The organism is Bacillus infantis, from assembly GCF_050107595.1.
GTDB lineage: Bacteria > Bacillota > Bacilli > Bacillales > Cytobacillaceae > Bacillus_AB > Bacillus_AB infantis_C.
Genome location: NZ_JBNILH010000003.1, coordinates 398558 through 513900, shown reverse-complemented (window position 1 = coordinate 513900; position 115343 = coordinate 398558). Strand labels below are relative to the sequence as shown.

The following is a 115343-nucleotide window of genomic DNA, read 5'->3' as shown; positions in this document are numbered from 1 at the left end:
CCCTTGGGATCGGCGTTATCTTTTCAGCAATACCAGTTGTCCTTTATGAAGGACTGATTGCCCTTTTTGCGACCCAGATAGACCGGTTTGTCCCCCAGGCACTGATGGACCAGTTCATTCTTGAAATGACAGCAGCGGGCGGGGTAATGATCTTTGCAATCGGGCTGAATCTGACAGGATTGACGAAGATCAGGGTGGCTAATCTTCTGCCCGGCATCCTTGTGACGGCTGTTATCGTTACATCAATCTATTTTTACCATCAGCTTGCTTGACAGAGGGTGGACGGCAGTTGTCTGTCCATCCTCTTCTCTATTGATTCAGTTTTGCCTGTTCCACTGTTCCCAGATCCCAGCTGATGCGCGGCCATGCCTGCTTAAATCTTGCGTTCAGGCTCGCTTCATGGATTCCGGCAGCAATGGTCTTCGCCATCCTTAGCACAAGATTCAGCCTGGTATTCTGCAGTACGAAGAATTCCATAAATCCGCTCACATTCACAATTCCGGTGATATGCATATCGCCTACCTCAGGGAGCTCTTTGTTCACGCCCGCTCCCGGCTTGACCGGACCGGATCCGACCTGGATGACGCCCACACTCTTCAGGCGGCCAAGGCATGCGTCAATTCCGATGATATAGGGGCGTACATGCGATTCCTTAATTTCCTTCAGTTTTTCTTCCAGATTCACGGCATGGATCGGATCATCCAGCGTTCCGTATACATGAAAGGGTGCCACTGCCTTTTCCTCCAGAAGTGTGCCGACGAGAGGGCCCAATGAATCTCCGGTAGAGCGGTCAGTGCCGATGCAGACAAAAACGACAGGGCGTACACCGATGCCTGGGGGCATGAAATCTAAAAGCTCTGCAGCCAGCTTGTTTGCAGCATCCTGTTCATCATGGACAACGCGGGCACTGCTGGCCTTTTTTTCAAATAAATTCGTTCTTATGTTCATTGGTTCCACTCCCTCATTATGGTAGTAACAGTATACGGAAAAATTTTGTAATCTATACATACCTGCATCAGTAAAAAGATAAACAGAGATTCATATCTTAGTGTGCTTTCTGAAAGTCTGGACGATCCTTTAATGGGTTAAAGGGCATTTGCGCATGCGGAGATGGTTTTATAGGAATTGAAAAAGAATTTCATGGAAGCCATCACATGTCAGACTGTAAAAAATTCCTGCAAATTGTTAAAATGGATTTAATTTTATAAGATAAGAAAGTATAATTTTGAACTTCGGCTGCTGGCGGCCAGCTGCGCCTATGAACTCGGGGTTCAGGCTTGAGGCGAAATCTTGCAGACGCTTGTTGAACGCCGCGCAATCTTATTGAGAGTCCATTGATAAGGCGCTGGCGATTTTCTTATATAATTCACTAAAAGTAAGCGGGTGAAACCATGACTTCTACAGAAAAAATGCTTCAGGGAATTAAGGATCAGCTGTCCGATGAAAAGATGTGGAGTGGCATTGGCCTGGGATTTCTGAAAATCATCGCGATTCTGATTGTGTCCAGCCTGATCATCAGGATCGGCCGGGCAGCTATCCGCAAGGTCTTTGCCGTGCGGAGCCATTCGCCGCTCCGGATCAGCCACCGCCGGGAAGCGACCCTCGTCAAGCTTCTTGAAAATGTCCTGACATATGTGGTGTCGTTCATCATGATCATGATGATTCTCTCAACCTTGACGATTGATGTGGGGGCCCTTCTTGCCGGTGCCGGGATTGTGGGGCTTGCTGTCGGCTTCGGCGCCCAGAACCTTGTGAAGGATATCATCACCGGCTTTTTCATCATATTTGAAGACCAGTTTTCGGTCGGCGATTATATCAGGGTCGACCAATTCGAGGGAACCGTGGAGGAAATCGGCCTCCGGACAACAAAAATTAAGAGCTGGACAGGCGAGCTTCACATCCTTCCTAACGGAAGTATCGTCCAGGTGACCAATTTCTCACTTCATAACAGTGTGGCTTTTGTGGATGTGAGTATTGCGTATGAAGGGGATATCCAGAAGGCTGAGCAGGTGCTTAAGGACCTCCTGGAAACCCTGCCCGAAAAATATGAAGATATGGTCAAGACGCCTGAAATATTAGGTATCCAGAACCTGGCCGCATCAGATGTGGTCATCCGGGTGACGGCGGAGACAATGCCGATGAAGCATTTCTTTATCGCCAGACAGCTAAGGAAGGAAATCAAGATGGCCCTTGATGCACATGGCATCGAAATTCCGTTCCCGCGCCTGGTCATGTACTCGCGCCAGGAAGAAAAGCCTGAAAAAAGCACGGGAAAAGCATAGGAGGAAAAACCATGGAACCAAAAGAATATGGCCTGAATGATGTAGTAGAGATGAAAAAAGCCCATCCGTGCGGGGCCAACCGGTGGAAAATCATCCGCCTCGGCATGGATATCCGCATCAAATGCGAGGGATGCTCGCACAGCGTCATGATCCCGCGAAAAGAATTCAGCCGGAAAATGAAGAAAATCCTTGTGAAGCATGAAGAATAGTCATGCTTCTTTTTTCTGGAAAGTGATGCACTTGTCTTTTCTCCGGCAAATCTCTATAATTGTGGGAGGCTTGTCCAATTTTATGAAATGAAAAACAGCCTTATGAAAATAGATTTCACAGTTTTTGAAATAGATGCTGAAATAAAAGTTGAGGAGTGACTGGCATGGCATTAACAGCTGGGATTGTAGGCTTGCCGAACGTTGGTAAATCTACATTATTTAATGCAATAACACAGGCAGGTGCGGAATCTGCCAACTATCCGTTTTGTACGATTGACCCGAATGTGGGAATTGTTGAGGTTCCTGACCACCGTCTGAACAAGCTGACAGAGCTTGTTCAGCCGAAGAAAACTGTACCGACAACATTCGAATTCACAGACATCGCCGGAATTGTAAAAGGCGCCAGCAAAGGGGAAGGCCTCGGGAATAAATTCCTTTCACATATCCGTGAAGTGGATGCAATCTGCCAGGTTGTCCGCTGCTTTGCTGATGATAATATCACGCACGTATCCGGGAAGGTCGATCCGATTTCCGATATCGAAACCATCAATCTCGAGCTGATCCTTGCTGACCTTGAATCTGTTGAGAAGCGCATTGCCCGCGTCGGCAAAATGGCAAAGCAGAAGGACAAAGAAGCTGTCGCTGAACTTGAAGTCCTTGAATTGCTGAAGGATGCGTTCGAAGCGGACAAGCCTGCCCGCACTGTGGAGTTCACAGAAGAGCAGCATAAAATCGCCAAGAACCTTCACCTCTTGACTATCAAGCCTGTCCTGTATGTAGCCAATGTCGGGGAAGACGATGTGGCAGATCCTTCGTCAAACGAATACGTCCAGAGCGTCAGGGACTTTGCAGAGAAGGACAATGCCGAAGTAATCGTGGTCTGTGCGAAAATCGAATCTGAAATCGCCGAGCTGGAAGGCGAAGAAAAGCAGATGTTCCTTGAAGAGCTTGGCATCGAGGAATCAGGCCTTGACCAGTTGATCCGCTCAGCTTACCACCTCCTTGACCTTGCCACTTATTTCACGGCAGGTGTGCAGGAAGTCCGCGCCTGGACATTCCGCAAGGGCATGAAGGCGCCTCAGTGTGCCGGCATCATCCATACAGACTTTGAAAGAGGCTTCATTAGGGCAGAAACTGTCCACTACGATGACCTGCTGGAAGCTAAAACAATGGCAGCTGCGAAAGAAGCAGGGAAAGTCCGTCTGGAAGGTAAAGAATATATTGTTAAAGACGGAGATATCATCCATTTCCGCTTTAATGTTTAATAAGTATGATGAGAGGCTCCCGCTTTTGGGGGCTTTTTTTGTTGGGCTGGGGGTGCAGGGGTGGTCGCTGGGGGCTGAGGTACTCTGTAGAAGGGGAAGGAGTGTCAGAATACCTTATGAAAGCATCTTGAGATACTCTGACACAATCAAATGTGAATAGAGTGCCTCATAGTTTGTCGCGGCTGAACACCACCTCCGCTTTGCAATGGTCCAGCTCCGGGCGCTAGACCCTCGAGTGTCGGGGCTGAGCAAGCGCCCTCCACCTTTCCTGGCTGATTAACAATAAATTTACACGGAATTCAAATGGCTGTTACACATTCTTTTTACAATGAAGTAGAAGAAAACGCTAAAGGAGGATGTGTGATGAGCCGTGCTAGAGCCTGGATCCGAAGGCAGGATGAGCTATGGTTTCATTATTGCAATAGCAGGTCAGAGGCAGCTTTCATCCGTTTTTTTCAAATGCTGACCCATTTGGGCGGTGCACGGTTTACGGTCTGTCTGCAGCTGATTCTTATGCTGGCAGGACCTCCTTCCCTTTTCCGGCCCGCAGCAGCTGCGTCGCTCTCCCTTGGAGCAAGCCATCTTGCCGCCGTCCTGATCAAGCGGGCCGTTAAGAGGATACGTCCCTTTCAGGTGCTTTCCGGTGTCCGTGTGCATGGATTTCGTTTCAAAGATCATTCTTTTCCGTCGGGGCATTCGACAGCCGCCTTTTCCCTGGCAGTTCCTTACAGCATTCTTTTCCCTCCATTCGCTCCTGCTTTACTGGCAGCTGCTGGTCTTGTCGCCCTTTCGAGAGTTGTGCTTGGCGTCCATTATCCTACCGATATTGCGGCAGGATCTATTCTTGGCACAGGTGCAGGCATCTTTTTAGCAGTCATGGTCCAGTCATTTTAATATTGAGGAGGAATGAGAGTGAAGGTGGCGATTTTTTCTGATACTTTTTATCCCCAGATTAATGGTGTGGCTAACACGCTGAAGCGGCTCACAGACCATCTTGAAAAGCGGAATATAGAGTACATGCTTTTTATACCAGGTACCGCTGAAGGCATCTCCTATCCGAACGCAGCCGAGTTTCTGAGCATTCCTTTCCTTTTTTACCCTGAATGCAGAACGGCCGTGGCCAATCCCCGCAAAATAACGGAGAAGCTGCAGAAGTTTTCTCCCGACATCGTCCATATAGCCACCCCGCTGACAATGGGTCTTTACGGAATCCATGCGGCCAATAAGCTGGGCATTCCTGTCACCGGCTCCTACCACACACATTTTGATCAATACTTAAAGCTTTATAAATGCCAATGGCTCTCTCCCCTGTTCTGGAAGTATATGAAATGGTTCCACCGTTCCTTCCGGCGCATTTTCGTCCCGTCGAAAGATACGAAAAGAATCCTTGAAGCCCAGGGGATGCATTCAGTATCCCTTTGGACGCGCGGTGTCGACAGCCGGCTGTTCCATCCTGATAGGGATAGGGAGGCAGCCAGGAGGAAATTTGGGATAAAGGAGCCCCATATCCTCCTTTATGCCGGCAGGCTTGCACCGGAAAAGGATCTTGGAACCCTGCTCAAAACAATGGGATGCATCCCGGAAGGAATCCGGGAGCGGGTGCACTGGCTGATCGTCGGCGACGGACCTGAGTTCCATCCTTTCGCAAAGGAAACTGCCGGCAGGGGTGATGTGACAATGACCGGCTATGTCACAGGCGAAGAGCTGGCCGGCCTATATGCAGCAGCCGATTTGCTTGTCTTCCCCTCCTCTACTGAAACCTTTGGAAACGTGGTCCTTGAAGCCCTCTCATCTGGCACTCCTGCTGTGGTGGCAGACAAAGGCGGCCCGGCGGAAATCATCTCGGACTGCAGGACCGGCCGGATATGCCCGGCAGGCAGCAGCGAATCATTTGCAGATGCCATACAGGAGCTGCTTGAAAATCCGGCCAAGCTCGCAAGCATGTCCCGGGAAGCGAGAAAGTTTGCTGAGCGCCAGTCGTGGGAAGCAATCATGGACCAGCTGCTGGCGGAATATAAAGAGATTGCATATGAGGATGAATACCGCTTCCGGAATTTGGGATAAAAGAATGGAAATTGTCCAATAGAATATGATATGATGAATATACCTCGGAATGAGGTTTTTTCTTTTTGGGGAGGAAGATTGCTTTCCTTCCGTATATATGCTATAATTTCAACTTGTGAGTAATGAATAGTTACTCCTTGCCCGAATGGGCCGCTTAGACCAAAAGGAGGTGTAATGAGATGAGAAAGTACGAAATCATGTACGTCATCCGTCCAAACATTGAAGATGAGGCTAAAAAGGCTCTTGTTGAGCGTTTTAACTCTATCCTGACTGATAATGGTGCGGAACTGACTGAATCAAAAGACTGGGGCAAACGCCGCCTGGCTTACGAAATCAACGATTTCCGTGATGGCTACTACCAGTTGATCACCCTGAATGCGGAAGCTGCTGCAGTGGACGAGTTCACTCGCCTTGCTAAAATCAGCGAAGATATCATCCGCCACATGGTTGTTAAAGACGAAAAGTAAGACTTGAAATAGACTAGTTTTAAATAAGGAAGGAGTTGATTCTGATGATGAACCGTGTTGTTCTTGTCGGACGTTTAACGAAAGATCCTGAGTTAAGGTACACGCCAAATGGAGTTCCCGTTGCTTCCTTCACACTTGCTGTTAACCGTACTTTTACGAATCAGCAGGGAGAAAGGGAAGCTGACTTCATCAACTGTGTGATCTGGCGCCGTCCAGCTGAAAACGTAGCAAACTTCCTCAAAAAAGGAAGCCTTGCCGGCGTTGACGGACGCCTCCAGACCCGCAGCTATGAGGGACAGGACGGCAAGCGCGTCTACGTTACCGAAGTAATGGCAGACAGCGTTCAGTTCCTGGAGCCGAGAAATGCTTCAGGCGGCGCCCCAAGCGGCGGCCGTAATGACGGAAACTATGGCGGTCCTTCAAGAGAACAGGATTTCCCATATGGAAATAATGATCAGAATCAGCGACAAAACAATAACCGCAATCAAGGATATACGCGCGTGGATGAAGATCCATTCGCAAATGATGGCCAAATCGACATCTCTGATGACGATCTGCCATTCTGATCTCCTTGATTGGACGGGTACACGATACTAAAACCAAAAGGAGGGAAATGACATGGCATTTGGAGGAGGACGCAGAGGCGGACGTGCAAAGCGCCGTAAAGTTTGCTACTTCACAGCAAACGGAATCACTCACATCGACTACAAAGATGTAGATCTTCTGAAAAAATTCATCTCTGAGCGCGGTAAAATTTTACCTCGCCGTGTAACTGGTACAAACGCTAAATACCAACGTAAATTGACTGTTGCTATCAAGCGTGCGCGTATCATGGCATTACTGCCTTACGTTTCAGGTGAATAATAGATGATAAAGAAGGGCGCCTTATGGGTGTCCTTCTTTTTTTGATACATAGATGGGTGTTATGGAAGTCTGCCGGGATTGAACAAGCAGCCTCCGCATTTCTTGTCCAGCTCCAAAGCCTAGCCCCTCGAGTCATAAGCCACTTGGGAATTAAAGGCAAAGAACGCCTTTTATTCTGGCACGTCTTATGCTTATCGGCTCTGGGCAAGCCGCTTCCGCATTTCGAAAGGTTGAACCAAGCCTTCATACCCGATAAAATAGTAATAGGAATATGTCTTTAACCTGCTGCTGACTGCAGCGTTGTATAAAGAAATTTGAGAGGTGAAGCAGTGAAGAACGTCCATAAGTTGACTTCGGGTGCCGTCATGCTGGCAGTGTTTGCTGTCCTGATGCTGCTTACCCTTTACGTCCCCGTCCTGGGGGTCGTCACGAATTTGTTTTTGGCAGCGCCGTTTATATTGTTTGCTGCAACGAATGACCGTAAAAGCTCTCTGGTCTTTTTGACAGGCGGCATCCTCATTTCACTGATTGTCGGGACGATCCTGGCGATTCCGCTCGCGCTGCTCTATGGTATAACAGGAACAGTAATTGGGGACTTTATCCGGGAGAAAAAGTCACGGTTCAGCACGTATATGGCAAGCTCTCTTGCCTTCCTGATCCTGCTTGTTGCCCAGTACGGGATAGCGGTCCAGTTTTTTGAGATGAATGTGATTAAAGAATCGTTTGATCTCTTAAAGCAGTCTGTCGACAAAGCCATTTCTTTGATGGAGAACTTCGGTCAGCCGCTCGATGAGAAGATGACAGAACAGCTGTACAGCGGTATTGAAATGACTGAGACGCTGATTCCAAGCTTATTGATCATGGCATCCTTTATCAATGTCCTGATTCTCCAGGCAGTATCCCTGCCGATTGTAAAGCGGTTTGGAGTGAATACGGAAAAATGGGGCCAGTTCAGAAATCTGTCTCTGCCTAAGAGCGTACTCTGGTATTACCTGATCACCATTATTGCGGCTCTCCTTCTGAGACCGGAGGAAGGGACGGTTCTTTTTGATGCATTCATAAACCTGAGCTTTATCCTGCAGCTGCTTATGATTGTGCAGGGGCTCTCGCTCATCTTTTATTTCTGCCACATGAAAGGCTATCCAAAGGCCGTGCCGGTCACAGCCGCGGTCCTGAGCTTCATCCTGCCTTTTCTCCTTTATATTATCAGGATATTAGGTATAATTGACTTAGGATTTAATTTGAAAAAATGGTTAAAAGAAAAAGTCTGACACTACTGTAGGAGCTGAAAACATGCCATCGTATTTAGAAAAGCGATCCATCCGCTATCCGCTATATTGGCTGATGGGTATAACAGTGGTGGTCCTTGGGATATTGGCATATTACAACTGGATCCTTGGCCTGGCAGGCGTGCTGCTGATTGTGCTGCCATTCTATTTCATTTTTATGATAGATTATCGCCAGCGCCGGGAAACTGAAGAGTATATATCAACACTCTCATACCGTGTCAAAAAAGTAGGCGAAGAAGCCCTGATGGAAATGCCGATCGGAATCATGCTCTTCAATGAAGAGCTGTATATCGAATGGACCAATCCGTTCCTTGCTTCCTGCTTTGATGAAGATACACTGGTCGGAAGATCGCTTTATGATGCAGCAGAAACACTCGTCCCTTTGATCAAGCAAGAGGTGGAGTCGGAGATCATCACCCTCCATGAAAGGAAATTCAGGGTCATACATAAGCCGGATGAACGGCTCCTGTATTTCTTTGACGTGACCGAGCAGACGGAAATTGAAAAGCAGTATGAAGATGAAAGGACCGTGCTGGCCATCATCTTCTTAGATAATTATGATGAGCTGACACAGGGGATGGACGACCAGACGAGGAGCAGCCTCAACAATCTTGTTACCTCCCTCCTGAATAAGTGGGCGACAGACAATGGCGTCTTCTTGAAAAGGATTTCGTCTGAGCGCTTCATCGCGGTGTTTAATGAAAACATTCTTCAGCTGCTTGAAAGAGGAAAGTTCACGATTCTCGACGATGTACGGGAAACAAGCTCGACCCAAAATGTCCCGCTCACCTTGAGCATTGGCGTCGGCTCCGGTGTCTCTTCCCTGCCTGAACTGGGGTCACTGGCACAGTCAAGCCTTGACCTTGCCCTCGGCAGGGGCGGCGACCAGGTGGCCATCAAGCAGCCGAATGGGAAAGTCAAATTCTTCGGCGGCAAGACCAATCCTGTTGAAAAAAGGACGAGGGTCCGTGCAAGGGTGATTTCCCATGCACTGAAGGAATTGATCACCGAAAGCGATAAAGTCATCATCATGGGCCATAAAAGTCCGGATATGGACGCTGTAGGCGCGTCGATCGGCATCCTGAAGGTAGCTGAGATGAACCAGTGCGAAGGCTATGTGGTCATGAACTTCCAGGATATCGATACAGGCGTCCAGCGGATGATGAAGGAAATCCGCAAAAACGATTCCCTCTTTTCTCGCTTTATCAGCCCTGAGGAGGCGCTTGAAATTGCAACAGATGACACCCTGCTGGTTGTGGTGGATACCCATAAGCCATCGCTTGTCATCGAAGAGCGACTGCTCAGCAAGATTGACCATGTCGTGGTCATCGACCACCACAGGCGCGGGGAGGAATTCATCAAGAATCCGCTGCTCGTTTATATGGAGCCGTATGCATCCTCGACAGCGGAGCTGGTCACCGAGCTGCTTGAATACCAGCCAAAGAAAGGCAGGATCGAAATGCTCGAAGCGACTGCCCTGCTTGCCGGGATCATCGTCGATACGAAAAGTTTTACGCTCAGGACCGGCGCCCGAACCTTTGATGCCGCCTCCTATCTGCGCGGCCAGGGAGCGGATACCGTCCTTGTCCAGAAGTTCCTCAAAGAGGATGTCGACACCTATGTGAAGCGGGCCAAGCTGATCGAGACAGTATCCCTCTACAGGGAAGGGCTGGCGATTGCAAAGGGTAATCCTGACCAGTCGTTCGATCAGGTGCTGATCGCCCAGACAGCCGATACACTCCTGACAATGGATGGGATCGATGCCTCTTTTGTCATCTCCAAACGGGCAGATAATCTGGTCGGGATCAGCGCCCGCTCGCTCGGTGATGTGAATGTCCAGATCATCATGGAAAGCCTTGAGGGCGGAGGGCATCTCACCAATGCAGCAACTCAGCTGACAGACATAACAGTCGATGAGGCGGAAGAGCGCCTTCATCAGGCTATAGATGATTACTTTGAAGGGAGACGGAAAGAATGAAAGTCATTTTCTTAAAAGATGTTAAAGGAAAAGGAAAAAAAGGGGAAGTCAAAAACGTAGCTGACGGCTATGCCCATAACTTCCTGCTGAAGCAGGGGCTTGCCATTGAAGCGAACCAGGCGAATATCAGCACATTGAGCGCACAGAAAAAGAAAGAAGAAAAAGTTGCGGCCAATGAACTGGAAGAAGCGAAAGAACTTAAAGAAAAGCTCGAAAAGATCACCGTCGAATTCTCAGCAAAATCAGGTGAAGGCGGAAGATTGTTCGGCTCAATCACAAGCAAGCAGATTGCAGAAGAGCTCAACAAAAAGAACGGCATCAAAATCGATAAGCGCAAAATCGAGCTCAGCGATGCGATCCGCACGCTCGGCTATACAAAGGTTCCTGTAAAGCTTCACACAGAAGTAACAGCCACTTTGAATGTCCATGTTAAAGAAGTAAACTAATTTTGGAAGTTCCATTTACAGATAAACATGTTAAAATATAAGAGTTGAGAGAAATGTGGTCGGTGCCAAGCTGATCACATTTTTCCTGCTTAATCGGCCTTTTTAACACATTCAATGGATTTTTGCATAGATTTTTAATAGATAAAAAGATAGATAGGCATTAAGAGGGAGTTGGAATAGATGAGTGATCTGTTTGCAGACAGGCTGCCCCCGCAGAACATAGAAGCGGAGCAGGCTGTGCTTGGTGCCATTTTCCTGGAGCCGGCATCTCTGACGCTGGCATCTGAGATGCTGATCCCGGAAGACTTCTACCGGGCAGCCCACCAGAAGATTTACAATGTGATGCTTAAGCTAAATGATGAAGGAAAGGCTGTTGACCTTGTTACTGTAACCGAGGAGCTGGCTGCTGCCAAGCTGCTGGAGGATACAGGAGGCGTCAGCTACCTGAGTGAATTGGCAGGCTCTGTGCCGACAGCGGCCAATATTGAATATTATGCGCGGATCGTCGAGGAGAAGTCGCTGCTCAGAAGATTGATCCGGACCGCGACAGGCATTGCCCAGGATGGCTATTCCCGTGAGGATGAGGTCGAAGTCCTGCTCGGCGAGGCGGAAAAGAACATTCTTGAGGTGGCTCAGCGCAAAAATGCCGGTGCCTTCCATAATATTAAAGATGTGCTTGTGCGCACCTACGATAATATTGAAGTCATGCACAACCGCAAAGGGGATATTACGGGGATTCCGACGGGATTTGCCGAGCTGGATAAAATGACGGCCGGCTTTCAGCGCAATGACCTGATCATTGTAGGTGCCCGTCCTTCGGTTGGTAAAACGGCCTTTGCCCTGAATATCGCACAGAATGTTGCCACCAAGACAAATGAAAACATTGCGATCTTCAGTCTTGAGATGGGTGCAGAGCAGCTTGTCATGCGTATGCTCTGCGCTGAAGGCAATATTGACGCACAAAGGCTCAGGACCGGCTCCCTGACAGATGATGACTGGGGCAAGCTGACGATGGCGATGGGAAGCCTTTCCAATGCAGGAATCTTCATCGATGACACGCCGGGTGTAAGGATCACCGAAATCCGTTCCAAGTGCCGCCGCCTGAAGCAGGAGCACGGCCTTGGCATGATCCTGATCGACTATCTGCAGCTGATCTTAGGAAGCGGCCGCTCCGGCGAGAACCGCCAGCAGGAAGTATCGGAAATTTCCCGTTCCCTGAAGGCACTCGCGCGTGAGCTACAGGTTCCCGTCATCGCCCTGTCCCAGCTTTCCCGTGGAGTGGAGCAGCGCCAGGATAAGCGCCCGATGATGTCCGACATCCGTGAATCAGGAAGCATCGAGCAGGATGCCGATATCGTGGCATTCCTGTATCGTGACGATTATTATGATAAAGAATCAGAAGACAAGAACATCATCGAAATCATTATTGCCAAGCAGCGTAACGGCCCGGTCGGTACTGTCCAGCTGGCGTTTGTGAAGGAATACAATAAATTCGTCAATCTCGAGAAGAGGTTCGAAGACTCAGGCATGCCGCCTGGTGCGTAAAGCCGCAGTCCTGTACTGCGGCTTTTTTCTGTGGAAAAAAGAATAGGACCTTCCTCATAAGCAAAAACTAAAGAGCAGCTAGTTTGAACTTTATACGAACGTATTTTTATGTTTTCTTTAAAAATGTTCGTGTTTTGTTGACTTTTGTCGCTTTCCCTTGGTAAAATTAGAGTTGTTTGAAGAACGGATACATATTTAACACTCTTTGGAGGTGCTTTATAAATGTCATCAGTCGTTGTAGTTGGAACTCAATGGGGAGATGAAGGAAAAGGAAAGATTACGGACTTCCTTTCAGAAAATGCTGAAGTGATTGCCCGCTACCAGGGAGGAAATAATGCCGGCCATACAATCAAGTTTGGCGGTGAGACTTATAAGCTTCATTTGATTCCATCCGGAATTTTTTATAAAGAAAAAATTTGTGTCATCGGAAACGGCATGGTTGTGGATCCGAAGGCCCTGCTCAAGGAGCTTGCGTATCTGCATGAAAGAAATGTCACAACTGATAATCTGCGCATCTCAAACCGCGCGCATGTAATCCTGCCTTACCACCTGAAGCTCGATGAAGTGGAAGAGGAAAGAAAAGGCGCTAATAAGATCGGTACCACAAAGAAGGGCATCGGGCCTGCGTACATGGATAAAGCTGCCCGCAACGGCATCCGCATCGCCGACCTTCTTGACCGCGAGGTGTTCGAAGAAAAGCTGCAGCGCAATCTTGAAGAAAAGAATCGCCTGCTGGAGCGCTTTTACGAAACAGAGGGATTTAAGCTTGAGGATATCCTTGAAGAGTATTATGATTATGGCCAGCAGATAAAGCAGTATGTGTGCGACACGTCTGTCGTGCTGAATGATGCCCTTGATGAAGGCCGCCGTGTCCTGTTTGAAGGTGCACAGGGCGTTATGCTCGATATCGACCAGGGGACATACCCGTTTGTTACTTCTTCCAATCCGGTTGCGGGCGGCGTAACGATCGGTTCAGGCGTCGGTCCTACAAAGATCAAGCATGTTGTCGGCGTATCCAAGGCCTATACAACACGTGTCGGCGACGGCCCGTTCCCGACTGAGCTTGATAATGAAATCGGCAATCAGATTCGTGAAGTCGGCCGCGAGTATGGTACAACTACAGGCCGTGCGCGCCGTGTAGGCTGGTTCGACAGTGTTGTTGTCCGCCACGCCCGCAGGGTCAGCGGCATCACTGACCTGTCACTGAACTCTATCGATGTTCTGACAGGCATTGAAACGCTGAAAATCTGTGTTGCTTACCGCTATAAAGGTGAAGTGATCGAAGAGTTCCCGGCGAGCCTGAAGGTGCTTGCTGAATGTGAGCCTGTGTATGAAGAACTCCCAGGCTGGACTGAGGACATCACTGGCTGCAAGTCGCTGGATGAGCTTCCGGCCAATGCCCGCCACTACCTCGAAAGAGTTGCACAGCTGACAGGCATTCCATTGTCCATCTTCTCTGTCGGCCCGGACCGCTCACAGACAAATGTTGTCATGAGCCCTTGGCGCCAGAATTAATAGGTTGAAGCCCTCAATATGGGGGCTTTTTTTCATGGAAAGGTTTAGGATGGGGACAGTCAGACCTTTTTTGTTAAGAGTAATTAAAGATTTCAGGAGCCTCTGTTTATTGGAGTGGAAGGCACGTAGACTCCTGCGGGATCGCAGCGGCAATGCTGAGACCCCGCAGACGCGGAGCGGTGAGGAGGCTCAGCGTCGCCCCGCGGAAAGCGAAGTGCCTGGAACGGAAATGAACAGACCACATATGGACGCTATCACTCTACCAACATTTTGACGAACCAAACCATTTTCCCCTATGATTAGCATACATAAGGAGATTTTTGTCAGGGGGGATAGTATGAACATTCTGGTTGTGGAGGATGACCGGACGATAGCGGCGGGGCTGGAGTATTCTTTGCAGAATGAGAAGTACGGTACATTTGTATGCCATGATGCCGCCGGGGCGCGGGAATTGATCCGGACGAAGCTGGATGAGATTGATCTTTGCCTGTTTGATCTGGGTCTGCCGGATGGAAGCGGGTATGATTTGTGCTCGCTTGTGAAGAAGCAGAGTGATCTGCCTGTCATTTTTCTGACGGCCATGGACGAAGAAGTGAATGTGGTAATGGGGCTGGACATGGGGGCTGATGATTATATCACGAAGCCTTTCCGGGTCCGTGAGCTGCTGTCGCGCATCAGGTCGGTGCTGCGCCGCTATGATAAGCAGGACAGGCAGATTGTCACTTTCCAGGCCATTACGGTCCATACCGGCGAAGGAAAGGTCTATAAGCATGGGGAAGAGATCCAGCTGACGGCCCTGGAATACCGCCTCCTCCTGATCTTTGCGAACCATAAGGGGCAGGTGCTGACGAGGAGCCAGCTGCTCGATAAGATCTGGGACGTTGCCGGGGATTTTGTGAACGATAATACACTGACAGTCTATATAAAAAGATTGCGGGAAAAGCTTGAGGACGATCCGCAGAAGCCTTCCATCATCAAGACCGTCCGCGGACTCGGCTATAAGGCAGGCGACTGATATGCTTCGGAATAAAGAATTCAGGAACTTTTTGTTCATAGCCGTTGGCCTAGCCGTTTTATGCGTGCTTCTCTCCTCCCTTTTATACTGGCAGGCAGCCCTGGCAGTGGGGATAACCTCTCTCCTCCTTTTAGCTGCCTTTTTAATTTTCACCTCCTGGCGCTATAGGGAGATTGAAAAGCTCTCGCGCTACCTAAGAAGGATCAGCAGCGGAGATTATATGCTCGATGTCCGGGATAACCATGAGGGCGAACTCAGCATCCTGAAATCGGAGATCTATAAGGTGACTATCAGGCTCTCTGAGCAGAGCGTCCTCCTTCAGGAAGATAAAACGAAGCTGACAGACGCCATTTCAGATATTTCCCACCAATTGAAGACGCCACTTACTTCCATGATGGTCATGTCAGACCTGCTGAGCGATATGTCGCTTGCGGATGGCAAACGAAAAGAGTTTACCCGCCGCATCCAGGTGCAGCTTGAAAGGATCGAATGGCTGGTTTCCTCTCTTTTAAAGCTCTCAAAAATAGACGCAGGAACAGCTCTCTTTAAAAACGAAAAAGTGGATGTCCCGAAGCTGATCAAGGAGGCTGTTGAGCCGCTCCTGATCCCCATTGAGCTCAAAGAGCAGGAGCTTCAGATCAGCGGGGAAGATGGTGTTTTTTTCACCGGGGACCATAATTGGACGAAGGAAGCATTGATCAATATCATTAAAAACAGCATCGAACATTCCAGTGAAAAAGGCCGTATCAGCATCAGCTGCAGCCAAAATCCGCTCCTCACCGAAATTATTATCGAGGATAATGGCAAGGGGATCCTAAAAGAAGATCTTCCCTATATTTTCAAGCGCTTTTACCGTGGGAAAAATGCCTCGGAGGACAGCGTCGGCATCGGCCTGGCCATGGCATACGGAATCATGAAAAGGCAGGGCGGAGATATTGAAGTGAGCAGTAAACAGGGATTCGGGACAAGGTTTACGCTGAAGTTCTATCATCAGGTCATTTAGCAGATGACTAAATTGTCACTTTGGAGTCACGCTAGAGTCATTTTTGCCAGATATACTGAACCTATCAAATCAATGGAGGCTCTAGCATGGAAATCTTGAAAATCGAGAATCTGTCTAAAGTGTACGGAAGCGGAGATACTGCTGTAAAGGCATTGGATGACGTATCTTTTACTGTCAATAAAGGCGAATTTGTCGCCATCATCGGCCCATCGGGATCAGGGAAATCGACCCTCCTGCATATGCTCGGCGGGGTTGACCGCCCTACAGGAGGCCGTGTGCTGGTCGATAACACTGATATTTACAAACTGAATGAAACACAGCTGGCCATCTTCAGGAGAAGGCAGATCGGTCTGATCTACCAATTTTACAATCTGATCCCGATCTTGAGCGTAGAGGAAAATATCACGCTCCCGATGCTGCTTGACGGCCAGAAGGTCGACAAGGGGCAGCTTGAGGAAGTTGTCGGGATCCTTGGACTGCAGAACCGCCTGTCCCACCTTCCGAACCAGCTGTCCGGCGGGCAGCAGCAGCGCGTGTCGATCGGCCGTGCCCTCATCAGCCGCCCTGCCATTATGCTTGCAGATGAGCCGACCGGTAACCTGGACAGCCGCAACAGCGGCGAAATCATGGAGCTTTTAAAAATGTTCAATAAAACTTATAAGCAGACACTGATTGTTATCACCCATGATGAGCGGATCGCGATGCAGGCTGACCGGGTCATTTCCATCGAGGACGGAAAGGTCGCGAAGAATGAGGTCATCCGGCCATGAATATCATGAACAGGCTGACATTGCGGCATTTGAAAAAAAACAGAAGAAGGACACTTGTCACGATTATCGGCGTTATCATCTCGGTCGCCATGGTATCAGCGGTTTCCACTCTGTTTGTCTCATTCCTCGGGATGATGAAACAGGAAGCCATCCAGAATTCCGGGGATTGGCATGTCTTCTACCGTGATGTATCAGAAAGCCAGATGGAAGCGATACGAAAGGACGAGCAGACGGAAAAGCTGTTTATCACTAAGGACAGGGGATATGCGCCGCTTGAAAAGCCCTCTAATAAAAACAGGCCATATCTGTTCATCAAGGAATTCGATTCACAGGGAATGGAGCATTACCCTGTTGAATTGAGCGAAGGGCGACTTCCGAAAAAAGAAAATGAAGTCCTTTTTCCAAAAGAAATAATGGAAAAGCAGAATTATCAAATAGGCGATGAAATCACCCTTGAAATTGGGGAGCGGCATATTCCCGATAATGACCGCTCTTTTGGCCAGGGGGATTATCTGCAGTACGATGAAACAGAAGTAATTGAAACATTAAGCAAAAAAGAGGAAGACATCTTTACAATTGTCGGTACGATGGAGCGTCCGGAATGGGAGCCATACTCCGCACCCGGCTACACGATTGTGAGCTATATGGAGCAGGATCCCTTTGAGGGCGGAGCAGCTGATATCGGTGTGACGTTGAAAAAGGTGAACCGGTCGCTCTACGAGCATGCCAAAGAGCTGGCCGAAAAAAATGGAATCACTAAAGTCAGCTACAATAACGAACTGCTTCGTTATTATGGGGTGACCGATAATGATAATCTGGCTACCACGCTTTATGCTCTTGCAGCCATCATCATATTAATCATTATCATCGGTTCGGTATCCCTGATCTATAATTCATTTGCCATCAGCGTCTCCGAGAGGGCCCGCCATCTCGGAATGTTATCCAGTGTCGGTGCGACCAAAACACAAAAACGGAATTCTGTCTTCTTTGAAGGAGCGGTAATCGGGGTGATATCCATCCCGCTTGGACTGCTGGCAGGAATCGGCGGCATCCTTGCAACCTTTCTGGTGATGAATCGTTCCTTTGGCGATACCTTGGGGATAGACGATGGGCTAACCTTAACTGTGACACCCATGTCCATCCTGCTTTCTTGCCTGATCTCGATTCTGACGATTTTCATCTCCACCTATATGCCGGCCAGGAAGGCTTCAAAAGTCTCTGCCATAGACGCCATCAGGCAAAGCCAGGATGTGAAGCTGACCGGCAAAGCGGTAAAAACGTCCAGATTGGTCAGGAAAATCTTCGGCCTTGAAGCAGAAATCGGTTTGAAGAATCTGAAACGGAATAAAAGAAGATATCAAGTGACAGTGTTCTCGCTGGTTATCACGATTGTTCTTTTCCTGGCGGTTTCCTATTTTACTGCAAACCTGAAGCAGTCGATTACGATGACACAGGTGAACTATAACTATGATGTACAAATATACAGTTCTGAAGATCAGGCAGCCCTTGAGCCTTATACGAACCTAAATTATGTGAGTGATGCTTCCTTAATGGAGGAGGCCTATTTTTCAACATGGATCGATGAGTCAAAGCTGCCGGATGAAGTGAAGGCAGAGGATTATTATGAGGATATGCTCCAGGATGGGAAATATCCTTATTCTCTCGTGCTGCATGGAATAGATGAGAAGAGCTTTAAAACATACGCTGAAAAGATCGGAGCCGACGTGAATGAGCTCCAGGATAAAGTAATCATCCTTAATAAATTTGTGTACGAAGACGTACAGACGGGGAAAAAGATTGAAACTGACGGAATCAACGGAAAGCCTGGAGATAAGCTGGATCTGTATCTCCCAGAGGAGAACAATCCATTTCAATCCCTTGAAATCGGCTTTGCTGCTGTAGAGGCGCCGATGGGCATCCTGCCGCTAGGCAATTATGAAGTTCATCTCCTGATGCCTCAGAAGCAGTTCGAACAGCTGAAGCAGAATAGTGCAGAGACAACTTATTCCTTGTTCCTGGACAGCTCAAAGCCTGAAGAAATGCAGGATCAGCTTGATCAGATCGAGTCAGAAAATCTTATGATCCAAAATGTCTATCAAAACCGGGAACGGGATGAACAGATGGTAACATTCATGTCAGTTTTCACCTATGGCTTCATCACGCTGATTTCCGCCATTTCAATCGCAAATATCTTTAACACTATTTCGACCAGCATTGCGCTCAGGGGCAGGGAGTTCGCCATGCTGAGATCAATCGGGATGACACCGAAGGGCTTTAATAAAATGATCAACTATGAAAGCATCTTTTATGGACTCAAGGCCCTGCTGTACGGGCTTCCGATCTCACTCGGTGTTATGCTGCTCATGTACTGGTCATTGCAGAATACATTCCAGTACTCATTCGCCGTACCATGGATAAGCGTTCTGATCGCCATCGCTGCGATTTTCATTATCGTGAGCGCCGCCATGCTTTATTCCATTCAAAAGGTGAAAAAGCAGAACATCATTGATGGCCTAAAGCAGGAAAATATCTAAAAAACATAGGCCTCTCCAGTGCAAAAAGGAGAAGCCTATGTTTGCTTTCAGCTGAGAATGGTATACAGATAGAGGCGGCATTCTAGCTTGCAAAATATTTTTTGAAAAATAAGTTGCAATAGTTTTAGATTCTGTGATATTATAAAAAGCGTCGTCACAAGAGACAACATATTGAGAGCCATTAGCTCAGTCGGTAGAGCATCTGACTTTTAATCAGAGGGTCGAAGGTTCGAGTCCTTCATGGCTCACCATTTTACTCCAGTGGCCCCTTGGTCAAGCGGTTAAGACACCGCCCTTTCACGGCGGTAACACGGGTTCGAATCCCGTAGGGGTCATCGGCATTTGGCTGGTCGGCAAGTAGCTGGCAAGGACGGCTTCCTTGCTGACTGCCATATACATAATTTTGTAGTTTCTTTATAAAAAAGTAATTTCTTTTTAAGAGTGAATCCCGTGGTGTAGCGACGAGCGAAGCTTCTGTGAAAAATCAGCGAGTTGTCTCGACGCATCAGCTTCCCTGATTAAGCTTTCAGAGGAAGAGACAGGACAACGCAAACAACGAGCATAGATAATTTCTTTTTAAGAGTGGTCCCGTGGTGTAGCGGTTAACATGCCTGCCTGTCACGCAGGAGATCGCGGGTTCGATTCCCGTCGGGACCGCCATTTATATAGATTCTTTTTAAAATGGTTTAGAAGAATAACTTAATATGGCTCAGTAGCTCAGTCGGTAGAGCAGATTGCTACCTTCCCTGAAAAGCTTCTGCGGCAATCTGCGAGGAAGTTCGCGAGAACCTTCCGAGCAAAGGAATTAAGCAATACATATTTTAGGAATTAAATATTATTATGGCTCAGTAGCTCAGTCGGTAGAGCAAAGGACTGAAAATCCTTGTGTCGGCGGTTCGATTCCGTCCTGAGCCATCCCGTGAAGAGAGAGTATACCTTGTATGCTCTCTCTTCTTTTTTGTTACGGTTTTGTAATATACCCCGCCCCCTTTTATGGCAGAGATAAGACAAATAGCGGGCTGAAGGCTTGAAAATATAGGGATTTCTGCCTATCTGCGAAATAAAGATGTTTTTGTAATAAAATGTAAGATTTTATACAGTTTTATTACAATGCTGAGACAAGTCCAGGCCCCAGCTTGTTTTATGGTACATTATAGTGGCGTCAAAATAGTACAAAACGAACAATGGTAGATACATAGAACTATGAATATAGATTTGTTTGTTTCCGAAGTCTAGGGGGATCCATTTTACAATGAAGAACTGGGGAAATAGGTTAACAGCATTATCAGGTGCTATGAAAGCCAAAGTGAATAAAGGCAGGAAGTCAGCGATTGCATTGACAGCAGCAGCTGTTTTGGCAGCAGGAGGCACACATACTGCCGCTGCAGACAATGAACAGCTGACAACGGTCTATTATGTATATATTGACGGGGACTACGCCGGCACGGTCCTGGATAAGGAGAGTATTCAATCCAAGGTCGCTCAGCAGGTGGAGAAAGCCCAGGAATCCTATGACTATGAATTGTCTGCAGGGGCTGATATTAGTTACATCCCTGAGCAGGTGTTCAATACAGATATCAAGACAGAAGAAAGCCAGGTGCTTGAGGAAGTGGCGGAAGTCGGCGTCAGCACAGAGGCAGCGGGCATTGTGATTAATGGAGAGACAGCCGTTTATCTGGAAACAATGGAAGAAGCAGAAAATGTACTTGAGACATTCAAACTACAATATGCCAGTGAGAAAGAGCTGGCTGGATTAGAGGCTTATAAACAAGCTGAAGATAGCAAAGAAACCCTTCCGCCGCTTGAAAAGAATGAAGAGCGGCTGACAAAGGCCGGCATGGCTGAAGAAGTGAAGGCAGAGGAAATGAAGGCTGATCCGAAGCTAATCCTCTCAGAGGAAGAGGCATTAAGGCTGTTAAATAAAGGAACATTGGAAGAAAAGAAATATACGGTCCAGGAGGGCGATGTGCTCGGCAAGATTGCCGCTAAGCATAAACTGGATCTTAATAAGCTCCTTGACCTGAATCCGGGGATGAAGGAAGACAGCATCGTAAAGGTCGGCCAGGAAGTCAATGTAACAGTTCTGGAGCCGATGATCCACGCGATTATTGAGAAAGAGCTATATAAGAAGGAAAAAATCGCTTTTGAAAAAGAGGTCATTGAAGACAGCAGCATGTTCAAGGGCGATACGAAGGTGAAGCAGGAAGGCAAGGACGGCGTTAAAGGGGTCACATACAAGATTACTGAACAAAATGGCGTGCCTGTTCAAAAGGCGGCTGTTTCTGAAAAGGTGCTTGAAGAGCCTGTTAAAGAAATCATCATCAAGGGTACGAAGGTGATTCCATCCCGCGGCGACGGCAGCTTTGCCTGGCCTGCAGACGGCGGTTATATTTCCAGCAAGCTTGGCTACCGCTGGGGCAAAATGCACAAAGGAATCGATATCGCACGGCCTGGCAGTCTGACAATCAGTGCTGCTGACAACGGCAAGGTCGTTTCAGCCGGAAATACTGGAGATGGTTATGGAAATAAAGTCATCATTGATCACCAGAATGGATATAGGACGCTATACGCTCACATGGCTTCGCTTAATGTAAGTGCAGGGCAGACTGTCCCTAAAGGAACAAAGATCGGCGTGATGGGGTCAACTGGCGATTCTACCGGCGTACATCTTCACTTTGAAGTGTATAAGAACGGAAGCATGCAGGATCCATTGAAGTATGTGAACCGATAGGAGGAAGTCTCTAGTGTGGATGCTAGAGACTTTTTCTATAGGATGGGAGACAACAGGGCTGAGGCCTTGAAAGTAGTAGCACCAGGCTGCATTCCCTCTAGGCCTTAAAAAGCTGGACAAGGCAACAGCCTCTGTTTTTACTTCTTCCAGAAATTTCATAACCTAGGAACAACCCACCCATCGCTATTAGATGAATTCCGGCGCATAACATGGTAAAGTAAAATAGAGAACTTATGTTTTGATGAACAGAGAAAAATAATTGATATATGATAGATAATCTGCTTTTTAAAGGAGAATGGGTATGGATAAGAAGATATTGGTTGTAGACGATGAAAAGCCGATTGCGGATATACTGCAGTTCAATTTAAAAAAGGAAGGCTATGAGGTGCATTGCGCTTATGACGGCAATGAGGCGCTCGAGAAGGTGGAAGAGGTCAAGCCTGATTTGATCCTGCTTGATATCATGCTGCCGCAGCGCGACGGCATGGAGGTATGCCGCGAGGTGCGGAAGAAGTATGAAATGCCGATCATCATGCTGACGGCCAAGGATTCAGAAATCGATAAGGTGCTCGGGCTTGAGCTTGGCGCTGACGATTATGTGACAAAGCCGTTCTCAAACCGGGAGCTTATCGCCCGTGTGAAGGCAAACTTAAGGAGGCACCAGCAGATTGCTGCAAAAGCCGATGAAGAGGAAGAGTCGAATGAGATTGCGATCGGTTCCCTTGTCATTCATCCGGATGCCTATGTGGTTTCCAAACGCGGTGAAACAATCGAGCTGACGCACCGTGAATTTGAACTGCTGCACTACCTGGCCAAACATATCGGACAGGTCATGACACGTGAGCATTTGCTTCAGACCGTATGGGGCTATGACTATTATGGGGATGTCCGTACAGTCGACGTTACGGTAAGGCGTCTGCGCGAAAAGATTGAAGACAACCCGAGCCATCCGACCTGGATTGTGACAAGAAGGGGAGTAGGCTATTATTTGAGGAATCCGGAACAGGAGTAAAGAGCCATCATGAAAAAAGTCGGTTTTTTCCGTTCGATCCATCTGAAGTTTGTTTTAATTTATGTGCTTCTGATCATCATTGCCATGCAGATCATCGGAGTGTATTTTGTCGGCCAGCTTGAGAAGACGCTGCGTAGCAATTTCCAGACAGCGATCGAGGAAAGAGTCGACCTGCTATCAGTCTATTTGGAAGAAATCATCACTAAGGATCGTCCTGCCGGCGAGGATCTGCCGACAAAGGAGGAAGAGGTCCAGCGTATTCTGCGTGACTACACTTCCAAGGATATCATCGAGCTCAGGGTCATTGACGGTGAAACGCAGAAAGTCCTTGGTTCCAATAAAGATGGTTATGTAAATCAGAAGGCTGTAGATGCACTCACGACTTCAGCCCTGGCTACACGGGCCCCAAAAAGCGATGAGTATACAGATCAGAGCCTTGGAAACCGAAGGGTCTGGGTCCTTGCTTCTCCGGTTAAATCGGCCAATGAAGAAGTCGTCGGTGTGGTATATGTAAAGGCAGACATCGAAAATGTCTTTGAACAAAAGAACCAGATCAACAGCATTTTTGCATCCGGAATCATCATAGCGCTTGCGATCACGGCTTTGCTCGGCATCCTGCTCGCACAGACGATCACGCGGCCGCTGTCTGACATGAGGCGGCAGGCGCTGGCAATGGCAAAGGGGAATTTCTCCCGAAAAGTAAAAGTGTATGGCTATGATGAGATCGGGCAGCTGGCCATCACGTTCAACAGCCTGACGAAGAAGCTGCAGGAAGCCCAGGCTACTACAGAAGGCGAGCGCCGCAAGCTGTCTTCAGTCCTTTCCTATATGACTGACGGCGTGATTGCGACCGACAGGCGGGGGAGGGTTATTTTGATCAACGAACCGGCAGCAAAAATGCTGAATGTTCCACGTGAAACAGTGCTGTCGAGCCCTATTGTGAATCTGCTCGGTCTTGAGGAAGATTATACGTTTGAAGAGCTGCTTGCTGAAAGGGATTCCGTCATCCTGGATTATAGTACAGAGACGACTCCATATGTGCTCCGCGCCAATTTTTCTGTTATTCAAAAAGAGACAGGCTTTGTTAATGGACTTATTACTGTACTGCATGATATTACCGAACAGGAAAAAATTGACTTGGAGCGGCGGGAGTTTGTGGCGAATGTATCCCATGAATTGCGGACACCGCTGACGACGATGAGGAGCTATCTTGAAGCACTGGCAGAAGGGGCTATGCATGATGAAGATATTGCACCCCAATTCCTTAATGTGACAAGGACAGAAACAGAGCGGATGATCCGGATGGTCAACGATCTTCTTCAGCTTTCAAAGCTGGACAGCAAGGATTACCGCATGAAGAAGGAATGGGTCAATTTTGTCGACTTCTTCAACCGGATCATTGACCGGTTCGATTTTTCGAAAGAGCAGAATGTGACCTTCCAGCGCAATCTGCAGGAGCATGCGGCATTTGTGGAAATTGATGAGGACAAGCTTACACAGGTTGTTGATAATATCATTTCAAATGCGCTGAAATATTCACCTGAAGGCGGACAGGTCTCTTTTGACATCGTTGAGCAGGAGGAGCAGCTGCTCATCAGGATTTCCGACCAGGGTGTCGGGATTCCAAAGGACAATCTTGATAAAGTGTTCGAACGTTTTTACAGAGTGGATAAAGCTAGAACGAGAAAGCTTGGCGGCACCGGCCTCGGGCTTGCCATCGCCAAAGAGGTGGTGGAAGCCCATGACGGCAAGATATGGGCAGAAAGTACAGAAGGAAAGGGCACGACCATTTCCTTTACGCTTCCTTTCGTTCGTTCTGATGAGGATGATTGGGAATGACCTATGAAGATATTAAATCAATAATATTGGCAGTTCTTGTGTCAGGTAGCATATTGCTGACATGGAGTCTCTGGACATATCAGCCTACTTCCGAGCAGCTTGGAGAGGAAAACACTGTCCAGGAAGTTGAACTGGAGGCAAAGAAGGATGTCGGGGATCTCATCGAGCCGAATATGGCCCTGTTCCATTATGCTGGCAACCAGCATCTTGGCACCTTTTCCACCGAGGAAACAGAAAGGATTCTTGCTGATATTAAAAAGTGGAGCTTTGACGATTTTTCGGATATAACAGACGAAGTCGGGAATATTGACCTCTTTGTGCAGGAAGCAGGCCATGCTGAAATCATGTACCCGGGAATCACGCCGATGAATCTTTATAAAGAAATCCTTCAGGTTAAAGACAGACGGCTGGAGAACATTTACTTCAATAAGATGGTCATAGACATGCAAACTGAACAAAAAAGCGGAATCGTCTACTTTATCGACACGGAAAGAAAAAGGGTGTACAAGACGAGTGTAGGGCTTTCAAATATCCAGAATTTCAACAGCAGGTTCTACAGGCTGGCGATTGCTTCAGCCAATCCTGCCTTTGCCCGCTATGCTTCTTTTGATACCGGGAAGAAATTGATTTTCATACCGGAAAACAAAGTGGAAATGCCGAGATACAGCTTTTTATCGGAAGAATATGATTCCGAAAGATTTAAAGAAGCCTTATTCGAGGATCTGGATTCTGTCCAGAAAAGCTATCTTGGGACCGGGGAGGAATTCACGAATGAATCCAGCCTGCTGAGGATCGACCAGAATAAGGTTGAATTCAAGAATCCTACCCCTGAGGATAATGAAAGCCTCAGCCCTGACAATCTTCTGAAGAAAAGCATCAATTATGTGAATGCCCATGGCGGCTGGACTGATAATTACCGATACGTCAGGATGGATGAGAATAAACACCAGGTGTTTTTCCGGATCTACCGCAATAATTATCCGGTTTTCAGCGAGGATCTGAATCTGTCAGAGATCCAGCTCCGGTGGGGCGGGAGTGAAATCCTTGCCTATTTCCGGAACAACTTCAAGCTGGCAAACCTGATTAGTTCTGCTGATGTTACGCTGAGATCCGGAACGGAAGTCCTCGACTATCTGCAGAAGAAAGAGGATTTTGAACCCGGGAAGCTGGAGGATATCACGCTCGGCTATCAGCTTGATAAGAAGTCAAAAACGGAGCTGATCCAGCTTGAGCCTTCCTGGTATTATAAATACGAAGGCAAGTGGCAGCAGATCAGTACATTGGAACCGGGAGGGAATGAGTATGGATTGGAGCAGAATTAAAACGATCTTTATCCTGACCTTCCTCATCCTGGATATTTACCTGGTCTATGAATACTCCCAGCTTCGCATGGATGGCAGCCAGGCGCTTCCGGAGCTGGAAAACAGCTTCAAGAGCGCCAACATTAAGTTCGAAACAGTCCTGCCTAAGGGAGAGCTGCGGGACGGCAACCTGACCGCGGTTTCGAAGAATTTTGCAGAAGAGGACCTGGAAGAGCTGAAAGAAACGACCCTGAAGGATCAGGAAATTTCCACCCTCGAGGAAAATGCCCTGAATGCCACATTGAACAAGCCCTTTAAGGTGGGCAAGGATTTCAATCAGGCCGAGCTTGATAAGTTTGTCAGGCAAAACATCTATGAAGGCGACAAATACGGTTTCTGGGAAAAAAGCGATGACAGCAATAAGATTACCTATTATCAGAAGTTTGAGGGGAAATTCCTCTACAAGAATGTGAATGGGGAGCTCACCTTTTACTTGAATGCTGATCAGGAAATCGTTACCTACAGACAGACGCTGTTTGAAGAAGTACAGTATCTGAAGGGTGATAAAAAGAAGCTGATTGAACCGACAGTGGCGATTGAGGCCCTCTATAGAAATGAAAGTTTAAAAGAAGGCAGCAAGATTACAGACGTGGAACAAGGATATTATTCCAATATCCAGGATGACTCTTCCACCTGGGTGCTGAGCCCTGCCTGGAGAGTCGTCGTGGATGGCAGGGAGAATTTGTTCGTCAATGCCTTTAAAGGCCAGGTCCTCAGTCTCGACAGTGAGAAGAAAGACCTGGGAGAAGATTCGGAAGAAAAAACTGAAATAGTGGAGTGATAATATGTCTTTGCATTTTAGTGTTCTCGCCAGTGGGAGTACGGGAAATGCGATTTATGTTGAAGCGGACGGGCAGTCCTTTATCGTGGATGCTGGCCTGAGCGGCAAGCAGATGGAGGCGCTGATCAAGCAGATCGACCGCAGCCTCGGCAATCTGTCCGGAATATTGGTCACCCATGAGCACAGCGACCATATCAAGGGCGTTGGCATCGTTGCCCGCAAATACGGCCTTCCCATCTATGCGAACGAAAAGACGTGGCAGGCGATGAACGGCCTGATCGGGGAAGTGCCGCTCGACCAGAAATTCACCTTTGATATGGAAACCGTTAAAAGCTTCGGCTCGCTTGATATCGAATCTTTTGGCGTGTCCCATGATGCGGCCGAGCCGATGTTCTATATTTTTCATCATGAAGGCAAGAAGCTTGCCCTCATCACCGACACAGGCTATGTGAGCGACCGGATGAAGGGAATCATCAAGAATGCTGATGCGTTTGTATTCGAAAGCAATCATGATGTGCAGATGCTTCGCATGGGTCGCTATCCATGGAATATCAAACGAAGGATTCTCGGCGACTTTGGACACGTCTCCAATGAAGATGCAGCGCTTGCGATGAGCGAGGTGGCCGGCGACAATACAAAGAGCATTTACCTGGCCCACTTAAGCCAAGATAACAATATAAAAGATCTGGCGCGGATGTCTGTAAGCCAGACGCTGGAATCTCGCGGAATCCTTGTCGGGGAACAGTTCAGCCTGTATGACACTGACCCGAAGGCTCCGACCCCGCTGACAGCGGTTTAAGGTTTACCAGCGGAATAAATAGGAAAAAAGAATGGTACAGCTATGCCATTCTTTTTTTATGCCTTTTTCTGGCTCCAATACGCCCCTAATCTCACTTTTTGATCAGTCTTGGACGAAAGTATGAACAAAATCGTAAGATTCACGCAGGCAGTTTGTTTTGCTTAGAAATTCCTGGCCACGAGAGTATAATATTGGATAGAAGGAAGAATAACTCTTAGCAGCTTTGAGAGAAAGGATTGGTCTAATTTGGGTTATTATGATCAGGATTATCAAAACAGCTATAAAAAGCAAAAGGGAAACAAGGGCGGCTATTTCTTGGCCAGCCTCATCGGCGTCATTCTCGGCGCCATACTGGTTATTGTCGCAGTCCCTAAGCTGATTGACTATGATGTGCTCCCTTATTCAGCAGACGAGGATGCCGGCCAGGCCAATACTGGCGGCACCAGTAATAATGTTGTCACACGAAATGTCTCGCTGGATGTCCAGTCAGATGTCACAAAGGCCGTCGATAAAGCCGGCGATGCGGTCGTCGGCATCGATAACATCCAGAATGCGAGCATGTGGTCAGGAGGCGGTGCAGAAGAAGGGGACGGACAGACAGCCGGAACTGGCTCAGGCGTTATTTATAAAAAAGAAGGCGGCAAAGCCTATGTCGTAACCAACCACCATGTAGTGGAAGGAGCTTCAAGGCTTGAAGTAACGCTTGCAGACGGAACGAAAATTCCGGCCAAGCTGCGCGGCAGCGATATTTGGACCGACCTTGCCGTCTTGGAGGTCGAAGGGGAAAAAATTGAAAAGGTTGCTGAATTCGGTGATTCGGACGCCCTGAAGATCGGCGAGCCGGTCATCGCCATCGGCAATCCGCTCGGGCCGACCTTCTCAGGATCCGTTACCCAGGGAATTGTCTCAGGCCTTGAGCGTGCCATACCGGTCGATATCAACCAGGACGGGACAGTAGACTGGCAGGCAGAAGTCCTGCAGACTGATGCAGCCATCAATCCGGGGAACAGCGGCGGTGCCCTCATCAATATCAATGGTCAAGTGATCGGCATCAACTCGATGAAGATTGCCCAGGATACGGTTGAAGGAATCGGCTTATCGATCCCGATCAACTCGGCCCAGCCGGTCATCAGCGACCTGGAACAATTCGGGGAAGTGAAAAGGCCGTATATGGGCGTTGAGCTGCGCTCTGTTAATGAAATCCCAGCCTATTATCAGCAGGAAGCCCTGAAGCTGCCTGAGGATGTGACAAACGGTGTTGCAGTCATCCGTGTGTCTCCTAACTCACCGGCCGACCAGGCAGGATTGCAGGAATTTGATGTTATTGTCGAAATGGACGGCGAACAGATCAATGATGTCATCGATCTCAGGAAGCATCTGTACAATAATAAGCAGGTCGGAGATCAGATGAAAGTGAAATTTTACCGCGGCGGCAAGGCGCAGGAAACGACCTTGAAGCTGTCAGGTGAAACAATCTAAACAGAAGAATCTAACAGGAAGGCCAAGAGGCTTTCCTGTTTTTTCTTTTGGTGTTACGATGGGATGTGGATAAGTATTTCGACATATGCAAGAATGAAATTTATCCACAATTCTTATAATAAAAGGAAAAACTGATAGGAGTGCCAAAATGATCTACAGCTGCGAAGAACACATTGATATAGCCATTGATACCGTGGTGGACGAGTATGAAACGTTCCCGGTTATGAATAAAATTGAAGACAGCGAGTTATCAACAATCTGTGAATATTGTCGAAATAGGGCGGTATATATGGTGGCGAACAAGTGATTCCATACAAGATGTGGATATAAAATGTGGATATGTGGATAACTTTTGTGGATATCTTGTTTGTAAGCTGTTTGTAATTAAATTGTAAAGGGTTGTGAATAGTGAATATCTCAATCATCACCGTCGGAAAGCTGAAGGAAAAGTACCTTAAACAGGGCATCGACGAATACCTCAAGCGCCTGTCAGCCTATGCCAAAATGGACATCATCGAAGTCCCGGACGAAAAAGCCCCCGAAGAACTGAGCGACACCGAAATGATTCAGGTCAAACAGAAAGAAGGCGAACGCATTCTCGCAAAAATCCATTCTGATGCCCATGTCATTGCCCTTGCGATAGAAGGGAAAATGAAATCATCTGAGGAACTAGCAGATACGATTGATAAATTGGCTACATACGGAAAAAGCAAAATTGCCTTTGTTATTGGAGGGTCGCTTGGATTGAGCCAGGAGGTTTTGCAGCGGGCGGATGAGAAGCTGTCGTTTTCGAAGATGACTTTTCCGCATCAGCTGATGAAATTGGTTTTGCTGGAGCAGGTTTACCGGGCTTTTCGGATAAATCGGGGGGAGCCTTATCATAAGTGAATGAGGTTTTAGAGTCCTTGCTGCAAAATTAGAGATTTTTTAACATGCGTGAGGTTCACGTGCAGTCGGGGAATCTGCCCAGTCCGTGAGCTTCAACGTTTTTTAAACTATAAAAGGATGCCAGTTACGAGGCATCCTTTTTGCATTAATTTAATAACTTATCTGCATAGTATAATGGCTTTAACACTCCCATTAGGCCGCAGACAGGCAAACACTTAAGTAATTGATGCACTGGATGGCTGTATTGGGATCATTGATTCCCGGAGATACCGCCCTCAAGGCCACCTCAGCCTGAATTAGTACTTATAGAACAGTTCTAATCATATTCTTATAAAAGAATAAATCAGGAGGAGGCCAAGGTGGTTGAAAAATATAAAAGTTAGATTACAGCCCATTGTAAGCAGAATCAATTTACCCTCTGTTTTGAAAACAGCTATACTTCCAGGTGACTCAATTGAAAGATTATTTATTGCAACCCAGGCAGGAGAGATCTTTTATATAGGAAATGGAGATATAAGGACTTTTTTAGATATTCGCTCGCAGGTCATAAAACTAGGCGGCTCTAATGGTGGATATGATGAACGGGGATTGCTCGGGCTGGCGTTTCATCCCGGCTTTTATTATAACGGTCTTTTTTATCTTCATTATTCAGCAGCTGGAACACAAGGTCCGGGTGCTCCTCATGAAGATTTCAAACCGGACCCGTGTGATCCCGGCACTTTAAGCTTAAGGTGGATAAATAGAGATACTATGTATGACCATATTGATACAGTTGAAGAATGGATTCTGCCATCGAATGGCCAGCCCCGAAAACTGCGGACACTCCTTAACTTAAGAAGGCCATTTTCAAATCATAATGGCATAAATAGTTTAAATTTTTCACCTGAAACAGGAAAACTTGTCTTAACAACCGGAGATGGCGGTGCAGGCTATGATCCATTTAATTTAAGCCAGGAGGATTTAGAGATCGCGGGTAAAATAATTGAAATGGATGTCAGCAAGAACACAGCTATCAGTAACCCTCCCATTGTCACACGTTTTAATGAGCTGCCGGCAGCGATCCAGGGTACGCTCACGGTAATGGCCAAAGGGGTCCGAAATATACCGGGCATCTCATTTCAAAGATTCAATCATCAGTATATTAAATATGCAGGAAATGTCGGACAGGACTTGGCTGAGTCGATCTTTTCATTCGTTCGTTATAAATCAATACCGGTTAAACAGCTTGTCCAAGCTTCTGTGATGAATTCTGAGCTTGACCAGGAAAAAGTTATTAACTTTGGCTGGCGGGGTTGGGAAGGTGCTTTTCCTACTTCAACCATTGGCAGTTGTATGAATAATCCGGATTATAATGAGAAAACCATTGCTTATTACAATGAAGCCGCAGCCCTTTCAGGGACTCGTCTTCAGCCTCTAACCAGCTATTTTCATAGTGATTCCAGAACTGATAAGTTCGACGGAACTGCACTTACAGGAGTTCAGCCATATATGGGGAACAGCATCCCCGGTTTAACAGGATGCGTTGTGTTTATCGACCTTGCCCGAAAAGGATCCCAGGATCAGGTTAGAGGTGTTTTAGCTTATACGGGCGTGAGGCCTAATGGAAAACAAAATGATTTTGGTGTGATTCAAACCGATTATGATTTCAGATCCCAATCAGCTTATTATGTCAGTTTGGGAACGAATCTGAACCAAACTAGATTATATTTAGGAGTTTATAGCTCAATGAAAGTGACTGATTTTAACCAGGGCACTGTTTTTGAGGTCGTTCAATGAATGTGAAAGAGGTGCCTGCTTTCCCAACTGGTAAAAAAGATGTTAATCCTCGCACCGGGAACACAGGGGATCTGCTCTTATCGGTTAGGCGATCAGGTTAAGAAGCCTGTATGTCTGTTTAATAGACGGAAGAATCCCGCTTATTGACTCGAAAAATGTGAGAATAGGATAATTTGCTTTGCGTAATCGGAAAACCTCCCCTTATTTACCTCAAAACGAGCTCCATTCTGTATTTAGCCGGAAAATCTCCGCTTATATTTCTTTTGCAGGGTTCATCTATGTAAAAGGAAGAGAGAAGAGGTCCTCATTGAGGAAGCATATTATAACCGCCTGACCCCAGCATCAAATTAACGTACTGCGGTTCAGCCTCTTTCTTTGTTTCACCTAAAGAATATTAGGGCAAAAACAATAAAAAGCACCAAAGAAAGGGGGAGGGGATTGGTTAAACAGTTCTTATTCAAAATAAAGGAAGGTACATGGTTCATTCCGGCTGTGTATACGATTGTGGCATTGATTCTTGCGATCGTTGTCGTATATGTTGATTTTTATTTGGAAGCATTTTACCCTGAGATATTTCTTGTGGGGCTGGATTTGGGCAAAACGATTCTTGGAACCATTGCGGGCTCGTTATTGACCATGACGACCATTACTTTTTCTACCACCATGGTTGTGTTAACTACATATTCTTCTCAATTTTCGCCAAGGACGCTGGAGAATTTTATCCAGGACCCGGTGACGATGAGGGTGCTTGGAGTCTTCATTGGCGGATTTGTTTATTGTATTTTTACGCTGCTGTTTATAAGGGAATCTATCGGAAATACGGTGGCATCGGCTACTATTGGCGTCATCATCGCTTTTATTTGCCTCGCTTTCTTCGCCTATTTCATCTACCATGTTGCCACATCCATTCAGGTCGGCAAGCTGATTGAAAGGCTTGCGGATGATGCATTGGATATGATTAAGAAGGAAAAAGAAACTTTTGAGGAGGATGACCGTGTATCCCTGCTGCAGGTCAGGCCATCGGTTGTCATTGAAGCAAAGGCTGTAAAGGCCAAACGGTTTGGCTATATTCAGTATATTAATGAAGACAAGCTGATGCAGCATGCTGCTGAAAAGGGGAGTATCATTGAGGTCCTCAAGCCAATCGGCCATTTTGTCACAGATAAGCATGATCTGCTTTGTGTCCACAATCAGGAAGAAATTCCGGAAGGCCTTGAGGATGCAGTTATTGTAGGGACAGAGCGGACCACCTATAAAGATGTGGAATTTGGTTTGCAAAAAATTGCTGAGGTGGCCTTGAGGGCGGTATCTCCGGGAATCAATGACCCCAATACAGCCATCCAGTGCATCAATTACTTAAGTGTTTGCCTGTCTTCTGCCAGCCATTTAAATGGGAGTGTTAAAGCCATTTCTGATGATGAAGGAAGAATGAAAGTTTTTATTCCGCATCGTCCATTTGAAGATCTTTTGAATACTTCCTTCAGGCAGATCAGCCACTATGGGAAAGATGATTTTTCAGTCATGCAGGCGATTTTCAAGGCGCTTGAAGAAATAGGCTCAGGCAGCGGCCCGGCCATACGCAAAAGCCTTGATAAATTTGCAGATTATCTGAAAGAACAAGTAGAAGCAGCTGCACTCACGAAAACCGAGAGGGATGAATTGTATAAAGTCAGCCTGATTGAAGAATGATGATGGACACTAAAGAACCTGGCTTATAGGCCAGGTTTGTCGATTAAAACATAGTTTATGGGGACACAATTCGCATATGGATTGGTGTCCCTGTTTTTGTTGCAATCTTTAAAGCGTTTATTAGAAGTAAATTGCACCGCAACAGGTGAAAACTTAAGTGCCGATACTAATCTCCTTGTTAGTACGAAACGAATTTTCTGAAATAAAAGAAATCATTTTAAGCTAAAAGTAGTTTTTTGCTAGAATAGATGAAGAGCTTATTCAGCAAATAAGCCAGTTTACAAAATAAGATAAAGATAAATGCTCTTCTTAAAATATGATGGAGGTATAATTATGTGGCTAATACTGGGAGTTGTCGCCATAGCAGCAACTTTTATAAATCTTTATATGTATAAAACCGGAAAAGATTATAAACTTGCGATGACAATGGGACTATCATTTACCGCTCTGACACTCTGTGCAGAATACAGTTCTGTATCTAATTGGGTAAGGAGTGAGGATTGGCCGGCTTTAATGGATGTGGTACCTGCCATGGAAAAGGCATTATGGTTCTTGACAATTGTTTCTATTTTGCTGAATATAGCACCTATGCTTTTAGAGCTGAAAAAGAAAAAATAATCATCTAATGTTAAGATTGCTCTTGCAGAAAACAATGCTTATGAGAAGGGTTGGTTTATATGAATTCATTGCTTCAAATGGGAGCAAATACAGTTTTGAGTTCTCCAAAAGGGACTGTGACTGTCAGCTACGAAACGTCCAATATAATAGATATCTCCTTGACCGCTTTCCTGCTGACTGATTCAGGCAAGGTACAGGGAGACAGCGGGATCATTTTTTACAATCAGCCGAAAAGTATGTCTGGAGCCGCTGCTCTTATCCCGTCTGTGAATGTGGGTCAGACAAAGGTACATAAACTTGAGTTTGATATGAGTAAACTGCCTGCGGGTATTGCTAAAATAGCCATCACGCTAACCGAAGATAATCATACCGGCTTTTCAAATGTGAAGAATTTAAAGGCGGAGATCAGTGCGGGCGGGGAATTAATTCAATTTATCCCATCTGTTTTTAAAAATGAAAATGGAATAGTAGTACTGGAATTGTATGTAAGAAATGGCCAGACAAAGGCAAAATCAGTGTGGCGGGGATTCGATTCAGGTCTTGAAGGTTTATGTAAGCTTTACGGTGTTGAGGTTGATCCAGAGGAGCAGGAACAGCCTTATGAACCTAAAGCAATTGATGAACAAGTTATAAAAGAACCTGCTAAAACACAATCAGTCACTGAACAGAAAAGCAGCTTAAATACTCTGCCGCCGATAAGCCTTGAAAAAGCAAAAGGGAAAATAAATCTCGATAAAGGCCAAAAGCCGGTACTAATTGAGAAAACACCTGAAATTACGGCAACAGTCTCCTGGAAGACAGGGACGGACTATGATATCTATGCTCTAGTTTATACAAAGAATGGCAGGCAGATAGATGTGGCCATGTTCGGGGCCCAGGGGACACCGCCACTCAAGAGATTTGGCAATGGAGCAGTAGAGCATATGGGGGATGTGGGAAGATTCAGCGGATCCACAAAGAAAGAGGTCATTAAATTGAGGCTGACCAATGATATTTTGGCAGTGGTGCCTGTCGTATATTCGGCTCAGTCAAATGGAACGGGGTCATTCTACAGATACAAGGTATCCATGAGTATTGATAACCACAGCGGAACTTCTGTTACCATTTCCTCCAAGAATGCGAATAATAATGATACGATCTATACCTGTGTGCCTGGAATACTCCATAATACCGACGATGGAGTGATTATAAGTCCATTGGAGCTATATAGTGCACCCAACTCTGAGTATAGGCCTAAACTAGTGATGGGAGCTTCGAATATGGTAGAGGTTTTGATGGATCAGGGGCCGATTAATGATTATAAGTAGGGGGAAAAAAAGAGCCAAGGGGTCTGTCCCCTTGGCTCTTATTTAATCGCCTTACTAACCTTCAATTTTTTCCCCTTAACCGTCGCATTCTCCATAGCCTGCAGAACCAATGACCCTTTCCCATTCAGAATATCAACATATGACATCTGATCATGTATGGTAATAATGCCGATATCATCTGCTGTAACTCCGGGGATTTTGGCGATGGTTCCGACAAAATCAACGGCGCGGATTTTTTTCTTTTTGCCGCCGGTAAAGTGGAGCTTCATGATATCCTGATTGATTCGGGCTGTTTTATTGTTTCTGACCACTCGCCTGCCGCTGATTTTTTCTTCAAATGCCGCTTTGCCTGCAGCTACCTCCTGCTGGCTTGGCGCTTCTATGACAGGGATCTCAAAGCCAATGTACCGTTCAATCGCTCTAAGGAATTTTTCTTCAAAAGGTGTGGCAAACGTGATGGCCTTCCCTTTGTTTCCGGCGCGGCCGGTTCTTCCGGTCCTGTGCACATAGCTTTCTTTTTCCATCGGGACATCATAGTTGATGACAAGGCTCACATTATCAATATCAATCCCTCTGGCAGCTACATCTGTGGCTATCAGATAGCGGAAGTTCCCCATTTTGAAGCCTTCCATAACAGAGAACCGATCTTCCTGCTCCAGTCCGCCATGGAGCCTCTCACACGAATAGCCAGCATCATCCAGTTCAGTGTACACCGTATCAACGTGTTCTTTGGTCCGGCAGAATATGAGGCAGCTGTCCGGATTTTCTGTAACTGTGATGTCCTTAAGCAGTGAAAGCTTATCATCCTGCTTCACTTCCATTAGGAAATGTTCGATCGTCTCCGCGGTTACCCCGGTCGATTCGATCTCTACATGAACAGGGTCTTTCATATATTTATGGCAAAGAGCTTCAACATCTTTAGGCAAGGTAGCAGAGAAGACCATGGTCACCCGGTCGGAAGGCAGCTCTTTAATGATGGCTTCCACTTCATCGATGAACCCTCTATTCAGCATCTCATCCGCTTCATCAATGATCAGATACTTGATCTGGTCCAAAACAAGCGTTTCCCGGTCGATATGGTCCATAACCCGTCCAGGTGTCCCAACGACCACATGCGTTTTTTGCTTTAATTCTTCCTTTTGCTTCGTAAAAGGTTCTTTTCCGTAGACGGCCGCTGCTTTGATGCGTTTGAACCGGCCGATGTTCGTAATATCTTCACGGACCTGAACCGCGAGCTCCCTTGTTGGGGTAAGAATTAAGGCCTGCGGGCTTTTTTCCTCCCATTCAACCATATCGCAGACAGGAATGCCGAAGGAGGCGGTCTTCCCGCTCCCTGTCTGAGCTTTTACGACAAGATCCTGCTTTTCCATTGCCAAGGGAATGACCTTGCTTTGTACCTCTGTTGGAGTTTCGTATTTTAACACACCCAGTGCCCTTTGTATTTCTTCGCTTAAATGATAATCCGCAAAACTTTTACTCATTATTTAACCCCGTTTTTTTGTTTTTTCGTCATATGGATAGAATTCTCTTTAAGAAATATTGTATGCATGATCAGATATGGTTCATTATACTTGAAAATTGCTGGACAAGATATAAGAGTCCAGTCCAGCCCCTGGCCTTTTCACCTGTATCCACTGTAAAAAAGTTCAAGAACTATTCGCAAATCGAAGAATCTATGATAAAATTAAAAAGTTATAGAGGATGAAACGTTCATTGATGTTAGTTAATTAACATTGACTGTACATCCTGTTCTTTCATTTCGTATGAAGCGGGAAGGTTTGCTGGTATTACATAATGCTAAGCTTTCAGCCCACTGTAAAAATGGTACATGCAAAAGCATGGGGCCTTTTTATAGTGGGCTTTTTTTGTGTTCTTGCTCCTATGCCTCTAATACGGCAGGCTGATTCTAGAGAGATGGTCCTGAGAGACAGCCTTATTGCCTGAATGATACATGGACCATAAAGAACATCATTGGGGGAAAGAATATGGCATTTCATAGTCCGCAGCAGATCGCTGAAAAGGCGGTTGAAGCTGGTGTGAAGAAGGCAAATATGCGGCCATCTCACACATTATTATTAGGATTTTTAGGCGGAGCTTTTATTTCGTTGGGCTTCTTATTATACGTAAGGGTGGTTGCCGGCTTGCCGCATGAGTGGGGCACTTTAAGTTCGCTTATTGGCGGAGCGGTGTTCCCGGTAGGGCTGATGCTGCTCGTTATTGCCGGAGGGGAATTGCTGACAGGCAATATGATGGCACTTCCGATGGCTATTCTGGCCAAGCGCGCGACGTTCAAACAGCTGGGCAGGAATTGGCTGCTGGTTTTAGTAAGTAATTTTATCGGGGCTATCTTTGTTGCTTATTTCTTTGGGCATGTGGTTGGAATGACAGAAACCGGTGTATTCCTGGAAAAAACGGTTGCTGTTGCGGGAGCGAAAATAGATCAGGCATTCTGGCCGACTCTTGTTTCTGCTGTTGGCTGTAACTGGCTTGTTTGCTTGGCTATTTGGCTTGCTTTTGGGGCAGATGATATCGGCGGTAAGATCCTTGCGATCTGGTTCCCGATCATGGCGTTTGTTGCCATCGGCTTCCAGCACGTTGTGGCCAATATGTTTATCATTCCTGCAGCTATCTTTGCAGGGCATTTTACATGGATGGATTATTTAGGGAACTTTGTTCCGGTTGCAATTGGAAATGCCATTGGCGGAGGAGTCTTCGTGGCCTTGTTCTATTGGCTCGTTCATAGGGATGCTCTTCAATCATCAATAAAATCATCAAAGATTAAGAAGGCTAGCTAAGTTTTTTACTAAGGGGGCTTTACCGTGGGGGAAAAAGTGAGTGTTCTGATTAACGGAACAGCACACCAGGTTGAAGAAGGAACTCGTATTTTAGATTATTTGATGCAGCAGGAAATCGAACATCCGCATATATGCTATTCCGAGGTTCTTGGACCGGTACAGAGCTGTGATACTTGTATGTGTGAAGTGAATGGCAATCTGATGCGTGCGTGTTCTACAGTTGTGGAAGACGGCATGGACATTGCCACATCTTCTGAAATTGCCAAAGGCGCCCAAGAAGAAGCAATGGACCGCATTCTGGAAAACCATCTTCTGTACTGTACTGTTTGTGACAACAACAATGGCAACTGCCGTGTACATAATACAGCAGAAATGATGGGGATTGAGCACCAGACGCGTCCGCATCGCTCTAAGGGCTATGAAGTCGATACGTCCCACCCGTTTTACCGCTATGACCCTGACCAATGTATTCTGTGCGGCCGCTGTGTGGAAACCTGCCAGGATCTTCAGGTAAATGAAACGCTGACCATTGATTGGGAAACAGGGCAGCCGCGCGTATTATGGGACGGAGGAAAAAGCATCAACGAATCCTCTTGTGTATCCTGCGGCCAATGTGTATCTGTTTGTCCTTGTAACGCATTGATGGAAAAATCAATGCTTGGAAACGCCGGCTTCATGACAAGCATGTCTGATGACCTGCTTACACCAATGATTGATCTTGTTAAAGCCGTTGAGCCGGATTATCAAACAATCATGGCCGTTTCAGAAGTAGAAGCAGCCATGCGCGAAACGAAAATCGAGAAAACAAAAACCGTTTGTACTTTCTGCGGTGTCGGCTGTTCATTTGAAGTTTGGACAAAAGACCGTGAAATCCTTAAAATTGAACCATCTGAGAATGCACCGGTCAATAGTGTTTCTACTTGTGTGAAAGGTAAATTCGGGTGGGACTTTGTCAATTCCCAGGAACGAATCACTACACCATTGATTCGTAAAGGCGATGTCTTTGTTGAAGCGAGCTGGGATGAAGCTCTTTCTGTTGTGGCCAAAAACCTCGGAGAAATCAAAGATACTTACGGAAGCGATGCATTAGGTTTCATTTCTTCCTCTAAGATCACGAATGAAGAAAACTATCTTATCCAGAAGATGGCCCGCCAGGTGTTCGGCACACATAATGTCGACAACTGCTCACGCTACTGCCAGTCTCCTGCATCATGGGGACTGCAGCAAACAGGAGGAATCGGCGGCGACTCTGGAACGATCCAGGATATCGCAGGTGCAGGGCTTGTCATCTTAGTAGGCTGTGCTCCGGCAGAAGGACATCCAGTCCTTGCGACACGCATCAAGCGTGCGCAGAAGCTTCACGGCCAGAAATTGATCACCGTCGATGTGCGCAGGCATGAAATGGGTGACCGTGCCGACTTGTTTGTACGTCCAAAGCAAGGTACTGACTATGTATGGCTTTCCGCAGTCACAAAGTATATGATTGACCAGGGCTGGCATGATGCGAAATTCATCACAGAACATGTGAACCACTATGATGAGTTCCTGAGCATGATCGAGTCTTATACGCTAGAAGAAGCTGAAAGCATTACAGGCATTTCTGTTGCAACATTAAAAGAAATGGCTGAAATGATCCGTGACGCAGATGGAACAGTCGTCTGCTGGGGGATGGGTGTTACACAGAATATCGCCGGCTCCCACACTTCAGTTGCCATTGCGAACCTGCTTCTTGCAACTGGAAACATGATGCGTCCGAACGCAGGCGCTTACCCGCTGCGCGGACATAATAATGTTCAGGGTGCTGCCGATATGGGTACGATGCCTAATATCTTCCCTGGCTATCAGTCTGTGACAAATAAAGAGATCCGTGAAAAATTTGAGAAAGCTTGGGGTGTAGAACTGCCTGAAAACCCAGGGCTTGATAATATTGAAATGCTCGGTGAAGTGGACAAAGGCAATCTGAAGGCAATGTTTGTTGCTGGTGAAGATATGGCATGGGTTGATGCTGACTCTAACCATACACAGGCAATGCTTGCCAAGCTGGACTTCCTTGTGGTGCAGGAAATCTTCCTGACTACAACAGCCCAATTCGCTGATGTGATTCTGCCGGGTGCTCCTTCTCTTGAAAAAGATGGAACATTTACTAATACTGAACGCCGTGTTCAGCGTCTATACAAGGCATTAGAGCCTATGGGCGGCAGTAAACCGGACTGGTGGATCCTTACTCAGCTCGCTAAAAAGATGGGCTATGACTGGAACTACTCTCACCCAAGAGAGATTTTTGACGAAATGGCAAGTCTGACTCCATTCTTCAGCCAGTGCAGCTATGATGTTCTTGAAGGCTGGAACAGCTTCCATTGGGGATCTCAGGATGGATCGAACACACCGCTTCTTTTCCAGGACGGCTTTAACTTCCCTGATAAAAAGGCACGCTTTGGATTGTTCGATTATGTACCGCCAATGGTTTTCCCGGATGAATTCGATCTATCACTGGATAATGGACGACTGCTCGAACATTTCCATGAAGGAAATATGACTCATAAATCAGAGGGACTGAACTATAAATTCCCTAAAGTGTTCGTTGAGGTATCGCCGGAACTTGCCAAAGAACGCGGTGTAGAGGAAGGCTCGATTGTACGCCTGATTTCGCTTTATGGTGCGATCAAGCTGCCGGTCCTTGTAACCGATCGCGTTGTTGGAAAAACGGTCTATGTGCCAATGCACTCCTCAAGCCATGAAAGTGCGGTCAACCTCCTGACCGGCGGTGCGGTTGACGTTGTGACACATACACCTGCCTACAAGCAAGTGAAGGTGCGGATGGAGATCCTCCAGCTTAATGGAGAGAATCCACTTCCGAAGTACAATCCCCGCTATGCGACACGTACACCGCAAATGGGGCTTGAAATCTACCGCAAGTGGGAACGCGGTGACTATGTACCGCTTAGCACTGTCAATGAACATGTCAATCCTGGTACCTATGACAGGAGGAATGCCTGATGGCAAAACCGATTAGCATCATTCAAAAGACAGAACTGACAGAAGAACAACTGAAGCAGCAATCCCTGGAGAATCTTCTCTCCGGGATTGTTGAAAATAAAGATTCACTGCTTGAGACATTGGCTCTCCTGCAGGAATTGCACGACAGCGGGATACTGGATGCTGCCGGAAGCCTTCTGAAAGCAAAAGAGAAGGCTGCACATGCAGCAATCGGCCAGCTGACACGAGAGCCTGTCACAAACATGATCAATAACGCGATGGCAGCAGGGGGTATCCTTACCCAGCTCAATCCAGAGACAACTGCCAAGCTATCAAAAAGCCTGATGGCAGGAATGAAAAAGGCTGAGCAGGGATTAAAAGAGGATAGTAAAATTGGGGTTCTCGACTTAATGAAGGCCTTAAAAGATCCTGACATCAACCGTGTGCTCGGATTTGGATTCAATTTATTAAAAGGTATGGGGGAAGGCTTAAAAGAATAAGCCTGAATCCTGGCCCATTCATTTTAAAAAGTGAATGGGTTTCCTTTTTTATAACAAACTAATGTGTATCAATAGGAGGGGCAGATCGTGGCAAAGAATCTGGAACATCAATTCAGTATGCTTGTCCGTGAAATCCGAAAAGAATACGTTGGAAATGGACCTAAAGAAATTACCACCAAGTTCATTGGTTCCTGGGCTGTCAGTGAAATGAGAGGCAATCTGACCAATGTGGAGAAGTTCATGATCACTTCGGCACAAGGGGAAGATATGGTCCATGAAACGAGAACAAGATTTGTAAAAGAAATCTACAAAAAGCCGGAAGTCCAACTGAAATTTGAAAACCTGATGGACGCCAGAGTGATCAGGCTGTTTTCCGATATCAACATTAAAGAAGATATCGCCATGACAGTATTTGTGTTTGACCGGCCGATTGAGGGGAAATAGCTTCAGGTGTGCCTGGCCTCAGATCGGAAACTGGGCTGAAACGCAAGCAAGCAGAAGCCCTGCGTGTGTCTGATCGCTTCTTTGTTAATTGTGAACCACTATCTCTTTAGTAAATGAGGTTTTAGCCATAATAACTTTACCACTCATACATAAGGGGCATTCAACAGCCAATAAGCGGCTGGATGGAATGCCTCTTTTTTGTATATAAGCTGTGCCTGATACCTGAGAAACATTGTTTTATACAAATAAGCCCCAAATTTCTAAAGTCACTAACAATATGATAGGCAGGAATGTAACTTAGAATAATCTTATCTCTTTCTTAGAAATTTCTTTAATTCTCCCGGATATAATCGACTCGTAAGCAAAAGATTGCTTGCGAAAAACGATATGAGCAGAAGGGATGATGAAAAAATGGGCAAAAACAAAACAGGCAGGAAGGTTTTCAGTGACATGGGAAAAAGGATCATGGCTGGTGCTGCTATACTAGTGATCGGTACTTCAACAACAGTGGCTGCATCCCAGGAGAAAGGTTATTTCAGCGAGTTTTTTGGAGGGGGAACAAATAGCTTTGTGAAAGATACGGAGAATCAAATGGTTGTGAAATCCGGGATAAAAATGAGGATAGAAGAAAGTTTGAGCGGAGGAAAAAGCTCGCTTATTATTGTATCCTTTGAGAATGTAGATGGAACTGATTTCCCTGAGGGAGCTGCCATTTCAAATCTGGAGCTGGATGTACGCCATGGGGCAAGCTATATGGTTGAGCAAAAATTGACAGAAGACCGCAAGAAGATGATTGCAGTGTTTGATGTAGATACATCAAGCAGCCTGGAAGGCAAAAGCATAAGAATTAAAGCTGATGATATAGTGAACGGTAATACAGGAGAGGTCATTGCTGATGGGCCTTTTAAAAACAAATTTACAGCACATGACCGTTCGGATAAGATTGATGTAGATTTAACCCTCAAGCAGCAAAATGAAGAAGTGGAACTGCAAACACTGTATGTTTCGGCCGTTGGACTGGGGATTGAAGGAAGCCGGAAAGATGGACAGACAGAATACTTACCAACAATCAGTCCTAAGGTTATGGTAATGACAAGTGATGATAGAATCATTGAATTAAGTATAGGTTCAACAAGTACAACGGACATTGGATTCAAATGGCAGTATAGCCTCGATCCGGAAGGTAACCGTGTATTTTTAAACAAATCTTCGATTAAGAGCATCATCATCAATGATCAAATCATCAATATAGACTGAATTAAAATAGAAACAGACGGGAGAAGACCAGTTCACTCGTCTGTTTTTTTTTGTTTATCTTAGGCTTTGTTAATGTTCCGTGCTGAGTTAGGGATAGAGGAAAAAATCAGCGGCAATTCTCATTGCAGCCTATTTTTATGAATAATTGTGCAGGAATCGGCCGGATAAATTGATGTATTGGATGATAGAATGAGACTATATAGATGAAAATGTAGTGGAAGGACGTGCGATTGATGGATTTCAAAACAGTCATGCAGGAGCTTGAAGCCCTCGGCAAGGAACGGACAAAGAAAATATACCTGTCCAATGGCGCCCATGAGCCTCTCTTTGGCGTTGCGACTGGGGCCATGAAGCCGATGGCGAAGAAAATAAAGATCGATCAGAGCTTAGCTGAGCAGCTCTATGCGACAGGCAATTATGATGCCATGTATTTTGCCGGCATCATTGCAGATCCGAATGGAATGACAGAAGCCGATTATGAGCGCTGGATTGAGGATGCATATTTTTATATGCTTTCAGACTATGTGGTTGCCGTCACTTTATCAGAATCGGATATTGCCCAGGAGGTTGCGGATAAATGGATTGCCAGCGGTGACGAGCTGAAGATGTCGGCAGGCTGGAGCTGCTACTGCTGGCTGCTCGGGAATCGGAAGGACCATGAATTTGAGGAAGAAAAGGTCGCCGGAATGCTTGATTTTGTGAAAAAGTCGATCCATGACGCGCCGGAAAGAACGAAATCTTCTATGAGCAACTTTATTTACACTGTCGGGCTTTCCTATTTGCCTCTGCATGAAAAGGCGCTCGCGACCGCCCGGGAAGTTGGTGCGGTAGAGATGAGGCGGGAAAAGAAAAAGCCAAGTCTGCTGAATCCATACGAAAATCTGCAGAAAGAAGCGGATAGAGGCCGCCTTGGTTTTAAGAGGAGATATGTCAGGTGTTAGGCTATTGCTAAATCCTGCTCAAACCCGCAGAATGTACCTAACAGACTTCTACTAACACAAACTGGATGTGATCATTTGTTTACTGGCATAATCCCGGCTATCCGGAATATGAAGGATTTTGAGCATGTATTGAAGAGAGAACATGAGCATATTATTCTTCTGGAGACACGCCTGTCGCAGATTGAAAGTGTGGTCAGGTATGCGAAGCAGAGCGGGAAGAAGGTATTTGTGCATGCGGATCTCGTTCAGGGGCTGAAGGTGGACGAGTATGGGATTGAATATCTGATCAATAATGTGAAGGTGGATGGCATCGTCTCTACCAGAGTTAATGTCATTTCCTTGGCGAAAAAGCATCATGTGGTTGCGATTCAAAGACTGTTTGCCCTGGATAGTCATGTGCTGGAGCATAATGTCAGGATCAGCCGGAAAGTCAAACCGGATTATATCGAGGTCCTGCCCGGCATCATCCCGGGCATCATGGAAGAAATCCATGAGAAAACAGATATTCCGCTGATCGCAGGGGGCCTCATCCGTACCGAAGAGGATATTCAAAGCGCATTGAATAATGGTGCTTCTGCCGTCACCACCTCCAATCGGGATTTATGGTGACAGGGACTTTTTCTTATTTTAAAATGGACCACTGTTCAGAAAATTGTCGAATTATGTTGACAACGTTTTCATTAGAATTTACACTAGGGATAAGTTAATAATCCGTGACGAGATGAGGAGACACATTAAATGCCTTGAATTCAGGATTCAGGGGTATTTAATGTGTCTTTTTTGTCTATCTGATCTGGTTATTTAGGCAATATATCTTGAATATCAATAGGTTAAAAGGGGGATATGAGATGAATAGAGTAAAGAAGCCGGTCGTCTTATTAGTGATTTCTTTGCTGTTAATTCTGGCTGGAAGCTTTGGTGCTTCCCGGTTTAATAGTTCAAGCGGGGATGTGGATGTCTCACGCATTTATTTTGATACGCCAAGAGGGGAGCTTTCAGGGCTGCTGTATAAGCCGGATGGCGCTGATCAGGAAGCAAGGCCAGCCATCGTGGCCACGCACGGCTACCTGAATTCTGCAGAAATGCAGGATGCACAGGCCATTGAAATGTCAAAGAGAGGATATGTGGTGCTCGCCTTGGATCAGTATGACCATGGCCACTCAACAGGAACAATGGAAAAGCCGGTTCCATTCTTCTCCTTCTGGCCTCATGCAATCTATGATGCTGTCCAGTATATGTATGACCAGGATTATGTTCTGAAAGATGAAAACGGCAATGGCATCATTGCGGTTTCCGGACACAGTATGGGCGGCTTCTCTTCTACCAATGCCGTTATACTCGATGAAGCAGATTTCCAGGAGAGCGGCATCAGGAAAATCTACAGCTCCCTGACAATGGGATCTGACTATCAGTGGCTGAAGTCTCTCGGCTATACTATTGAAGATATCAACAACTCTTACGGGCCAAGGCCATCCGGAAAAATCGCCGGCCAGTATGATGAATTCTTCTTTGATGCAGAAGCAGCAGCTGCAGGTACGCCTGTTGTGAAGAAAAACTATGTTGGCACCGAAGAAGGCCAAAGCTTCCTGGGCAACCCGGAAAAGCCTGAAGCTGGGAAAGTGTATGAGGTAAATGGCGGAGAAAGAATCATTTATCAGCCAAATGAGACACACCCTTGGAATCACTTCTCTAAAACGTCTACAGGATATGCAATCGATTTTTATGATATGGCTTTTACCGATTATAGTGAAGCATTAACAGTGGATGAGGATGGGCAGACATGGATGTTTAAAGAGTGGTTCTCCTTTGTCGCGCTGATCGGATTCTTCCTGCTGTTTGTACCAGTTGTTTCCCTATTATCGAAGCTGCCGTTCCTTAACAGCATTTATACAGGAAGACCGGAGCCGCTTCCTGCTCCGAAAACAAATGGCGCGAAGCTGGCAGGCTTGATCCTGATTGTTGCCGGCGGTCTCTTCCCTGCCTTGTTCTTCTCAGCACTATACGGAGGAGACATCTATGGAATGAGATTACTAAGACAGATCAGCATGATCTTCATTGCCCTGTCTGCCATTGTCCTGATCTCTTCTTTTGTGAAAAAATCAGAGCGCAGCATTAAGACAGTTTCTGCTATCATGCTCGTTCTAAGTGTGGTTCAATATATATATCTGAGACTGCAGGATAAAATGCTTGCGACGACAGAGCTTTTTGGAGCTCCGACTGTGAACCCGGTCCTTTATTGGGCTATCAACGTTGCAATCATCACGCTGATGATGATGGTCGGCTACCATTATGTTGCGAAAAAGCCTGAAGGTGCAACGATTAAGAATTATGGGGTAAAAGCAAGCGTCAAGTCAGTTATTGCTTCGCTTATCACTGCCATTGCAGCTGTTGCGATCGGCTACGGGGTTCTTTATCTGATGGATGCCCTTTTCCAGGTAGACTTCCGCATCTGGACATTCGCTGTAAAAACATTCGAAGGCCAGCATCTGGCAGCACTGCTGAAATATGCACCATTATTCCTGATCTACTACTTTGTTGTCGGCCTGTCCGTCAACATGAATACAGCGACTGTGAAGTATAATGGATGGAAAGGCTATCTCATTTCTGTCTTCCATTTCATCGGCGGGCTTGTTCTTTACCTGGCCTACCATTACGGCCTGTTGTTTACGACTGGAACTGCCGGCTATCCGGGAGAATCGCTTTCTTCCATCATCGTAATTGGCCTGGTGCCAGCCCTTCTTGTAGCTGCGCTATTTAACCGCTACTTCTATAGAAAAACAGGAAATGTCTATGTGGGTGCCTTCATCAATACTTTGCTGATGACGCTGATCACACTGGCAAATACAGCGCTTTACACGATCTTTTAATAGTCTGCAAAATATATAGAGAGCAAGGGGCCTGTATGGTCCCCAGCTCTTTTCTATCTAACGGGAGGAGGATTATCTATGGGAAAATACATCTTGGCACTTGATCAGGGCACAACCAGTTCCCGTGCCATCTTATTTGATAAAGGCGGCGAAATCGTAGAAACGGCCCAGCAGGAATTTGAGCAGTTTTTTCCTAAGCCGGGGTGGGTTGAGCATGATGCGAGCGAAATCTGGACCTCGATCCTTGCCTGTATCGCATCTGTCCTGCGGAAGGCTGATGTGGAACCGGAGGAAATAGCGGGCATCGGCATCACGAATCAGCGTGAAACCGCGGTTGTCTGGGATAAGCATACAGGTAAGCCCGTTTACCATGCCATCGTCTGGCAGTCCCGCCAGACAGAACCTATTTGCCGCGACCTGCGGGAACAGGGATATAATGATCTATTCAATAGTAAAACCGGCCTTCTGCTGGACCCTTATTTTTCAGGCACGAAAGTAAAGTGGATTCTTGATCATGTGGAAGGTGCAAGAGAGAAGGCAGAAAACGGCGATCTGCTGTTTGGCACCATTGATACTTGGCTGGTGTATAAGCTTTCCGGGGGAAAGGCCCATGTGACCGATTATTCCAATGCCTCCCGGACCTTGATGTACAATATTTATGATTTGAAGTGGGATGAAGAGCTTCTTGACATTCTGACTGTACCAAAAAGCATGCTTCCTGAAGTCCGCCCATCTTCTGAAGTTTATGCCCATACAGTGGACTATCATTTCTTCGGACATAATGTTCCGATTGCGGGCATCGCCGGCGATCAGCAGGCCGCTCTGTTCGGCCAGGCGTGCTTTGAAAAAGGAATGGCGAAGAACACTTACGGAACCGGCTGCTTTATGCTGATGAATACCGGTGAAGAACCTGTCAAATCGAGACATGGGCTGCTTACGACGCTCGCATGGGGTGTGGACGGAAAGGTTGAATATGCGCTCGAAGGCAGCATCTTTGTAGCCGGTTCTGCCATCCAATGGCTGCGCGATGGCATGAGGATGATTGACAGTGCTTCAGCCAGCGAGCAGTATGCACTCAGGGTCGATTCCACAGAAGGCGTCTATGTGGTCCCTGCCTTTGTCGGACTGGGCACGCCGTATTGGGACAGCGATGCACGCGGTGCGGTTTTCGGCCTGACCAGGGGGACGACAAAAGAGCATTTTATCCGTGCGACCCTTGAATCGCTTGCCTACCAGACAAGAGATGTGCTGGACAGCATGGCGGCGGATTCCGGTACAGAGGTGAAATCCCTGCGCGTAGACGGCGGGGTGGTCAAAAATGACTTCCTGATGCAATTCCAGAGCGACATCCTCGGCGTCCCTGTAGACCGCCCGGTAGTCAATGAAACAACTGCACTGGGTGCTGCCTTCCTTGCCGGCCTGGCTGTAGGCTATTGGTCCAAAAAAGAGGAAATCACAGCGCACTGGAAAAAGGACCGCACTTTCACGGCAGAAATGGCCGAAGGAAGGCGCGAAGAACTTTATAAAGGCTGGAAAAAAGCTGTTGCGGCCACCCGTGAGTATAAATAAACAAGTACCATAATATTCCATTAAGCAAGCTGGATGCTTTAATTTTAAGCTTTATCATGGTATACTAAAAACAAGTTAATATATTTGGATGGAGAACTCGAGAGACCACATCGCTCTATTTTTCGGCAACGAAAAGCAGGGCTGATTTGTGGTCTCTTTTTTTGTTTTACGGGTATGGGACTTATAGAGCTTTAAAAAACAAGACAGCTCCTTATAAGCTGGAGCCAGGCTGTTACATGAATACAATGATCCTGAAGGGACTGATTTGATGAAATTCACCAACTTATTAAGACATGATATAAAGGAAAAAATCCAGAAGGGGCCTTTGGACCTTCTTGTCATCGGCGGCGGGATCACAGGCGCAGGAATTGCGCTGGATGCTGCCCTGAGAGGGATGAAGGTGGCTGTCGTTGAGATGCAGGACTTTGCTGCCGGTACATCCAGCAGAAGCACAAAGCTTGTTCATGGCGGACTGCGCTATTTAAAGCAATTTGAAATCGGGGTCGTTGCAGAAGTCGGCAAAGAGCGGGCTATCGTGTATGAAAACGGGCCGCATGTCACCACACCGGAATGGATGCTGCTTCCGTTCTATAAGGGAGGCACATTCGGACCTTTCACAACGAATATCGGCTTGAGGGTATATGACTTCCTTGCCGGTGTCAAAAAGGACGAAAGAAGAAAAATGATGAAGCCGGAAGAAGCCCTGAAGCGCGAACCGCTTTTAAAGCGCGAGGGGATGAACGGCGCCGGCTATTATGTTGAATATAAAACAGATGATGCCCGCCTGACCCTTGAAGTGATGAAAAAGGCGGTTGAAAAAGGAGCACTCGCACTCAATTATATGAAAGTCACTGATCTTGTCTATGAAAACAGTCAGATTGCAGGCGTAAAAGCGGAAGACCTGACCGATGGAACGGTGCAGGAAATTCGAGCGAAGAAAATCGTCAATGCAGCAGGCCCATGGGTTGACACATTGCGGGAAATCGATCATAGCAAAAAAGGCAAATCGCTGCAGCTGACCAAGGGGATCCACCTCGTATTTGACGGCAAGAGATTCCCGCTGAAGCAGGCCGTGTACTTTGACACGCCTGATGGCCGCATGGTCTTTGCCATCCCGCGTGAAGGCAAGACCTATGTAGGTACGACAGATACGGTCTACAAAGGGAATATCGCCCATCCAAGAATGACGGTAGCAGACCGTGATTATGTCCTGGGTGCAATCGACTTTATGTTCCCGGATATCAAGATTACCGCTGATGATGTAGAGTCAAGCTGGTCCGGATTAAGGCCGCTGATTCATGAGGATGGGAAATCGCCTTCTGAAATCTCCCGCAAAGATGAAATTTTTGTATCGCATTCCGGGTTCATCTCTATCGCCGGCGGCAAACTGACAGGCTACCGGAAGATGGCGGAAAGCATCGTAGATTTAGTGGCAAAGCAGCTGGGTGAAGAAGAAGGAACAGACTATCCTAAAACAGCAACCATGCATCTGCCTATATCCGGCGGGGATGTGGGCGGTTCTGAAGGCTTCAAAACGTTCATGAAAAACAAAACGGATGAAGGAAAAGAGCTGGGCTTGACCGAAGAAGCAGCGAAGAAGCTTGTCCAGCGCTACGGCTCCAATGTGGACATCGTCTTTGATATCTATAAAAACGGCAAAGAAAAGGCTCAGGCAGAAAGTCTTGATCCGATCGTCTACGCGGGCTTAAGATACAGCATTGACTATGAGATGGCCTACAAGCCAGTCGACTTCTTCATCAGAAGGACTGGCGCCCTTTTCTTTGATATTGGATGGGTCCGGGAACATAAGGATTCTGTCATCTTGTTCATGAAAAAAGAATTCAGCTGGTCAGAGAAGCAGACAGCAGCATATACAGAAGAGCTGGATGTGCTGATCTATGAGGCATCACATCCGATCGAAAAGGAAGATTTTTAAATAGAAATCAAAAAGGGCCAGCCCCATCTTATCCAAAGGAGGGGTCTGGCTCTTTTTGTTTTTTAAGTGCTTATATTAAGGAAGAATAGCTTACTTCAATTCTTCGACTGTTTCCCCTTCAATCAGCACAGGCTGATAATAGGTTTCGTTTGGCAGATCCTTTTTTCCCTGCAATTTTTTGATGACCCAATCCGCCGCATCCCGCCCCATCTGTTCTTGCGGATGCGTCAAGGTTGTCAGTTTGATATTTGCATTTTGGGCGATATAAGAATTATCCTGGCCGATGATGGACAGCTCATCAGGAATGGAAATGGAAAGTTGTCTGCACACATTTGCCACTTCTAATCCCACTTCATCGTTATAGCATACAACTGCTGATAAAATATCTCTATTTTCATCCAGGAAGGTTTTTAAATTTGAGTATAAATCCAGCTTTGTCTCTGTTGTAAATGTAAGAACATGCTCCGGCCGGAATCGTATCTTTGCTTCTTGAAGCGCCTTTATATACCCCTTCATCCGATATTTCCCCTGCAGATCATCCATTTTTGATATGATCCCGATTTGTGTATGGCCCTTTGATATCAATTCTTTTGCCGCAAGATAGCTGGATTCTACATCATTAAGGGAAAGGAAGGGGACTTCTAATTCTTCGTAATAAGCATTGATCATGATAAAAGGGACGTCCTGCTCCTTGAACAACAGATAGTAGGCAATATTGGGGTTATATTGATTACTTTTTGTAGGTTCAATGATAAGGCCATCCACCCCGTATGAAAGCATCATTTCCAGCGCTTTTTTCTCTTGCTCGACATCATTGTTGGTACTGGCCAGCAAAAGTGAATAATTATCCTCCTTCAATCTTTTCTCAATGCCGCGGATGATGGAGGGAAAAATATAATCAGAAATATAAGTAGTAATGACGCCGATTGTTTTATTATGATTGCGGTTTGATTTTGACTGGAATTGGCTGCTGACATAGGTGCCGGAGCCTTTTTCACTCCGCAGGTATCCCTCATTTGACAGCTCCAGTATGGCCTTTCGTATCGTATGTCTGCTGACGGTGTATTTTTCCTGGAGAGCTGATTCTGTAGGAATCTGTTCTCCTACAAGATACTCTCCGGAGAGAATTTTATTTTTAATATCATCAAGGATGATCTGATATTTTGGTTTCATTAGTTTCACTTCTTTCCTGGCTGATCACGTACAAATTCACTGCCCAAGAGTTATATATGGACATATCTTAGCATGCTTTTGCAGGAATGGAAATAAGTACTGTACTTCTGTTATCAAGACTCTGAATAATTTGTATGTATTAATTACCTTTATAATTGACAAATGTACGTACAAAAAATTATACTGAGTTTGTAGATGAAATAAAGCGCTTCCTTGCCGATTTTCATTTTGAAATCGCTGTCAAAGAAGTGCGGCATGAAAAATAATAGCACTTCCTTATATATATATACTGCTGCCTGGGAAGGGGAATATGAACATGAATGATACAAAGATCGTACAAGCGATTGCTGAGGGGACATCATCACTTGGAATCGAATTAGGATCCACCCGTATTAAAGCAGTGCTGATTGACAGCAGCTTTGGAACCATTGCTTCCGGGAGTTATGAATGGGAGAACTGCCTGGAGGATGGTTATTGGACGTATAACTTAGTCGATATCATCACTGGCCTGCAAGCAGCTTACAGTGAAATGAAGCTGGATGTTGAACGGAATTACGGAATCACCATCCGCAAAATCGGTTCAATTGGATTTTCGGCTATGATGCACGGATATATGGCTTTTGATAAAACAGGGGAGCTGCTCGTCCCATTCCGGACCTGGCGCAACTCGACTACCGGTGCTGCAGCAAAAGAATTGACCGATATCTTTCAGTTCAATATCCCTGAACGGTGGAGTATCGCCCATCTGTATCAAGCCATATTGAATGACGAGAAACATTTGAACCGCATCGATTATATAACCACTCTGGCTGGATACATCCACTGGCTGCTTACTGGTGAAAAAGCAATCGGCATCGGGGATGCTTCAGGCATCTTCCCTATAGATGAATCCAGGCAGGATTACAATGAAACCATGGTAAAGCAGTTTGACGATTTGATAGCGGCCAAAGGGCTTTGGAAACTGAAGGACATTCTTCCTAAGGTACTTGGTGCAGGCGAACAGGCTGGCCAGCTGACTGAAATTGGTGCAAAAATTCTCGACCGGTCACAAAATCTGCAGCCGGGCATTCCGGTTTGTCCCCCGGAAGGCGATGCGGGAACAGGAATGGTCGCCACCAATAGTGTGAGGAAACGCACCGGGAATGTTTCAGTAGGAACTTCCGTGTTTGCCATGATTGTATTAGAAAAAGAACTTTCAAAGGTATACCCGGAAATCGATCTGGTCACAACTCCAAGCGGCAGCCCTGTTGGAATGGTGCATGCGAATAATTGCTCCAGCGATCTTAATGCCTGGATGGGGCTGTTCAGTGAATTTTGCGAGGCTATGGGGCACAAAGCAGATAAAGATAAATTGTTTGAAGTGATGCTGAACAAAGCATTAGAGGCAGATGCGGATGGCGGCGGCCTGCTAAGCTATGGCTATTATTCAGGTGAAAATATCACAGGCCTGGAACAAGGAAGGCCATTATTTGTCCGCTCTCCGGAGAGCACTTTCAATCTGGCAAACTTCATGAGGACGCATTTGTTTTCCGCTTTTTGTGCGCTGAAAATGGGGATGGATATCCTGACCCGGAAAGAACATATCGCAATCGATAGTATTCTGGCTCATGGCGGTTTGTTCAAGACACCACTTGTCGGGCAAAAAATGGCAGCGGCTGCCATGAACACGCCGGTATCTGTCACAGCCACAGCCGGGGAAGGCGGTGCATGGGGGATGGCGATCCTTGCTTCTTACATGATGAATAGGAACGGTGAAGAAAGCTTAGAAGAGTTTCTAGATAATAGAGTTTTTGAAGAGGTTGAGAGACATGAAATCTATCCTGACCAATTAGATGTAAAAGGGTTTGAAGAATTTCTCGAAAGATATAAAAAAGGGCTGATGATTGAACAGGCTGCTGTTGATCATCTGGTGCTTTAAGGGAGGCATAGCCATGCTGGAGCAACTGAAAGAAGAGGTATATCAAGCAAATCTGGACCTGCCTAAATATGGGCTTGTGAAGCATACTTGGGGAAATGCCAGTGCTATAGACCGCGAAACGGGCTTGTTTGCGATCAAGCCCAGCGGCGTCGATTATGAAACGATGAAGCCCAGTGACATGGTGATCCTTGATTTAGACGGCAATGTTATTGAAGGAAAACTGCGGCCTTCATCAGACACAGCGACCCATGCCGTTTTATATAAACATTATGGGGAGATTGGCGGCATTGTGCACACCCATTCCACCTGGGCGACAATCTGGGCCCAGGCCGGCCTTGATGTGCCGGCGATGGGAACCACTCATGCCGACACATTCTATGGTTCCGTGCCATGTGCCCGCCATTTGACGCAAGAGGAGATCGACCGGGGCTATGAAGCAGAAACAGGCAAGGTGATCATTGAGACATTCGAAGAACGCGGTTTGGATATTTTAGCTGTCCCGGGCGTCCTGCTTCATGGGCACGGCCCATTTACATGGGGCAAGGATGCAAAAGCAGCCGTATTGAATAGTGTAGTGCTCGACGAAGTAGCGAAAATGAATTTATTTACCCGGGAATTAAATCACTTTGCTGAGGCGCTGCCGCAGAGAATATTAGATAAGCATTATCTCCGGAAGCACGGCAAGAATGCTTATTATGGCCAAAAATAGATTTCTATCAATCCATCAAAAGAAGAAAAGAGGATGATTATGCTAACAACAGGAAAAAAAGAATTTTGGTTTGTCGTAGGTTCACAGCATCTATATGGAGAAGAAGCGCTGGCAGAAGTCAGGGCTAACGCACAGAAAATGGCCGATGCATTGAATGAAAGCGGTGTCCTCCCATACCCGCTCGTATTGCAGGACTTGGCTGTCAGCGCAGATAAAATCACAAGCATTATGAAAGAAGTAAATTACCGCGACGAAGTAGCCGGTGTTATTACCTGGATGCATACTTTTTCCCCTGCAAAGATGTGGATTCGCGGCACGAAATTATTGCAGAAGCCATTGCTTCATCTAGCAACGCAATTCAATGAGAGCATACCTTGGGATACAATTGATATGGATTTCATGAACCTGAATCAATCTGCACACGGTGATCGTGAATATGGTTTTATCAATGCACGGCTGAAGAAGCAAAACAAAATTGTTACAGGCTACTGGGAGCGCCCTGAGGTGCAGCAGCAGATTGCCGACTGGATGGACGTGGCGGCTGCTTATAACGAAAGCTTCCATATCAAGGTTGCCCGCTTTGGCGACAATATGCGCAATGTTGCTGTAACCGAAGGAGACAAGGTTGAAGCCCAAATTCAGTTTGGATGGACTGTTGATTATTTTGGCATCGGAGACTTGGTTCAATATGTAAATGATGTTAAGGATGAAGAGATTCAGGCTTTAATGGCAGAATATGAGGACCTGTACGAGTTTGATTATGGCAGCTATAGTAAGGAAGGTTGGGAGAATAGCGTAAAAGTGCAAGCAAGCTATGAAATTGCGATTAAGCGCTTCCTTGATGAAGGCGGCTACACTGCCTTTACCTCCAACTTTGAAGATTTACATGGGATGAAACAGCTCCCCGGCCTCGCTGTTCAGCGTTTGATGGCTCAGGGATACGGCTTTGCGGGTGAAGGGGACTGGAAGACGGCAGCACTTGACCGCCTGCTGAAAGTAATGAGCCGTAACCAGTCCACAGGTTTTATGGAAGATTACACATATGAGCTGGCAGCCGGCCGGGAATCGATCCTTCAATCTCATATGCTTGAAGTAGATCCTTCACTTGCCAGCAGCAAGCCGAAGATTGTCGTATCACCGCTGGGCATCGGTGATCGTGAAGATCCTGCACGTTTGGTGTTTGACGGAAAAGCCGGAGACGGCGTGGTCGTTTCAATGGCGGACTTCGGAACTCACTTTAAACTGCTGATCAACGAAATTGCTGCATTTGAACCGACAGTTCCTGCACCGAATCTTCCTGTTGCCCGTGTACTTTGGGAAGTGAAGCCAAATTTCCAGGATGGGGTAAAAGCATGGCTTGAAAACGGCGGAGGCCACCATACGGTTGTTTCTTTGAATCTAACAGCAGACAAAATTATCTCTTATGCCAAGCTTGTTGATTTAGACTATGTTGTAATCAAGTAATATATTTATTCTCCTGGGGGGCCTGCTTCCCGGGAGTTCCAATCAAGCATATATAAGAACATGAGGCACAGATGCCAATCAGGCATGAGTCTCTGGCCTTTAATGTAAGCGCAAACAGGATTTCGGACAAGCATTTGATACAAGAAGATCGATGCAACAGGGATGAGGGGAACTTTTGCGCATTGCACATGGTCTAATTGCCTTTCGTATTTTCAACTGTTAGAGACAACCTTGAGGAGGAACTGGAATGGGGAATGAAAAGAAAATCTCAAGCGGCTTCATTTATTTTTTCGGAGCATTTGCCGGCATTCTCTTTGGTTATGATATCGGTGTCATGACAGGAGCACTGCCTTTTCTGCAAAGTGATTGGAACCTTCAGAATGAAGCCGGTGCTATAGGCTGGATTACTTCTTCTGTCATGTTAGGAGCTATTTTTGGGGGTGCCTTGGCCGGACAGCTTTCCGACCGCTTAGGACGGCGCAAAATGATCCTGATATCGGCTGTAATTTTTGTGGCTGGCTCCATCTTATCAGGGATCGCCCCGCATGATGGGATTCTCTTTTTGATTGTTGCCCGGGTATTACTAGGCCTGGCAGTTGGTGCTGCTTCCGCACTGGTCCCGGCCTACATGTCAGAGATGGCACCGGCACGCCTGCGCGGACGATTGTCAGGAATCAATCAAACGATGATTGTATCAGGAATGCTGCTTTCGTATATTGTGGATTTCCTGCTGAAGGATCTGCCGGAAACAATGGCCTGGCGGTTAATGCTTGGTTTGGCTGCAATCCCGGCTGTCATCTTATTTTTCGGAATGCTAAGGCTTCCAGAATCACCGCGTTTTTTAATCAAAAATAATAAGCTGGATGAAGCCCGCAGGGTGCTGAGCTATATCAGGGTTAACAAACAGGAAATTGATACTGAAATAAAGCATATCCAGGATGCGGCCCAAGAAGAAAGAAAGGCCAGCCAAAAAGCATCATGGGGCACACTTTTCAGCAATAAATACCGGTATTTATTAATTGCCGGTGTGGGCGTCGCTGCTTTCCAGCAATTCCAGGGTGCTAATGCCATTTTTTATTACATACCATTAATTGTGGAAAATGCTACAGGACACGCAGCCAGCTCCGCATTGATGTGGCCGATCATCCAAGGGGTCATCCTTGTACTGGGTTCATTGGTGTTCCTGCTGATTGCCGACAAATTCAACCGCCGCACCTTACTGACAGCAGGCGGCACCATCATGGGGCTCTCATTTATATTGCCGGCTGTTTTAAATATCCTGCTTCCTAATGCAGATCCGATGATGATGGTTGTTTTCTTAAGTATCTATGTAGCATTATATTCATTCACATGGGCCCCTTTAACCTGGGTCATCGTCGGGGAAATCTTCCCGCTTGCCATCCGCGGACGTGCTTCCGGACTGGCTTCATCCTTTAACTGGATCGGTTCTTTCCTGGTCGGGCTTCTATTCCCGATCATGACCGCTAATATGGCCCAGGAAGCCGTGTTTGCCATCTTCGGCATCATTTGTATCCTCGGGGTAGTATTTATCCGGACATGTGTCCCTGAAACCCGCGGCCGCAGCCTGGAAGAAATCGAGAAAATCGGGGAAAATAAACTGAATGCTGAAAAAAGTGCATAAATGAAAGTGTGATAAAGTGGGGCCTGAACCCATTCACAATGAAAGAGGCAAGCCGCATTGGGCCAGCCTCTTTCATTTGGCTGCTGCCTGGGAGTTCTTTATGGAGGAATTTGATAATAGGATTCTCAGTCCGGCAGGCCAGACTCTTTAACTATGAGATCACCTATAAATGCACAGAAAAAAGAGACTGCGGACAAGCCCTGCATGGGAGTGTGCCGGCAGTCTCTTTCTGCTTGGACAGGAGTTTAGGCCAGAGAGAATTCCCTTTTTACATGATGGCGCCCTATAGGCACTACAGAGGGGCATCCTGCAACAGGGTCTTCTACAACTGTACAGTGAAGGCCAAAAATGTCTTCAATCAATTTGCTTGTAATAACCTCTGATGGCGCTCCCTCTGCCACAAGCCTTCCTTTATCAAGAGCAAAAATATGGTCAGCATAACGGGCAGACAGGTTGATATCATGAAGGACCATGACGATTGTCGTTCCGTGCTTCCGGTTAAGGTCTGTCAAAAGGTCGAGGATCTCAACCTGGTAGGTGATATCCAAATAGGTTGTGGGCTCATCAAGGAACAGTATGTCAGTCTGCTGTGCAAGCGCCATGGCAATCCAGACACGCTGTCTTTGGCCGCCTGAAAGTTCATCAATATGCCGGTCGGCAAATTCAGTGATTTTCATCAGCTCCATTGCTTCAGCAACAGCTTCATAATCCTTCTTAGTCCAGCCTTTCAAAAACGACTGGTGCGGGAATCTTCCGCGTCCAACCAGGTCTGCAACCGTTATCCCCTCAGGTACGACCGGGGTTTGCGGAAGAAGACCAAGGACACGGGCCAGCTGTTTTGGCGGAATTTTATGAATGGGCTTTCCCCCCAGTGTGACCTGTCCGGAATCAGGTTTGATCAGCCTTGCCATTGTTTTGAGCAGGGTAGATTTGCCGCAGCCATTGGCACCGATGATGATGCTTATTTGGCTGCTTGGAATGCTGATGCTTATATCATGAAGGATGGTTTTCTGATCATATCCGGCAGTGACTCCTTCAGCCCGAAAATCATGTGTCGGTTTCATTATAAATCACCCTTTCGATTCATTCGGATCAGCAAGTAGATCAAGTATGGAGCGCCGATAATGCCTGTGATCACACCTACAGGATATCTGGCAGCGAAAGCGAATTGTCCGATAAGATCTCCTGCCAGTACTAAAATGATGCCGACAAGGCCTGCCGGGACAATGCTTGAGAAACCAGCACCAACCAGCCTTTTGGCGATGGGCCCAGAAAGGAACGCGATGAATGCAATCGGTCCTGTGGCCGCGGTGGCTAATGCAATGATAAGCACTGAACTGATGATGAGCATCAATCGTGTCTTGTTGGTATCCACCCCGAGTGAGGTGGCTGCCTGTTCGCCAAGCTCCAGCATATCCAGCCTTTTCCCGAGCACAATGAGGATGGGTGCAAAGATCAGGACTGTAATCATGAGGGGATAAAGGCCCTCTGTCTTCGCCCCATTCAGGCTGCCGGTCAGCCATCTCATGGCAGCAGGGAGGTCATTCTGCTGGCCAATCAGCAGTAAGTAGGATACGGCAGCATCAAGCATGGCCTGGATGCCGATTCCTATCAGGATTAATCTGCCGATTGAGAAAGAAGAACCTTTTGATAATAGAAAAATAACAGCCACTGCAGCAAGCCCGCCAATAATGGATGCGATAGAAACAAAGGTATCGCCCGCATGAAGGACGGTGATGCAAAAGACTGCAGCGGCGCTTGATCCGGCCGTTATGCCGATTACATTCGGGTTTGCCAGGGGATTGCGGAGCATCGTTTGAAATACATGTCCGGCAGCGCCAAAAGCAAACCCGGCCAAAACACCTGCAAGCATTCTTGGAAACCGTATGGTGCTCACCGCAAATGAAGCGCCTTTTACTTTTTCGCCCATCAGAACACTAATGACATCTGAAACAGGATAAATCGTGTTTCCCAGCATAAGCATGGCAGCGCAGAGGGCAAAGGCGATAATGGCAAGAAGCGAAGTGACAAGGACAAACCGGCGTCGTCTCTTTAGTCTGCCCATCATAATAAGATTCATGGATTCATTCATCATAAAGCACGCATTTTCGCTTTCATAGTTATTAAGATTAATATAGGAGCCCCGATAAAGGCTGTAACTACACCGACTTCAAGCTCTCCGGGACTTCCGAGTACCCGGCCGCACACATCTGCTATGGTTAAAATGGCTGCGCCTGAAAGAGCAGACATTGGGATGACGAACCGCAGATCCGGGCCGATGACGAGCCGGATGAGATGTGTAGCCAATAGACCGATAAAGCCGATGGGGCCTGCGAGTGCCGTCGCGGCACCGCATAACAGCACGCCGCCAAAGGCAGCGGAAAGCCTGAGGGTCCCTGTCCGCACTCCCAGCCCTTTGGCAGCTTCATCGCCTAATGCCAATGCATTCAATGCGGGAGCTGTGAAGACGGCGATGAGCAGTCCAATGATAAGAAAGGGGATGAAAATGGAGACAGAGTCCCAATTCCCTGCCCCGACACTGCCCACCTGCCAGAATCTGAACTGATCCATCACGTTGGAGCGGGGAATCATAACCGCCATTACAAGTGATGATAACGCAGCACTTGTGGCAGCACCCGCTAAAACGAGTTTAAGGGGCGTGGCGCCGCCACTCCCCATTGAACCAATTCCGAATACAAAAATGGCAGTTATGAATGCCCCAGCCAATGCAAGCCAGATATACTGGCCCGCACTGCCTATATCCAAAAAGGAAATTCCGCAGACAACGAATAATGCTGCCCCTGTGTTGACTCCCAATATGCTTGGATCTGCAATAGGATTGCGGGTGACTGACTGCATGAGGGCACCGGAAACTCCCAATGCCGCTCCGCACATTAAGCTGAATACAGTCCTGGCGATTCTTTGGCGCACCACATTTGCTCCGTGGCTCTCTGCTTCTGGATGGAACAAGCCGTCCATCAGATCATTCCATCCCACAATGCGGGACCCGAAAGCAAGCGAAGCCAATACGCATATGCCGAGCAGAACAATGGAAAGAATCAGCACCTTTATGAAATGTCTCGGCAGATGCAGCTGCTTATTTTCTGAAACGGAAGTATGATTCATTTTACTCGACTTTGCCCGCAGCTTCTGAAAGTAATGTCAGATACTCGTCAATGGAATATTCAATTGAGAGCGGGCTCGGAGTTCCTGCTGCTGCAAGCGGCGTGTTATCTCCGATGATGACGACAGAGCCTCTTTCTACTGCAGGGATTTTCCCAAGGATAGGATCAGCCTGCAGAGCTGCAAGTGTTTCATCATTTCCATAAGATACAATAATTTCAGCATCGTTCAGCATATCAGCATTTTCAGCACTTACTTCTATATAGAAGCTGTTTGGATCAGTCATTTGGCTTGTGATACTTTCAGGATATTCCATCTCCAGCTCAGAAAGGAATGCACCGCGCGGATCTGCTGGAGAGTAGATATACAACTTGGACAAATCAGATGCATCAAAGCTTACGAATGCAGCCTTCTTCCCTTTAACCTCCGGATGTTCGCTCACTTTGTCTGCAATCAGTTTTTCTGTATCGGCAATCAGCTGCTTGCCTTCCTCTTCCATGCCCAAGCCCATTGAATTGTAGGTTACCTGCTCGCGCCATGAGGCTACCCAAGGGCTTGTCTGATAGGCAACAACTGGAGCAATTTCGCTTAGTGTATCATATTCTTCCTGAGTGATGCCTGAGTATGCTGCAAGAATGACATCAGGGCTGACATCAGCAATGGCTTCGAAATCAAGCCCGTCAGTATCCTGGAAAATAACCGGAGTTTCTGCGTCCAGTTCTTTCAGTGCATCTGCCGTCCAAGGCAGCATCCCGCTGTCATCCTGAACACCATAGTTTGCGGCTGAGAAGCCTACAGGCACAACACCAAGAGCAAGAGCGACGTCATGGTTCGACCATGCAATCGTAGCAACGCGTTCAGGTTTTTCTTCTATAGTAGTTTCGCCAAAGGCATGTTTGATTACGATTGGATACTCAGCAGAAGCTTCTTCAGATTCAGTCTTATCTTTATTGGAATTCCCGGCAGTTTCTGAGTTTCCCGTTGATTGATCATCTGAACAGCCAGCCAATGCAAAAGTCAGCAAAGCGATCAGGAATGTTGTAAAAATAGAAAATCTTCGTTTGGCATTCATCTTGATTATCCTTCCTTCTCTGAACGTAATTGATAATAATTATCACTATCATTAATGTATATGGTAAGAGTGATGATGTCAATAGAATATTTAGAATTCAGAAAACTGGGAGAAAAATTATAAAGTAGGAACAGCAAGATTCAGGATCCTGTGACCCTGCTGTCCCACTCTTTTTTTCAAAGGGGCCTTGCACCCATAGCATGCACTGTTGTGCTTTTTGTTATTATGAAGAGAAGCAGCCTGCGGATGATTATGCTTAACTTTTTTCTATTGAAATGGATGAGGTTTTGGCCGATATTATGAAGCAGGCTGAAATAGAAATCAGCTTATATGGATGTGTGTACTTTTAATAGGATAAGGAATGGACGCCTTATGATCTTGAAGCTGACAGGAGTGAAATATTAATGAAAAAATGGACTGCAGGGATGGTGCTGATCCTGGTTTTTTGGGCCATTGGAGTGTTCATCCATGAAACGGCGGCAGAAACTTCACCGGAAAAAGGACTTTATGTGTCGCCGAACGGCAGCGACAAAAATCCAGGAAGCAAACAAAAGCCTTTTAAAACCATACAAAAGGCAGCAGATTCAGCAAAGCCGGGAACTGTCGTTTATGTAAGAAAAGGTATTTATAAGGAACAGGTTGTTATCAGGAAATCCGGAACGAAGAACGCTCCTATTATTCTTAAGTCATATAATAAAGAGAAAGCAGTATTGGACGGAACAATCCTTAAGGCAAATTGGGACCACCAGGGTCTGATATCCATTCATAATAAAAGCTATATCACAATTGCCGGCTTTGAAGTCAGAAATTACAAAACAAGGAATGAGGAGCTGGTGCCGATTGGCATCTCTGTCAGCGGCAGCGGAAAGGGTATCAGGATTTTGCAGAACCATGTTCACCACATTGAAACGGCGCATGAAAACGGCAATGCCCACGGGATTGCTGTCTATGGAACAGAGGCGCCGGAAGCGATTGAAGATATAGAGATTTCGGAGAACCTGGTAGAGGATTTAAAGCTTGGCTGGAGTGAAGCAATTGTTTTAAACGGAAATGTGGTTCATTTTACAGTAACTGATAACACGGTCAGACAGAGCGACAACATAGGAATAGATATAATCGGATTTGAAGGGACATCGCCCCGTGAGGCTTATGACCAGGCCAGGAATGGACTTGTCAGCCATAATACCGTCAGCCAGATATCGAGCTATGGAAATCCTGCATATGGCCCCCACTATACAGCCGGCGGCATTTATGTGGATGGAGGAAAGGATATAACGATTGAGGAGAACCGAGTCTATCAGAATGACATCGGCATAGAAGCAGCCAGTGAACATAAAGGGAAGTCGACAAGCGGGATAAAAATCCGCAAAAATATAATCTTTGAAAATAGTAGTGCCGGCATTGCCATAGGCGGGTATGACGAGGAAAGAGGGAATACGGTCAAGTCTCTTATTACCGATAATGTACTGTATAAGAATGACAGGGAATACCAGGACGGCGGGCAAATGCTCATCCAATACAATGCAAAACATAATATAATCCAGAATAATATCATGGTCGCAGGTGAATCAAGCCTCTTGATCAGCAGCCCTTTCAGGAAAAGTGAAGGCAATAGCATCAACAATAATATGTATTACGTTAGCGGCGGGGAAAAGAAAACTCGTTGGATCTGGGAAGAAAAAGAGATCTCCGGATTCAGTGAATATCAGAAGAAAAGCCGGCAGGACAGCAATAGCGTGTTTCAAAAACCGGAATTTATAGATGAAGGAAAGAAAGACTTCCGTCTGGCAAACTAAGAACCTGCACTGCAGGTTGAGCCTGTTGGGATACATGACTTCCCTTTTTACCCCAGACTCATGTATCCCAGGAGCCTGTTGGGATACATGACTCCCCTTTTTTCTCCACACTCATGTATCCCAGGAGCCTGTTGGGATACATGACTCCCCTTTTTACCCCAGACTCATGTATCCCAGGAGCCTGTTGGGATACATGACTTCTCTTTTTCCCCACACTCATGTATCCCAGGAGCCTGTTGGAATACATGACTTCCCTTTTTTCTCCACACTCATAACCTTCACTGCAGGTTTTTATTTTGCTTCTATGCAGAGAGGTGCAGCACCTATGTATTCACCAATCATCTGCTGCATCCAGCAAGAATGGCAGTGGACACCCTGGCGATATGTTCTCCAGCCTGGGAGAAGGAAATAGCAGCAAAGATTGAGGAAATCACGGGCAGGGCAGAATGCCAGGCAAGGAGAAGGCGCTTGTATGCCAGAGCCCGGGGATTAGGGTGTGGCGGGTATATATGCTAAAATACTGATATAAGTTATTTTTTACAAATGAAACATACCCAAAAATTTTAGCAGAAATAAGGGGGATTTGACATGAGCCAGGATCGATTCTTGCTTTTTGATCATAAAAAACAGATCAGTTTAAATGCAGAGCGGGTTGCATTCTATCTGCAAGGCCAGGTAATAGAAGCGTTCAGTGAAAAAAATGAAGCCTATTATCTCATCTTTTATAAATATCAATTTCTTACAGCGCTGAAAACCGCCAAACTCCGCCGCCATTCTTACATTGAGCACGCCTTCAAAAAAGGCATGGTCTTCGAAAGTCCCCACCCGTTTATCAAAACACTGCTTTCTTCGAATCACCCTTGCCAGTGCATCAGCTTTAATCAGCTGCTAAAAAAGCTGGAAAGGCAATATACCCCCAAAGAAAAGTCACTTATCCTTACCTTCTTCGAATCACTGATACCCAAAAGGGATCTGTTCAATGAAATTAAATCCGTCTATTATGAATACCGCCGCAATGGAGACTATTTTTCAGGATATCAGATGATCCGTCTGATCATGGAATTTGCTCCAAAAACAAGTCTGGCTGTTTCACACAGCAATGACATGATCTTCAGCAAATATGCCTGGCTGTACAGTGCAAAGTCTGAAGAGCTGTTTGCCAAAGACCCCATCTTTGCAGAAAAGACTCTCTATTCCCAGAGAGAGGATGAAGAATGCTTCCAGCAGCTGATTGACCGGCTGGAAAAAGAATCCCGCTGGATGGACCTCATCGCCTTATCCATACACAAACTCATAGCATCCCCATCACCTGACTGCTATGCCCATCTTTTAAAATTGCTTGCTCAGCATACAGAAATAGATTCCCTCCAAATTCAAGAATCCTTATCTTTTCAATTGCCTGCCTTCCTTCCATTACAAAAGGATGTATTTGAAAAATATATACAAAATCATGAAGTTGACAAAGTCTTCAATCTGATGCAAAGCTATACTTTTCAACTGGATGATTCGCAGATATACGCCATTGGGGAAATGCTGGAAGAGTGGGAGCCGGACAATCAGCCTTTGCAGCCTGAAATGCTGTATCCCCTTATCAGGCAATATATAAACAGATTCCCTGAAAAAGCTGACAATCTCCTTAAAAAGTTTGTCATCTCGCTGCTGAATACTCATGAGCTGCCTTATATCCAAAACTGGCTGAAGCCATTAAAAGACAGTCATGAGAGGCTCGCGATAGTTGAAAAAATTGATAGGATGCAAAAGCTTTATGAAGATCCCGACGATATGCAGCTGCTTGGGGAGCTGTATTTTGAACTGAGCCAGCTGGATAAAGCGGTTGAATGCTTCAGCTGGGAAATGGAATTGAGGCCTGCTGACCCGAGACCTCTGCAATGGCTGGCTAAAACCTACCATGAAAAGGGAATGGACTACGAATCAGACGCCTATCGCCAGCTGTGTATACAGGTCCAGAAAAGGGCTTGAGCCAGCCAGTGCCTGCCCCTGTTCCCCCTAAAACAAAAAGGTGCCTGTCCCATCAATGGGCAGGCACCTTTTTGGAGAGCATCTACTCTTCCTTTTTGTCATCCTCAGACTTTGTCAGTTCAAAGATCTCCCTTGATTCAAAAAGATCAATGACTTTGTCGAGCCAGGTATAGTATTCAATGGCATAATTGATCTTTTGGAGATCGTTCTCGGCTTTATTAACCGTTTCTTCATCTTCTGTATGTGATAGGACTTGTTCCAGGTCCTTGAGCGATGCAAGAGAGGCAGCCAGGTTCATCTGTGTCCCTTTTCTCCATTGAGTACAAAAGCGATCGATGAAATCCTGGTACCAATCCCCTTTGACCTGGTACAGATCTTTTCGTTCTCCTTTTCGCCAGACCTTTTCAACCATATTCAATTCCAGCAGGGTTCTGACACCAGTGGACATACTGGTTTTGCTCATTTCAAGCTCTTCCTTCAGTTCGTCCAATGTCATAGGTTTTTTTCCGAAATAGAGGGTTCCATAGATGCGCCCGATAGAGGGGGTAACCCCGTATAAATGCATGTTTCTCGCCACAGTTTCTATAACTCTTTCCCGTGCCTGTGCGACCAATTCTTCGTTATGCATGCTACACCACCATTCTAGTCACAAATGAGAAATGAATTTGCCAATCCTCTCATCTTGATTCATTTTAAAGTTTGCATTCACTAAAGTAAAGCAAATGCAAGCAGCGAGAAAGGGAGCATATTAGAAGAAATCTAAGAATAAGATAATTTAGAACGTACAGTTTAAACTGTACGAACTTTATTGATGGAATTTGATGGATTAACAGGTTTGTTACATCCAACTAAAGTCCCTTATACTTTTTAAGTACGCTGAAAAAAACAGTTCAATTCGACAGAAATCGTCATGTATAAACAAAGGTTAGAGGTGGATTTATGGCTGAAAAGAAAATAAGCGTCCAAAACGTTACGAAAGTCTTTGGTAAATCGCCCCGTCAAGGAGTCAGGCTCCTGAATGAGGGGAAATCAAAGCGGGAGATACTCGAAAAGACCGGGATGACCGTCGGAGTCAATAAAGCGAGCTTTGATGTGTATGCCGGGGAAATATTCGTCATCATGGGATTATCCGGGAGCGGAAAATCCACATTGGTCAGGATGCTGAATCGGCTGATCGATCCAACCGATGGAGAAGTACATATTGATGGAAAGAACATCGTTAAGCTCAATCCCCAAGAGCTGCGGGAAGTAAGACGGAAGAAACTGAGCATGGTATTCCAACGCTTCGCATTATTCCCTCACCGAACTGTTCTCGAAAATACTGAATACGGCCTTGAAATCCAAGGAGCAGAAAAATCTGCGTGCAGACAAAAGGCAATAGAGTCATTAGAGCTTGTCGGCCTTAAAGGGTATGAAAACAGCTATCCGAGCGAACTGAGCGGCGGTATGCAGCAGCGTGTCGGCCTGGCGCGCGCCCTTGCAAATGACCCTGACATCCTGCTGATGGATGAAGCGTTCAGTGCGCTCGATCCATTGATCCGCAAAGATATGCAGAACGAATTGCTTGAACTGCAGGAAAAGATGGAAAAAACAATTGTCTTCATCACCCATGATCTTGATGAAGCCCTCCGCATCGGCGACCGGATTGCCCTGATGAAGGATGGGAACATCGTCCAGATCGGGACACCTGAGGAAATCATGACAAACCCTGCCAATGAATATGTGGAGCGGTTTGTTGAAGACGTTGACCTATCGAAGGTCCTGACGGCAGAGCATGTCATGAAACGCCCTGAAATGGTGCGCATAGACCGCGGCCCGCGTGTGGCTGTAAAGGTCATGAAGAATGAAGGGATATCCCATCTGTTCGTTGTCGACAGCAAGCAGAAGCTCCTCGGCGCCGTTACCATTGAAGCTGCGTCAGCTGCGGTCAAGAATCAGCAGCCCCTTGAAGAAATCCTCATTACTGATCTAGATTCCATTAAACCGGAGACCCTTCTCGTAGACTTGTTCGAGCAGGTGGCTACGGCAGTACTGCCGCTGCCTGTCATTAACGAGGAAGGAAGGCTCAAGGGAGTCATTGTAAGGGGCGCTGTCCTTGGTGCACTTGCAGGGCTGGAGTCTGATCTGAATGCAGAGGTTAAAGGAAATGAGGTGGAAAGCATATGACATTTTTGCCGAAGCTTCCGTTAGCCAGCTGGGTGGATAGTGCAGTCAGCTGGATCAAAGACATTCTGGGCCCTTTCTTTGACATCCTGACAGATGGAATTGGAGCAGTTGTTGAGTTCTTTGTCATGGTATTGGAATCGATCCCGGCGCTGCTGCTGATTTTGATTTTTGCAGGATTGGCCTGGTGGGTAAGCCGCTGGACGGTAGCATTATTTACCGCTATAGGATTATTGCTGATTGATAATCTCGGCTATTGGGATGGGACGATCGATACGCTTGCCCTTGTCCTGGCGTCGGTCATTATATCGATCATCATCGGAATACCTATTGGAATATGGATTTCACAAAGCGATCGTGCGCAAAGCATCCTTACTCCGATCCTTGACTTTATGCAGACGATGCCGGCCTTTGTTTATTTGATCCCGGCCATCATTTTCTTCGGGATTGGGGTTGTACCGGGTATCATCGCTTCTGTCATCTTCTCGATGCCGCCGACAATTCGATTGACCAATCTCGGGATCCGCCAGGTACCGGAGGATCTTGTAGAAGCATCTGACGCGTTTGGCTCAACGCCAAGCCAGAAATTATTCAAGGTTCAGCTGCCATTGGCAATGAACACTATCATGGCTGGAATCAACCAAAGCATCATGCTTGCTTTATCCATGGTTGTTATCGCATCCCTTGTAGGTGCGCCGGGACTGGGTGCAGATGTGTACCGTGCCGTGACTCAACTGAAAGTCGGTACAGGTTTTGAAGCTGGTCTTGCCATCGTCATACTGGCGATCGTGCTTGACCGGATTTCTCAAAATATAAGAATCACTAAAAACTAAGGGGGAAGAAATACAATGAAAAAATTGCGTATGGCTGGGTTGGCTTCAATCCTTGCATTGTCTGTCGGATTGGCTGCCTGCGGTAATGATTCTGAAGATTCAAAGGAAGGCAGCACGATCGGTGATGGAGTGGATTACAAAATCACTGGCATCGAGCCTGGTGCCGGAATCATGTCGGCAACCAATAAAGCATTGGAAGAGTATGATAATTTGAAAGACTATACACTGGTTGAATCTTCTTCGGCTGCTATGGCTGCTGAGCTGGACAATGCCATCAAAGATGAAGAGCCTATCATCGTAACTGGCTGGACGCCGCACTGGATGTTCGCTAAATATGATCTTAAATATTTGGAAGACCCTAAAGGGATCTACGGTGAAGCAGAGAAAATCGAAACCTTCACACGCAAAGGCCTGGAAGAAGACCAGCCAAGTGCCTACAAGGTGCTTGACCAATTTTTCTGGACAAATGACGACATCGGTGAAGTTATGGTTGCGATCCAGGAAGGGACAGACCCTGCCGAAGCTGCCGAAACATGGGTGAAAGACAATAGCGATAAAGTAGCCGAGTGGACAAACGGCGCAGATGAAGTAAGCGGGGAAGACATCTCACTTTCTTATGTAGCCTGGGATTCCGAGATTGCAAGCACGAATGTTGTAGCGAAAGTGCTGGAAAGCATCGGCTATAATGTAGAAATGGTTCAATTAGATGCAGGCCCAATGTTCACGGCTGTTGCCAATGGCGATGCGGATGCGACCGTTTCAGGCTGGCTTCCGCTGACACATAAAGATTATCTGGATCAGTATGGTGACGATATGGAACGTCTTGGTGAAAACCTAGAAGGTGCTAAAACAGGACTTGTTGTTCCTTCTTATGTAGAAGCCGATTCAATCGAAGACTTAGACTAATCTTACCTAGGAAAATCATACCTGACATAATGCCCAGGACGAAGGATTGACAGATTATTTATATAGTTGTAGACTATTAGAGAAAATTGAATAAGACCTCACTTTGCTAGTGAGGTAGAGGCGCGATGTTTAACAGTCTTTAGCGGAGCTTGAGAAGCGATGATGCTAGGGAGAAGGAAATATCGCCGAAGCGGGCATATATATCTCAGTATTGCCTGCTGGGTCTGCAGTTAAGAGCTGCAGGACTGTCTCAATGGGCTTCCCGGCTTATTGAGTTGTGCTATCTCATTTAGGGAAAAAAAGAGGACTTATGGGCATATGTATATAACGACCTAAGTTAATCTTAGGTCGTTTTTATTTTGTTCTCATCATACAAATATAGGGGGAGAAAACATGAAAAAAGCTTCATTATTTTTAGTAAGTATGCTTTCGGCGGTACTTTTGCTGGCCGGCTGTGGATCAAGCACCAGTTCAGGTTCAGATTCAGGTTCATCAGAAAGTGAAACATTCAAGGTCGGCCTGGAGGCAGGCTATGCTCCGTTCAACTGGACGCAGAAAGATGATTCCAATGGCGGTGTGAAAATTAAAGGCTCTGCTGAATATGCGGGCGGCTATGATGTTGAAATTGCCAAGAAAATCGCTGACGGACTTGGCAAGGAATTAGAAATCGTGAAGACAGAGTGGGACGGACTTGTGCCGGCACTGACGTCAGGCAAGATCGATGCCATCATTGCAGGGATGTCGCCAACGGCAGAACGCAAAGAGACAATTGATTTCTCAGATAATTATTATAATTCCCAGCTGGTTATGGTTGTGAAAAAAGGCGGGAAATATGAGAACGCCACTAGCCTCAAGGACTTTAACGGAGCCAAAGTCACAGCTCAATTGAATACATTCCATTATTCCGTGATCGACCAGATTGACGGTGTATCCAAAGAAACAGCGATGGACAATTTCCCTGCGATGAGGGTTGCATTGGAATCCGGAATCATTGATGGATACGTGTCTGAGCGTCCTGAGGCAGTCAGTGCTTCTGCTGCCAATGACAATTTTGCGATGGTTGATTTTGAGGAAGGATTCGAAACTTCCGAAGATGATACAGCAATCGCTGTCGGACTTGAAAAAGGCAGTGAACTGACAGAGAAAATCAACGAAATTTTAAAAGGCATTTCAGAAGAAGATCGCACCAATATTATGGATGAAGCCATCCAGAACCAACCAGCAGCACAATAAGACAGACATAGAACCGGCTGTACGCTTTACAGTCGGTTTTATGATGAATACGAGGGGGAGAAAGATGAGCTTCGATTGGATCGTTAGAATCATTTCGGAAAACTGGCCGATGTTCCTTCGGGGAGCTGGGATCACACTGCTCATTTCCTTGATCGGAACTATTATCGGCGCCGGCATCGGCTTATTGGCAGGAGTGGTCCGGACCATCCCTGCACCAGAACGGGGACCAAGAAAAATCATGCTGAAGGTGATCAATTTCATCCTATCGGTATATATCGAATTTTTCCGCGGAACACCGATGATCGTCCAGGCGATGGTCATTTACTATGGTTCCGCCTTGGCATTTGGCGTTGATATCAATGTCCTGGCAGCAGCCATCATTGTTGTATCGATCAATACAGGGGCCTATATGGCCGAAATAGTCCGCGGGGGGATCGTCTCCATTGATAAAGGGCAGTTCGAAGCAGCCCAGGCGATTGGGATGAACCATTATCAGACGATGTGGAATGTTGTGCTCCCGCAGGTCATCCGCAATATACTGCCGGCAACAGGCAACCATTTTGTCATTAATATCAAGGACACATCTGTCCTTAATGTTATATCAGTATCGGAATTATATTTTATGACCAAATCGGTCGCAGGGAATAATTTCAGATATTTTGAGTCATTCTTTGTGGCGTGTGTCATTTACTTTGTCATGACCTTCATTGTCACAAGGATTCTGCGTTATTTCGAGCGTAAATTAGACGGCCCGGACAACTTCGATCTGCTGGGCAAAGGTGAAAATAATCTGTAAGGGAAGGGGGAGAGAGTATGGAAAAAGTCATTGAAGTTCAGCACTTAAGCAAATCCTTCGGCACGAATTTAGTATTGAAGGACATCGATTTTTCAGTAGAGAAAGGAGAGGTGGTCACGATCATTGGTTCCTCTGGCTCCGGGAAATCGACCCTTCTTCGCTGCATCAATCTTTTGGAAAAACCGAGCGGCGGCCAGATCATCTATAATGGCGAAAATATCCTTGACGACAAGCATGATATTTTTGCTTACCGCCAGAACTTAGGGATGGTGTTCCAGCAGTTTAACCTCTTCAATAATCATAATGTCCTGAACAATTGTGTGGTTGGCCAGGTCAAGGTGCTGAAGCGCTCTAAGGAAGAGGCGGAGAAAGTCGCCATGAAGTATTTGAAAGTGGTGGGCATGGATCAATATATCAATGCCAAGCCGAAGCAGCTTTCAGGCGGCCAGAAGCAGCGCGTCGCCATTGCGAGGGCACTATCCATGGAGCCTGATGTGATGCTGTTCGATGAGCCGACATCGGCTCTTGACCCAGAGATGGTAGGGGAAGTCCTGAAAGTCATGAAGGAACTGGCCGGTTCCGGCCAAACGATGCTGATCGTTACCCACGAAATGGAATTCGCGAAAGAAGTATCCGACCGCGTCGTCTTCATGGACAAAGGCGTCATCGCAGAAGAAGGCAGTCCCGAACAGATCTTCAACAACCCTGAGCAGGAGCGGACAAGGGAATTTTTGAAAAGGACATTGAAAGTGTAAAAGAGCCGGGGGGACAGGTCCCTTGGCCCATTTTGGGCCAAGGGACCTGTCCCCCTGGCTTTTTTCCCGCAGGCTGTAAGACGCTCCCAATGTAATAAATATCAGGCTGAAGCCAATAATAAATCCGAAAGATCGGACGAAAAGCTTGCGCTCGACCTGCATTTTCGCATTGTCAATTGTCCCGCCAGTCAAATGTGTGACATAAGCGGGCAGAAGCGGAAACACACAGGGAGAAAAAAACGATAATATCCCCGCAGTCAAAGCGACCATATACCAATATCAGCCATACTCTTTCACTCCTTTCTTACAGTATCCATGCTCTCTGTTAAGGTGTTCGTTAAAAGGGTCCTTTTTGTCTTGAAAAAGATAAGAAGTTTACTGCCGGACGGGCAGAATAAGTCCATAGTTTAGTACCCCTGCAAGTATTCTGGTGTAGGCAAATACAAGCCAATATACAGTTCATTAATTGAAAGGAATGAAGCCCGATGAATTTTCATTACACAGTCACCACCCGCAAATCCATACAGGATGCAGTCACTGCATTGGAGGAAAACCTGAAAGAGGAGAAATTTGGGGTTCTATGGACATTTGATATCAAGGAGAAGCTCGAGGAAAAAGGATGCCATCTGGATGAAGAGTTCATCGTCCTTGAGGTATGCAATCCGAAAGAAGCAGAGCGGGTACTGAAAGAAACTAAACTTGCAGGATACTTCCTGCCCTGCAAAATTGTTGTGTATAAAGAAGAGGGCCAAACGAAAATCGGCCTTCCCCGGCCGACAGCCCTGATCAGCATACTGGACCAATTGCCGCTGCAGGAAATGGCGGAAGATATTGAGCAGCGCCTGAGAGGCTGCCTGGATAAAAGCGTATAAGAACGAGAGTAAATGAATTAGTTTACGGATTGTTGATTACCTATCGGAAAGGGCTGTAATGGCCCTTTTTTTTATTGGGAAAAATCTTTTATTGTCCGGGATTTTGGATTTACTATCAAGGAATTTAAAAATATCCCTCTGCATGAGAATCATGGCCAATCAAACGGGCTGGACAAAGAAAAAGAAGTGGTCGTATCTGCCAGAGCGGGATGAGAAGCAATAAAGCAGGCAAACTGCTGAAAAAGGCAGGCTTAAACATATTACGAATGTAAAAGGCGGCATGAGCGACTGGAGCTGAATATATGCGCAGATGAGCCCTCTAAAGACAACCAGGTGTTACACACCCGGCTGTCTTTTTTGTATAGAAGGATTTTCACTATTTGGCGGTGAATATACAGAAGATGTTGGTCAGAGGGGTGCAGGGATGGAATACGAAATCATCAAAGCAGGAGAAGAGCATAAGGAAGCGCTCCAGAATTTATTGCAGTTCTATATTTATGACTTTTCCGAGTTCATCGATGCGCATGTTGAGGAAGATGGGAGATTCAGAGATTATCCGTTGAGCGACTATTGGACGGAAGAAGACCATTTCCCGTATGTGATCAGGCTGGCCGAACGCTATGCCGGGTTTGTGCTGGTGGCGGGAGACAACGGGTCTTTTTCCATCACTGAGTTTTTTATAATGAAAAAATACCGCCGGGGAGGGCTTGGGAAGCAGGTGGCGAAGGAGATTTTCGGGCTGCATAAAGGCAGCTGGGAGATTTTCCAGATTGAGAAGAATAAGCCTGCCCAAAGCTTTTGGCGAAGTGTGGTAAAAGAATATACAGGCGGCGATTTCACAGAGCGGGAGGATGAGCATAAGCGGGTCATCCAGAAATTTGTCAGTAGTACGAAGCAAAATACATAGATGCAGGGGGGATATGATGATTCATTTAAAAGAAGTAGACAGACATAACTTTTTTGATGTGATTGATCTAAAGGTAGGAGAAGAGCAAAAATCATTTGTGGCGACGAATCTGTTCTCGCTTGCCCAGGCAAAGGCCTATCCAGAGTGTCAGTGCCTGGCAATCTACCATGAGGAAGAGCTGGTTGGATTTACAATGTACTGCATGGATTTCGACGATAAGGAATATTGGATCTACCGCCTGATGATTGATGCCAAATATCAGTCCAAAGGCTATGGGAAAGCTGCAATGGAGAAGCTGATTGAACAGATCAAGGAAGATAAGGACCACCAGGTTATCTACTTGAGCTTCGAGCCGGAGAATGACCGGGCGAAGGAATTGTATGAAAAGCTTGGATTTGAGGCCGATGGCCGGGTGATTGATGGGGAGATTGTTTTTAAGCTGGGTTATTAGGTGGCGGGCCGAGGGGACAGGTCCCTGAAAGGTGGAGAATCAATTATGGACAGGCGTAAGGGTATCATTCTTGTTATAACGGGCGCTATGTTCTGGGGGATTGGCGGTACAGCGGCCAAGAAGCTTTTTCAGGATTTTCAGGTTGATGTGGATTGGCTGGGACCGTCTGGCTGCTCATTGCAGGGGTTTTGCTATTGGCTGTCCAGTACTTTGCAAAAGATCGTGCCCAAATTCTTGGTGTGTGGAAAACGAAGAGCTCAGCTATTCGTTTGATTATTTTTGGGCTGCTCGGAATGCTTGCTGTCCAATACACCTATATGGCTTCGATTGAGCATGGAAATGCTGCGGTGGCAACACTGCTGCAGTACTTGGCTCCTGTGATGATCATCTTATATCTGGTCCTCCGCAAACAAATGGTGCTGACACGGAGAGACTTGCTGACCATAAATTTGGAGTTATTCGGAAGCTTCTTCCTGCTGACGAACGGCTCCATCTCGCAACTATCTGTGCCGATGCCAGCGATCATATGGGTAGTTCTGTCCGGGGCAACTTTGGCATTGTATACGCTATATGCCTTCCCATTGCTTAAGGAATACGATTCACTGGTCATTGTCGGATGGGCTAGCTAGGGGTTTTATATGACCTTAACAAGGGAGAGTCGCAAATATATTCCAGAACTCGCAAATAAAATTGGAAAGTCGCAAATAAATTGAAAAACTCGCAAATATATCAAAAAATTTGCAAATATTCCGGGAAAGTCGCAAATATAGGCCAGGGGGACAGGTCCCCCCGGCCATATTTGCGGTAAGGATTAGAAAGGTCATGAGAAGAAGTTTCCATATTGGCCTCAACTAAATCAATTGGCCGGGTTTTTTAATCAATCCGGCCGATATTTTAATTAATTGAAGCCATTTTTCGATTATTTCAAGCCATAATTCAATTAATTGAAGGCTAGATTCTACCAACTCGGCTACTTGCCCTGTTTCAGCCAGCTTCATGAGATAATTGGCCGGCCTTTTCGTGTAATTTAACTACAAGTTGGGCCAAGGGGTCTGTCCCCCTGGCTCTCCCCCTGGCTCTCTCTCCTTGGCACGATCATCTATGCTGATCAATCAGGAGAGGGTTCCCATCAGGGTCTTCAATGGTTATGTGCGCCGGGCCTTCGCCAGCTTCATCTGCTTCAGACAGGATGTGGATTCCATTTTCTTTCAGTTGCTTTTGGAGTTCACGTACGTCTGTAAATGAATCGGTGTTTTCTGCATTCTGATCCCAGCCTGGATTGAAGGTCAGAATATTTTTATCGAATATGCCTTGAAATAATCCGATCACACAGCTTTCATTTTTTCATGATGATCCAATTCTGAGCGGTATCGCCCCCAAGAGCCTGGAATCCTAATTTTTCATAAAAAGCTTTTGAGATTCTGATGTCTTTCACGTTTAAACTAACAGAAAATGCCCCAAGTTTCATATGAACCCTCCTAGTAAAATAACGGTCACATAGTAGGTTCTGTTTATGAAGAGAATATCCTTCTTCACTCTTTAAAAGAACTCATTCCCGGCTGGGCCAAGGGACCTGTCCCCCTGGCTCAAAAAAAAATAAAAATATAGTTTAACTGATATAATAACCGGGTATAAGTAAATGTTTTTTATTCATAAGACATAGTAGGGGGATGTAGTAATGAGTATCAAACGAATCTTGAAGGATGAGTTAATACAATTTATTAATAACCATGGGGAAGAATTCGAGAACAAGCTGTTGTCTGAAGCAGTGAATGTTTCGGGGAAGATTAATGAGATTTTGAACAAGGGGAATATTGACCTTTTAAAAAATGCGAGGAAATTAATTTACTTTATTGTTGATGACAATGAAAGTGACCTCATTGCATTTGCTCAGGAAGAAGGGGTTGCCTGGGCAGGGCATTCTTTAACTCTTTCTTTGAAACTGGAATGGGTTCAGGCCATAAGAAGAACGACATGGCAGATAATCGGCAGCCTTAATGAGGAAAGAGATAAAGAGATCCCGGCTTCAGATTTTTTTGAACTGGAAAAAGCGGTGAATGACCAGATTGACCAGTTCCTTAACAATTTCTTCTTAAGCTACTCCAAATATAAAGATACGATGCTTCTTAAGCAGAGGGAAATGGTAGAACATCTATCTGTACCTATCATTCCGGTCAGTGAAACGGTTTCCGTCCTTCCTCTGATTGGCTCAATGGATACCTATAGAGTTGAAATAATAGAAGAGAAGGTTTTAAATGAAATTGCAGCCACAAGGATCCAGACCCTTGTTATAGATCTGTCAGGCATTGCCATGATGGAGAAGGATGTTATGGATGATTTTGAAAAGGTTCTGGCTGGAGTGGGCATGATGGGTTCCAAGGCCATCCTCACCGGGCTGAGGCCGGATCTTGTCAAAAAGATGGTCCGTGCCGGCATCCGCTTTGAAAAGGATGCTGAAACAAAGGGCACGCTTCAAGAGACGTTGAAGGCATATCTGAAATAATCTGACCAGCAAGACCGTTGAATCGGTCTTGCTTTATTTTTGCATTAAAAATTCACACCTAAAATATGATGACTTTCTAACAAATGGACATAATATTTGGGAGGTGATTGGATATGGATAAGGAAAATTTCAAACTGACATCTTCTGAAATCGGGTCCTTATGGGGAGAGTACATAAACGGAACAGCAGTGGATATCGTTAATAGATATATGTACTCCATTATTGAGGATGAAGAAATCAAAAGCACTTTTAACGAAGCAATCATGATATTCGAACGGCAGAAAGCGCAAATAAAGACGTTTATTCAGAATGAGGGTTTTCCTGTTCCGATCGGATTCAACGAAACTGACTTGTTTCCAGGAAAAAAGAGATTGTTCACAGATACATTTTGCCTGAATTATCTAAACATCATGACCATACATGGCTTGCTGGGGCATAGCACATCATTGGGCATATCGGTTCGGAAAGATCTAAGGGAGTTTTATGATTCATGCGATAATGATGCTAAAAAAATGTATCATCAGACGGTTGAGTTATTGCTTGAAAAAGGGCTTTTTCAAAGAGACCCGCTGTATTATGCGTACGAACAGCCTCAGTTCATTGTCGATAAGGATTTCAAGGACGGATATTTTGGCAAAGGCAGAACACTTTCAGCGCCGGAAATCATCAGTATTTCTTTAAATCTGAAAAAAAGTGTCATGGCAAAAACTCTATCTATTGCCTTTAGTCAGATTGCCCAATCTAAAGAGGTCAGGAAGTTTTTGACCAGCTCTCAGAATACCGCTGATGGACAAATAAAGGAACTAGCCAAAATTATGCAGGCAGATAATCTGCCAGTTCCAAAGTCATGGGAAACAGAAGTTACCCTGTCAACCGACTCGCCATTTTCCGATAAGCTCATCATGTATCACATGGGTTTCTTATTTCAAGCCGCACAAAATTATCATGGTGCCGGCCTCGCATCCTCGATGAGAACCGACCTGGTCACTACATACGAAGCAACTATCCTGCAGAATCTTCTAGTGACAAAAAACTGGTTTGATATCATGGTAAAAAATAAATGGCTGGAACAGCCTCCTCTTGCACCGAATCGAGCAGAAATTGCCAAGCAAAAATAACTTGAAATGCCCTCCGTAATGGCCAGGGCATTTTGTTTTATAGTATATCTGCTCCAAAACAAAAGCGTACTATCTGTAGGGAAAATCTGTGCCTAACAGTAGTTCTCCTCTTAATCCGCTGAATGATGGTGTCCCCCGCTCCTGAACACCTTATCAATCTGCTCTGCCAAATATCCCGGCGTGTAAGGCATTCCCTTTTGTATCCACCAGGAAATAATGCCAAAGGTAGAGGAGGCGATGATTTCAATGGGGACCTGCGTGCTGCGCCTTTTTCCTTTTCTGCTTTCCCGCCGGGCGGAGATGATTTCGATGATGATGTCGAACAGCCTGCTGCGGAAGTCCTTGCTTTCGAGCATTACGTTGAAGAGATCGGCATGCTCATAGAAATGCTCTAAAAAAGAAACGATGATGGGTGTTGTTTTATCCATGTTTTCTTCGAATAAAGGGTGGATCGTCTCTGTCAGTTCTGCAAGCACCTCTGTCACCATCTGTTCCTTGAGATCCTCGATATCCTGATAGTGAAGATAAAAGGTAGCCCGGTTCAATTCGGCACGGTCGGCCAGCTTCTGGACCGTTAATTTGCCTTGGTCCCCATTTTCCAGAAGCAGGGACACGAGCGCTTCCTTGAACATCCGCTTGGTCCGCATAATCCGGGGATCTATCTTTTCCTGGTTAGACATATTGCCCCTCCTTTGACTATAATCCTAGACTTTTTTGACACATTAACAAAAAATGCCGATTAGTTTACGTTTTACTGGAAAGTGTAAATGGATTTTTACCTTTTCGCATGTTAGCATCTACTTTATTAACAACATATCAATTAATTAACATAACGTCAATTAATTATAGGGGAAAGGGTTTTTAAAAATGAATGAGTCTATCAATCGAAAGATTCTTATACCTGTCATGCTTTTGGGGTCTTTTTTATCCATCTTGAACCAGACGATCTTAAATGTGGCTCTGCCTGATCTGATGACTGAGTTTGATATTGGGCCGACAACGGTTCAATGGCTGATCACGGGCTTTATGCTGGTGAACGGGATACTGGTTCCAGTGACGGCCTTTTTGATGAAGAGGTTCACCACCCGGCAGCTGTTTCTCAGCTCGATGCTTCTGCTGTTTGCAGGAACGCTAGTCAGTGCGGCTGCACCGGGATTTGAATTCCTTTTAATCGGGCGCTTGATTCAGGCGGCAGGGGCCGGAATTATCATGCCGCTCCTGATGACGGTTGTCCTGGTCGTGTACCCGAAAGAAGGGCGCGGGGCAGCGATGGGCTTCATCGGGCTGGCAATGATTTTTGCGCCGGCCATCGGTCCGACAATCGCGGGCTTTGTTATTGAACAATATTCCTGGCGCTGGATTTTCATCGGCATGCTGCCGCTTGTGGCGATCGTCATCCTGCTGTCTTTGAAGTTCCTTGTGAATGTATCGGAAACATCGAAAGCCAAGCTCGATTACACTAGTGTCCTGCTGTCCACGATTGGTTTCGGCGGGCTGCTGTTTGGATTGAGCAATGCAGGGGATAAAGGCTGGGGAAGTGCTGAGGTGCTGACCTTTATGGCAATTGGCCTGGCCTTCCTGGCGCTGTTCTGCCTGCGCCAGCTGCGTTCAGAGGATCCGCTGCTGAACCTGAGCGTATTCAAGATACCGATGTTCACGACAACAACCATCATCAGCGTAATGATCATGTTCGTGATGTATGCGGATATGATTCTGCTGCCAATCTACCTGCAGGCGAGCAGGGGCTTTTCCGTCCTGGATACAGCGCTGCTTTTGCTTCCGGGTGCCCTGGTAAATGCCTTGATGTCGCCTGTCTCAGGAAAGCTGCTGGATAAGTTCGGCATCAAGCCGATTATAATGGTCGGTCTGCTGTTCATGATTCCTTCCATTTGGGCGGTAACCCATCTGACAGAAACGACCACCTACAATTATTTAATGATCCGGACCATTTTCCTGCGCATCGGAATCAGCTTTCTGACAATGCCGCTGAATACGGCAGGATTGAATTCCCTGCCGAGCCATTTGAATGCCCACGGGTCGGCTGTGACAAATACCGTGCGTCAGCTGGCAGGGTCCATCGGGACGGCTTTGATCATCACAATATTTACAAGCAGGAGTTCTATCCATGCAACCGAATTGCTGGAAGCTAACCATCAGCTGCGGCCTTCTCAAGTGGCGCTGGAGTCTTCCATTCTTGGGACAAATGATGCGTATATGTTCATGTTTGCTTTAGGGGTTCTTACCTTGATTGTGTCGATGTTTGTAAGAAAGGAAAAGAGCGGTGCTGAAGGAATATAGAGAAACGGAGGGACAGGTTTTCTGTCCCTCTTTTAAAAAAACAAATAAGGCAGACCCATCTATTTTTATTCCATCCATTTGTCTGGTAAACTTTCCGATATATAGTTGAAAAAGATTCCAATCAGGAAGGTGATTGACATTCAGCCAGAAATTACATTGACCAGCATCGTGGTCGTCATCGTACTCGGTATGTTTTCACAATGGCTTGCTTGGCGGATTCAGTGGCCATCCATTGTGATTATGACGGTTGCCGGGCTTTTGATCGGCCCTGTACTGGGTTTGATCAATCCGCAGGAAGGACTTGGGGAGCTTTACAGTCCGATCATCTCTCTAGCTGTTGCATTGATTCTATTTGAAGGAAGCAACAGCCTGGATATCCGGGAGCTGAAGGGGATTTCCAAATCTGTTTTCCGCATTGTGACCCTTGGCGCCCTTTTAGCATGGGTCGGGGGCTCTGTGGCGGCACATTATATTGCCGGGCTTGATCTTGAAATTTCCTTTATCATTGGGGGTCTGTTTGTGGTGACCGGGCCTACGGTCATCATTCCGTTGCTCAGGCAGGCAAAATTATCAGCGCGGGTTTCTTCGGTGCTGAAGTGGGAAGGCATCATCGTCGACCCGATTGGGCCTTTGCTGGCTCTTTTTGCGTATGAGATTATTAAAATAACCTTAGATAAGCCTGTGCATATCAGTGATTTCATTCCATTTTTCATTGATTCCTTGTTCGCCATCATAGTCGGCTATGCAATTGGGATTCTGGTCAGCCTTTTAGTCGGCAGAGGGTGGCTGCCTGAATACTTGAAGTCACCGATTATCTTTTGTTTTGTTCTGATTTGTTTCGTGCTTGGCGAAGCGATCATGCACGAGGTCGGAATGCTCGCTGTAACTGTCATGGGGCTGACACTTGCGCGGACAAAGAAATATGTCCATTCAATTGGAAGCATTGGCCACTTCATGGAAAATATTTCGGTCATGCTGACTTCGACAATCTTTATTCTGCTGACGGCCTCCCTGACAAGGGAAACGATCATGGACGTGTTCACGTGGCCAATCATTTTATTCGTCATCATTATGCTTTTCCTTGTTCGTCCATTATCGATATGGGTCTCAACGATTGGCACAGAACTGACCTTGCAGGAAAAAACCCTTGTGAGCTGGATTGCGCCCAGAGGGATCGTTGCATTGACGGTTTCGGGGTATTTTGCTGCACTATTGATTGAAGATGGCTATTCTAATGCCTCAATCTTAACGCCGCTGACACTCGCCCTTGTTTTTATCACCGTGTGTGTCCATGGATTTTCCATCGGTCCAATTGCCCGGAGGCTGAAATTGGCGAATCCGGATTCTTCCGGCGTCCTGATTGTGGGAGCGAGCAGCTTTGCCATTGCCTTTGCCACTCACCTGAAGGAATTGGGCATTCCAGCCCTGATCACGGATACTTCCTTTGACAAGCTATACCATGCAAGGCAGCTGGGAATTGCCACCTATCATGGAGAAATCCTTTCAGAGCACAGCGATTTTGAGATCGACAAGAGTCCTTATAATAACCTTCTCGCCATGAAGGGGGATGCGGCTTATAATGCACTTGTGTGCCAAACTTATATCCCTGAATTCGGATATAACAACACATTCTCCCTGCCAATTGCTGCGAGGCAGTCAGAGCACCGGGAGATCTCATCTGCCATTAAAGCGCATCTGCTGTTTGGAGAAGGAGCAACCTTCACCGAACTGAATAAAAAGGTCAACATCGGCTATCAGATAAGGACAGTTGAAATCGAAGGGAAACAAATGCTGGTAAAAGAAGAACTGGAGCCAAATGGAACACCTTTGTGCGTAAAACGGAAAAATGGCGATCTTGCATTTGTTACATTTAAAGAAAAGCTGATGCTGAATGCGGGGGATCAGCTCGTGGTATTGGAGCCGGGAGAATAACGAAAAAAATACAGGTGCCGGTCCCCATCCTGCTAAAGCTATAAGCATGGGGACCGGCACCTGATTCTTAGTCTCTTCTTATTGAGTAATCAGACCAGTGTTTCCGCTATTTCTCTTTTGTTAATGGTTATATTCCCTTTTGAAAGCTTGACCGTGATATCAGATTTCCCGGCGATATTCTGATCGTGAGTGACGACAATCACGCATTTTCCCTCATTATGGGCAAGGTCCTTCAGCAGGTTCACAATTTCGCTTGCTGTTGTTTCATCAAGGTTCCCTGTCGGTTCATCGGCCACTATCAGATCGGCATCACAGCAGAGTGCCCGGGCGATTGAGACCCGCTGCTGCTGGCCGCCGCTTAATGTCAGCACTTTCTGCCAAGCCTGCCCACTGGAGATGCCGACGCGCTCCAGCATGTTCAAGGCATATTTTTTTTTATTTGTATGTCTGGCACCAGTGATTTCCATTGCGGTCATGACGTTTTGCAGCCCTGTCATATAGGGAAGCAGATTGTATGATTGAAAGACAATGGACACATATTTATTGCGGAACTTTGTAAGCCCGATTTTCTTTATGTCCTTTCCCTCATATAATACCGCTCCCTCCTTGGGCACATCCAGGGCGCTGGCAAGTGCTAGGAACGTCGTTTTTCCTGAACCGGATGGGCCGATGATTGTGTAAAAAGCCCCCCTCTCAAAGCTGACATTGATATTGTTAAGGATCATATGCTTTTTATTCTCTTGTTTGTACCAATAACTAATATTTTTAAATTTGAGTAAAGTCATTTTGTCTCCTCCATCCTTTAATCCTGTCTGCTCAATATCGTTTTAGGCTGAAGACGCAAAACCGTTAAGGATGGCAGCAGGGCAGACAGGGCGGCAATCAGAATGCCAATCATTGCAAGCATGGCAAGATCTTCTGCTGTGACGCTTACGTCCAATTCCTTAATGGTTTCAGCCTGCTCTGATTGAGCTCCAGGCATACCCGGCATTCCGCCGCCAAAGCGCATCCCCCCGCCGCGGAAGGATTCAGGTTCTGAGGTTTCCGCAGCTGACTGCAATTCCTGATTCAATAGCTGGTCGCTCACTTCTTTGGCCACGATATTGCCGCTGAGAGTAGCAATTCCGAGGGAAAGCGCCGCAACGAGAAGAATCTCAGCGATGAATTGGCCGGCCATTTTCCAGCGCCGTTCACCAATTGCCAAAAGGACGCCCATCTCATATTTGCGTTCACGAATCGACATCATCACAATCAGCCCCAAAATGATGGCACCTGCAATAGAGACAAGATAAACAATATTATTTGAAAAGCTTGCTACGTTCTCGATTGGCCCGACCATCTGCTGGTACAGCTGATCATTTGCATCAAGTTTAAAGGTTTCAAAATCAATGCTGCTCTCCTTTTTCGCCTGTGCGACAAAGCTTTCCATATCATCAGGATCATCAATATAGTAAGTGGCACTGTCAATGGTCCCCTCATAGCCGCTGCCTTTAAGTGCAGCAGCATTGGTATAAGGCATATAAAGCTTGTTATATGGAATCATGGCAGTAAAGTCCATCCCCTGGTCAGAGCCTGTGGAAGCTGTTTTATAGATACCTTTGATTTGGAGCTCGAGTGTGGCAGAATCATCTCTTGGATTGGCCACTGTAATGGAGTCGCCCACCTTCAGTCCGTTTTCTTCTGCAAGAGTCTGTTCAATGAGAACAACGTTTTTTCCCAGGTCGTCTTCCGTAATATGTTCACCCTCGATGATTGAAGCAGTGCCGTCCATGAATTCCGCAGTGGAATCAGTAAAGCTTACTCCCTGAAGGCTGACGTCTCCCTGGGCCATCCCGCCGCCCATCCTGCCGCCCGGAGCAGCTGATTCTGTGGTGCCTTCTTCTGTTGTTCCTGACTCATTATTTGTGATTGGTTCAAAGCTTGAAGCAAGGGCAGTAGTAGAAGAATAGAAATTATAGCCTTTGATTTGTTCATATGAGGTCAGTTCTTCTGCTGCTTCCGCAGGAATCGGGGCAGACTGGAATCGCATGCGTTCTCCGTTCGTCTGCTGGGACTGCATCTGCTGGCGCATCTTTTCCATATCGACCTGCAGGGTAACGTTGGCGCCAAGCTTCTGCCGGGCAAGATCGCCTGATTTTTTGGCGGCAGTCTGAATGGATAGGCCGGCCAGAACCAGGACGCAAATGACCGTGAAAACAAAAATTTGCAGCAGGCTTTTACCTTTCCTGGCTTTCACGCTTAAAAAAGATCTTTTTAAAAAATTCATACATTTCTCTCCTTTAGCCAAATTGGGTACAAGGATAATCTTAAGAGGAATTTATGGCAAAAATGTGAACGAATTATTGCCTAAAAAGGAATAAAAATAGGTGCCTGGCCCCGTATTATATACCAGCGGGGAAGGCACCTGTTTTATTTCTGTTTATTAAGGTAGATAGCAATAGCGATGGCAGAAGCCAGCAATAGGGCGGTGAGCAGGATATAAGGAACCGCATCCATCCAATGAAAAGGTGCTTCATGGGCGAAGACTGCCTTTTGCCATTCATTGTCCGCAATTTCAACAGCTAAGCCCTCGTCAGTTGGCAGATCTTTAATCTCAAAATACTTCGTTCCAATAGGGTATTCGTTGGAAGCATTCCCGTAGTGGTCCCCCGTCATGTCGTCGGGCCGGGTTTCTACTTCGCCAATCTTCTCTTCGATTTGGCTTTCCGGCACTTTTTCCTCTGTTACTTCATAAACATTTCCGTCCCAGACGACGAAAGGGTAGGCCCAGCTTAATGCCTGGGCGGAAGCTGCGAAAACAAACAAAACGCATGGGAAAAGCAGCAGCAGAGTTCTTTTCATCATCACATCTGCGGCGCTTCCATCCCCATCATCGCCCATTCCTCTTTAGCAGGTCCGTAAACACCGGGAACCGCTAATCCAGCCTGGCGCATAAGGATGGTCATTTGCCCGCGATGGTGTGTTTGGTGCTGGATGATTAAGAATAACAGCTGTCCGTTTGACATTCTTTGGCCGAAAAAGTCTTTTTCTTCGCTGAGGGACTGGTCGGTCCATTGCTCCTTGACTGCATGGGCGAGAGCGCTGCTCGCTTTTTGGTAGATGTCAGAGATGAATTTGGCTGATTGGGGGACCGGATAATCTTTGGCGGGTGCTTCAAAGGCGAGGCCTGTCTGTGAGGCGATCACACCAATGCTGGTTGCCGTATGCCAGGCTATCCTCCCAAGTGTCCAGTTCTGGGCAGTGACCTCCTGGGACAGAGAATCATCTGTCAGCTGGTCGAGGACCTTCTGTGTTGTATGCGCTTCATAGCTCCATAGCTTTAAAAAACCATCCAATGTCTGAAACATCTTCATTCCTCCTCACTTCAATCTTTCACCAATATATTCCCTGTGTAATGATAATTACCTGTTTTTTCAAGAAAATACTTTTGTTATAACTGAAATGCTGCTGATGATGGACTTTTTTACAGCGTTGTAAAATGGTTTGCCCGCCCTGTAGAGATAATTAGGATGATAGGTTCGAAAAGCTTGAACAGGCAAAGATCCGCCCTTTAACCTTGCTAGTTTTCCAGCAGGTTCATGAGTGAGTTCATGGTAGGTCAAATCCGGCCACTCGGCTTTAATGTATTGGTCATATCGCGGTCCGGTGAAAAATAAAACAACGTCAGGCTTCAGTATCGCCAATTCCTCCTTGATCACAGGGAATGTTTTCTTTTGGATATCCACCAGACCTTTCCTGGGAGCGCCTTTGCTGCTTTCCTTTCCAAGCTTGATAAGATTATTCCAGACTATCTCCACACGCTTGTCCGGGTATGCTTCCTTAATGTCACCGGTATAATCTTTTACCGTGTTCCAAAACGGCCCTCCATAGCGGAAGCACTTCCCCTCGCCAAAAAATCGGGAGTAGGTCTCCTGCAGCTCTTCTATGCTCTTAGAGCCCAGCCCGCCTTCCCATGTATTTGTTTCCTGGCCAAAAAACATTACTTTCAAGTCGGCTTCTTGATATTGTTCCGCATCGTTTATTTTCAGGAGAAGAGGGTTGCTGAGATGGTTTCCTTCAAGAGCTGTGAGCATGCCTGGATCATATCTTTTATATAAATCATAGAGCTGTTGATTCAACATAGTGTGCCACCCTGCTTTCTATCGTATATGGATAACCTTACCATAATTTCAGATAGGGTGAAGGGATGAAGAAAAGGATCACACCCTCAAAGATTACTGAGGAAAGTATCAGATATTGCTCATTCCAGTCATTGACTGAGCAATATTGCCTAATAAAAGTTCACTTTTAACAAAGGATAAAACATGCCATATTGTCTGTTTCCTGGGATTTACAATCACTTAACAGAACATAACATGAAAATTAATACATCCTCATTATGCTGATAATTAGAAACTATCATTTAAAGGGGGAATTGAAATGAAGAATCATTTGAGGAATAAGGTTGCCGGGATTTCCGTAGCTGCCGCTGTTGTGTTTTCTTCTTTTGGATTTGCGGTTAACAATCACCTGGCTGAGGCGAAGGACAACAAGAAGAAAGAGCCTGCCAATGTCATCATGATGGTTATGGATGGGACAAGCGCAGGGGCGACTAACCTGGCGAGATGGTATAAAGGCGGAAATTTGGCGATGGACGAGATCCTCATCGGGGGAGTGCGCACCCATTCTGCTGAATCGGCAATCACAGATTCTGCACCTGCTGCAACGGCTTTAGCAACAGGCAATAAAAGCAATGACAAGGTGATCGGGCTTCTGCCTGCACTGGTGAATACACCGGGCGTCGCTCCAGTCAGCGAGAAGGATGCCCATAGGCCGGTGGCCAATGTGCTCGAGGGAGCAAAGCTGGCTGGAAAGTCGACAGGGATTATTTCAACATCTGAAATTCAGCATGCAACGCCTGCAGGGTTTTCATCCCATGCGGCACACCGCAGCAATTATCAGGACATTGCCGAACAGCAGGTCTACCAGGGGATTGATGTAGTCCTTGGCGGAGGCAAAGAATCTCTGGCACCAGGTACAACCAAGAATGCCCGCGTAGATGGCGAGAATCTATTGAATGTAATCAGCCAAAACGGCTATCAGCTTGTCGAGACAAGGGACGCCCTCTTAAAATCGAAGTCAAATAAAATCTGGGGTTCATTTGCTCCTTCCGCAATGGTCTATGACTTTGACCGAAAGGCTGCAAAGAGCAGCCAGCCTTCTCTGGCGGATATGACGAAGAAAGCGATCACTACGCTTGATAAGAATAAAAACGGCTTCTTCCTGTTTGTTGAAGGGAGCAAGGTAGACTGGGCAGCGCATGCCAATGACACCGTCGGAATTCTTAGTGATGTGCTGGCATTTGATGAGGCAGTGAAAGAAGCACTCGATTTTGCGAAAAAAGACGGCAACACAATGGTCATCGCAGTCAGTGACCACGGAAACAGCGGAATCACAATGGGGAACGTCAACACAAACAGCAATTACCCGGAAATTCCTGTATCAGCTTATATCGACCCGCTGAAAAAAGCGTCGATGACACTTGAAGGGGCTTTAAGCCAACTGAAAGCAGACCGCTCAAACATGGAAAAAGTGGCCGGCTTGTACGGACTGGATAATCTGACAAAAGAAGAACTCGATAAATTGAAGGCGTCCGCAAACCTGCAGTCTGACATGGCCAAGATGCTCGCAAACCGCGCGAATATCGGCTTTTCCACTGGCGGGCATACCGGTGAGGATGTATTCTTGTACGCGTATGGACCATCAAGGCCTTTTGGATTGATCGATAACACAGATATTGCTAAAGCAATGGCAAAGCATATGGGCTTCAATCTGAAATCGGTGACAGACAAGCTGTTCGTCAATGCGAAAGAGTCGTTTGAGAAAAAAGGCTACAAGACCCGCATTGATGTAACAGATGCGAACAACCCGGTTTTTATCGCAGAAAAAAGCAAGACAAAGATCGAACTGCCTGTGAACAAAAATATCGCTCATATAGTACAGAACAACAGAATTGTCACGAAAAAGCTCGATGGCGTCACGGTCTTTAACGGAAAAGAATTCTATGTTTCCGAAAAGGCGTTGAATCTGTCTAAATAAGAGTGTAAAAGGTGCTTCCCCCGGGGAGGCGCCTTTTACTTTTTGTAAGAAAAGGAAAACTGAACGGTTGACAAACGCTCCGTTCGCTACTATTATATAAAAAATATTGCTGTATAATTTTATAACAAGCTATGAATGCCATGGGTCGTGCTGTGGCAGGAGCAGCTTCTGGAGAGACCGCGGGTATCCGCGGCGCCGAAGGGTTCACCATCTCAGGCAAAAGGACAGAAGAGTATTGGATATACATTTGGCATGCCTTATGACTTGCCTTTATATTCGTTATTCTGATGATCAGGAGATTGGGGATGCCCCAGTCTCTTTTTTTATTGCAGTAAAACTTTGTGTTTAATATTTCACATCTAAGGGGTCAGACCCCATTATAAGAGGAGGAATCAGGAATGGCACAGCAGGAGTTAAAAAGAGATTTAGCCAATAGGCATGTACAATTGATCGCGATTGGCGGAACGATCGGGACAGGGTTGTTCCTGGGGTCGGGGAAAGCGATCCAGCAGGCAGGACCGTCCATCATCCTCGCGTATCTTCTCGTCGGTACAGCCCTGTTTTTTGTGATGAGGGCGCTCGGGGAGCTTCTGCTCTCAAAAGCGGGCTATCAGTCTTTCACAGACATCGCTGAGGACTATCTGGGGCCGCGGGCGGCGTTTGTGACAGGCTGGACCTATTGGTTCTGCTGGATCATGACCGCGATGGCCGACGTGATCGCAGTCGGCGTCTATGTCCAATACTGGTTCGACATCCCGCAATGGGTGCCGGCTGTTATCTCCTTGATCATTCTGCTCGGATTTAATCTGCTGACGGTCAAGCTGTTCGGGGAGCTGGAGTTCTGGTTTGCCCTAATAAAAGTAATCACCATCATTGGGTTAATTGCAGTCGGCATCATTCTGCTGATTACCGGATTTAAGACTGATGCGGGAACCGTTTCGCTGAGCAATCTCTGGGAGCATGGGGGAGCATTTCCGAACGGGGCGTCAGGCTTCTTATTTTCCTTCCAGATGGTAGTCTTTGCCTTCGTCGGCGTTGAGCTCGTGGGCGTATCGGCAGCGGAAACGAGCAACCCGCAGAAAAATATCCCGTCTGCCATCAATAAGATCCCGCTCCGCATCCTGTTTTTCTATGTTGGCGCCCTGGTTGTCCTTTTGTCGATCAATCCATGGACGGACCTGAATGCAGCAGAAAGCCCGTTTGTGAAAACCTTCAGCCTCATCGGAATCCCGGTTGCGGCAGGAATCATCAATTTCGTTGTTCTGACATCAGCGGCATCTGCCTGCAACAGCGGATTATTCTCAACGAGCCGGATTCTGTTCAACCTAAGCAAAAATAATCAGGCACCGTCACGCCTGAATAAGCTGAACAAGCAGCATGTGCCGGCCAATGCGCTCTGGCTGTCTGCATTGGTCGTATCCGCGGGGGCTCTTTTAAGCAAGCTTTTGCCAGGGCAGGCGTTTGCCATTGTGACGACCATCAGTGCGATCTGCTTCATCTGGGTATGGGGCGTCATCCTGATCTGCCATTTGAAATATAAGAGAACGCGCCCTGAACTGCATGCGGGATCCGCATTCAAGGCGCCATTCACTCCATTAGTGAACTATCTCGTCCTCGCATTATTTGCGATGATCCTCGTCATCATGCTGATTGCCGAAGAAACTAGGCCGGCGCTCCTGCTGACGCCTGTGTGGTTCCTTCTGCTCTATGGGTTTTATTTTTACAGAGGGAAGAAGGAAGCAGCGCTTAAGGTGAAAGAAGTACATTAAGATGGCCATGATTATCTCCCTGAATTATGCTATAAAGAAAGGGCATAGAAATCAGCCAAAGGAGATTGAATGATGGAGCAAGAATTGGTTCTATGGTCAGACAGGATTTCATATTTAACGCCTGTCGGCCCGACAGACAGGCCGATCCTGATGGCTGTCTCGGGGGATAAGCATACCTTAATGATAGATGCCGGCAATTCTGCGGCACACGCAAAGCTGTTTTTGGAAAAATTAAAAGAAGCGGGTAGGCCGGAGCCAACTATGGCAGCCATTACCCATTGGCATTGGGATCATATCTTCGGGCTTGAAGCGCTGGATATTCCGTCGATTGCTTCTGTTGATACAAGGGTGGAGATGGAAAAACTGGTCCCATTTAAGTGGGATGACCAATCACTGGCCGAGCGGGTTGAGGAGGGAATTGAGATCCAGTTCTGTGCGGACGCAATCAAGGAAGAATTCCCGCAGCAGGAACGGCCTATCCGGATCAGCCTGCCGGACATAACATTCAAGGATGAAATGACGATCGACCTTGGCGGCATCACCTGCGTCCTGAAGCAGGTGGGCGGAGACCACGCCCCTGATTCGGTCATTATTTATATAAAAGAAGAGCGGATGGTCTTTCTGGCCGATGCGACTGCGCCGAAGATGTATGCGCCAACCTGGCGTTTTACGGCTAAGGCAACACTCGACATGCTTGATAAAATTGAGATGTTCAATGCGGATACGTATATCATCTCCCACTGGAAGCCTATTACAAAAGAAGAATACCAGGCGGAGGCGAGCCTGCTCCGGACTCTGTCCCACTTAGTGGCAGTGTACGAAGGCGATCAGGACAAGATGAAAAAAGGGCTTGAAGCGTTTTACGGCCGGCCGCTTACCAATGAAGAACAAGAAACGCTCATGTACTTTGTGAATGGTTTTATAGGATAGGGGGATGAAGATGGCGAAAAAGAGATGGCTGGTAATCCTGCTGCTTCTATTAATTGCAGCAGGCGTATTGGATATCCTATTTGAGGGGCTGTTTTTTCAAATGCTGCCCGATTCAATCCAATCTAATTTAAGAGACATGCTTTAAGCCGAAAGGATGAGGAAGATGCTGAAGGAAGTGTGTGTGGAGAATCTGACTCTGATTCCTGAGAAGATTAACAAAGGCGCCCAGCGCGTGGAGCTGTGCGATAATCTCTCGGTCGGAGGGACAACCGTCAGCCATGGCGTTGCGGTGAAGGCAATTGAATATTGCCGCAGGCATAACGTGGGAGTCATGGCGATGATAAGGCCGAGGGGCGGGGACTTTGTTTATGGCGCAGAAGAGATTGCGATTATGAAGGAAGACATTATTCATCTTAAGCACCTCGGCGCAGATGGCGTGGTATTCGGCTGCCTGACGGAGGATGGCTGGATTAATGAGGGAGCTATGAGCGTTCTATTGGAGCTTGCGGATGGGCTAGAGACTGTTTTTCATATGGCGTTTGACCATATCCGGCATGACAAACAGCTGCAGGCCATCGATTGGCTCGCGGAGCATCGTGTGGATCGGATTTTGACGCATGGAGGGCCAGCTGATACTGGAATTCTGGAGAATCTGCCGCGTCTTCAGGGGTATATTGATCATGCGGCCGGCCGGATTACCATCATGCCGGGCGGCGGAATTACGGATGAGAATCTGCCTGAGCTTGCGGCGGAGCTGGATGTTCGGGAGGCTCATGGGACTAGGATTGTTGGGTGAGCCGATAATAGTAAGATAGGGGACCGGACTGGAGCCGGTCTCTTTTTTGTGTCCGCAGGATGGGCAGGTCGCAAATATATCATGAAAGTCACAAATAAACTCAAAAACCCGCAAATAAGCGTCTGCAACCCCTTTTACGAGGGATAAAAATCACTCATTAAATAGAATATATACTCTCCCGGCACGCCCTCTCAAATAATGTTGACAAAACGTCAACATTCTCTGTAATATTGATAGAAGTGACATAGCTAGAAAGGAAAGAGAGCATGGCAGAGAATAGCAAGGAAATTGGCGGGCTTCTGAAGGGGCTTCTGAAAGAGCGGTCATGGTCGATGAGGAAGCTGGGCCAGCTGGCGGGGATTGATCCAGCGGTGATTTCGAAGATAGTTAACGGAAAACGCAAGGCGACCCCTGAGCACCTGCAGCGGTTTGCCGAGCATTTGAGCGTTCCGATCTCCAGATTATACGAGGCTGCAGGCTATCCGGTCGGCCCCCCATCAGAGCGCAATGACTCGATTGGCCAGATTCAGGATATCCTTGAAACGGCTCATTTGATGGACGGGGAGTTCCGCCTCGAAGATGTGAAAGAGGAGCTGGCAAAATATGAAGAGCTTTCACAGACAGGGGAAGGAGCCGGCACGATCCTCAGCCAGTTTGATGAGAAGGTCAAAAAAGTGGCAGGCATGGGCCCCTTTATCCAGCAGCTGCAGGAAATGTACGAGAAATTCTCCCTGAAAAAAGGGACAAAGACGGAGCTTGCCCTGATGGGAGGCGCCCTCCTTTACTTCATTGCCGCTGTTGACTGCATCCCGGATTACCTCTTTCCGGTCGGATATTTAGACGATGCAGTGGTGATCCATTGGGCCATGAACGCCCTCCCGATAAAAAAAACAAAGACCATATAAAGGATTGGAGATAACATGAGCAGACTAGCACGCAATAAAAAGAAAAAACGCGGATGGAAAGTATTAACTGTTCTGATGCTGCTGATTGCGGCAGCCGGCGGCTATTTCGTCTACCAATACCAGGCGGGTGTCGACATGGCAGACCCGGTGAAGGCAAAGCAGCAGGAGGAGGAGATTGAGTTCAACGGGGTGAAAAGCCTCGATGACAAGATCAATGTTCTTTTGCTTGGAGTCGATGCACGCCCGGATGAAGAAAAGTCCCGCACAGACTCCATCATGGTCGCGCAATATGACCCGAAAGAAGGAACGGCCAAGGTCATTTCTGTCATGAGGGATATCTACACAGAAATTCCGGGCTATAAAAATTACAAACTCAACACTGCTTTCTATCTGGGCGGGCCGGACCTGCTCCGCGAAACGCTGAAAAATGATTTTGATCTGGATATTGAATATTATGCCCTGATTGACTTTAAAGGATTTGAAAAAGTGGTTGATGCCCTTGCTCCAGAAGGGATTGAAATTGATGTAGAGAAACAGATGTCCGCCAATATCGGTGTCTCCCTTGAGCCTGGGCTCCAGCGGCTGAATGGGCAGGAATTGCTTGGATATGCCCGCTTCCGCAAAGATGCCGAAGCTGACTTCGGCCGGGTCCGCCGCCAGCAGCAGGTCATCAATGCCATGAAGGACCAGCTCCTGAGTGCTAATGGTGTCCTTAAGCTGCCGAAGATGCTCGGCACCGTGCAGCCGTATATCCAGACAAACCTTAAGGGTACAGATCTTCTCGGCCTGATGAAGAGCCTCGCCCTGAAACAGCCGGAGACAGTGGAAACCCTGAGAATTCCCGTCGATAATTCATTTACAAACCAAAGATATGACGGAATCGGACTGGCGCTCGATATTGATTTTGAACAGAACACTGAAGCCATCCAGGCATTTTTGGATGGAGAACCGGCCAGTGTTGAAACCAGTACAACTGCTGAATAAAGAAAGAGCTGCAGGCTTCCTGGGGGAAGTGCTGCAGCTTTCTCTTTATCTTAACATCCTCCGGGCAAACCCCGACCTCCAAATCCCATAACCTATCAAAGCACCAAGCATATTCAGAATATAATCATCGATATCAAAGCTTCCTCTTCTCGTAATAACCTGTATGATTTCTATCGTTATAAGCATGGCCGTCATGGAGGCTGTAAACAGGATTATGCTATTCTTTTTCCTTATAAAGAAAGGAAGATAAACACCCATTGGCATAAACAAAACAAAATTGCCAAGAAGATTTTTAACAGGTATATCCATGTTCATCCTTCCATCCGATAAGGCTTGAAGATACATACCGATTGTTTTGAAGGGAATGAAGTTTGAAGACTGCCTTATATAGTCTTTTAATGACATGCCATCCCAGGCAAATCCCCTCGAACCTAAGAATAATATGGATGCTAATACAAATAAGTAAACTATGAAGCTTACACTAAAAACAATCTTGATCGCTTTTTTCATTTTTCCTCCGATGATACCTTATTACATTCTCACACTATTAGACGAAAGAAAGTGCTGGCTGGTTTTCACCTGTTCTAAGTTGATCAAATCGAAATGAAAAAGCCTTAGGAGCTTGAGGTCTCCAAAAGGCTTTTGTCTGGTACATTCCAGGTATTCAATAATGGAAAAAGCGGATTATCCAGCTAATTGCCCGGCAGCCACATCTTTCCGGTTCGCCATCCTCCGATAAATCATCGCTACAATCAGCGAAGGCACCGTACACACCAGCATCCCGAGGAACGCATATCTTGGCTCAATTTCATACAAGTATCCGCCAAAGATAGTGAAGACTGCCGTACTCCAGCTGAGGGCGAGAGCGGAGTAGATGCCCTGGGCGATCGGGACATCCTTAGGCGGGATGTACTGGATCATGTATTTCATGAATGCATAATGCCCCATGGCGAAGGAGAGGGCGTGCAGGACCTGCGACACCGAGAACATCGCCACATTCGGAAAGGCGAACACAAGGATCCAGCGGACTGTGCTCCCGAGTGCTGCCAGTGCCAGCAGGGAGCCCGGTGATACATTGCGGAAGACACGGTCAGCGATCAGGAAGAACAGGATTTCGGCAATGACGCCGATGTTCAGGATTGCCCCAATCAGGTATTTCGGTGCGTCGATTTCCTGCAGGAAAATATAGCCGTAGTTGTAATAAGAAGCATGTGCTGCCTGCAGCAGGATGACGATCACGAGCACAATCCCGAAATGCCGGGCCTTGAACGGCCTCAGCAGCGAGCCTCTGCTCCCGGCGTCCGCCTTTGGCTTTTGTGACAGCACATCAGGCGCCTGCATCATTCCCAGGCAGACCAGCATAAAGACACCGAACAGCAGCCCCCAAAGGATGAAGCCGTCCCCGAACCGCCCTGTGAACATCGTCAGGATCAGGCCGCTGATAATGAACCCCAGCGATCCCCATGAGCGGCTCTTGCCATAATTCTTCAGCTGCTTATGTTGAACAAGCACACCGGCAGCCGTATCCATCGCAGGCATCAGGGTCGGATAAAAGAAGTGCAGAAACAGGACCGCAGCCAGCAAGGTCGAATACGAATCGGCAGGGATGCAAAGCAGCAAAATAACAAAAGTCCCGATGCCCATTCCATTGATCAGAACCTTACTGCTGAATTTCCCTGACAGATAGGGGAAGGCAAACAGCGTCGACAGGCCGCGCACCACAAGCCCGAGACTCATGATCAGGCTCGCCTGGCCAACCGTCATTCCCTTTGTATGAATCATCCACCCGGTCCAATAAGGAAGAAAAATTCCCCAGGTAAAAAAGAAACTAAAAAATTGTCTACTCATCCAGCGTTGTGAATTCATCGTACATTCCTCCAATGATTGCATCATACCAAGAGGAAAAGTAAAATAATATGAGATATCTCATATTTTGAGTTTATTTTGAAGAAAAAGGAAGAGGGGGATGCAGAATGAAAAAAGTCCAGCAGAAAGAAAAACAGCGTTACCTCGAGAAGCACAGCATTGCCCATCTTTTCTCATTCCCTATCGAAGAAGGCATAGAAGTCCACGAATACCAGCGCGACGAATGGATCATCCGCGAAGGCATGCGCCCTGACTATCTTTTTTATGTGATTGAAGGGAAAGCCAAGATTTACATCACCTACCAAAACGGAAAGGTTTCCCTTATCAACTTCATTAATAAGTATGACTATATCGGCGAGATGGAGCTCCTACATGAGGTCTACTACACAAAAGGCATACAGGCCTCCACCCGCACCATCTGCTTCGCCATCCCCCTAGGCCAATGCCGGAAACAAATGCTTGAGGACACACTATTCCTGCGCGAACTGACCAAATTCCTCAGCCTCAAAGCCACCCATATGGCTGCTAAATACTCCCAAAGCCTCGCCTTCCCGCTCGAAAATCGCCTAGCAGACTTCATCCTGCAGACTGCGGATGGGGATGTGTATAAAGAGAAGCATGTGACCGTCTGTGACTTCCTCGGAGTTTCCTATCGGCATCTGCTGCATGTACTCGCCCAGTTCTGTGAACAGGGATACCTGAGGAAAGAAGGGACGCGGTACTTGATTGAGGGGCGGGGAAAGCTGGATAAATTGGCAGGGGTCTTGAGGAACCAGGGGGACAGGTCCCTTGGCTCTTTTTAAGAATGGGCCAGGGGGTCTGTCCCCCCGGCTTTACCAGGAGGTCATACAGATGCCAACCTACAATAAGTTAGTCCGTGATAAGATACCGCAAATTATTGAGCAAAGCGGAAAGAAGTTTTCGGCAAGGATACTAAATGATCAGGAATATATTAAGTATTTGCAGCAGAAAAGCTATGAAGAACTGGATGAGTATTGTGCTGCGGGAACCAAAGAGGATGCGGTGGAAGAGCTGGCCGACTTATTGGAGATTATTCACTCATTAGCTCATCAGCACGGATCTTCCATTGAAGAGGTAGAGAAGGTGCGGGAGAAGAAAGCAGAGAAGCGCGGAGGTTTTAAAGAGAGAATTTTATTGATTGAGGTTGAAGATTGATTTTAAGAGTATCGATAGGAAATTAATGGATATTAATTCCCTTGTTTCATGTGAAACATCTTTTTTGTCAAACACCGCATTGCCTATTTCAAAGTAAGAAATTATTTACCGTAACTAAATGCGCACGATTAAGCATCAGCGAATAAATGTCTATTTTATCTAACTTCGTTACCGGGATGTACTATGAAGTATTGAGCCAATGAGTGGAGGTGAAATTTCGAAGAGGGGAATGGGCCGGACTGGATGGTGAAGCTGTTGTTTGCGAAGGAGTCTTGGCGTTTTTTGGGTGGAAAGCAATAAGGACAAAGGGACAGGCGTCCCCGTCTCTTTTGGAACCTGTCCCTCTCTCTATATAAGTGGATTTTTTTTGCTTATCTGGACAATTTATAAACAGAGGATTGTTCAAAGGGAGGTCGAGTAGATTTATGACATCAAGGCGGCATGTATTATTTAATTTAACGATCATTATCATTCCCTGGATATCGATGCTGTTTATCGATAAGCGCAGTTTTAAACGATATTCACCGGCGGGTGCCATCATCGGTATTTTTGAAATCATAAACCATATTTATGGCCATCAAAAAAAGTTTTGGCAATTTTATGATAAACCAAAATCGTTTATAAGGGACGAATTGCCTTTTGACCTGGGCCCCTACATGCCTGTATCCTTGTGGATCCTCAAGTTTTCGTATGGGAAATTCAAGAAATTCATCCTGCTGAACACGCTTTTTCATGCTATTTTTACATGGATCTTCATGCCTTTTCTTAAAAAGATAGGAATTATGCGTTTGAATCGGTTAAGCTATCTTCAGTTTTTTTTCTATATCCATTATAAAGCGTATTTATTGTATGCTGTACAGCATTTAGTTGAAAAGATGCGTTATAGCCGATAGAACTGTTGGAAAGCAGCGGTTTAGTTTTAATCTGACTGTCAAGCTTGCTGTAATTGAGATTTGCTTTTCTTACTCCATAAATGGTGCTAAATGATATAATTTACTAAACAACAGCAGCCAGGAGGGAAAAGCAATGATCAATTATGATGGACGTTCGTTTGTGTCTGTTGAAAATACAGAGAATGGAGAGGTTTCCTCAAAGACTTTCTTTGTCTATAGGCAGGAGGGGCAAATCATCTCGGCAGCCTATGGCGGCGGCGATATTGTACAGGGGACGCTGATTGGGATTGTGAAGGAAGATGGCTGCCTGGAATTTCGGTATAATCACGTGAACAGCAGGGATGAGCTCAGAGGCGGAAAATGTGTTTCTACTCCTGAAATATTGCCGGACGGAAGAATCAGGCTGCATGAAAAATGGCAATGGCTTGATGATGAAAGCACTGAAGGGAGTTCAATCATTGAGGAAGTTGTAGTGTGAAACTGGGGAAATTAGAGTGGTATGGGGGAACTTGGCTAATAGGGAGTCAGGTTCTTTTTTTTAAAAGGCTGTGTTAAATAACTCTGGTGATGCCATTATTTGAGTTGGTTCCAATTTAAGATAGTATTCTATCAACAGAAGTTACTTGTGAAAAACATAGGTTTGCAGCATATCGGTAATATTGCAAAGGACTGATGTAAATTGACCAAAAAAATCGGGCTAAGATTAGTTCTTGCCATAATAGTTATTATTATTATTTTCATAATCTATTCGGCTATTAGCATTTGGTCTTTTGGTAACAAAAATCAATTAGTTAAAACTGATGCGGCTGTGGTACTTGGTGCAGCTGCTTGGGATGACGAACCCTCTCCTGTATTGCGTGAGAGAATAAATCATTCTATCTGGCTTTATGAGAATGATTATGTGGATAAAATTACCTTTACTGGCGGCAAGGGCAAGGATGATGAATATGCAGAATCCGAAGTAGCAAGAAATTATGCTATTAAAAACAATGTCAATTCAGAGGATATTTTTATTGAGACTAAATCTAAAATTACAGAAGAAAATCTAAAATACGCCTATGAAATTGCGAATGAGGAAAACTTGAACACATTTATTATTGTAAGTGACCCTTTGCATATGAAAAGAGCAATCCTCATGGCAAAGGATACTGGAATGGAGGCATATTCATCACCTGCCCAAAGTTCCGTATATAAGACATTGAATAGTAAAGTACCATTCTTTTTCCGAGAGTTGTTCTTTTATATCGGTTATATCTTCAGCTTACCATTTAGGTGATTGTTTCCAGAAAAGGAATGCCAGGTGCCCTTTTCTATTGGCATAATATCAACACTATTATTTAACAGAGCCTTTTTAAGCAATGGTAGAATTATATGGAAATGGGGTGTGAAATGGGACTGAATCCTATAAATATTAAGGAAAGAATGAATCACTTTCTGGTACAGGACTGAGTCTGGTGCTGATTGAAGATGGCCAGATCAGTGCGGAGGAGCAGTATGGCCTGAGGGAAGCGGGCACCACTAATTCAGTTAAAGGTGATTCCATTTTTAATGCCTGCTCAATCAGTAAGTTTCTAACGGGGATGCTTGTTATGGTATTAGCGGGTCGAGGAAGTCTCGATTTAGATGAGGATGTAAACCGCAGGCTGAAAAGCTGGAAGGTCCCTGATGCTAGATTCACTGCTAACAATAAAGTTACTTTACGGCAGCTGCTCAGCCATCAATCAGGAGTAGTGGATCCGGATGGCAGTTTTCCAGAACTTAATTTGAACGATGAAGTACCCTCAATAGTTGAGTTATTAGAAGGAAAGACAGCTTTTTGCAGAGTCCCTATTGAGGTGGCATATGAGCCAGGGAGTGAATTTCATTATTCAGATGCCGGCTATTGCATCGTGCAGCTGCTGATTGAAGATGTGACTGGAGGATCATTTGAGGATCTCGCGTATGAGTTGATTTTTGAGCCTTTAAAAATGGAAAACAGCTCTTTTCCAGGGCTGATTTCGGGTAAAAATTACGCTTGCGGACATGACAAAGCTGGGCAGTTAATAGAGGAAAAGTACTCTATCTATCCATATCCAGCTGCATCGGGACTATGGACAGTCCCTGCTGAATTAGCCGGGCTGGTTACTGAGTTGATGAATGCTATGAAAGGTAAGAGCAAAACAGGTCTCTCTGCAGAGAAAGCAAAGGAAATAATCCAACAGCAAGGCAAAGACTGGGCAGGTCTGGGTGTGTTTTTAGACGGATCGGATAAAGAGCTTGAAATCTCCTCTCTTGGATGGGGAGCCGGCTTTCAATGTATGATGGCTGCTTATCCATATAAGGGCACGGGCCTTGTCATCATGATGAATACGGACTTGGGGGTTCATCAGATGAAGGGGATTCTTGGGGAGATTTATCGTTCTTTATCTATCTGACTCAGTTTGGCTGGCTGAGTAGGGCCTTAACATACTAAAAGTCTTGACCATAACAAAGGAACCTGTTCCCGATTTGGGGACAGGTTCTTTTAATTCGCTGGCTCCAGGAAGGAAAACCCCCTTGCCACGCCGAACAATAGAGCATTAAGCAGAAAAAGAAAGTGAGGACCTGACAATGCTTGAAGTCTATAATCGCTTGGACGAATTCACAAAAATCCATGATGAGTTTATTCGCGGCTGGAGCCATGCCATGAAGTCAGGGGATACATCCATGGTGGAAAGGATGGCAGATGAATATTATGTGGCCTTTTTCAATGGTGAAAGTGAAAAACCAGTCTTTTTCACGAAGCAGGAAGCAGTAGATGGCATGGGACAATCGGTCACACATTTTCTGGGAGCGGAGAAGAGCTTTGAGAACAGGGTCATCAGACTAAGGAATAACGAAAATGCTGTCGTGTTTTATGAACAGTTGATTGTGAAGGATGGGGAGATACTGGCAAGGTTGTTTACTATTGAAAATTGGGGTCTGATTAACGGGAGATGGATGGTTACAAGGGAGATAGAAGAAGCAGTTAACTAGCCAAACAGCATTTTATACTGAAAGGGGAAATCATTTTGAAGCAAACATTATTGGTGATTGATGCTCAGCAGGCATTGATTGATGGAAGTCATGGAGAGAGCAGTCCGGTTTTTAATAAAGAGCAGCTGATCCGAAATATCAATCTGGTTATTGGCAAAGCAAGGAAAGCGCGAGTTCCGGCCGTTTTTGTCAGAGACCTTGATATTGCGGGAGGAGAAGGCGAGGGGTTTCAGATCCATAATGGGATAGAGGTTCCTGAGGGTGCTGTGATTTTCAATAAGACGGCCACTAATTCATTCCATGGGACAGGGCTCCTGGATCATTTGCACTCGCAAGAAATCGGCCATCTTGTCATTATGGGCTGTGCCACGCAATACTGCATCGACACCGCCGTCAGGACGGCCACAGTCAACGGCTTCGATGTCACTTTAGTCGGTGATGGCCATTCGACCGCTGACAGTGACGTGCTGCCGGCCGAACAGATCATCAAGCATCATAACAGGACCTTGCATGGCCATTACAATGTGGAGCACTTTTCTGTCGTGAGGAATGCCGAGGAAGATCTATTCACTCCTATTCATGACTCGCATAGGTAAGAGCCAGGGGGACAGGTCCCTTGGCTCTTTTTGAGGTTGGGCCAGGGGGCCTGACCCCTTGGCCTATTTATAAATGATATCGTCTTTAAGCGAGGCAACCTTCTCCAGTGCCTGGCCAATATCAGATTCATCGACTCCATAATGGGCAAGGGCATCATGAAGGTGTGAGGCGATGGCATTAAAATGCTCCGGCTGGATATTCATCCCTTCATGAGCCTTTGCCATCGACTTGCCCGTATAGTTTTTTGGGCCGCCAAGGGCAAAGCTAATGAATTTCGTTTGATGCTGCTTCTGCTTTTCAATGTCTGTATTCACAAAGAAATGCTGGACCGTTTCATCCTTCAGGACCAATTCCTCGTAAAAATAATCCACTACCTTGGCAACGGCTTCCTCTCCGCCTACTTTTTCGTATAAGGATTGTGCTTGGGCCATATGTATTCCCTCCAGTGTTTACTACATAATTATATTTTCCATATTGTTTATATCTATTCGGATTGAAGGGTGAGGGAACTATGCAAAATTTCAAAAGGTTTCCAGAAAATGTATCTATTAAGATGGTTTAATCGTCTAATCATATTGGACAGCAAAAAAAGATGTGTGGAGGAAGATAATGAAAAAGTCGATTTTCATCATAATGATATCAGCCGCTATCCTTATAATTTTTGACTTGAGTTTTAATAGGGAAGAAGTGCCTACAAAAGATGAGACTGAGGAACGATCTGAGCGTATCGGAAAAGTTCTTGAAGCTGCATGGGATCAATTTGGATTTTTCAGCTTTTCAACAGGGGGTACAGATCCGGTTATATGGATTCAAATGGACGAAAATAGCAGTAAACAAGAATTGCTGGCCTATTTAGAAAAAAATATACCCCCAAAAGATTTAAGCCACTATACTATAAAAATTTTGAAAAGAAGCCTGCAGGAAGTAGAGACAGAGCATGCTATGACAATTCTACAAGGTTTCGCTGCAGATTACATAAAAGAAAAAAATTATGCTGATGTCCAGGTACACTGTCCTCTCGATAAATCAGAAGCAGTATTAAAAGTACTTATTGATGGGACAAGCAACCGATCCAGTGAAGAGCTGAAAACCGGGATTGAGAAGTATTTAGCAGCGCGGAAGGCCGAATTGCCAGCACATCTAAGAGGTATTTTATATGAGATCCAAGTGACAGCTTTGGTTTGATTTTAATAAGTGGTGAAGTATTCGGAAGTTACATGTAGAAGGTGAGAAACAAGGAAAATTAGACAGGTGGTATGAGCTTTATGCAAAAATGTAAGCAATGCCAGGCTCCATTCAGCTGGCGTAAGATATATCGTATTTTATGGAGAGAGATAAACCAACCAGTAATATGTGATAACTGTGGTTCTGAACACTATGTAACATTATGGGGAAGGCTAGTAAATACTTTTTTAGTAATAGGGCCTTTGACTATTTTTGCTGGAATCATAGCTCCCTTTGACAACATTTACTTAGACCTCGGCGGTGGAATTTTGCTTGCTTTTTTAGGTTCACTGCTGGTTCCGTATCTTACTATGTTGAAAGTGGAGGGAGAGAGTTTGTATTTAGACTAAAGGGGACTGTGTAAGATGGTTGTTTGGTTGAGAAACAGCAGGCGGACTTGAAGGAATGCCTTGGTTATATAAAGAATACACTTGGCAGGTTTATGAAAGTGCTAGATTGTAATGAGGGGGGCTTATTATGATTAAGGATCCGTGGTTTTCAGTGAAACAGATTGACGAGAATACATACGCAATAAGTGAATACGGCCATTGGGAGAAAGTGCATTCTTTTTTGTTAGCGGGTAAAGAAGAGGCTGTTTTAATTGATACAGGCCTTGGAATTGATAATATAAAAAGAATTACTGATCAATTAACTGTCTTGCCGATTCGCGTTTTGACTACTCATGTACATACAGATCATATAGGAAGTCACGGGGAATTCGAGAAGATATTTGTTCATGAAGGAGATAAAGATTGGTTGGTGAATGGAATTGAGGGGTTGTCATTAGAGAGAATAAGAAAAGATGTCAGCAGAGATTTGACCCTGCCCCCGCCAGTCACGTTTAATCCTGATATATATCAGCCGTTCCAAGGGGAACCGGCAGGTATATTAAAAGATGGTGATATTATTGACTTGGGAGATAGAAGGTTGATCGTCTATCATACTCCTGGACATTCTCCTGGCCATATAGCCATTTTTGATGTGAAAAACGGATATTTATTTACTGGAGATTTACTTTATAGTGAGACCCCTATATATGCATTTTACCCCTCCACAAATCCTGTTGATTTAGTAAACTCTTTAGAAAAGATATCCTGCATACCAAACGTTTCTAAGATTTTTGGTTCACATAACACTCTTGGGCTTGAGCCTAATATTTTGGAAGAAGTTAAAAGGGCAGTTAAGTTTTTGAGGGAAAATGAACTCACAAAATTTGGTACAGGAATCCATAAATTCAACGGTTTTAGTGTGCAGTTTTGAACCATGGAGCCTGTCCCTGTAGCTCTAGTAAGGAGGGGAAAGCATGAAGATAATCCAGCAGTGGAGCCGGGAAGATAGTGAATATATAAGAAAGAAAGTGATTGAACACAATCTGAGGAATGTCCCTGAAGAAGTAAAACAACATCCAGTGAAAAACATAAGCTCTATACTCAGAGACGAAAAGGAAAACATTTTGGGTGGGATCACAGGAACAATTTTTTGGTATCACCTGCATATAGATTTCTTATGGGTTGATGAAACTCTAAGGGGTAACGGTTATGGAGAGAAGTTATTACGAAGCATTGAGGAAATCGCTATGACCAATCAATGCAGGTTGATTCAACTGGATACGTTCAGTTTTCAAGCGCCTGAATTCTATCAAAAGTATGGTTATGAAGTGGTTGGGACTGTGGAAGAACATCCTGCAAAAGAACATCAACAATATTATCTATTGAAGAGATTGGCTTATTAGAGGTATGGGCTAAGGGGATAGACCGGAGAGCAGGTCCCTGTTGCTGGTGCTGGCATGAAACATCTCAGTTCGACTTTAAAAGAGTGCTGTATATAGTAAAACTGTATATGTTGCTTATTTCACAGTATGCGTGTTGAGTGATTCATTTTTGTTAAAGCTACATGTTAAAACTTTAATATAAAGGTCATTTTAATTCAGCGGGTCATCCTGCTTGCAGGGCAACAGGTATTAATATTTCTGTAATGATAGTTAACAAGAAAACTTGGCTGATCAATGCCTGAGTTTTTTACCGGCTTTTTTAGAATGCTCTGTTATGGGCTGCTACTGAGTACATGCAGCCTATGAGCCAAGGTACCTGTCCCCTTGGCTCATTATCTCACAAAAAAATGTATCGATTAAGGCGGAACCTCCGTCTAATAAGTATGGCGCATTTTTACCATCATGTTTATTTTCAAATCTCTTATAACAAGGAGTGATGGTTTGGTTAAGGAGCTCGGTCTTATCTCCATTATATTGATTTTCATATTATCTGCTTGCTCCAACACAGGAAGTACTGCAAATGATTGTCCGCCAAATGCAGTGATAGAGTGGGCAGATGTATTAATGGTAAATGGAATTAAATACGAGGGAGGAGATGAAGGCTTATCAGAAGGTGAAGCGCCGGAGAAGGGTAAAAAAATTGGTGAGGTTACCTACACATTAGCAGATAATGCCTGTTTAGGTCATAAACTGAAAAATGGGGATGCTGCCTTTCTGCCTGTTGGGACAGAGATTTATGAAATTGCCGGGTACAGGTCCGATTTCAGAGTGCTTGCGGGCAATCAAGTGTATCAAGTAAGTGAAAACAACAAAGCTAAAATACTTTCTGATTTACTGGATATAAAAGGAAAGGTAGTGAAAATGAGTCTGGAAAGTGATTATGATGGCAGCCATATCTCCGATTTTACAGAGCAGGAAACAACGGAGTTTATTGGAGATTTTCTTTCGCTGGAGTATGTCGGTTTTGATAAGGTCTATAAGAAAATTAAAGGTGACAGGAGAGTGTTTTTGAGAATTCACCTTAAGGATGGCTCATCTTTTGAGATGGGTTATTGGTTAGATGAAAATGTATTGAATGTGGGTGCTGTTGGGACAGAGCGGATGAAGGAGATTGTGATGGATAGGAAAGAACAGTGATGAATAGATTGGAAAGGTTCTGCCCCAACATGTGCTGTAGCTTAGTATGTGGGGGCAGGCACCATTATATTTTACAGGTAGGCCAAGGGGTCTGTCCCCCTGGCTCAAGATTAGATAAACATATTTACAAAAATTGCTGTAATAAAGCTTGCCATTGTACCGGCGATAATGGCTTTAAAGCTCAGAGAGGCAATTAATTTCTTCTTTGAAGGTGCCAGGGATCCAAGGCCGACAATTAATTGACCGATAGTAGACAGGTTTGCAAAGTTACATAATGCCACAGATAAAATCGCAACAGTTTGCGGATTTAGCTGCTCTTGTATTTTGAGGAGGTCCTGGAATGCAATAAGTTCATTGGCTGAAAGCTTTGTTCCGATAATGGAGGCAGCACGAAAAGCATCTTCAATAGGAATTCCGACAAGTAAAGCGAAAGGATAGAATACATAGCCAAAAATGGTGGCTAAATCCGTACCGATGATGCCTAATATGCCGTCTGCAAGTGCCAGTATACTAATAAACGCAATAAGCAAACCACCAATATTAGCGGCAAGCTTCACTCCGCTTATAGCTCCTTCTGAAAGGGCCTCAAACACATTTGAGTGTTCTGCTTGTTCCATTTTGACATCTTCAGCGGTTTCAGATTGTTCGGTTTCAGGTTCCATGATTTTCGACATGACGATAGAGACAAAGGGTACAGAGAAAACAGATATGAGCAGGTATTTAATATCAATACCCATTTGAGCATAAGACAAAAGAATGGCACCACTCGCTGATGCTGTACCTCCAACCATAACGGTGAACAATTCTGACCGTGTCAGCTTTGCCAGATAAGGTTTAATAAGTAACGGAGATTCTGCAACTCCCAGCATTGTGTTGGCAACTGTATTAAAGGATTCAACACGGGTTGTGCCAAACACCTTGCCAACAACCCAGCCGAGTCCGCGTACAACGATAGGGATGATCCGTAAATAATATAGAACCGAGACCAAAGCAGAGATAAAGATGATAACAGATAAGACCTGAATGGCAAAAACAAATCCCACATTGGTTCCTTCCGTAAAAAAGCCGCCAAATAAGAATTCAATGCCTGCCTGGCTATAGTTCATGACATTTTGCACGCCTTGTGCAATTTTTTCAAGAATCCAGCGGCCAAGGGAAACATTGAGCATAAAGTAAACGAAAATCCCTTCCAGCGCTATACCCATGATAATCGTGCGCCATTTTATGGATTGTTTATTTTTGCTGAGGAGCCAAGCTAAAAACAGTAAACCCACTAAGGATATTAAACTATACATGATATTCATCATTAGCCTCCCTTAAAATAGCTCCATTGCCGACCTTTATTATTTTCAGAGGTTTGACCTTTATGAAAAAATAAAAAAGGTGCATTCTCTTAATCTATAAAGAAAGAAGAGAATGCACCTGGGTACATATATCCCATGCCGCGCTCTAACTTTCCTTATAGTCCGGCATTTTACGGCTGCCGGGTAGAGACTTATGGACCATATTTCCATATTTATATAAGGATCGTATGAAGTTGATTTTTGAATTCTAACAGAGGATTTTCGATTAAACAAGAAGTTCGTAAAAAGTAATACAATACTGAATTTTTTAAACACCAACTATTGAACATACAAATTTAACGTTTAAATCTCTCGGATGAAATGGGAGAGCCAAGGGGACAGGTCCCTTGGCTCTAATTGAGGCTTTGGACAAGGGACCTGTCCAAAAGGTCCTGTCACCGAATCAATCCCCCGCTTCTGGCCTGCTTCACCCATTCCGGATACTCCTGCATCAGCAAGTCATAAAGCTCTTCTTCGGCAATCGCCTTAGGGTCTTCGACGCTGAAGAAATCGGCATTGTCGAGGTAGCGTCCGTCCATGTTGTCCAGTTCTTCGAGGAAGGTGAAGTCTGATTGGAACATGGCCTTGAAGAATCCGCGCCGGCCTTTCTTTTTGCTTGCGTCGCGGTTGGATTTGCCGATGGCCATAAATTCCCAGAAAATCGGTTCGTAGGAGGAGTTCTGGATATGATTCCGCGTTTCACGTTCATCAAAGGTAGCCCCATCGGTTACAAACATGACGTATACAGGCATATTACGGGCTTCCGGACTGGAGCGTTTTCCCGCAGATCCGAAATAATGCTGGCGAATTTCTTTCATTACCTTCCCGTAATAAGTGCCGCCTTCGAGCGGATAAGCCTGGTTCAGCCTGTTTACAAAGCCATCAAAATTATCAATTGTCAGCTCATCGGCATGATGTGCATGTTGGCCGAAAAGGAAGATATCAATCGAACCATCGTCGTCGAATCTTGTGCCAAGTGCCAGAATCCGTTCGGCAAATTCCTGGATCTTCCCGGAACGGTACAGGCTTGACATAGATCCGGAAATATCAAGGCATAATGCTACCTTGGCGCTATGATCCTGAAGGCCTGCCTTTTCGAGGGACACCTTCACTTTTTTCGAGAGATCGAGAATTTTTGGCGCCTTCTGTTCCATCTTCTTTTCCAGCATGACTTTCTTGCTGTTGGGCGGCTGCTGTGCCGGAGCAGGCTGAGCTGGCACTGTTTGTTGGACGTGAGGCTGGGCTGATGCTATCTCTGGAGCAGGCTGCTGCGTCTGTCCGCTTTCATCTTCGGCCACTTCTCCGCCAAAATGCCTAAGCAGGGCAGCCAGGCCTCCATCAAAGCCTTTTCCCACCGAGGCAATCCGCCAAATATCCTTCAAGTATACCTCGCCGATAATGATTGCTTTCTCATTTTGAAAATCGCTGCCTGTGAAGCTGTACTGCAAAATGGGCTGTCCGTCCGCTTTCACAGTGAGGGTACCGGATGAAACCAACGACATGGTGCCTTCTCCGTCGATTGCCGCCGTAAACACTAGATTCTTTACGGACGGATGCAGCTTGTCCAGATTGATTTCATATGTACCCGAGCCGCTGCTGTGGGCCTTCATGCTGATCTCACCGGCTGGTGACTGAAGCTGATTATAAAAGATCATATATCTGTCATCCGAAAGCTTCTTATCTCCATCCAGGCCGAAGCATGTAACATCAACCTCCATCCCGGACTGAACCTCCACCACAAACTCCAGCTGTTTAGAAGAACTAAAATCATTAAGCTTTGCTCTCTCACCGCGCACCAATAGTCTCATAGATATACTCCTTTTAATCTCTTTTTCTGTATTTTACACATTGTGGCAATTCATTTCCAATGTGAGCCATGGGGACAGGTCCCTTGGCACCTTTTTTTAAGAGTGAGCCATAGGACCTGTACTTGTGGCTGCAAAAAATTAAAGGGAATTCCACCCAGCACCGAGAATAAATTTGGTTAAGCATTATATAAAGGGGGACTGCTCATGTATCAATATTTCAATGGGTTGGTCATTAGAGAAGGCACTGAGGAGGTTCCTGCTGACCAGGCTGAGGCAATTTTTGAAGATGCTGGATGGGCAAGGAATACGCCATCCTGGCAAAAAGAGAAGTTTACTTTGATATTTCAGAACTCAACCTGGGCATTTACAGTTTGGGATCAGAACAGAATGATTGCTATGGTACGTGTGATTTCTGATCAAATCATGGCTGCCAATATAATGGATTTAGCTGTTCTATCAGAATATCGCGGAAGAGGCATAGGGAAGAAGCTTGTTGAACTCTGTGTACAGAAGCTCCCCCATGGTGATTGGTTCGCGCATACCTCAGCAAACAATTTCAAATTCTATGAGACCTGCGGCTTTGAAGTGAAAGACTTATCCCAAAATGGCACCTGTGCTTATTATGGATATATACAGGCCCGTAAAGATGGGCATAGGTAAGAACCAGAGGGACAGGTCCCTTGGCTCTTTTTTTAGACTGGGCCAGGGGTCCTGTCCCTGCGGCCTTCTTAAGCAGGTGAGAATATGACATTTGGTAAATTGATTCATTTCCTTAATAGGATGAAGCATATGGACATTTTCGGGGACAGGCATGAGGGTTTGTCTGAACAAGAGAAGGAGTATATTGAAAGAATTAAAGGGCAGAATCCGTATGGGATTATCGGGCTGATTATGGGGGGCGTCGCGTTTGCTATTGGACATCAATACGGCTTTATTCCTGTTATAAATCTTCTCTTTTGTTCCATAACCTTTTTTACTTTTGACAGTGATAAAGAAGACAACTGCTGGACGTTTTATCTGGGAATGGTTCTATCTATATTCGGACTGTACATGTTTGTTACGGGGCGAACCCATGAATTGATATTCTAAGATATTCCGGGCCAGGGGGACGGGTCCCTCGGCTTTTTTTGAAGATGGGCCAAGGGACCTGTCCCCCTGGCTCTTTGGAACTTATTGTATTTCAACTCGTATACTCTAAAGGGAGAGGAGGAATTCAACATGAAGAAAGTGTTTGATTTTAAATATGAGGGACACCATATTCAAGTGGTTAATTCCTGGTTTTATGGTGAGAAGTTATATGTTGATGGTAAATTACAGGATGAGAATTTAGGTTCCGTCAAGAATTATGTGTAAGCATATGCACTTCATGAGTTATCGTTATTTAGTTTAGGGGGAGTCAGGCAGCCGAGGCTGCCTGACTCACTGACTATGCTTTTTACGATTTTGGATATCGCTGATCAAACATAGTCACTATTGCTTCATAGGCCAAGCCAAACCCACCTAGCTTCCTTCTTGCCCACCGTTCATTATAATCGATAGAAGTAAGGTATATAATCTTCTCGGCTGCTTCAATATTAGGTAGGCTGTTCATAGTCTTTAACCTCTTACGCACTTCCTTATTGGTACGCTCTATTAGGTTTGTCGTGTATATATACTTTTGTATTTCTTCAGGGTAGTGTAAAAAAGTTAGGAGGACTGGGAGGTCCTCTTCCCATGAAGCCAGTTCCCGGCTATAAGTCTTTTTCCATTTCTCCTTAATCTCTTTCAACACTTTCTCTGCTTCTTCGAATGTGCTTGAAGTGTATACTCTTTTTAAATCCAAGCTTAGCTCTGCCTGATCTTTTTTTCGTGCTTTATTCATGGTGGAACGTACCTTATGAACGACGCAGCGTTGAACATCAGCTTTTGGAAAAATGGATTTAAAGGCCTCTTCGAGACCTGGAAGTCCATCAAATACGCCAACTAACACTTCCTGGACGCCTCTTTTACGTAAGTCCAGAAGGATTTCCTGCCAGCCGTTTGATGATTCCACTCCGCCTACATAAAATCCAAGGATTTCCCGATGGCCTTCTGGATTAATACCTAAAACAATATAAACAGCCTCTTTGCCTACAGTATCTCTGCGGACTTTTACGAATAGCGCATCAAGAAATAAAGCACAGTAACGTTTCTTCAGAGGCCGATTCTGCCATTCAATAATGTCCTCCATAACAGCCGAAGTGATATTGGAGATTGTCCCTGGGGAATATTGTTCACCAAGCAGACTTTTCATGATCAGCCCAACCTGCCGAACACCAACTCCATGTTGATAGAGCTGGACAACGAGTTCATCTACGGCCACCATACGTCTTTGATAGGGTTCGAACATTTGGGTAGTAAAATCGCCCTTACGATCACGGGGAACTGCCAGATCCTCAATCCGGCCATAAATGGTGTCAAGAGTCCGTGAATAGTACCCATTACGGGAGTTTTCTTCGCCGACAGGCTCATTTTCTAGGACATTCTTTATCTCTTCACGCAAGATATTTTCTGCTTTCTCTTTAAGGAGGTCCTGCATAGAAAGTTTAAGGATATTGGCAAAATCAAGGTCGTCTATGTTAAAATGGGGCATGGATAAAGTGCTCCTCTCCTATGGTTATTGTGGTGATAACTCAGAGGGTACTTTGTCCTTTTTTATTTGTCTAGAAAAAGGTCTTACACATACTTTTATACACCATCAGAATTTAGGTATGGCAGTTAGAGCCACTCTGGAAGGTGTACTTAAAGGCAATGATAGTTTAACCAGAAACATAAAGGTGACCCTTGGCGGTATTTTTACAGTAAACTGCAAGGTCTTTGTTGATAATGCTTTGGTTTTTAGTAATAGGTAATGGGAATAGTGGAATAGTCATATAGACTAAAGAATCCGTTTACTGAGCTGAAGACCTGGGACTCGATTTTATTTTTACACTAGGGTCAGCCTTCTTGTAAGAATAGAATATTTCAGATCAGCGGCTAACTTCGGTGGCTTTTCTTATAAAACAATAGGGCTGGATACCTTTAGAAAATTAATGAGAGGGAAAATATGAATATACATATTCGAAATGCCATTCAAAGTGATTATGAGACATTGCTTCCATTATTTAGGCAGGTTCATGAATTCCATGTTTTTGTCAGGCCTGATTTGTACAAGGAAAATTCCACTCCAGTCGAACAGGAGTTTTTTGAAAGCCAATTAATTGATGGCAAACACCATATTTTTGTGGCTGTGATTTCTAATGATATAGTCGGCGTTACAGTGGCAAAGGAAGAAGAAATAATTGAAAATACTTTTGTAAAGGCGAGGAAGATATTATATATAAAGAGTTTGTGTGTTGCTGAAGCATATAGAAAGAAAGGTATCGGGAAAAAACTTACTGAACATGTCTTCGGTTTTGGAAGAAGCCTCCAAGTCGATAGTATTGAATTGGGAGTATCTGAGGAAAATACTTCTGCCATTGAATTTTACAGGTCAATCGGGATGACAACGAAGAGTAGAAAAATGGAGTTTATACTGAACTAGCTAAACCAGGGGGACAGGTCCCTTGGCTCTTTTTGAAGCTGGGCCAACGAACCTGTCCCCCTGGCCTAAAGGAGAGAAATTAAATGGAAATTATACCTTTACTTATCGGGACATTTTTTTATTTTATCCCAAGCATCATAGCAAAGAGAAGAAATAAGTCTAATAGAGTTTTAATATACTTTATAAATCTATTTTTAGGGTGGAGTTTGATTGGCTGGTTTGCTGCTTTAGTTTTAGCTGTCAGGAGGGATCAGCAGGATCAGATGTTAGGGAGAAAATAAACCAAGGGACCTGTCCCCTTGGCTCATTCAAAACTTCATCTGATACCTCTTAAGCTCCCAGTCGTGAACTGTGTTCCGGTATTCCTTCCATTCGGCTCTTTTTAGAGAAATGAACTTCCGGAAAACGTGATCGCCCAGAATTTTTCTTGCGAGAGAACTGTCTGCCATAAGATCGAGTGCCGTTTCCAAATTGTCCGGTAAGTGGCTGATCCGGAGCATTTTTCTTTTGGTTTGAGGCATGCTGTATATGTCTTCATTAATGGGCTCTACAGGCCTTTGCTTTAATTGAATTCCTTCCAGCCCTGCTTCTGCAATCACCGCATAAGCCAGGTAAGGGTTTGCACATGGATCGGGGTGGCGTGCTTCCACTCTTGTTGCGGCTCCACGTGATGAGGGAATCCTGATCAGCGTGGACCGGTTGCACGTGGACCAGGCCATATAGCAAGGCGCTTCAAACCCAGGGACAAGCCTCTTATAGGAATTGACGGTTGGATTTGTGATGGCTGTAAGGGACACGATGTTTTTCATCAGGCCGTTTATGAAATAATAAGTATCTTCCGAGAGGCCGTTGGGATCATTTTCTTTAAAAAATGAATTCTGCCCGTCTTTGAACAGTGAGATATTCACATGCATGCCGGAACCGTTTAACCCCTGAAGCGGCTTTGGCATAAAGGAGGCGTGCAGGTTAAAGTTTTTTGCGATATTTTTCACGACCCATTTATAGGTGGTGGCATTGTCGGCTGAAGCCAGGGCATCCATGAACTTAAAGTTAATTTCATGCTGGCCCATAGCTACCTCATGGTGGGAGGCCTCAATCTTAAATCCCATGGCCTTTAGGGTCCGGTAGATTTCCAAACGGACTTTTTCACCCAGATCATGGGCCGGCTCGAAATATCCTCCGCTATCCTGCGGTACTGTCGTAGGATTGCCCTCCTCATCCATCGCAAATAAGAAGAATTCCAGTTCCGGGCCGATGCTGATTGAATAACCATAGCTTGCCGCTTTCTCAATCGTCCTCTTCAGCACATTGCGGGGGTCACCCTCAAATGGGGTGCCATCAGGATTAGCCACACTGCACAAAAGCCTGGCTTCACTATATCCTTCTTCTATCGACCATGGAATGACGGAAAAAGTGTTTATGTCCGGCTTAAGGTATAAGTCTGATTGGTTGATAGGGCTGAATCCCTGTATGGAGGAGCCATCGAACATGATTTTTCCCTCTAAGGCATCGTCCAGCTGATCAAAGGTAATAGTTACATGCTTAAGGATTCCTTCTAAATCAACAAATTGAAGATGAAGAAGTTCAATATGATATTTTTTCTGTGCTTCTTTTATTTCAATATAATTTTTATTTTGCTCTGACACTTGAGTCACCGATACTATCCCCTTTACAGAAATTAAAAAAGCTGCAGAGAGTATTCTCCGCAGCTTTGGCACAGGTAAACAAACGTGTGCTATTATGGCAACGATCACTCTCTTAAACAACGCTTACGGAGTTAGCTGTCGGATTAGGAAGGTAAGAGTCTCCCTGCCATTCATGGCTTCACCCCAAGACTGCGGCCTGCAGTCAAAAGTTGGTTCCCCCGCTCTATAAGATTCAGCGTTTCAGTGTTATTTATTTGTAATCAGGCTGGCTGGATGGATATCGCTCCTCTCTCCTGCAACGCTTACGAAGTTAGCTGACGGGTTCGGAAGGCAGAAGTCCCCCGGCCTTGCAGCTTCACCCCATGATTATTCTGGAATAATCGGTTGGTTCCTCCGTTCTGTATGGATTCAGCGGATCAGGTCAGAATTAGAATTTATCATACTCCCCACTAGCGCAAAGGAAAAACCCGGAAAATAAGAAATTAGGATTAAATTTAACTGGGAAAATCCACTTTTCTCGGAAATGCTCTCTTTTTCAAAGAAATACAGCTTTTTTAATGTTCAAGGCATTTTTCCAGGTTCTTATCGAGCACAAACACTTCCATGCGTTCTCCCATTTTGGTGCTGATGTCACTGTGGCTTGAAAGGACTTTGCATTTGGTATGCTTTTCGACTATCTCCTCAAAGTTCGTACTGTACATTTCTCTGAGAACCTGCCGCATCTTTTTAACAAGCTGCCTGCCGGTTTCATGTTCTACCAAGTGCTTTTCTTCCACAGTCAGGACACCTTTGAATCTGGCAATGACCATATCCTCCACAATATAAGTCCTGGTCTCCTGCGGCCCGCGGCCGATCAGCTCCCTTTGCAGCTTGATGAAAGCTTCGCTTAATTCAGCCTCTAATCGTCGTTTAGAAGATTGCAATTCCAGTTCCTCCCTGAGATTTTCAAAGTTATACCGAATTTCAAGGTATATGTTAGTGAGGGGTGCTGCTAAAGTCAATAAAAATATGAATTTCAAAAAACATTGAAAAAGGACCAATTAGTTAGAATTAGCGAGGAAACTTTAAGAAAAATCCTCGATATCGCTGAAAACAGTCAAATATGGGATTTTCTTCTGATTTACAATTTCCAGGAGCAGGAGTACGATTGCTTTCGTAAACAGCAATCAAACAACTCAATATTCGGCCTAGTCTCGGAGACGAGAACGGAGGAACCAATCAACAGGGGTTAATTCTGCCATTGCAGAAGGGATGAGATTCAAACTCTTTCGCCATCCTACCCGTCAGCTAACTTCGTCGGCTAAAGCGAAGGAGGTCATAAAGACCGCCTTTTCAGGGGGCCTTTTTTGTTGTGCCAAACAGCGAACGAGGCAGCTTGAGTAATAAGAAGGTCTTTTTATTATGCCTATCTTGAAAAAGTGAACATGGAA

Annotated in this window: 107 protein-coding genes, 4 tRNA genes, 2 pseudogenes and 6 riboswitches (1 of these 119 cut by a window edge); of the genes and pseudogenes, 89 read left to right on the top strand and 24 right to left on the bottom strand. The window is 45.8% G+C overall.

All coding sequences use genetic code 11. The features are described 5' to 3' along the window. Positions 1-272, top strand: the 3' end of a protein-coding gene (locus tag ACQCVH_RS09130; protein ID WP_426835400.1) for a DUF554 domain-containing protein. 442 nt of this gene lie to the left of the window's left edge; the window shows 272 of its 714 coding nt (coding positions 443-714); the start codon falls outside the window, past its left edge; the stop codon is at positions 270-272. Between the two features lie 37 nt (positions 273-309). Here ACQCVH_RS09130 and yyaC read toward each other — a convergent pair whose 3' ends face one another. Further along, positions 310-948 (bottom strand): spore protease YyaC, encoded by a 639-nt coding sequence (gene yyaC, locus ACQCVH_RS09125; protein ID WP_426835399.1) that lies wholly within the window; start codon positions 946-948, stop codon positions 310-312. A gap of 443 nt (positions 949-1391) precedes the next feature. Between yyaC and ACQCVH_RS09120 the strand changes: the two genes are divergently transcribed. From ACQCVH_RS09120 to rlmH, 30 genes are all read left to right on the top strand, one after another. Further along, positions 1392-2282 carry a mechanosensitive ion channel family protein gene (locus ACQCVH_RS09120; RefSeq protein ID WP_426835398.1) on the top strand — a complete coding sequence of 297 codons (891 nt, stop codon included), beginning with the start codon at positions 1392-1394 and terminating at the stop codon, positions 2280-2282. An 11-nt stretch (positions 2283-2293) separates the two neighbouring features. Further along, on the top strand, positions 2294-2491 hold the full coding sequence (locus tag ACQCVH_RS09115) for a DUF951 domain-containing protein (RefSeq protein WP_022544631.1): 198 nt from the start codon (positions 2294-2296) through the stop codon (positions 2489-2491). A gap of 164 nt (positions 2492-2655) precedes the next feature. Further along, positions 2656-3756, top strand: a complete 1101-nt coding sequence (ychF, locus tag ACQCVH_RS09110; RefSeq protein WP_257993037.1) for a redox-regulated ATPase YchF — start codon at positions 2656-2658, stop codon at positions 3754-3756. A gap of 363 nt (positions 3757-4119) precedes the next feature. Further along, positions 4120-4650 (top strand): phosphatase PAP2 family protein, encoded by a 531-nt coding sequence (locus tag ACQCVH_RS09105; protein WP_426835397.1) that lies wholly within the window; start codon positions 4120-4122, stop codon positions 4648-4650. Positions 4651-4662: 12 nt separating this feature from the next. Continuing rightward, a complete protein-coding gene (locus ACQCVH_RS09100; RefSeq protein ID WP_426835396.1) occupies positions 4663-5820 on the top strand; it encodes a glycosyltransferase family 4 protein in 1158 nt (385 codons plus the stop codon). 179 nt (positions 5821-5999) lie between these two features. Next, positions 6000-6287, top strand: coding sequence for a 30S ribosomal protein S6 (gene rpsF, locus ACQCVH_RS09095; protein WP_426835395.1), 288 nt, complete (start codon positions 6000-6002; stop codon positions 6285-6287). Between the two features lie 44 nt (positions 6288-6331). After that, a complete protein-coding gene (gene ssb / locus ACQCVH_RS09090) occupies positions 6332-6853 on the top strand; it encodes a single-stranded DNA-binding protein (protein WP_022544627.1) in 522 nt (173 codons plus the stop codon). 52 nt (positions 6854-6905) lie between these two features. Beyond that, positions 6906-7151, top strand: coding sequence for a 30S ribosomal protein S18 (gene rpsR / locus ACQCVH_RS09085; RefSeq protein WP_009796290.1), 246 nt, complete (start codon positions 6906-6908; stop codon positions 7149-7151). A gap of 329 nt (positions 7152-7480) precedes the next feature. Next, entirely contained in the window at positions 7481-8422 is a 942-nt protein-coding gene (locus tag ACQCVH_RS09080; protein ID WP_426835394.1) for a YybS family protein, read from the top strand. 22 nt (positions 8423-8444) lie between these two features. Next, entirely contained in the window at positions 8445-10418 is a 1974-nt protein-coding gene (locus tag ACQCVH_RS09075; RefSeq protein WP_426835393.1) for a DHH family phosphoesterase, read from the top strand. Continuing rightward, positions 10415-10864 (top strand): 50S ribosomal protein L9, encoded by a 450-nt coding sequence (gene rplI, locus ACQCVH_RS09070; RefSeq protein WP_009791713.1) that lies wholly within the window; start codon positions 10415-10417, stop codon positions 10862-10864. Before ACQCVH_RS09075 ends, rplI begins: the two co-directional genes overlap by 4 nt. 180 nt (positions 10865-11044) lie before the next feature. Next, positions 11045-12409 (top strand): replicative DNA helicase, encoded by a 1365-nt coding sequence (dnaB, locus tag ACQCVH_RS09065; RefSeq protein ID WP_426835392.1) that lies wholly within the window; start codon positions 11045-11047, stop codon positions 12407-12409. Positions 12410-12631: 222 nt separating this feature from the next. Then, positions 12632-13924 (top strand): adenylosuccinate synthase, encoded by a 1293-nt coding sequence (locus ACQCVH_RS09060; protein ID WP_426835391.1) that lies wholly within the window; start codon positions 12632-12634, stop codon positions 13922-13924. Positions 13925-14261: 337 nt separating this feature from the next. Further along, positions 14262-14939, top strand: coding sequence for a response regulator transcription factor (locus tag ACQCVH_RS09055; protein ID WP_426835390.1), 678 nt, complete (start codon positions 14262-14264; stop codon positions 14937-14939). Between the two features lies 1 nt (position 14940). Beyond that, positions 14941-15942: a sensor histidine kinase gene (locus ACQCVH_RS09050; protein WP_426835389.1), complete on the top strand. Its 1002-nt coding sequence runs from the start codon at positions 14941-14943 to the stop codon at positions 15940-15942. An 86-nt stretch (positions 15943-16028) separates the two neighbouring features. After that, positions 16029-16712, top strand: a complete 684-nt coding sequence (locus ACQCVH_RS09045; RefSeq protein ID WP_426835388.1) for an ABC transporter ATP-binding protein — start codon at positions 16029-16031, stop codon at positions 16710-16712. After that, positions 16709-19246, top strand: a complete 2538-nt coding sequence (locus tag ACQCVH_RS09040) for an ABC transporter permease (protein ID WP_426835387.1) — start codon at positions 16709-16711, stop codon at positions 19244-19246. Before ACQCVH_RS09045 ends, ACQCVH_RS09040 begins: the two co-directional genes overlap by 4 nt. Before the next feature lie 175 nt (positions 19247-19421). Further along, a tRNA-Lys gene (locus tag ACQCVH_RS09035) sits at positions 19422-19497 on the top strand. A 12-nt stretch (positions 19498-19509) separates the two neighbouring features. Then, positions 19510-19581, top strand: a tRNA-Glu gene (locus ACQCVH_RS09030). A 249-nt stretch (positions 19582-19830) separates the two neighbouring features. Beyond that, a tRNA-Asp gene (locus ACQCVH_RS09025) sits at positions 19831-19906 on the top strand. A 182-nt stretch (positions 19907-20088) separates the two neighbouring features. Then, a tRNA-Phe gene (locus tag ACQCVH_RS09020) sits at positions 20089-20161 on the top strand. A 337-nt stretch (positions 20162-20498) separates the two neighbouring features. Further along, positions 20499-21977 carry a M23 family metallopeptidase gene (locus ACQCVH_RS09015; RefSeq protein ID WP_426835386.1) on the top strand — a complete coding sequence of 493 codons (1479 nt, stop codon included), beginning with the start codon at positions 20499-20501 and terminating at the stop codon, positions 21975-21977. Between the two features lie 301 nt (positions 21978-22278). After that, on the top strand, positions 22279-22989 hold the full coding sequence (gene yycF / locus ACQCVH_RS09010; protein WP_426835385.1) for a response regulator YycF: 711 nt from the start codon (positions 22279-22281) through the stop codon (positions 22987-22989). 9 nt (positions 22990-22998) lie between these two features. Continuing rightward, complete coding sequence (gene walK / locus ACQCVH_RS09005) at positions 22999-24828, top strand: cell wall metabolism sensor histidine kinase WalK (protein ID WP_426835384.1); 1830 nt, start codon at positions 22999-23001, stop codon at positions 24826-24828. Continuing rightward, positions 24825-26150, top strand: coding sequence for a YycH family regulatory protein (locus ACQCVH_RS09000; protein WP_426835383.1), 1326 nt, complete (start codon positions 24825-24827; stop codon positions 26148-26150). Before walK ends, ACQCVH_RS09000 begins: the two co-directional genes overlap by 4 nt. After that, positions 26131-26970, top strand: a complete 840-nt coding sequence (locus ACQCVH_RS08995) for a two-component system regulatory protein YycI (protein ID WP_426835382.1) — start codon at positions 26131-26133, stop codon at positions 26968-26970. The genes ACQCVH_RS09000 and ACQCVH_RS08995 overlap by 20 nt, the downstream gene beginning before the upstream one ends. Before the next feature lie 4 nt (positions 26971-26974). Continuing rightward, positions 26975-27769: an MBL fold metallo-hydrolase gene (locus tag ACQCVH_RS08990; protein ID WP_148976158.1), complete on the top strand. Its 795-nt coding sequence runs from the start codon at positions 26975-26977 to the stop codon at positions 27767-27769. A gap of 246 nt (positions 27770-28015) precedes the next feature. Next, positions 28016-29248, top strand: a complete 1233-nt coding sequence (locus ACQCVH_RS08985; protein WP_426835381.1) for a S1C family serine protease — start codon at positions 28016-28018, stop codon at positions 29246-29248. Positions 29249-29396: 148 nt separating this feature from the next. Beyond that, positions 29397-29555, top strand: coding sequence for a CxxH/CxxC protein (locus ACQCVH_RS08980; RefSeq protein WP_426835380.1), 159 nt, complete (start codon positions 29397-29399; stop codon positions 29553-29555). A gap of 101 nt (positions 29556-29656) precedes the next feature. Further along, entirely contained in the window at positions 29657-30136 is a 480-nt protein-coding gene (gene rlmH / locus ACQCVH_RS08975) for a 23S rRNA (pseudouridine(1915)-N(3))-methyltransferase RlmH (RefSeq protein WP_426835379.1), read from the top strand. Between the two features lie 192 nt (positions 30137-30328). Here the strand turns inward: rlmH and ACQCVH_RS08970 are convergent, their stop codons facing one another. After that, complete coding sequence (locus ACQCVH_RS08970) at positions 30329-30421, bottom strand: DUF2254 family protein (protein ID WP_426835378.1); 93 nt, start codon at positions 30419-30421, stop codon at positions 30329-30331. A gap of 78 nt (positions 30422-30499) precedes the next feature. Between ACQCVH_RS08970 and ACQCVH_RS08965 the strand changes: the two genes are divergently transcribed. The 4 genes from ACQCVH_RS08965 (at position 30500) to ACQCVH_RS08950 (ending at position 35526) form a co-directional block, all read left to right on the top strand. Then, positions 30500-31912, top strand: a complete 1413-nt coding sequence (locus ACQCVH_RS08965) for a PQQ-dependent sugar dehydrogenase (RefSeq protein WP_426835377.1) — start codon at positions 30500-30502, stop codon at positions 31910-31912. Between the two features lie 438 nt (positions 31913-32350). Then, positions 32351-33601 (top strand): DUF2254 domain-containing protein, encoded by a 1251-nt coding sequence (locus ACQCVH_RS08960; protein WP_426835376.1) that lies wholly within the window; start codon positions 32351-32353, stop codon positions 33599-33601. A gap of 333 nt (positions 33602-33934) precedes the next feature. Next, positions 33935-34219, top strand: a complete 285-nt coding sequence (locus ACQCVH_RS08955; protein WP_426835375.1) for a hypothetical protein — start codon at positions 33935-33937, stop codon at positions 34217-34219. Positions 34220-34278: 59 nt separating this feature from the next. Beyond that, positions 34279-35526 (top strand): TerD family protein, encoded by a 1248-nt coding sequence (locus ACQCVH_RS08950; RefSeq protein WP_426835374.1) that lies wholly within the window; start codon positions 34279-34281, stop codon positions 35524-35526. 38 nt (positions 35527-35564) lie between these two features. On the opposite strand, the gene ACQCVH_RS08945 is transcribed toward ACQCVH_RS08950, so the two are convergent. Continuing rightward, on the bottom strand, positions 35565-37007 hold the full coding sequence (locus ACQCVH_RS08945; RefSeq protein WP_426835373.1) for a DEAD/DEAH box helicase: 1443 nt from the start codon (positions 37005-37007) through the stop codon (positions 35565-35567). Between the two features lie 504 nt (positions 37008-37511). Between ACQCVH_RS08945 and ACQCVH_RS08940 the strand changes: the two genes are divergently transcribed. The 10 genes from ACQCVH_RS08940 to ACQCVH_RS08895 all read left to right on the top strand — a co-directional run bounded on the left by ACQCVH_RS08940 (position 37512) and on the right by ACQCVH_RS08895 (position 50811). After that, positions 37512-38321 carry a formate/nitrite transporter family protein gene (locus ACQCVH_RS08940; RefSeq protein ID WP_426835372.1) on the top strand — a complete coding sequence of 270 codons (810 nt, stop codon included), beginning with the start codon at positions 37512-37514 and terminating at the stop codon, positions 38319-38321. Between the two features lie 24 nt (positions 38322-38345). Continuing rightward, on the top strand, positions 38346-41318 hold the full coding sequence (gene fdhF / locus ACQCVH_RS08935) for a formate dehydrogenase subunit alpha (RefSeq protein WP_426835371.1): 2973 nt from the start codon (positions 38346-38348) through the stop codon (positions 41316-41318). Beyond that, a complete protein-coding gene (locus ACQCVH_RS08930) occupies positions 41318-41797 on the top strand; it encodes a helical membrane plugin domain-containing protein (RefSeq protein ID WP_426835370.1) in 480 nt (159 codons plus the stop codon). The genes fdhF and ACQCVH_RS08930 overlap by 1 nt, the downstream gene beginning before the upstream one ends. A gap of 87 nt (positions 41798-41884) precedes the next feature. Continuing rightward, positions 41885-42241 carry a Na-translocating system protein MpsC family protein gene (locus tag ACQCVH_RS08925; RefSeq protein ID WP_426835369.1) on the top strand — a complete coding sequence of 119 codons (357 nt, stop codon included), beginning with the start codon at positions 41885-41887 and terminating at the stop codon, positions 42239-42241. Positions 42242-42652: 411 nt separating this feature from the next. Further along, positions 42653-43498 carry a hypothetical protein gene (locus ACQCVH_RS08920; RefSeq protein ID WP_426835368.1) on the top strand — a complete coding sequence of 282 codons (846 nt, stop codon included), beginning with the start codon at positions 42653-42655 and terminating at the stop codon, positions 43496-43498. Positions 43499-43731: 233 nt separating this feature from the next. Next, positions 43732-44439, top strand: a complete 708-nt coding sequence (locus tag ACQCVH_RS08915) for a DNA alkylation repair protein (protein WP_426835367.1) — start codon at positions 43732-43734, stop codon at positions 44437-44439. A 75-nt stretch (positions 44440-44514) separates the two neighbouring features. Next, a complete protein-coding gene (locus ACQCVH_RS08910; RefSeq protein WP_224904135.1) occupies positions 44515-45048 on the top strand; it encodes a glycerol-3-phosphate responsive antiterminator in 534 nt (177 codons plus the stop codon). Positions 45049-45287: 239 nt separating this feature from the next. Continuing rightward, positions 45288-47306, top strand: coding sequence for an alpha/beta fold hydrolase (locus tag ACQCVH_RS08905; RefSeq protein WP_426835366.1), 2019 nt, complete (start codon positions 45288-45290; stop codon positions 47304-47306). A 78-nt stretch (positions 47307-47384) separates the two neighbouring features. Beyond that, positions 47385-48875 (top strand): glycerol kinase GlpK, encoded by a 1491-nt coding sequence (gene glpK / locus ACQCVH_RS08900; protein WP_426835365.1) that lies wholly within the window; start codon positions 47385-47387, stop codon positions 48873-48875. Positions 48876-49143: 268 nt separating this feature from the next. After that, entirely contained in the window at positions 49144-50811 is a 1668-nt protein-coding gene (locus tag ACQCVH_RS08895; RefSeq protein ID WP_426835364.1) for a glycerol-3-phosphate dehydrogenase/oxidase, read from the top strand. Positions 50812-50901: 90 nt separating this feature from the next. Here the strand turns inward: ACQCVH_RS08895 and ACQCVH_RS08890 are convergent, their stop codons facing one another. Next, entirely contained in the window at positions 50902-51984 is a 1083-nt protein-coding gene (locus ACQCVH_RS08890; protein WP_224904147.1) for a GntR family transcriptional regulator, read from the bottom strand. Between the two features lie 316 nt (positions 51985-52300). Between ACQCVH_RS08890 and ACQCVH_RS08885 the strand changes: the two genes are divergently transcribed. From ACQCVH_RS08885 to ACQCVH_RS08870, 4 genes are all read left to right on the top strand, one after another. Continuing rightward, complete coding sequence (locus ACQCVH_RS08885) at positions 52301-53902, top strand: xylulokinase (protein ID WP_426835363.1); 1602 nt, start codon at positions 52301-52303, stop codon at positions 53900-53902. Between the two features lie 13 nt (positions 53903-53915). After that, on the top strand, positions 53916-54611 hold the full coding sequence (locus tag ACQCVH_RS08880; RefSeq protein ID WP_426835362.1) for an L-ribulose-5-phosphate 4-epimerase: 696 nt from the start codon (positions 53916-53918) through the stop codon (positions 54609-54611). A gap of 39 nt (positions 54612-54650) precedes the next feature. Then, positions 54651-56075, top strand: coding sequence for an L-arabinose isomerase (gene araA / locus ACQCVH_RS08875; RefSeq protein ID WP_426835361.1), 1425 nt, complete (start codon positions 54651-54653; stop codon positions 56073-56075). Between the two features lie 247 nt (positions 56076-56322). After that, positions 56323-57717: a sugar porter family MFS transporter gene (locus tag ACQCVH_RS08870; RefSeq protein ID WP_426835360.1), complete on the top strand. Its 1395-nt coding sequence runs from the start codon at positions 56323-56325 to the stop codon at positions 57715-57717. Positions 57718-57962: 245 nt separating this feature from the next. On the opposite strand, the gene ACQCVH_RS08865 is transcribed toward ACQCVH_RS08870, so the two are convergent. The 4 genes from ACQCVH_RS08865 to ACQCVH_RS08850 are packed head-to-tail and all read right to left on the bottom strand — an operon-like array spanning position 57963 to position 61912. Beyond that, positions 57963-58781 (bottom strand): ABC transporter ATP-binding protein, encoded by an 819-nt coding sequence (locus ACQCVH_RS08865; RefSeq protein WP_426835359.1) that lies wholly within the window; start codon positions 58779-58781, stop codon positions 57963-57965. Further along, positions 58781-59812 carry a FecCD family ABC transporter permease gene (locus ACQCVH_RS08860; protein ID WP_426835358.1) on the bottom strand — a complete coding sequence of 344 codons (1032 nt, stop codon included), beginning with the start codon at positions 59810-59812 and terminating at the stop codon, positions 58781-58783. Before ACQCVH_RS08860 ends, ACQCVH_RS08865 begins: the two co-directional genes overlap by 1 nt. Continuing rightward, the gene (locus ACQCVH_RS08855) at positions 59809-60843 is read right to left on the bottom strand and encodes a FecCD family ABC transporter permease (protein WP_426835357.1); all 1035 of its coding nucleotides are present in this window, start codon (positions 60841-60843) and stop codon (positions 59809-59811) included. Before ACQCVH_RS08855 ends, ACQCVH_RS08860 begins: the two co-directional genes overlap by 4 nt. Before the next feature lies 1 nt (position 60844). Then, the gene (locus ACQCVH_RS08850) at positions 60845-61912 is read right to left on the bottom strand and encodes an iron-siderophore ABC transporter substrate-binding protein (protein ID WP_426835356.1); all 1068 of its coding nucleotides are present in this window, start codon (positions 61910-61912) and stop codon (positions 60845-60847) included. A 404-nt stretch (positions 61913-62316) separates the two neighbouring features. Here ACQCVH_RS08850 and ACQCVH_RS08845 point away from each other — a divergent pair, with 404 nt between their 5' ends. Both ACQCVH_RS08845 and ACQCVH_RS08840 read left to right on the top strand, forming a co-directional pair. Next, positions 62317-63708 carry a right-handed parallel beta-helix repeat-containing protein gene (locus tag ACQCVH_RS08845; RefSeq protein WP_426835355.1) on the top strand — a complete coding sequence of 464 codons (1392 nt, stop codon included), beginning with the start codon at positions 62317-62319 and terminating at the stop codon, positions 63706-63708. A 588-nt stretch (positions 63709-64296) separates the two neighbouring features. Then, positions 64297-65688, top strand: a complete 1392-nt coding sequence (locus ACQCVH_RS08840; RefSeq protein WP_426835354.1) for a hypothetical protein — start codon at positions 64297-64299, stop codon at positions 65686-65688. An 82-nt stretch (positions 65689-65770) separates the two neighbouring features. On the opposite strand, the gene ACQCVH_RS08835 is transcribed toward ACQCVH_RS08840, so the two are convergent. Continuing rightward, entirely contained in the window at positions 65771-66316 is a 546-nt protein-coding gene (locus tag ACQCVH_RS08835; RefSeq protein WP_426835353.1) for a GbsR/MarR family transcriptional regulator, read from the bottom strand. A 311-nt stretch (positions 66317-66627) separates the two neighbouring features. Here ACQCVH_RS08835 and proV point away from each other — a divergent pair, with 311 nt between their 5' ends. From proV to ACQCVH_RS08780, 10 genes and pseudogenes are all read left to right on the top strand, one after another. Then, complete coding sequence (gene proV, locus ACQCVH_RS08830) at positions 66628-67854, top strand: glycine betaine/L-proline ABC transporter ATP-binding protein ProV (RefSeq protein ID WP_426835352.1); 1227 nt, start codon at positions 66628-66630, stop codon at positions 67852-67854. After that, positions 67851-68684 carry an ABC transporter permease gene (locus ACQCVH_RS08825; RefSeq protein ID WP_426835351.1) on the top strand — a complete coding sequence of 278 codons (834 nt, stop codon included), beginning with the start codon at positions 67851-67853 and terminating at the stop codon, positions 68682-68684. The genes proV and ACQCVH_RS08825 overlap by 4 nt, the downstream gene beginning before the upstream one ends. A gap of 15 nt (positions 68685-68699) precedes the next feature. Then, complete coding sequence (locus ACQCVH_RS08820; RefSeq protein WP_224904170.1) at positions 68700-69590, top strand: glycine betaine ABC transporter substrate-binding protein; 891 nt, start codon at positions 68700-68702, stop codon at positions 69588-69590. Positions 69591-69697: 107 nt separating this feature from the next. Beyond that, positions 69698-69881, top strand: a riboswitch (Lysine riboswitch). 102 nt (positions 69882-69983) lie between these two features. Then, on the top strand, positions 69984-70823 hold the full coding sequence (locus tag ACQCVH_RS08815) for a transporter substrate-binding domain-containing protein (RefSeq protein ID WP_426835350.1): 840 nt from the start codon (positions 69984-69986) through the stop codon (positions 70821-70823). Between the two features lie 64 nt (positions 70824-70887). Further along, on the top strand, positions 70888-71619 hold the full coding sequence (locus tag ACQCVH_RS08810) for an amino acid ABC transporter permease (protein ID WP_426835349.1): 732 nt from the start codon (positions 70888-70890) through the stop codon (positions 71617-71619). Between the two features lie 17 nt (positions 71620-71636). Continuing rightward, the gene (locus ACQCVH_RS08805; RefSeq protein WP_426835348.1) at positions 71637-72374 is read left to right on the top strand and encodes an amino acid ABC transporter ATP-binding protein; all 738 of its coding nucleotides are present in this window, start codon (positions 71637-71639) and stop codon (positions 72372-72374) included. A gap of 485 nt (positions 72375-72859) precedes the next feature. Next, complete coding sequence (locus ACQCVH_RS08795; protein WP_426835347.1) at positions 72860-73246, top strand: DUF302 domain-containing protein; 387 nt, start codon at positions 72860-72862, stop codon at positions 73244-73246. Positions 73247-73670: 424 nt separating this feature from the next. Next, positions 73671-74153, top strand: a complete 483-nt coding sequence (locus tag ACQCVH_RS08790; RefSeq protein WP_426835346.1) for a GNAT family N-acetyltransferase — start codon at positions 73671-73673, stop codon at positions 74151-74153. Between the two features lie 13 nt (positions 74154-74166). Continuing rightward, complete coding sequence (locus ACQCVH_RS08785; RefSeq protein WP_426835345.1) at positions 74167-74604, top strand: GNAT family N-acetyltransferase; 438 nt, start codon at positions 74167-74169, stop codon at positions 74602-74604. A gap of 45 nt (positions 74605-74649) precedes the next feature. After that, positions 74650-75227 (top strand): annotated as a pseudogene (locus ACQCVH_RS08780) (DMT family transporter); the annotation flags it as partial. A 472-nt stretch (positions 75228-75699) separates the two neighbouring features. Here ACQCVH_RS08780 and ACQCVH_RS08775 read toward each other — a convergent pair. Then, positions 75700-76072 (bottom strand): annotated as a pseudogene (locus ACQCVH_RS08775) (VOC family protein). A 210-nt stretch (positions 76073-76282) separates the two neighbouring features. On the opposite strand from ACQCVH_RS08775, the gene ACQCVH_RS08770 reads away from it, so the two are divergent. Beyond that, entirely contained in the window at positions 76283-77107 is an 825-nt protein-coding gene (locus ACQCVH_RS08770; protein ID WP_426835344.1) for an STAS domain-containing protein, read from the top strand. Positions 77108-77220: 113 nt separating this feature from the next. Further along, complete coding sequence (locus ACQCVH_RS08765) at positions 77221-78225, top strand: DUF3231 family protein (RefSeq protein ID WP_426835343.1); 1005 nt, start codon at positions 77221-77223, stop codon at positions 78223-78225. 110 nt (positions 78226-78335) lie between these two features. Here ACQCVH_RS08765 and ACQCVH_RS08760 read toward each other — a convergent pair whose 3' ends face one another. Beyond that, positions 78336-78905, bottom strand: a complete 570-nt coding sequence (locus ACQCVH_RS08760) for a TetR/AcrR family transcriptional regulator (protein WP_426835342.1) — start codon at positions 78903-78905, stop codon at positions 78336-78338. Positions 78906-79092: 187 nt separating this feature from the next. Between ACQCVH_RS08760 and ACQCVH_RS08755 the strand changes: the two genes are divergently transcribed. Together ACQCVH_RS08755 and ACQCVH_RS08750 are read left to right on the top strand one after the other, a co-directional pair. Next, on the top strand, positions 79093-80523 hold the full coding sequence (locus ACQCVH_RS08755; protein WP_426835341.1) for a DHA2 family efflux MFS transporter permease subunit: 1431 nt from the start codon (positions 79093-79095) through the stop codon (positions 80521-80523). Positions 80524-80712: 189 nt separating this feature from the next. Next, positions 80713-82455 carry a cation:proton antiporter gene (locus ACQCVH_RS08750; RefSeq protein ID WP_426835428.1) on the top strand — a complete coding sequence of 581 codons (1743 nt, stop codon included), beginning with the start codon at positions 80713-80715 and terminating at the stop codon, positions 82453-82455. Between the two features lie 89 nt (positions 82456-82544). On the opposite strand, the gene ACQCVH_RS08745 is transcribed toward ACQCVH_RS08750, so the two are convergent. From ACQCVH_RS08745 to ACQCVH_RS08725, 5 genes are all read right to left on the bottom strand, one after another. Continuing rightward, positions 82545-83240 (bottom strand): ABC transporter ATP-binding protein, encoded by a 696-nt coding sequence (locus ACQCVH_RS08745; protein WP_426835340.1) that lies wholly within the window; start codon positions 83238-83240, stop codon positions 82545-82547. Positions 83241-83257: 17 nt separating this feature from the next. After that, positions 83258-84721, bottom strand: coding sequence for an ABC transporter permease (locus ACQCVH_RS08740; RefSeq protein WP_426835339.1), 1464 nt, complete (start codon positions 84719-84721; stop codon positions 83258-83260). Positions 84722-84864: 143 nt separating this feature from the next. After that, entirely contained in the window at positions 84865-85299 is a 435-nt protein-coding gene (locus ACQCVH_RS08735; RefSeq protein ID WP_426835338.1) for a hypothetical protein, read from the bottom strand. Continuing rightward, entirely contained in the window at positions 85299-85802 is a 504-nt protein-coding gene (locus ACQCVH_RS08730) for a DinB family protein (RefSeq protein ID WP_426835337.1), read from the bottom strand. Before ACQCVH_RS08730 ends, ACQCVH_RS08735 begins: the two co-directional genes overlap by 1 nt. Positions 85803-85868: 66 nt before the next feature. Next, complete coding sequence (locus tag ACQCVH_RS08725) at positions 85869-86576, bottom strand: hypothetical protein (RefSeq protein WP_426835336.1); 708 nt, start codon at positions 86574-86576, stop codon at positions 85869-85871. Between the two features lie 298 nt (positions 86577-86874). On the opposite strand from ACQCVH_RS08725, the gene ACQCVH_RS08720 reads away from it, so the two are divergent. The 7 genes from ACQCVH_RS08720 to ACQCVH_RS08690 all read left to right on the top strand — a co-directional run bounded on the left by ACQCVH_RS08720 (position 86875) and on the right by ACQCVH_RS08690 (position 93917). Then, positions 86875-88533, top strand: a complete 1659-nt coding sequence (locus ACQCVH_RS08720; RefSeq protein WP_426835335.1) for an alkaline phosphatase — start codon at positions 86875-86877, stop codon at positions 88531-88533. A gap of 158 nt (positions 88534-88691) precedes the next feature. After that, positions 88692-88771: riboswitch (glycine riboswitch) on the top strand. A gap of 160 nt (positions 88772-88931) precedes the next feature. Next, positions 88932-90302, top strand: coding sequence for an amino acid permease (locus tag ACQCVH_RS08715; RefSeq protein ID WP_426835334.1), 1371 nt, complete (start codon positions 88932-88934; stop codon positions 90300-90302). A 69-nt stretch (positions 90303-90371) separates the two neighbouring features. Continuing rightward, the gene (locus ACQCVH_RS08710) at positions 90372-91232 is read left to right on the top strand and encodes an MBL fold metallo-hydrolase (protein WP_426835333.1); all 861 of its coding nucleotides are present in this window, start codon (positions 90372-90374) and stop codon (positions 91230-91232) included. Between the two features lie 10 nt (positions 91233-91242). Beyond that, a complete protein-coding gene (locus ACQCVH_RS08705; RefSeq protein WP_257992962.1) occupies positions 91243-91377 on the top strand; it encodes a hypothetical protein in 135 nt (44 codons plus the stop codon). 18 nt (positions 91378-91395) lie between these two features. Further along, positions 91396-92028: a copper homeostasis protein CutC gene (locus ACQCVH_RS08700; RefSeq protein ID WP_426835332.1), complete on the top strand. Its 633-nt coding sequence runs from the start codon at positions 91396-91398 to the stop codon at positions 92026-92028. Between the two features lie 266 nt (positions 92029-92294). Next, positions 92295-92933 carry a DUF1232 domain-containing protein gene (locus ACQCVH_RS08695; protein WP_426835331.1) on the top strand — a complete coding sequence of 213 codons (639 nt, stop codon included), beginning with the start codon at positions 92295-92297 and terminating at the stop codon, positions 92931-92933. A gap of 15 nt (positions 92934-92948) precedes the next feature. Continuing rightward, the gene (locus tag ACQCVH_RS08690) at positions 92949-93917 is read left to right on the top strand and encodes an LCP family protein (RefSeq protein WP_426835330.1); all 969 of its coding nucleotides are present in this window, start codon (positions 92949-92951) and stop codon (positions 93915-93917) included. Between the two features lie 45 nt (positions 93918-93962). On the opposite strand, the gene ACQCVH_RS08685 is transcribed toward ACQCVH_RS08690, so the two are convergent. Together ACQCVH_RS08685 and ACQCVH_RS08680 are read right to left on the bottom strand one after the other, a co-directional pair. Continuing rightward, positions 93963-94427: a VanZ family protein gene (locus ACQCVH_RS08685; protein ID WP_426835329.1), complete on the bottom strand. Its 465-nt coding sequence runs from the start codon at positions 94425-94427 to the stop codon at positions 93963-93965. Positions 94428-94601: 174 nt separating this feature from the next. Continuing rightward, positions 94602-95783, bottom strand: coding sequence for an MFS transporter (locus ACQCVH_RS08680; protein WP_426835328.1), 1182 nt, complete (start codon positions 95781-95783; stop codon positions 94602-94604). 107 nt (positions 95784-95890) lie between these two features. On the opposite strand from ACQCVH_RS08680, the gene yeiL reads away from it, so the two are divergent. From yeiL to ACQCVH_RS08645, 7 genes are all read left to right on the top strand, one after another. Next, a complete protein-coding gene (yeiL, locus tag ACQCVH_RS08675) occupies positions 95891-96586 on the top strand; it encodes a transcriptional regulator YeiL (RefSeq protein WP_426835327.1) in 696 nt (231 codons plus the stop codon). A 49-nt stretch (positions 96587-96635) separates the two neighbouring features. After that, positions 96636-96959, top strand: a complete 324-nt coding sequence (locus ACQCVH_RS08670; protein ID WP_426835326.1) for a pyrophosphohydrolase domain-containing protein — start codon at positions 96636-96638, stop codon at positions 96957-96959. A 1026-nt stretch (positions 96960-97985) separates the two neighbouring features. Continuing rightward, positions 97986-98330, top strand: coding sequence for an avidin-fold protein (locus tag ACQCVH_RS08665; protein ID WP_426835325.1), 345 nt, complete (start codon positions 97986-97988; stop codon positions 98328-98330). 201 nt (positions 98331-98531) lie between these two features. After that, positions 98532-99128 (top strand): YdcF family protein, encoded by a 597-nt coding sequence (locus ACQCVH_RS08660; protein ID WP_426835324.1) that lies wholly within the window; start codon positions 98532-98534, stop codon positions 99126-99128. A gap of 178 nt (positions 99129-99306) precedes the next feature. Further along, positions 99307-100266: a serine hydrolase domain-containing protein gene (locus ACQCVH_RS08655; RefSeq protein ID WP_426835323.1), complete on the top strand. Its 960-nt coding sequence runs from the start codon at positions 99307-99309 to the stop codon at positions 100264-100266. A gap of 175 nt (positions 100267-100441) precedes the next feature. Continuing rightward, positions 100442-100846 (top strand): hypothetical protein, encoded by a 405-nt coding sequence (locus ACQCVH_RS08650; protein ID WP_426835322.1) that lies wholly within the window; start codon positions 100442-100444, stop codon positions 100844-100846. 35 nt (positions 100847-100881) lie between these two features. Beyond that, positions 100882-101442, top strand: coding sequence for a cysteine hydrolase family protein (locus tag ACQCVH_RS08645; protein ID WP_426835321.1), 561 nt, complete (start codon positions 100882-100884; stop codon positions 101440-101442). 63 nt (positions 101443-101505) lie between these two features. On the opposite strand, the gene ACQCVH_RS08640 is transcribed toward ACQCVH_RS08645, so the two are convergent. Next, positions 101506-101874, bottom strand: a complete 369-nt coding sequence (locus tag ACQCVH_RS08640; RefSeq protein WP_426835320.1) for a group I truncated hemoglobin — start codon at positions 101872-101874, stop codon at positions 101506-101508. 178 nt (positions 101875-102052) lie between these two features. Between ACQCVH_RS08640 and ACQCVH_RS08635 the strand changes: the two genes are divergently transcribed. The 5 genes from ACQCVH_RS08635 (at position 102053) to ACQCVH_RS08615 (ending at position 105575) form a co-directional block, all read left to right on the top strand. Further along, positions 102053-102628 (top strand): YolC/YozM family protein, encoded by a 576-nt coding sequence (locus ACQCVH_RS08635; protein WP_426835319.1) that lies wholly within the window; start codon positions 102053-102055, stop codon positions 102626-102628. 71 nt (positions 102629-102699) lie between these two features. Then, positions 102700-103017 carry a TIGR04104 family putative zinc finger protein gene (locus tag ACQCVH_RS08630; RefSeq protein WP_426835318.1) on the top strand — a complete coding sequence of 106 codons (318 nt, stop codon included), beginning with the start codon at positions 102700-102702 and terminating at the stop codon, positions 103015-103017. A gap of 127 nt (positions 103018-103144) precedes the next feature. Next, complete coding sequence (locus ACQCVH_RS08625; RefSeq protein WP_426835317.1) at positions 103145-103927, top strand: MBL fold metallo-hydrolase; 783 nt, start codon at positions 103145-103147, stop codon at positions 103925-103927. A gap of 43 nt (positions 103928-103970) precedes the next feature. Beyond that, on the top strand, positions 103971-104399 hold the full coding sequence (locus ACQCVH_RS08620) for a GNAT family N-acetyltransferase (protein ID WP_426835316.1): 429 nt from the start codon (positions 103971-103973) through the stop codon (positions 104397-104399). Between the two features lie 480 nt (positions 104400-104879). Then, positions 104880-105575: a hypothetical protein gene (locus ACQCVH_RS08615; protein WP_426835315.1), complete on the top strand. Its 696-nt coding sequence runs from the start codon at positions 104880-104882 to the stop codon at positions 105573-105575. Between the two features lie 110 nt (positions 105576-105685). Here ACQCVH_RS08615 and ACQCVH_RS08610 read toward each other — a convergent pair whose 3' ends face one another. Together ACQCVH_RS08610 and ACQCVH_RS08605 are read right to left on the bottom strand one after the other, a co-directional pair. Next, on the bottom strand, positions 105686-106882 hold the full coding sequence (locus ACQCVH_RS08610) for a NupC/NupG family nucleoside CNT transporter (protein ID WP_426835314.1): 1197 nt from the start codon (positions 106880-106882) through the stop codon (positions 105686-105688). Between the two features lie 135 nt (positions 106883-107017). Continuing rightward, positions 107018-107119, bottom strand: a riboswitch (purine riboswitch). Positions 107120-107313: 194 nt separating this feature from the next. Beyond that, complete coding sequence (locus tag ACQCVH_RS08605) at positions 107314-108726, bottom strand: VWA domain-containing protein (protein WP_426835313.1); 1413 nt, start codon at positions 108724-108726, stop codon at positions 107314-107316. A gap of 204 nt (positions 108727-108930) precedes the next feature. On the opposite strand from ACQCVH_RS08605, the gene ACQCVH_RS08600 reads away from it, so the two are divergent. The 3 genes from ACQCVH_RS08600 (at position 108931) to ACQCVH_RS08590 (ending at position 110079) form a co-directional block, all read left to right on the top strand. After that, positions 108931-109386: a GNAT family N-acetyltransferase gene (locus tag ACQCVH_RS08600; RefSeq protein WP_426835312.1), complete on the top strand. Its 456-nt coding sequence runs from the start codon at positions 108931-108933 to the stop codon at positions 109384-109386. Between the two features lie 84 nt (positions 109387-109470). Beyond that, a complete protein-coding gene (locus ACQCVH_RS08595; RefSeq protein ID WP_426835311.1) occupies positions 109471-109815 on the top strand; it encodes a cell division protein FtsK in 345 nt (114 codons plus the stop codon). A gap of 129 nt (positions 109816-109944) precedes the next feature. After that, a complete protein-coding gene (locus tag ACQCVH_RS08590; protein ID WP_426835310.1) occupies positions 109945-110079 on the top strand; it encodes a hypothetical protein in 135 nt (44 codons plus the stop codon). An 82-nt stretch (positions 110080-110161) separates the two neighbouring features. Here ACQCVH_RS08590 and ACQCVH_RS08585 read toward each other — a convergent pair whose 3' ends face one another. Continuing rightward, positions 110162-111337, bottom strand: a complete 1176-nt coding sequence (locus tag ACQCVH_RS08585) for an IS256 family transposase (RefSeq protein ID WP_426835309.1) — start codon at positions 111335-111337, stop codon at positions 110162-110164. Positions 111338-111790: 453 nt separating this feature from the next. On the opposite strand from ACQCVH_RS08585, the gene ACQCVH_RS08580 reads away from it, so the two are divergent. Then, the gene (locus ACQCVH_RS08580) at positions 111791-112267 is read left to right on the top strand and encodes a GNAT family N-acetyltransferase (protein ID WP_426835308.1); all 477 of its coding nucleotides are present in this window, start codon (positions 111791-111793) and stop codon (positions 112265-112267) included. Between the two features lie 83 nt (positions 112268-112350). Next, complete coding sequence (locus ACQCVH_RS08575) at positions 112351-112548, top strand: superinfection immunity protein (protein ID WP_426835307.1); 198 nt, start codon at positions 112351-112353, stop codon at positions 112546-112548. A gap of 27 nt (positions 112549-112575) precedes the next feature. Here the strand turns inward: ACQCVH_RS08575 and glnA are convergent, their stop codons facing one another. Beyond that, positions 112576-113922 (bottom strand): type I glutamate--ammonia ligase, encoded by a 1347-nt coding sequence (glnA, locus tag ACQCVH_RS08570; RefSeq protein ID WP_426835306.1) that lies wholly within the window; start codon positions 113920-113922, stop codon positions 112576-112578. A 95-nt stretch (positions 113923-114017) separates the two neighbouring features. Continuing rightward, a riboswitch (cyclic di-AMP (ydaO/yuaA leader) is annotated at positions 114018-114161 on the bottom strand. A gap of 36 nt (positions 114162-114197) precedes the next feature. Then, positions 114198-114337, bottom strand: a riboswitch (cyclic di-AMP (ydaO/yuaA leader). Positions 114338-114467: 130 nt separating this feature from the next. Continuing rightward, positions 114468-114836, bottom strand: a complete 369-nt coding sequence (locus tag ACQCVH_RS08565) for a Na-translocating system protein MpsC family protein (protein ID WP_426835305.1) — start codon at positions 114834-114836, stop codon at positions 114468-114470. Between the two features lie 251 nt (positions 114837-115087). Further along, a riboswitch (cyclic di-AMP (ydaO/yuaA leader) is annotated at positions 115088-115230 on the top strand. Positions 115231-115343: the final 113 nt, after the last annotated feature.

Coding starts and splice junctions, on each gene's coding strand:
- yyaC (WP_426835399.1), bottom strand. CDS start 948: ATGAACATAAGAACGAATTTATTTGAAAAAAAGGCCAGCAGTGCCCGC.
- ACQCVH_RS09120 (WP_426835398.1), top strand. CDS start 1,392: ATGACTTCTACAGAAAAAATGCTTCAGGGAATTAAGGATCAGCTGTCC.
- ACQCVH_RS09115 (WP_022544631.1), top strand. CDS start 2,294: ATGGAACCAAAAGAATATGGCCTGAATGATGTAGTAGAGATGAAAAAA.
- ychF (WP_257993037.1), top strand. CDS start 2,656: ATGGCATTAACAGCTGGGATTGTAGGCTTGCCGAACGTTGGTAAATCT.
- ACQCVH_RS09105 (WP_426835397.1), top strand. CDS start 4,120: ATGAGCCGTGCTAGAGCCTGGATCCGAAGGCAGGATGAGCTATGGTTT.
- ACQCVH_RS09100 (WP_426835396.1), top strand. CDS start 4,663: ATGAGAGTGAAGGTGGCGATTTTTTCTGATACTTTTTATCCCCAGATT.
- rpsF (WP_426835395.1), top strand. CDS start 6,000: ATGAGAAAGTACGAAATCATGTACGTCATCCGTCCAAACATTGAAGAT.
- ssb (WP_022544627.1), top strand. CDS start 6,332: ATGATGAACCGTGTTGTTCTTGTCGGACGTTTAACGAAAGATCCTGAG.
- rpsR (WP_009796290.1), top strand. CDS start 6,906: ATGGCATTTGGAGGAGGACGCAGAGGCGGACGTGCAAAGCGCCGTAAA.
- ACQCVH_RS09075 (WP_426835393.1), top strand. CDS start 8,445: ATGCCATCGTATTTAGAAAAGCGATCCATCCGCTATCCGCTATATTGG.
- rplI (WP_009791713.1), top strand. CDS start 10,415: ATGAAAGTCATTTTCTTAAAAGATGTTAAAGGAAAAGGAAAAAAAGGG.
- dnaB (WP_426835392.1), top strand. CDS start 11,045: ATGAGTGATCTGTTTGCAGACAGGCTGCCCCCGCAGAACATAGAAGCG.
- ACQCVH_RS09060 (WP_426835391.1), top strand. CDS start 12,632: ATGTCATCAGTCGTTGTAGTTGGAACTCAATGGGGAGATGAAGGAAAA.
- ACQCVH_RS09055 (WP_426835390.1), top strand. CDS start 14,262: ATGAACATTCTGGTTGTGGAGGATGACCGGACGATAGCGGCGGGGCTG.
- ACQCVH_RS09050 (WP_426835389.1), top strand. CDS start 14,941: ATGCTTCGGAATAAAGAATTCAGGAACTTTTTGTTCATAGCCGTTGGC.
- ACQCVH_RS09045 (WP_426835388.1), top strand. CDS start 16,029: ATGGAAATCTTGAAAATCGAGAATCTGTCTAAAGTGTACGGAAGCGGA.
- ACQCVH_RS09040 (WP_426835387.1), top strand. CDS start 16,709: ATGAATATCATGAACAGGCTGACATTGCGGCATTTGAAAAAAAACAGA.
- ACQCVH_RS09015 (WP_426835386.1), top strand. CDS start 20,499: ATGAAGAACTGGGGAAATAGGTTAACAGCATTATCAGGTGCTATGAAA.
- yycF (WP_426835385.1), top strand. CDS start 22,279: ATGGATAAGAAGATATTGGTTGTAGACGATGAAAAGCCGATTGCGGAT.
- walK (WP_426835384.1), top strand. CDS start 22,999: ATGAAAAAAGTCGGTTTTTTCCGTTCGATCCATCTGAAGTTTGTTTTA.
- ACQCVH_RS09000 (WP_426835383.1), top strand. CDS start 24,825: ATGACCTATGAAGATATTAAATCAATAATATTGGCAGTTCTTGTGTCA.
- ACQCVH_RS08995 (WP_426835382.1), top strand. CDS start 26,131: ATGGATTGGAGCAGAATTAAAACGATCTTTATCCTGACCTTCCTCATC.
- ACQCVH_RS08990 (WP_148976158.1), top strand. CDS start 26,975: ATGTCTTTGCATTTTAGTGTTCTCGCCAGTGGGAGTACGGGAAATGCG.
- ACQCVH_RS08980 (WP_426835380.1), top strand. CDS start 29,397: ATGATCTACAGCTGCGAAGAACACATTGATATAGCCATTGATACCGTG.
- ACQCVH_RS08955 (WP_426835375.1), top strand. CDS start 33,935: ATGTGGCTAATACTGGGAGTTGTCGCCATAGCAGCAACTTTTATAAAT.
- ACQCVH_RS08950 (WP_426835374.1), top strand. CDS start 34,279: ATGAATTCATTGCTTCAAATGGGAGCAAATACAGTTTTGAGTTCTCCA.
- ACQCVH_RS08945 (WP_426835373.1), bottom strand. CDS start 37,007: ATGAGTAAAAGTTTTGCGGATTATCATTTAAGCGAAGAAATACAAAGG.
- ACQCVH_RS08940 (WP_426835372.1), top strand. CDS start 37,512: ATGGCATTTCATAGTCCGCAGCAGATCGCTGAAAAGGCGGTTGAAGCT.
- ACQCVH_RS08930 (WP_426835370.1), top strand. CDS start 41,318: ATGGCAAAACCGATTAGCATCATTCAAAAGACAGAACTGACAGAAGAA.
- ACQCVH_RS08920 (WP_426835368.1), top strand. CDS start 42,653: ATGGGCAAAAACAAAACAGGCAGGAAGGTTTTCAGTGACATGGGAAAA.
- ACQCVH_RS08915 (WP_426835367.1), top strand. CDS start 43,732: ATGGATTTCAAAACAGTCATGCAGGAGCTTGAAGCCCTCGGCAAGGAA.
- ACQCVH_RS08905 (WP_426835366.1), top strand. CDS start 45,288: ATGAATAGAGTAAAGAAGCCGGTCGTCTTATTAGTGATTTCTTTGCTG.
- glpK (WP_426835365.1), top strand. CDS start 47,385: ATGGGAAAATACATCTTGGCACTTGATCAGGGCACAACCAGTTCCCGT.
- ACQCVH_RS08895 (WP_426835364.1), top strand. CDS start 49,144: ATGAAATTCACCAACTTATTAAGACATGATATAAAGGAAAAAATCCAG.
- ACQCVH_RS08890 (WP_224904147.1), bottom strand. CDS start 51,984: ATGAAACCAAAATATCAGATCATCCTTGATGATATTAAAAATAAAATT.
- ACQCVH_RS08885 (WP_426835363.1), top strand. CDS start 52,301: ATGAATGATACAAAGATCGTACAAGCGATTGCTGAGGGGACATCATCA.
- ACQCVH_RS08880 (WP_426835362.1), top strand. CDS start 53,916: ATGCTGGAGCAACTGAAAGAAGAGGTATATCAAGCAAATCTGGACCTG.
- araA (WP_426835361.1), top strand. CDS start 54,651: ATGCTAACAACAGGAAAAAAAGAATTTTGGTTTGTCGTAGGTTCACAG.
- ACQCVH_RS08870 (WP_426835360.1), top strand. CDS start 56,323: ATGGGGAATGAAAAGAAAATCTCAAGCGGCTTCATTTATTTTTTCGGA.
- ACQCVH_RS08865 (WP_426835359.1), bottom strand. CDS start 58,781: ATGAAACCGACACATGATTTTCGGGCTGAAGGAGTCACTGCCGGATAT.
- ACQCVH_RS08860 (WP_426835358.1), bottom strand. CDS start 59,812: ATGATGAATGAATCCATGAATCTTATTATGATGGGCAGACTAAAGAGA.
- ACQCVH_RS08855 (WP_426835357.1), bottom strand. CDS start 60,843: ATGAATCATACTTCCGTTTCAGAAAATAAGCAGCTGCATCTGCCGAGA.
- ACQCVH_RS08850 (WP_426835356.1), bottom strand. CDS start 61,912: ATGAATGCCAAACGAAGATTTTCTATTTTTACAACATTCCTGATCGCT.
- ACQCVH_RS08845 (WP_426835355.1), top strand. CDS start 62,317: ATGAAAAAATGGACTGCAGGGATGGTGCTGATCCTGGTTTTTTGGGCC.
- ACQCVH_RS08840 (WP_426835354.1), top strand. CDS start 64,297: ATGAGCCAGGATCGATTCTTGCTTTTTGATCATAAAAAACAGATCAGT.
- ACQCVH_RS08835 (WP_426835353.1), bottom strand. CDS start 66,316: ATGCATAACGAAGAATTGGTCGCACAGGCACGGGAAAGAGTTATAGAA.
- proV (WP_426835352.1), top strand. CDS start 66,628: ATGGCTGAAAAGAAAATAAGCGTCCAAAACGTTACGAAAGTCTTTGGT.
- ACQCVH_RS08825 (WP_426835351.1), top strand. CDS start 67,851: ATGACATTTTTGCCGAAGCTTCCGTTAGCCAGCTGGGTGGATAGTGCA.
- ACQCVH_RS08820 (WP_224904170.1), top strand. CDS start 68,700: ATGAAAAAATTGCGTATGGCTGGGTTGGCTTCAATCCTTGCATTGTCT.
- ACQCVH_RS08815 (WP_426835350.1), top strand. CDS start 69,984: ATGAAAAAAGCTTCATTATTTTTAGTAAGTATGCTTTCGGCGGTACTT.
- ACQCVH_RS08810 (WP_426835349.1), top strand. CDS start 70,888: ATGAGCTTCGATTGGATCGTTAGAATCATTTCGGAAAACTGGCCGATG.
- ACQCVH_RS08805 (WP_426835348.1), top strand. CDS start 71,637: ATGGAAAAAGTCATTGAAGTTCAGCACTTAAGCAAATCCTTCGGCACG.
- ACQCVH_RS08795 (WP_426835347.1), top strand. CDS start 72,860: ATGAATTTTCATTACACAGTCACCACCCGCAAATCCATACAGGATGCA.
- ACQCVH_RS08790 (WP_426835346.1), top strand. CDS start 73,671: ATGGAATACGAAATCATCAAAGCAGGAGAAGAGCATAAGGAAGCGCTC.
- ACQCVH_RS08785 (WP_426835345.1), top strand. CDS start 74,167: ATGATGATTCATTTAAAAGAAGTAGACAGACATAACTTTTTTGATGTG.
- ACQCVH_RS08770 (WP_426835344.1), top strand. CDS start 76,283: ATGAGTATCAAACGAATCTTGAAGGATGAGTTAATACAATTTATTAAT.
- ACQCVH_RS08765 (WP_426835343.1), top strand. CDS start 77,221: ATGGATAAGGAAAATTTCAAACTGACATCTTCTGAAATCGGGTCCTTA.
- ACQCVH_RS08760 (WP_426835342.1), bottom strand. CDS start 78,905: ATGTCTAACCAGGAAAAGATAGATCCCCGGATTATGCGGACCAAGCGG.
- ACQCVH_RS08755 (WP_426835341.1), top strand. CDS start 79,093: ATGAATGAGTCTATCAATCGAAAGATTCTTATACCTGTCATGCTTTTG.
- ACQCVH_RS08750 (WP_426835428.1), top strand. CDS start 80,713: ATGTTTTCACAATGGCTTGCTTGGCGGATTCAGTGGCCATCCATTGTG.
- ACQCVH_RS08745 (WP_426835340.1), bottom strand. CDS start 83,240: ATGACTTTACTCAAATTTAAAAATATTAGTTATTGGTACAAACAAGAG.
- ACQCVH_RS08740 (WP_426835339.1), bottom strand. CDS start 84,721: ATGAATTTTTTAAAAAGATCTTTTTTAAGCGTGAAAGCCAGGAAAGGT.
- ACQCVH_RS08735 (WP_426835338.1), bottom strand. CDS start 85,299: ATGATGAAAAGAACTCTGCTGCTGCTTTTCCCATGCGTTTTGTTTGTT.
- ACQCVH_RS08730 (WP_426835337.1), bottom strand. CDS start 85,802: ATGTTTCAGACATTGGATGGTTTTTTAAAGCTATGGAGCTATGAAGCG.
- ACQCVH_RS08725 (WP_426835336.1), bottom strand. CDS start 86,576: ATGTTGAATCAACAGCTCTATGATTTATATAAAAGATATGATCCAGGC.
- ACQCVH_RS08720 (WP_426835335.1), top strand. CDS start 86,875: ATGAAGAATCATTTGAGGAATAAGGTTGCCGGGATTTCCGTAGCTGCC.
- ACQCVH_RS08715 (WP_426835334.1), top strand. CDS start 88,932: ATGGCACAGCAGGAGTTAAAAAGAGATTTAGCCAATAGGCATGTACAA.
- ACQCVH_RS08710 (WP_426835333.1), top strand. CDS start 90,372: ATGATGGAGCAAGAATTGGTTCTATGGTCAGACAGGATTTCATATTTA.
- ACQCVH_RS08705 (WP_257992962.1), top strand. CDS start 91,243: ATGGCGAAAAAGAGATGGCTGGTAATCCTGCTGCTTCTATTAATTGCA.
- ACQCVH_RS08700 (WP_426835332.1), top strand. CDS start 91,396: ATGCTGAAGGAAGTGTGTGTGGAGAATCTGACTCTGATTCCTGAGAAG.
- ACQCVH_RS08695 (WP_426835331.1), top strand. CDS start 92,295: ATGGCAGAGAATAGCAAGGAAATTGGCGGGCTTCTGAAGGGGCTTCTG.
- ACQCVH_RS08690 (WP_426835330.1), top strand. CDS start 92,949: ATGAGCAGACTAGCACGCAATAAAAAGAAAAAACGCGGATGGAAAGTA.
- ACQCVH_RS08685 (WP_426835329.1), bottom strand. CDS start 94,427: ATGAAAAAAGCGATCAAGATTGTTTTTAGTGTAAGCTTCATAGTTTAC.
- ACQCVH_RS08680 (WP_426835328.1), bottom strand. CDS start 95,783: ATGAATTCACAACGCTGGATGAGTAGACAATTTTTTAGTTTCTTTTTT.
- yeiL (WP_426835327.1), top strand. CDS start 95,891: ATGAAAAAAGTCCAGCAGAAAGAAAAACAGCGTTACCTCGAGAAGCAC.
- ACQCVH_RS08670 (WP_426835326.1), top strand. CDS start 96,636: ATGCCAACCTACAATAAGTTAGTCCGTGATAAGATACCGCAAATTATT.
- ACQCVH_RS08665 (WP_426835325.1), top strand. CDS start 97,986: ATGATCAATTATGATGGACGTTCGTTTGTGTCTGTTGAAAATACAGAG.
- ACQCVH_RS08650 (WP_426835322.1), top strand. CDS start 100,442: ATGCTTGAAGTCTATAATCGCTTGGACGAATTCACAAAAATCCATGAT.
- ACQCVH_RS08640 (WP_426835320.1), bottom strand. CDS start 101,874: ATGGCCCAAGCACAATCCTTATACGAAAAAGTAGGCGGAGAGGAAGCC.
- ACQCVH_RS08635 (WP_426835319.1), top strand. CDS start 102,053: ATGAAAAAGTCGATTTTCATCATAATGATATCAGCCGCTATCCTTATA.
- ACQCVH_RS08630 (WP_426835318.1), top strand. CDS start 102,700: ATGAGCTTTATGCAAAAATGTAAGCAATGCCAGGCTCCATTCAGCTGG.
- ACQCVH_RS08625 (WP_426835317.1), top strand. CDS start 103,145: ATGATTAAGGATCCGTGGTTTTCAGTGAAACAGATTGACGAGAATACA.
- ACQCVH_RS08620 (WP_426835316.1), top strand. CDS start 103,971: ATGAAGATAATCCAGCAGTGGAGCCGGGAAGATAGTGAATATATAAGA.
- ACQCVH_RS08610 (WP_426835314.1), bottom strand. CDS start 106,882: ATGATGAATATCATGTATAGTTTAATATCCTTAGTGGGTTTACTGTTT.
- ACQCVH_RS08605 (WP_426835313.1), bottom strand. CDS start 108,726: ATGAGACTATTGGTGCGCGGTGAGAGAGCAAAGCTTAATGATTTTAGT.
- ACQCVH_RS08600 (WP_426835312.1), top strand. CDS start 108,931: ATGTATCAATATTTCAATGGGTTGGTCATTAGAGAAGGCACTGAGGAG.
- ACQCVH_RS08595 (WP_426835311.1), top strand. CDS start 109,471: ATGACATTTGGTAAATTGATTCATTTCCTTAATAGGATGAAGCATATG.
- ACQCVH_RS08590 (WP_426835310.1), top strand. CDS start 109,945: ATGAAGAAAGTGTTTGATTTTAAATATGAGGGACACCATATTCAAGTG.
- ACQCVH_RS08585 (WP_426835309.1), bottom strand. CDS start 111,337: ATGCCCCATTTTAACATAGACGACCTTGATTTTGCCAATATCCTTAAA.
- ACQCVH_RS08580 (WP_426835308.1), top strand. CDS start 111,791: ATGAATATACATATTCGAAATGCCATTCAAAGTGATTATGAGACATTG.
- ACQCVH_RS08575 (WP_426835307.1), top strand. CDS start 112,351: ATGGAAATTATACCTTTACTTATCGGGACATTTTTTTATTTTATCCCA.